Raw genomic sequence first — 114,011 nt, forward strand, 5'->3', positions numbered from 1 at the left:
CGTTTGGCAGAGCTTCAGGAAACCAGAAGATCGGCGTCAGGAAGAATGTGACGCGCATGGTTGTCTGCATGAACTGGCCAAAGTCACGGAAACGCAGAGAGATGACGCCAATGAGTAGCGTCACCGCGTAGGACGTCCAGATCGTCAGGAAGAGCGCGGGGATCAATGTGAGCGCAGCCAGCCCAACCGGATAGCGATAGAAGGCCAGTACAGCGACCGCCGCGATTGCTGTCAGGAACAGGTTGAACAGGCAGCGTATGACAATGATCACGGGGTAACCGGAGATCGGGATCGGATCGTTACGTATCCACCCTTCAAACCCCTGAAAGATCGTAGTGGCCGAGTTCACAATGTTATTCATGAACTGCCAGATCAGAACGCCGAATGTCAGATACAGAATGAAATAATTAGGGCCGCGCGGGCTCTCCATGATCGGCATGAAGATCAGCGCTTTTACACCGACGAAAGCCAGGAAGGTGATCGTGATCCAGAGCACGCCGAAAAAGGTCCGGCGATAGCTTGTTTTGATATCTTCCCAGGCAAAGGCCAGCCAGAAACGGCGCAAGGACAACGTCTGTCTGAATTCGCCCAGCAGCGTCTTTGAAGAAGACGTGTTTGAAGAGGCAGCGCTTTCAGGCTGGATGCGGGTGAGTTCATTCATACGCGAAGAGGCGTCCTGTTGTTCGGAAGCTCGGTTTATTCCGGAGCAACTGTTCCGGATACGATATCGATTTCACGGATATAAGCGACATGGTTGCGAATGTCGTCCCCTTCGCCGAAATCAGCCGGGCTGCCAAGCTGTTCACCGCTAATACGCAGCAGACCTGTCGTTTCGCTGGTGTCGACGCTGAATGGGATTTCAACTTGCTTCGTCTGGTAGCGTGATTCCATGTCGGCAAAGGCGATTTCCGCAATGACCGGCTCGTCATCGTTGAACTGGAAACTGACCGAGCGGGTTTCGATTTCACCATTTGTCGGGAAGTATGGTGTGTAGCTCACCACGATAGTGCCCTGACTACGTGTCAGGTTGAGTTCGATCAGCATGCTTTCAGACGACATCCAGCCGCCGTCATGCTTGGGCGCATATTCGCCCTCAAGAACACCATCGCCGGAAACGATACCGTTCGCAAAAAGTGACGGGATCGCTGTTTCTTCAACGGGTGGCGCAGAGGCCGCAACATCTTCGCTTGCAGGCGTTTCGCTGCCATTGCCGCAGGCACCGAGGCCGATGCTGAACAAAAGAGCGGTCAGGACAAGAGCGTGTCTGCTCATATCTAAATTCCTCGGTTTCTAGCGCAGAGAACGGTTCGTAATCCGGCGTTTAATGCCTTCGACAACCCGCTGACGTAAGCGCGCGGCAGAAATGCCGGTCGCGGTGCCGCGATCGGTTGCTTCAGGCGTTGGTGTAACAAGATGATCGTAAATTGCGACACCATTCAGGCAAAGGCTCAATTGACGGCCATCCTGAGCAAGGCCGCCTTCACCGCCTATGATGAATTCGATCAGATAGGTTTCTGCAGGTTCAGCTTCACGCAGATCGATGATGAGGTGCTGCTCGCCAGCTTTGGCGCTGTCTTCATGTTGAACCTCGCCATTTACCAGAATTTTGTAAGGCGTCGCATTGATCACCAGATCGCGGAAGAAAGAGATATCCAGCTTCAGGCTCTCGATCTTGCTAGAGCTGTCCTCGGGCCTGACGACAAGCGCTGCTTCGCGGCCCTCCATCCACTGGTGGCCGGATTCAGGGAAGCTCCAGTCACCCATTTGCCCGACGCTGAGTCCGCCTGACAGAGATGACTTCACGACTGTGTTCACAGGAATATCTGCGACCCGCCCCATCATAATGAATTCAGATTCAAAGTCCCGACCGGACGCGAGTACATCGTCAGGCGTCGCTGGCGTATCGGCAACAGCAGGCGCTGGCGCTTCAGGTTCGGCAGGCGCTGGTGCATCTGTTTTATCCGGATGCGAGGCCAGATAAAGGGAAGACGCCAGCGAGAAGCCTGACAGCATCACAGACAGCGTGCGCAAATCACCTTCCGGAGTAAAGTTGCGATCCGGTGCCAGTTCGATGCGATAGATATCATCATCAGACACGGCGTCAGACGGAATATCGAACAGGATAGAGCGTTGGTCAGTATCGATCAGTTCTTCGTGCGCTTTGACGCCATTGACTGAGAAGACGAGATTCAATGCGCCCTCATCAAGGGCCAGCGTTTTTGTAGACAGGAACATTTCCACCCGCTTCGGGGTATCGAAACTGTTCCAGCCGACATGGATGGTGCCGCTCGAACCGACGAGCCAGACACCATCTGCTTCCATATGGCTCCAACCCTCATCAAGAGAGGTGCCGTCAAATCCCGATGCAGCGGACACAAATTGCCATTCGCCATCTTTGACAGGCGTTGGAATGACGTCTGACTTCGGTTCAACTGGTTCCGGTTTTGGTTCTGGTGCGGCAGCCGGAGCGACAGGCTCTGCGGCAGGCGCGATAGCCGCGCCCTCTTCACACTTGATGGTAAGTTCTTTCACGCTGATGGACAGATCACGGACGTCGCCCGGAACATCTGCTGTAAGTTTGGCGACGAATTCCATCACAAACGTGCCGCCTGGCAGGATTGTGCCAGGTGGGATGCCAATGTCGAACAGCATGAAGTTCTTGTTGAACTTATAGGTGCCGATTTCTTCCCCGTTGATGAGGACTGTCATGGTCTGTCCGGAAGCGACCAGATCGCCCACAGTGCTTGCGGCCAGATAGATGCGGTGCGGAACACCTGCATTTTTCGGCGCTCGTAGCAGGAAGCCGGCGCGTCGACCGTCCATCCAGGTGTGCGCAGCTTCAGGGAAGCTCCAGTCACCCAGCATGAAGTCATGCTTCAGAATCTGCCCATTGATCGTGTAGGTGGTTTTGCTCTCGAATTCGAAGAATTCGTCTTCCTCGATACGGACAGGGAAGGGGACAGCCTCGCGATGTTCGTCGACGGTTTCTTCATATGGTTCAGCTGGTGGCTCGAGTTCGAAATACTCGGCGAGTTTCTGATAGTAGCGGTCGTGCGAGAAATATTTGCTCGCGAAACGGAAGCCGTCCTGGGCCCTTTTGCGACGGACATCGGTATCTTCAAACAGCTCCAGAATATCGTCAGCCATATCCTCAGGCGAGGTGGCGACGTGGAAATAGTCTTTGGCTTCGTCCGCCAGATCGTAAAGCGCACGGTCGTTGATCGCGAAAGCCTGTCCGTCGCTAAGTGTCTCGATCACTTTGGTCGGGAAGCCCGTACCTTCGGTAATCGAGAGCACGGTGACTTTGGCCATCTGGTAGATCACGCCCAGATCATCAACGCGCCCTAATGGAACGATCGAGGTTGGATACTTGGCCAGCTGCTCTTCGTCGACTTCGTTCACGACGCGTGAAATGCTGCCAGCGATGAAAAGGCGATACCCTTTCGGCGCGAGATACGGCAGGAAGGTTTTCTCAATGAAAGAGAGCAACGACACATTGTTAGCCGGGTGGCTGGTGCCGACATACAGAAGATCGACTTCCACGGTGTCCACATCGTGAAGCAGCATAGCTGTCTTCATGTAAACGTTCTTCGGGATGTTATCCTTCAGATAGCTTTCGCAAGCGATCGGATCTGAAATGTCGACGCGATTATCCCAGAGGCCGGCAACCGGTATTGGACGAAGTACTTCGACATTGTTGTTTTCAGTCTCATAGCTCTCTTTGAGCGGACCTGCGATCGCGATCGCATAGTCTGCGAGTTCAGAGGTTTTTTGCTCGTCGAGACGCTCGCGCTTGTCGAGTTCGTTGTTCCAGCGTGTGTCGAAATCGTCTTTGTCGCGGAGCTTGCGACGAATGCGGTTCTGGTGTTCCAGCCAGTCATGGAGTTCCACCACCACAGGGGCTTCAACGCCTGAAAAGACGTTCCGGACCATTGGTAGCGAGTAGGCATAGTTTGTGAAAATACCTTTGAGATTGAACCGGTCCAGCGCCATCTTCGTGGTGCTGTTCAGACCGAAAAACCGTTCCATATAGGAGCGCTGCGCAGAGTGGGCGAGGTTTTCGCGCTTATCCATATATTGCGGATTTGAGAAACCCGATTCTGCGATGCGTCCGGAGAGCATTGAACCGAATAGCGGCAGGAACTCGAAATCATCCCAGCTTTTGAAGAAGCGGCTGACGCGTTCTTTCTTCCAGGCGTTATAGCTGTTCGCGTCCTGGAACGGCCATGGGATGTCGATCATGATCGTCAGAACATCGAGATCTTTAAGCGCTTTCAAATGTCCGCGTTGAACGAATTCCGAGCCACCCGAATCGCCGCCCATAGCGAGGTAGACGACAGCGCCCTGATAATTTTTCAGCGGCGGTTGATCAAAGCCTTCAGCGTTCTTCTCATGCAGATCGAACAGGCGACCAAGGAAGCCGCTTTCCGCAAAGTATTCGAGGCCGCTCTTGGTTGCGCGCAGTGATTCGCGGTCGAACTTGACCTTCTTGAGTTGCTTGAGAAGAGCCTCGGCAAAAGAGCCGGCAGAAAACTCTGAAGGCACAAGCAGATTGTAGCCGTCAAAGGTCTCGGCAACGTCGATGTCCGGGGAGGTGAGCAGCATTTTGCCGCCAGCCAGCATTTCAACGGCAACGCCGGACCCGCGAATGCGGTAGGATTCCGGTTCATAGCCGAGGAAGCAGATGTCTGTTTCGTCGATGGCCGTCTGATACTCTTCGGTTGAGAGCTTACCGAGGATCTGGATATTGTCGTAGGTCTTGGCGAGGTTTTCCAGCGTCCGACGGGCTGTCTTGATCTCAACGGTGTCGTTCAACGGAGAGGAGAAGGTCTGCAGCTGGAAACGGATTTTCTGGAAATCGTCGCCCAGTTCCTGAATCATCCGATCAATCACGCCTGGCAGCAGCTGGAAGCCTTTCTCATGGCGCGCTTCGCCGAGGAAGGCGATGACAGGCCGCGGATCGTCACCCATGCGCTGCTCGAAACAGTGGTCGGGCAGAGGGCCAACCATCATAGGGAAGTGCAGGCCGACCTGCTCTTCATACGTCTTCTGTAGCCGGATCGTCTCCGTGTGGAAGAAGGCGTAGCGGCCGATAAAGCCCTGCTGATTGTACTTATTCAGGATGTCGCAGAAGGTATAATTGCCAACGCGCTCGCCCTGAATGAGCTCCGGAAGAATATAGATTTGCGCATACAGTTTCGGACGCAGATGGTCCGGACGCAGCATGAGGAAAACAAACCAAGCATGTGCCAGCGGAGTGGAGACTGTGTGGCAGTAGAATGTGTCGTCCGCAGTGAAGCGGAGTTCCTCGTCGATGGCGAGCAATTGCTGAAGATGGATTTCCCAGTCATGCAGCTCGTATTCGTCGTTAAAATCGACAGGTATGCGGCGACGGCCCTCCGAGATTCCCGGGAAATCAAAGGCTAGCGCTTTGAAATGCGCACGGATTGAGAAGCCGAGCTTCTTGTTGAGCGCTTTTGATTCGGGAAAATGGCGGTTGGCCAGAATAGTGACAGCGTAGCCCGAATCGACTGCGCTGGCAGCCACACGGACAGATGTCTGATAGTTGTGGCCGGTACCGATCTGCAGGTCTGGATCGAGAATAAAAAGCCGTTGCTTTGCGCTTTTTTTGCTTCTCGCACGTGAGGTGCTTTTTATTTCTCTGAACATATCAAATCGTACACTTAATGCGGGCCTGAAATTATTCCCGACCTGAACGCAACTGACGTGTTCATAAAGCTATACGCCGTAGGCGGCGTCAACGTCCGAAACCCCGAAACGCGTCGTCCTGGCCAGATATGCTTAGCGACGCCCCACCGATACAGATGTAACGGAGTTGAGAGCGTCGCCAGCGGGTATGACTATGCCATCGCCGGAGCGAATTTGAGCGGTGTGAGCGGTTGCAGATCCATGATGCTGCATTTCTTTGACCGGCAGAATTCTGCGAAGAATTTCGCGCTCATACGCATCGCTGTTTCACGCGACACGTCGATAGAATTGCCTGCTACCTTGCCACGTACGACTTGAGAAGTGCGGTATTCGAAGCCCAGTGCTTCGGCGAGGTAGTCCGGAACCGGGAAGTAAGAGCGCGTGACAAGATCGTTCGCAGCCGGCGGAATCAGGCGCGGCGTTGCTTTCTCACCGAGATGTTTGACCAGTCGGTCACCCAGCTCGCCGAGCACACTGCCGGCCGGAAGATTGAAGTTGTAGAATGTCTGCGATTTTCTGCTCTCGGCTTCGATGAAATCGGCGAGCTTTACGTCAAAATCTTTCTCGGCGTCCTGATAGCTGCTGACTGCAGAGTCCCAGGTCGCTTGAACATCAATTGTTTCCCCCGGTGCGGTGCGCACGAGCAGGTGAATAACGTCTTCGACGTCAAGGCCGCGCTTCATCAGCTCGAGAATGACGGAGTAGTGATAATCGCCAGCCAGTGCCGGGTTGTAGAGAAACTCGCCCTTGGAAATGACATAGCCGACATCAGGCTGGAGGCCATAAAAGACCAGCGGAGCGAACGGGATAACCGCGCTGCCATGCTTGCCCTTCAGTGCCTCAATGCTGAGATCGTCGCCTTTGTCGTGTGATGTGAAAATAACATCATAGTTTCCAAGGCCATCTTTCACACTCGCGGTTGTTGCCGGGTCTAAAAACTCAGGCTGGTAGGAGTCTACCTTCTCGAACAGATCCAGAGATCTGAAGTATTCGCCCAATGCGTGATGGCAGTGGTCTGACAAGACCACCAGCGACAGGTTACTCATAAAATTGTCCCTCGTTCAGTACGCCTGAAACGCAATGCACGACAACAATAGTCCCCACTGCCGTCATGAGTGAAAACATGCACTCATAAACATCACGTCCCGTGGTGGGCAATCTATAGATATCGAGTCAGGTGTCCAGCCGGATAAGTGTGAATTTCAATAGTAAAGCCGCACGTATTCGCGGGTTACAATGACGCCTGATTTGAAGATTTTAACAGAGCGAGGCATCGGGGAGGCACCTTCTGGTAGTGATTCTTCGCGGGCGAAGGGGCGGTGGGCCTGTGAATTCAGCGAATTCATTGTGAATTCTTGCTACTTAAAGCGGTGCGGATTGAATGAGGCAGCAATTTTCGGCACTGGCGGTACGGAGATGCCGAATAGAATGAAAGTTTAAATATATGCAGTGCTGAACTGAATTTGACCGGAGATGAGCAGTAATTCGGCAGAGAAATCAGATTCAATTTTGACGTGAAGGGATGTGAGCTTCTCGAATTAAAAAAGCGGGACCGTTTGCAGGTCCCGCCTTGTTGAAGCCAGTCGAATTTATACGCCGCTTTTCAACTCGGAAAGAATGCCTTCTTCCATTTCGTTCGGGCCCATCGGAGACCGGCACCAAGAGACGTTATCTTTGATCTTCTTGGCTGGAATGCCGCCGAAAATCGTTTTGGCTGGCATGTCAGTGGTCAGGATTGAGCCTGCGCCAAGAATACCGCCCGGTCCAATACGAACATCAGGCATGATGGTCGTACGACGTCCGATCCAGACGTGCTTGCCGATCTCGATTTTACGGCGATGCGCGTTCACGACATCCATGGTCTCAAGGTCGATAATACCGTGCTGGTCATTCGACTGAAGCAGGATTTCGTCCGACCAGAGACCGTTCTCGCCGATTTTTACATCAGCAAGGTCCATTACCATGCGTGCAGAGTTGATCGTTACACCTTCCCCAATACGCAGCGTGCTCGGACGCCACGTGCGAATGTTCGCAAAGATGTGTCCAGCAGTGTGAATCTCGATTTTTGCGCTGCCGGGGCCGATCACGAATGTCAGATTGCCGTTCAGATTCGGCTTGGAGATCAGAATGTCGACATTGTTGCGGTTACCGCCAATTGGAGGCGATTTAAACTGGAGAGCTCCCATTGAAGATTGTGGGGCGCGGACGCGGCAGTTTCGAAACAGGTTGCGCTGCCCCTCGGGCATAAATTCTGCGAGGTCGAATTCCTTCAGCTCCTCACTCATACGTATTCCTCTCCCCAGAAGTCAGCTGGTTTGTTGCAATAATAAAATAGGTTCTGGACGTCTTTTGAGAGCGTCTTCTGAATTTCGGCGATCCGCTCTTCGGAGATGTCCTTGACGGACCAGCGCTTCACATCAGTGGCATAGGCAGCGCCGACATTGTGGCGCTCTGGCGGGATCTGGTCGCCGATTTCGTCAACGCCGAGGAATTGGAAGATGTCGTTCATTGTTTCGGCGTGTTTGCCGATAAGGTCTTCCATGAAGACGACTTTGATCTGACGTGTCGGGAATAGCGCAAGATAAGCCTGCAGCTGGTAGTAATACCGAGTGCGGTCGACGAAGAATTTCCGGTGCTGTTCATGCGCCAGAGATTTTTCAATATCCTTGAAGGTGTGAGCCTGCGTGCGGGACCAGTGATTGAAGTGTGAGACAATCCGTTTGATCGGTTCGCGGACGATGTAGATGATCTTCATGTCCGGATTGAGGTCGTAAATGTTCTGAGGAACGTGCGGGAACTCATCGCGGAAAGAATATTGCGGCGTGGATTCAAAATAGATTTTTACGCCGTCACGAACTTTGAAGTTCGATTTGTACCAGTCTACGCCCTTATCCATGAAGCGCGAGAAGTACATCAGCTCTTTATCACCCGCGCCGAAAACCTGCGGATGGGCGTCCAGATAATTGTGAAGAGATGTCGTGCCTGCCTTGCCGGCGCCAACAACGATCAGGTTGGGAATGGTCGTGTTCTGCATCGGGTCCCCTCACTCTACAGAAATCATACCTTACTCAGCTACTCTGCGTGATTTCAATAATCAACACCGAGTTTCCAGAAGTCGGATTTGACGAAAATTCTTTTGGGGAGGTGCCGTTGATTGCAGGACGCGTGCAATGATGCTGACTGAATTGCCAATCTAAAACACATATTTTCCAATATCATGAGCGCTATTGCTTAGTGCCTGCGCAGTTGCCAGCTTGCCAGAAGAGCGCTTGTCGGTTTGCATAAAATCGGGTTGCGTCTGCGTGAAATATCAGCATGACATGCCTGCGTTGATTATAGGGGACTTTGAGTGGCTAAACAGAAGACCGTGTTTCTGCATATCGGTACGAACAAGACCGGTACGTCCAGTATTCAGCACCATTTCTTTCAAAACCGCGACCTGCTGGCCAGCCACGGCATCTGTTATCCTGGCCTCGGACAAGACGCTGCCGCGCACCATGAGCTGTTGAGCTGGGTAACCCATCCGAAGAAGCATGAGAAACACCTCAAAGCGCTGCGTAAGGAAATTGCGCCATTCGACACGACCATCATCTCCAGCGAGTCACTCTGCGATCTTGAGAAGCCTGAAACGCTGAAAGAGGTGTTCGCTGGCTATGACATTCGGATCATCCTCTATCTGCGTGATCCCGTCCGCTATCTTCTCAGCTGGTGGCAGCAGGACATCCAGATGGGTAAGCGCTATCCGGATATGAGCCAGTATCTGGTGACCAAGCGGCGCTCCTACATCGATCTGGTCGACCGTTGGGTGGAGGTGTTCGGCAAGGGGAATGTCACGACTCATGTCTATGATCGTCAGCAATTGCCTAAGGGCGATGTTCTGCTCGACTTCAAGAACATCACGGGCACGAGCGAAATCGAAGGCATGCAGCGCCTGCCATGGGATAATAACCCAAGCGTTTCGGGAAACCTTCTCTACTTCAAACTTGTCTACAACACGCTGCGTCTGCCGAACGCAACGAGCCAGAGCATGATTGATGGACTGACGGATGCATCCAAGCTGGATTCGACCTTCCGTATCGTGCCGAAAGTACCGGAAATCCTGGCTGCGGGCACGCGCCGGATCTACAATGAAGAACTCAAAGAACTTCGTGACCGCCATGGGGTAGAAGTGCCAACGACCAAATCTATTGACGGCGTCCGTATTCCTGAGCTGGACACAATCCGCCGAGATTTCCGCAAAGTGATGGAATTCTCTGAAGAGAAGGGCCTGCCCCTTGCTGAAATGGCGAAGTATGTGAAATTCTGATCGCGGAATCAGGCAACCAAACATGCGTCGGGGGCGCGTTTATCAGAATGTGGCCATTCAGTACCATCAAGAACAAGATTGTTTCGCTCACCCGTACGACAGTCAAAATGGAGCTGGAGGGGGAGTCGATCACTTTCCTGTCCGCCAAGGCGCTGGTGGAGATGTTCGATATGCGTCTCGCCCGTATCGAGACCGAGGCGCTGACGCGGATAGATGATCTGGAGCAGCAGGTCGAAAGCCTGAAACGCGAGCTCGAGCGCAAACATGAAGATTGATATCTGGTCGCCTCTGCCGCCGGTGCCGAGTGGCATTGCGCACTATACCCAGCAGGTGTTTTCGACCGGATTTGATAACTTCGATATCCAGTTTGTAGACAGGGCAGAGGCGCCGTTTCGTTCGGATGCTGTCCCAATCTATCAGCTCGGAAACAACCCATATCACGAGTTCATCTACCTTGCCGCGCTGGACCGGCCAGGGATCGTGGAAATCCATGATTTCTCTGTGCACCACCTCGTCACCGAGATGACGCTCGCAAAAGGCGATAAGACAGCTTACGAGTATGTGCTCGGCAAGGCTGCCGGCGAACGTGGCATCTCACTCGCGCAGAAGCGAGGGCAGAAAAAGCCGGAATACCACCCGCAACTTCAGTTCGAGATGCCTTTGCTGGAGCCATTTATTCGCGACGCCTACCATGTGATTGTGCATTCGCGCTGGGCGCGTCAGCGTACAAAAATGATCCGCCGTGATGCGCCGGTCTCTATGATTCCGCATTTTTGCCAGACGCCCGAAGAGAGCGGTGTGTCAGCCGATGCGCTTGGAGTCGTGCGCAAGCGTTTGAACATTGCTGACGATGAGGCAATGATCTTATGCGCCGGATTTGTGACGCCGCCCAAGCGGATCGATCTTGTCCTGAAAGCACTGGAACGTTGCCGGGAAGCGGGCGATACGACGTTCAGACTGGTTATTGCAGGTGAGGTGATGGACCCGGGCGTTCTGCGCCTGATTCAAAAGTTCCCGGACCAGTCCCGCATTTCTATGCTTGGCTACACAGATGAAAAACAGTTCGACGAGCTGTTTATGGCGGCCGATATTGTTCCGGCGCTGCGCTGGCCGTCGGTTGGAGAATCGTCGGGTGTCGCCTCGCGAGCGGTGGGCTTTGGAAAGCGCACACTTGCGTTCAATCTGAAAGCATTTGCCGATCTGCCGAAAGCGTGTGCCGACCTGATTTCCCTCGGTTCGGATGAGGATATGGCGGCGCAGATCGCCGCCGCATTCTCTGAACAAATCCGCGGGCAGGGGCGGGCTGTGGATCAGAGTGCGCTGGAATTATATTTGTCGGAAGAGGCAGGACTTGGTGCGGTCCGTCAGAAATATCGCCAGCTGTTCGAGCATATCGCGGATGTCGGTCAGCAGGCTGTAACGGATATGCGTCAGACGCAGCTGAGCGTCGGAAAAGAGTAGGCCCCAGGCCTACTCTTCAACCATCCATTCAAATTCGGAACCCGCCAGAGCAGCTTTGACTTCATCAAAGTTTTCAATGTCGTTGCGGATACCTGCGCTTGTTTTGCGCAGGGTGATTTCCTGCTGCTCAATGCCAAGCATCATATAGGAGCAGATGATGTTGTACGCGTCGAGCGGGTTCTGCTCGATGTGTTCTTCATAGGTGAGGTGCAACATATCGATGCCCTTCTCCTCGAAGAAGTTCATCAGGCGTTGTTCTTCCGTTTTCGCCTTTCTGAGCAGCTCGACAAGATTGTCCGCCTTGGACGCGGAATCATAGTCGTGCAGATCCTTCAGATCGAGCGTGATCGCCTTCTTTTCCGGCTTCGGACCATCATCCGCTTTCACATGGTAGAGTGACAGCTTAGAGGCTTTCACCGCGCTTATATAGCGGCGCAGCGTGTTGTGACGCTGAAGGAAAATGAAGGTCGTGTCGCCAGCCGCATGATAGTGCTCGATGACGTCTTCAATCTTCACATTCGAGTTCTTGTAGAAGTTAATCGGTTTAACTTCGTACCCGGCATGACGCTTAGGCTGAGGGAGATTGTCAATCAGTGAAACATAGTCGCCAACCTGCCATTCAGTGGTCTTGGCGCCTTTCTGTTCCTGAAGCGTTACAATCTCTTCAAACCAGGCAATTTTGGTGTGTTTGGCAAGCATTTTGGCGATCACGGTCGAGCCGCTTCGGCCAAAATGTACCAACATAATCTTATTCGTCACACCAACCTCCTAATTACTTTTTTCTTTGATTTCATTGAAAGAGTTTTGTCAACTCACCTTCTGCTTGCATTCAAGCATCCGGTTTTTTATGTCCGGAGACAGGCGTAAACGCTCGAACTCAGGTGTTGACTCATTCAGTGCCCTTTCAAATGACGCGTAGAAGTTGCGTGCGATATCTACATTGTTTCTGGCGAGCGCCCGCTCGCATTCGGTTAGATGTGTTTCCGCTTTCTGACGAAGCAATACCATCCGGCTTCTTTCAAGCACATGTTCGATTAAACGACCTGTCTCTTTAGACGGGGTTATTTGATCGAAATTGCTGGCTTCCATGTGCGGCGCCCAGTCCGGCGTCAGATCGCTCGCCTTAATCCCCTGATAGCGGGTCGCCAGTTGAGCATTATCTTCGAAGAATGCCGCTTGTAGCTTGGTCGCGCGGTCAATGCCCAGTCGCAACGGCGTCTGTACCGGATAGGACTGGAAGTACTGAATGTGACGCGTGCGTAGATCCGGCACGGACATGACAGCTTCGATCATGGAAAGGTCGAGCCCCATGGTCAGGGAGTCTTCGGCATTATCTAGAATGTCAGACTCTATACTGGCCGGCCCGGCATCCATGCCTTTGAGCGGGAATACATCATTCTTGAAGGCCGAGAGGCGAATGCTGGAATCCCCGAAAACGCTCGCCCACTTCTTCACCATGCCCAGATAGTCGTAATACGCGGTGGACGGCTTCACGACATTGAAGCTCGCGCGGGAAAGCGGCTGTCCGAAAAGAACCGAATTCGTAATTGCGCTGATCGCCATATCGATTTGCGGACGCAGGTGAAACAGCACCGTCACGCTTTCGAACAAACCGTCGAACAGCGTTTTAAGCTCGGCGATCCATTCCGGTTTCGTCAGACGTGAATGCGCGTGTTCGCAGCTCAGAAAGAAAACGTCCGAGCCATTCTCGCGCGCTTTTCCAACTTCGTTCTCAAGCTTCTCGCGGGTTTTTTCGCGAAATTTGACCTGTGCATCGGCGCTCTGAATGCCGAACATCTCCAGACTATCATCCTTCTCAGAGAAAGGACGCGCATATGCGATCAGCTTTCGATGATTCGCCGGGAAAAACGGAGCGCCCATACTGGCTGAATACCAGAGTTTGCTCTCGGCCAGCTGGCTACGATAATGGAACAGAACCTTCTGCCAGTTAGCGGCCCCCGTCTGTTCCGTCCCGACGTGCAATAGAAGATGCATAACTTCAGTACCCCTGCACAATACAAAATAAGCGTTTCAGCTGAAACGCTTCCCCCAATTTCATCAGACACTATCGGCAGTGGTGCGAGTTATCCATCGTAAATCGCGAGATTTTTTGGGGAATTGATCGAACAGACGACATGATTGGGAAGATTTTTAGCGGGGCTGTTCGCTAGCACCTTTTCGAGCCAGTTCATCGGCTCTTTCATTGCCCTCATCGCCTGCGTGTCCCTTCACCCATTTCCATTTAAGGTGAGGGTGGCGGGACGCGGCAGCATCAAGTCTCTGCCACAGATCGGCGTTCTTGACGGGCTTTTTCGCAGCCGTTTTCCAGCCATTGCGTTTCCAGTTGTGGATCCACTTGTTCAGACCGTCTTTCACATAAGTGGAGTCGGTGTGCAGCGTGATGTGATAGCCATCCTTTACCGTCTCCAGCGCGACAATGGCGGCCATGAGTTCCATACGGTTATTCGTGCTTTCAGGCTCGCCGCCATAAAGCTCTTTCTCATGCGTGCCACTTTTAAGGAGTGCGCCCCAGCCGCCAGGCCCGGGGTTTCCCGAGCAGGCTCCGTCCGTCCAGATTTCAATTGATTTCGTCATCACACAGGTTGAACCGAGCTTTGAGCGTAGCGTCAATTTCAGAAGTGCAGTTTCACCCAGATTTCTCAGGCGTCTTCGGTTTCTGCCTCGATTGTCGGTGTTGAAGAGAATATTGTGATGAGGCTTTGCACTTCGACAGGCTTGGTCAACACATGATCGAAGCCGGCAGCTTTATAGTGTTCGACCTGATGGGTCATCGCATTTGCAGTGAAGGCAACATATTGAGGCGGTATACGGCCCTCTGCCTGATCGATCTGCTTCATTCGTATGAGCGCGTCGATGCCGTCCATAACGGGCATCTGGATATCGAGGAAGACGAAGCCGAAAGGCGCTTTCTGATAGGCGCTGACAGCATCAAGGCCGGTTTCAACAATCAGGGGCGAAATGCCAAGGCCGTCCATCAGTACATCGATGACCTTGCGGTTCATCGGATGGTCTTCGGCGACGAGGACTTGGGTGGTCTGGTCGAAACTGACCGGCGTTTCTGTTTCGCTTACAATCGCAACGTCTTCTGAGATTAGCTCCACCGGAACGCAGAAATCGATCTGTGTGCCCGACCCGATGGTAGAACTCGCATTGATGTTTCCATCCATGAGCTCGACGAGTTGTCTGGAAATGGCGAGGCCAAGCCCCAGCCCGCCAAAGCGGCGTGTCGAGGAACTATCCGCCTGCATGAAGGGTTCGAAAATCGTGTTCAGCTTATCGGACGGAATGCCCTGGCCTGTATCTTCGACCGAGAACCAGAGACAAATTTTGCCATCTGTTCTGCCGGTTTTGTTCACCCAGCATCTCACTTCGATGCTGCCGCTTTCCGTAAATTTCAGGGCGTTGGTGATGAGATTGTACAGGATTTGACGAATACGCGAGGCATCACCATTCACCAGAAGGTGTTCGCCGATATTCGGCACGAATGTGAGCGACAAACCATCTCTGTCGGTGCTGGCTTCGAAGAAGACCCTCGTTTCCTCGAATAATTCACGTGGCACGAATTCCTTGTTCTCAATGATGATCTTTTCGGACTCGATACGGGAAAGATCGAGAATATCGTCAAGCACATTTGTCATGAGCTTGCTTGAGCGCTGAATGAGCGTCACAAGCTCGGACTGGCGCGCATCCAGTTCGGTCTTTTCAAGCGCTCCAGCAAGGCCGATGACCCCGTTCATTGGCGTGCGAACCTCATGGCTCATATTTGCAAGGAAGCGGGACTTAACTTCGCTCATACGGCGGGCATCGTCGCGGGCATGTACGACTTCGCGGTTTTTGCGAAGCATAAGAAACGCAAATGCGATCGACAGAGCCAGCAGCAGGCCGAAGAGCGCCGATAGCCACTGGAACAATCGGATGGTGCGTTGTTGCAGCGTGTTCTGGAGGTTGAGCAGGTTGGCGCGCTCGGAAATCCTGTCGGCCTCTTCCTGCAAATATTGCATCTGGTTCGCCGCGAGTTCCTGAATTTCATCGTCGAGAGCGACTGCTTTTGTCTGGTGAAAGGTCAGCATGGCGGCGTAGGCGGCGTCTATATCGCCCGAAAGCGCGAGAAGCCGCGCTTCCAATTCTGCAACAGTGAACTGGTTACGATTGTTCAGCTGCGCTTCCGGCAGCGCGCCGAGTTTTTCGAAATAGGTCTGAGCGAGGTCTGAATCCCCGGCACGGATAGCGGCCTCGACCGTTGTAACGGCCCACAGATACTGGATGCTGTCTTGGTTCGTAACGTAGGGTTCCGCTGCTACAGCACATTCAATGGCGCGCTCGTTCAGTCCCTGAGCGAGATTTAGCATCGCACAGCTATGAAGTGCGTCTCCCCGTAAATAGGCGTATTCGTCGCCCTCTGTTGCGTTCAGAAAGGCGTTTGTGACCTGTTCGAGTTCCGCTATTCTTCCATGCGTATACAGCATGTTCGCGACATCGTGCGGAGTGGTGCTTACCGTATATGGCAGCATCAGATCCTGAATGGTCCAGTATTCACGTGAAAGCAGATCAATCATGCCTGCGGGCGATGTGTGTGCTTCAAATACACGAATTTCCAGTTGGGCAACGTCGAATGCGACAAGTTCCGAAACGCTGTGCCTGTTCGTGAAGGCGGTAATGTCGCGTACGACATTGGCCGCATCGATATCCTGATCGAGATACAGAAGAAAAACGGCTTGCAGCACAAGGGCGCGCACATACTCGTCTGCGGTGAAACCACGTGCGCGAAGGAATGCGTCAATCCGATCCAGCCCTGCGCGGTAATCGTTAGAGACCATAGTCTCATAGCCGATCGAGCTCAGTGTTCTGAAAGCGGGGGTCACCTCAAGTCCGGTCTCTTCCAGAAAGGCGTCCATCTCTTCGACGACGCGCGGATAGTCGGCGATTCCCATAATGGAATCGTGGAAGACATATTCCATGTGTCGTTCGAGTAATTCTTCTTCAGACAGCGTCTCTTTCAGAGCTTCGAACGCGTAATAGTCACCCGGCATGAAAGGACGCGAGAGAATGTCTTCGACAAGCTCCACTGCTGCTGCGGGCCAGTTCTCTGCCGTAACAGCTTCGTTTGTGAGCTGAGGTGGGACATCAGCAGATTGCGAAAAGGCGGGTGGTGAGGCGAAAAAGAGGATGCAGGCAAGCGCGGCTACGCTGCATCTCCTGATGGAGCTGCGCTGCTGGTTCGCGGCTTTATGCGTGTCGCCCACTCCAGATCCCCGCCCGGTTTTTCAGATATTCCTGAAATTTGCTCAGGATTCCTCGGAAATAGAAAGCAGAAGCTAGTGAACGGCGGGTTAGCGCGGCTCTTTTTTAAGGTGTTTTTTCTGACTGCTCGTTTTGAGAGCAGGCTCATCCTGCCATGTAACCATAGTCTTCCACGGTCCGTGCCAGTCTGTGGAAGCCAAGCTTTTCTGCATATTCGACCGGATTTTTAGGGCGTACGAGCGCATCGGCTGGCGTATCTGTCCAGTCGACAAGGCGTGTCAGGAAGAAGCGCATGGCCGCGCCATGGATGAGTGCGGGCAGAGCTTTGCGCTCAGCTTCAGTGAAACTGCGAACGCTGTCATAACCAGCCATGAGGGCCCGGCCTTTGGTCATGTTGAATTCGCCGCGCGCTTCAAAGCACCAGGCGTTTAGCGCGATAGCGACGTCATAAGACAGCATGTCGGTGCAGGCAAAATAGAAGTCGATCACGCCAGAGAATTTCTCACCCAGGAAGAATGCGTTATCCGGAAAAAGGTCTGCGTGGATAATACCCCTGGGCAGGGCTTCAGGATCAGGCCACTGGTCATGCAAACGCTCCAGATCGCCGGAGATCAGTGTGGCGAGGTTCGGCGCCAGCGTTGCGGCAACACTTTCGCGGCCGTCATAAAGCTCATCCCACGCATCTATGGACAGATTGTTCGGGCGCCCGAGGGAGCTTGTCTGTAGCGCAAGGTGCATGCGCGCCATGGCTTCGCCAATCTGGCGGCACTGGTTTGCGTCCGGCCGTCGCGGAGACATGCCCTTCAGAAAGGTGACGATGGCAGCAGGCTTGTCGAGAAGTGTCTGAAGCGCTGTGCCGTTCTTGCCTTTGACGGGCTGAGGACACGGGAAGTTCGCCGCCGACAGAGCCTCCATGACGCCCATGAAAAAGGGCAGGTCATCCGGATTTACACGCTTCTCATACAGGGTGAGAATGAAGCGCGCCTGCGTTGTTTCGAGGAGGTAGTTGGAGTTCTCAACGCCCTCCGCAATGCCTTTGAAAGCAACCGCTTCACCGATGTCATATCGGGTCAGAAAGTCGTTCAGTGCGTCGTCGTCAACTTCAGTATAAACAGCCATGCGCTTCCTTCACATGAGAGCCCCATCTGGTCAATTGAGCAGTTGTCGCGGTTTGGTTGAATTACGTGAAACCACGCCGTGGGGCGAAAAGGCAGCCTGCCTGCTTTTTGAGCATGAAGAACGTAAGTTTCCTGTTTTCAGGGGCTTCAGACGTGTTCTTGGAACGAAATGCCAAATTGATGACTTATTTCGTTCTTAAGCGTGGCCCTGTATTGCGAACGTCCCGGTTTTCGGAGACGACGGGATCACATCAGCCTGGGGACAGGCATTTGAAGAATGAGGTTGATTATGCATTTCAGGACACTTGGTGTTTCCATTATGGCGCTTGGGCTTGCCGCATGTGGGGGACAGGACGAGCCAGCGCCGGCAGCGCCGACTCCTGCCCCCGAAGAAGTCGTTGAGACGCCTTCAAACCCGCAGAATATGAGCTGGGAAGGCGCAGCACTCGTTGGCGCACTCAGCGCAACAGATCAGGTTACTGTTACGCCTGGGTCTTCAGTCGTAACGCTGGTGAACACCAATATCGGTGGCATGAACTCTGGCGGTGAAACAACGGGTGCGTCCATCGAGTACACCGGACCAACAATTGGCAGCCTTGATGGCCAGACTGTTACTGTGAGCTTCTCGGCACGCGCTGCGGGTGGTCAGGCAAACCGTGTGGCGGTTGCGTACTCTACAAATGCTGCAGGCAATAGCGGGTGGGAACGCTTTGATCTGACATCGGATTTTGCTGAATATTCTTTCGACTACGCAATTCCGGATATTGTTGACCCGGCATCAGACTTTATAGGCTTTTGGCCAGCTGGTGACACAGTGGTTGAGCTGGAATCGGTCTCTGTGACGGTCCCTGAATAAATCAGGCGAACGCGAAAAGAATGAAGGCGGTGCTGAAGAGCGCCGCCTTTTTTGTATCAGACTGCAAGCACGCGCGGCAGTTTGAAGATCACGTTCTCATCGGTGACGCGGATTTCTTCCATCGAGACGTCAAACCGTTCGCGGCAGGCATTGATGAGATCATCGACAAGGATTTCAGGCGCACTTGCACCCGCCGTGATGCCAAGCGTTGAGATGCCTTCGAACCAGCTCCAGTCTACAAAATCGACAGAGGCAATCAGGCGCGCAGCCTTGGCGCCGGAACGTAACGCCACATCAACGAGACGCTTGGAGTTCGAAGAGTTTTCCGCGCCGATGACCAGCACCAGATCAGCGCCTTCTGCCATCGCTTTGACCGCTTCCTGACGGTTGGTGGTCGCGTAGCAAATATCTTCTTTATGCGGTGCTGAAATAGACGGGAAACGACGCTGCAACACGCCGATCACTTCGGCTGTGTCATCTACTGAAAGCGTCGTCTGGGTCACGAAGGCCAAATTGTCCGGATTGTCGACGCTGATGGTTTCTGCGTCCTCGGGCGTTTCGATTAGGCGAATCGTTCCGTCCGGCAACTGGCCCATTGTGCCGACCACCTCAGGGTGGCCCGCATGGCCGATCAGAAGAATATCGCGCCCTGCATCAGCGTGTTTCTGAGCTTCGACATGAACCTTGGAAACGAGCGGGCAGGTCGCGTCGACGTAAATCATTTCACGCGAAGCGGCTTCTGCGGGTACGGATTTTGGCACGCCATGGGCAGAAAAGATGACCGGGCGGTCGTCAGGGCATTCATACAGTTCTTCTACAAACACAGCGCCTTTGGCCTTCAAGCCTTCGACGACATGGGCGTTGTGAACGATTTCGTGACGCACATAAACGGGCGGCCCCCATTTGGTCAGCGCCTCTTCGACGATCTGAATGGCACGGTCTACGCCAGCGCAGAATCCACGCGGGGCAGAGAGGCGGATCGTCAGTGACTGCATGTTTTCTTATTACCTCTTGTTCACACGGCACAATGCGCCGTTGCCAGTTCGGGTTTGCACCGTTATCACGCTCTAACAGATGGTGTCCTTACAGAAAACGGCCAAGGAGTTGTTTCACGTGCGTCTTTTAGTGTCTTCTGCCCTTGCCGGGTCTGCTCTGCTTCTTTCAGCCTGCTCTACATTCGAAAATCTGGACACACGTCCAAACCAGGGCCCGTGCCCTGCGGCAGGTTCTGTTTATGAAGCACAGCGCATTGTAGAGTTCACCGAAGGGGGCGACCAGTACAACAACATCGAGTTTACCGGTGAGATCAATGGCGTACGCCTGTTCTGCCGTTACCTCGAGGATGATCCGATCGAAGCACAAATCGAGATCGATTTTGCATTCGGCCGCGGCGATGCTGCGACGACGAACCAGCACACCTTCAACTATTTCGTAGCCGTGACGCGTACAAACCGCGCGGTGATCGAAAAGCAGGTCTTCCCTGTGAATGTTGAATTCCGCAACGGTCGTCAGATCGTGACGATGGAAGAGACTGTCGGTCGCATCGTGATCCCACGCGCTGATTCTTCAATCTCTGGCGCGAACTTTGAAATTCTTGTGGGCTTTGAGCTGACCGACGAACAACGCACGTTCAACGAAACCGGTCGTCGCTTCCTGCTCCAGACACAATAACCAGTACAGTTTAGTAAATAAGGAAATCCGGTCATGGCGGACATAGCGTCCGAACTGTCCACGGCATGTGGACAGGCGTTTGAAGCAATTGGTCTTGAAGCAAAACTCGGCATGGTTCGCCGATCCGACCGCCCGGACCTCGCAGATTTCCAGTGCAATGGCGCTATGGCAGCGGCGAAAGCTGCGCGCCGCAACCCGCGCGAGATCGCTGGCGAGCTTGTTGAGAAACTGTCTGGCCATCCCGCCATTGCTGACATCACAGTCGCGGGCCCCGGTTTTCTGAACATCAAAGTGACCGAAAAGCTTCTCGCAGGCCGTGTACAAGGCGTGCGAGAAAGCGAGCTTGCGGGCGCAGACCAGAGCGCAGACACAAAAACCATTGTGATCGATTTTGGCGGCCCGAACGTTGCCAAGCCAATGCACGTTGGGCATCTGCGGTCAGCCGTCATCGGTGACACGCTGAAGCGTCTTTGCCGTTTCCTCGGCCACACCGTCATCGGTGATGCACATCTTGGTGACTGGGGCCTGCAAATGGGTCAGCTGATTGTCGGTCTATCTGAAGAACAGCCTGATCTGCCTTACTTTGATGCTGGCAATGAAGGCCCATTCCCTGCGGAAAGCCCGGTCACAATCGAGGACCTTGCACGGCTTTACCCGCTCGCGTCTGGCAAATCCAAAACGGATGAGGCGTATCGCGAGCTTTGCCAGAAAGCGACGGCAGAACTACAGGCTGGCCGTGCAGGCTATCGCGCGCTTCTAAAGCATTTCATTGATGTGTCGGTTGAAGCGCTGAAAGTCGATTATGATCGCCTCAACGTGTCATTCGACCTCTGGAAAGGCGAAAGCGACGCGGATCCGTTCGTCGCGCCCATGGTCGCTGACCTGAAAGATCGTGGCATTGCCGAAAAAAGCGACGGCGCGTGGATTATTCGCGTGGCGCGCGACACCGACAAAGGCAAAACCGAGATGCCGCCATTTATCCTCGTGAACTCAAGGGGCGGCGTCGGCTATCACACAACAGACCTCGCGACGATTTTCGACCGCGCACAGAACATCAAGCCGGACACCATGCTGTATGTTGTGGACCAGCGTCAGGCGCTGCACTTCCAGCAGGTTTTCCGTGCGTCCGAAAAAGCGGGCTATTTCCCGGAAGCAGGTCTGGAACATATCGGCTTCGGCACGGTGAATGGTGACGATGGTAAGCCGTTCAAAACGCGTGACGGCGGTACAGTGCGCCTGTCCGACCTGAACCGCATGGCGCTGGAAGAGGCTGAAAAGCGTATCTCCGAAGCCAACCTTTCTGATGATCTCTCAGAAGAAGAGGTGCGCGATATCGGCCTGAAGATTGCGCTTGCAGCGACGCGTTTCTCTGACCTTCAGAATACGCGCACCACGGACTATAAGTTCGACCTGGAGCGCTTCACCAGCTTCGAAGGCAAAACTGGTCCGTATCTCCTTTATGCAGCTGTTCGCATCAAAGCGCTTCTGCGCCGCGCAAAAGGCGAGGGGAATGCCGCGGGCGCCATCAGGATCGTCAGCGACACAGAGCGTAAGCTCGCCATGCAGATGGATGGCTTTAATACGGCGCTTGAGCAGGCGTTTGAGAAGCGTATGCCACACTTCCTATGCGAGCATATCTACAACCTCGCTCAGGCGTTCTCAGCATTCTACGCGGCCCATCCAATCGCGGCCGAGAAGGATGCAGAGCTGCGCGCATCGCGACTCGGTCTGTGCGAAGCGGTGCTGAACCAGCTTGAAACCGGCCTCGACATTCTGGGTATCAAAACACCAGAGCGCATGTAGTGCCTCAATAAAGAGCAGGAAATCGCTGATTTTCTGCCGAATTTGCAAGAACTGGGGATAGGCCGCGGAATCTGCGGCCTGTCATTTGACTCTGACCTTGTGAGTCATACTCTTTGACTCGCGTAATGTTTACGCTTAGAGACCACGCTCTCGACGGGAGACACCGGGATTAACCCCGGGGCCGAAGGCGCAACCGCCCCGGAAACGCTCAGGCAAAAGGACCGTTGAGAACGAAAACGCTGGAAAGAGGCAAAAAGCCTCGCCGACGGAGCAAGTGAGCGCGTTTTGGCTCACGGAATCTCTCAGGCACCGAGACAGCGGGGGCTGGCTGCGACACGCGGCTGCTAACCCGTTGGAGTGCATTTTGAGTGACCATCCGCCGCTAGCGCAAACCCCTTTGCATGATGTTCATGTCCGCCTCGGCGCGAAGATGGTCGGCTTTGCCGGTTATGACATGCCAATCCAGTTTGAAGGCGTCATGGCCGAGCATAAGTGGACCCGCGAACACTGCGGTCTGTTTGATGTCTCCCATATGGGCCCATGTCTTCTAACCCTTCCGGGTGGTCCGCGCGCAGACGCAGACGCGCATATCGAGATTGCCAAGCTAATCGAAACGCTCGTTCCGGGCGATATTCAGGGCCTTGAGCCAGGTCAGGCCCGTCTCACCGTGCTGCTCAATGAAGAGGGCGGTATTCTCGACGACCTGATCATTACCCGTCCATATGAAGGCGACCAGCAGGGACGTCTTTACATTGTGGTCAACGGCGCGACTAAGGAAGACGACTGGGCGCTGATGAAAGAAAAGCTCGGTGACCTTGCCGACCTTGAACGCCTCGATAACCGAATTCTTGTAGCCCTGCAGGGGCCTGACGCTGAAGCCGTTGTGACCGAATGCTTCCCGGAAGCCGCTTATCTCGGTTTCATGGAAAGCCGCCGAATGGTCTGCAAAGGCCTGACCTGCATCGTGTCACGTTGTGGCTATACGGGTGAAGACGGATTTGAAATTCTCGTTCCGGCGTCCGGTGCCGGCTATGTTGTCGAACTGCTGGACGATGAGCGGGTAAAGCCGATCGGTCTTGGCGCGCGTGACAGTCTCCGCCTTGAGGCAGGTCTCTGTCTTTACGGGCATGATCTTGATCCGCAAAAGACGCCTGTCGAAGCGTCGCTGACATGGCTGATCTCCAAGAGCCGCCGCCAAGCTGCAGACTTTCCGGGCGCAGAGAAAATCCTCGACCAGATCGCCAACGGTGCACCTGTCCGTCGCGTCGGCATACAGCCAACGGACCGTGCGCCAGCGCGTGAAGGCACCGAGATTTATGCAGGCGACCAGAAGATTGGCGAGATCACTTCAGGTGGTTTTGGACCGACCGTCGAAGGGCCTGTGGCTATGGGCTATGTCGACCGTGAATTTTCAAAGATCGGAACGGAACTGACCCTTATGGTGCGCGGGAAGCCGCGCTCTGCGAAGGTCGCGAAACTTCCGTTCGTTCCACACAATTACAAACGCTGAACTGGGGTTAGGCTATGACTGTGAAATATACTGAAGACCATGAATGGGTGAGCATGGAGGGCGACACGGCAACAGTAGGCATTACCGCTTATGCTGCTGAACAACTCGGCGATGTTGTGTTCGTGGAACTTCCAGAAGAAGGCCGCAACTCTAACAAAGGCGACGAACTCGCTGTTGTTGAGAGCGTGAAGGCTGCATCTGACGTTTACGCGCCGGTTTCCGGCATTGTGAAAGAAGCCAACTCCGAACTGGAAGGCGCACCAGAGACAGTCAATCAGGACCCTGAAGGCAAAGGCTGGTTCGTCAAAATGCTGATCACAGACCCGACCCAGCTCGACGCCATGATGGACGCTGAGGCGTACAAAGCGTTCTGCGCAGACCTCTAAGCGGTCTGACTTTTAAACCAGAAATTCTGAGAGAGGCATAATGAGATACCTCCCGCTTACACAGGAAGACCGCGCAGACATGCTGTCGGTGATCGGCGCAAACAGCGTCGATGATTTCTACACAGACGTCCCTGAAAGTGCGCGCCTGCCGGGCACTGTGCCGGGCCTGCCGGACCATCAGGGCGAATTCGCTGTTGAACGTTATCTGACCAAACTGGCCAGCAAGAACGTCACGGCATCTGACTCGGCCTTTTTTGTGGGCTGCGGCGCGTATAAGCATCATGTTCCGGCGAGCGTCGACATGGTGATCCAGCGCTCCGAATTTCTGACGACTTACACCCCTTACCAGCCGGAAATCGCGCAGGGCACGCTTCAGACCCTGTTCGAATTCCAGACACAGGTTGCTGAAATCACCGCAATGGATGTCGCCAACGCGTCTATGTATGACGGGGCTACATCCTGTGCGGAAGCTGCTGTCATGGCATGCCGTGCGACGCGCCGAAAGAAAGTCGTTCTGTCTGGCGGTCTGCACCCGCATTATGCAGCGTCCACCAAGCTGCTCTGCGAAGCGCAGGGCATTGAGGTCGTACAGCTGCCAGCCGCGATTGATGGCGAACTGGAATTGGCTGGCGCAGTTGATGACGCAACAGCCTGTGTGATCGGCCAAAGCCCGAACGTGTTCGGCACGATTACAGACATGACGCCGGTTGCGGATGCCGCCCATGAGAAGAAAGCGCTGTTTGTGTCTGTCTTCACAGAAGCGGTCAGCCTTGGCCTGGTGAAGCCGCCAGGCGAAATGGGCGCTGACATTGCTGTGGGTGAGGGGCAGTCCATTGGTAACTCCCTCAATTTCGGTGGCCCTTATGTTGGACTGTTCGCAGCGACGCAAAAGCTGGTTCGCCAGATGCCGGGACGCCTGTGCGGTGAAACGACTGACGCAGAAGGCAAGCGCGGCTTTGTTCTGACGCTCTCCACGCGCGAGCAGCACATCCGCCGTGACAAGGCGACGTCTAACATCTGTACAAACTCCGGTCTTTGTGCGCTGGCGTTTACAGCGCACATGACGCTTCTCGGAGGCAAAGGCCTGCATGACCTCGCGGTCCTGAACCATGAGGCAGCGTGTGATCTGGCAGATGCCCTGGAAGCGGTAGATGGTGTTGAAATCATCACGCCGCGCTTCTTCAACGAGTTTGCTTTCCGTGTGCCGATGAATGCAGCTGACGCGCTTCAGGGCCTTCTGGACCGTGATGTTGTTGGTGGTGTGCGTGCATCACGCCTCTACCCGCATGAGGACGAGCTCTCCAACGTCATCGTCTGCGCGGCAACAGAATGCACAACACCTGAAGACATCGCCGCCTACGCGTCAGCCCTGAAGGAGATTCTCTCATGAGCATGAACTCTCAAGGCCGCCCATCAACTCCGGTTGCTACGGGCTCTCAGCATGACACTGAAACAGTATCCGGCTCCAAAGGCCTCTACCAATTTGAACCGCTGATCTTTGAAACAGATCGCTGGGGCAAAACCGGTGTGGACCTTCCCAAAGCCAAAGGCACGAAGTCGCGTCTTGGCGGCGTGGAACGTGCTGGCAAGGCTGAGCTGCCGGGCCTGTCTGAACCTGAAACGGTTCGCCACTATGTGCGCCTGTCACAGCGTAACTACGCGATTGACCTTGGTCTCTTCCCGCTGGGTTCGTGCACTATGAAGCATAACCCGCGTCTGAACGAGAAAATGGCGCGTCTGCCGGGCTTTGCTGACATTCACCCGATGCAGCCTCAGGCGAGCGTACAGGGCGCGTTGGAGATGATCGACGAGCTGGCGACATGGCTGAAAACGCTGACAGGCATGCCGGCTGTGGCGATGAGCCCGAAAGCCGGTGCGCATGGTGAGCTGTGCGGCATGCTGGCGATCCGTCAGGCGCTTATCTCTCGCGGTGAAGCCGATACACGTAAGCGCGTTCTCGTTCCTGCGTCTGCGCACGGCACAAACCCCGCGACAGCTGCCCAGTGCGGATTCATCGTGGACGAGATCAGCGCTGACAAGCGCGGCCGTGTCGACATGGAAGATCTGCGTGCCAAGCTGGAAAAGACCGATGATGTCGCCGGCATCATGCTGACCAACCCAAATACGTGCGGACTGTTCGAAACCGACATTAAGGACATCGCTGACCTCATTCATGAGGCTGGCGGTTATTTCTATTGTGACGGTGCGAACTTCAACGCGATTGTTGGCCGTGTACGCCCGGGTGACCTCGGCATCGACGCCATGCACATCAACCTGCACAAAACCTTCTCCACGCCGCATGGCGGCGGCGGCCCGGGTTCCGGCCCGACCGTGCTTTCAGAAGCGCTCGCACCATTCGCGCCGGTGCCATTTATTCTGAAGGATGAAGACGGCTTCCGTCTGGTGGAAGAAGCCAAAGAGAGCTTCGGTCGTATGGCGAGCTTCCACGGTCAGATGGGCATGTTCGTACGTGCGCTGTCTTACATGCTGAGCCATGGCGCAGACGGCCTGAAACAGGTGGCTGAAGATGCTGTTCTCAATGCCAACTACATTCAGGCGAAACTAAAGACAGTTATGACGCCGGCTTTTGACGGCTTCTGCATGCACGAGGCGCTGTTCTCGGACAAGTTCACGGCTGAGGGCATTGAGACAATCGATATCGCCAAAGCGCTGATCGATGAGGGCTATCACCCGATGACCATGTACTTCCCGCTGGTGGTGCATGGCGCGATGCTGATCGAGCCGACAGAGACAGAGAGCAAAGCAGAGCTCGACCGTTTCTGCGGCGCTCTGGAAAGCGTGGCACGCCGTGCGGCGCAGGGCGATGATACGCTGAAAGGCGCGCCATATCTTGCGCCTATGAAGCGTCTCGACGAGACACAGGCGGCACGAAAGCCGGCGCTGAAATGGGTGCCGCCAGCGCCTGAACAGCTAGCCGCTGAATAATCAAATGCTAAGGCGCGACGGTTTCATTCAGTCGCGCCTTTTCTTTATCCGCCTGAGGCTTCCGGAATGTGCTATTCAGGAAGCGAAGAACAGGCCGCTCGAAGATGTAGAAGGTCACGCCGGCGCATAGCGTTGATCCAAGCACAGCCAGCAGATTGAACACGAGATTGTCGATCAGCCCTTCGCTGCCAACCAGCAAGAAGGAGACGCTGCTCGCCGGTAGCCCAACGCTCATCAGGATCTGAGCTGTAAGCTGCATGACTTTCGGTAGAACCAGCAAAACAATCGGATGGCAGAGATAGAGCGAATAGCTCCAGTCACCCAAGCGAGCTACACTTTTGAAGGCCGGGTTTTCCTTCAGCGCCGCATCAAGACCTGTCGCGCCATAGACCATCAGCGTGAAGGGGAGGGCGAAGTATGCGACGACGATAAGCCTGTCGCCTTCAGCCATGCTAGCGGAGACAAGCGGGTAGGCGATGACCGCGCCGATAAGACCAACGATGAATGCTGGCAGCTGGAATTTCCGGAAGCCTGAGGCAAAGGCAAAGCCCGCAAATGCGCCTAGGATGAACTCAAGCGACATAGGCGAAACGATGATTTCAAGCGTCGCATCTGAGAGCGAGAGTTGTGACGCGAGGACAAAACCCGCCATCACCACTACACCCCATACCGCAAGGCCCGCAGGCATGAGCTTTCGCGGCAGGAAGAGAAGCCCAGCAAAGACCAAATAGAAGCCCATCTCATGGATCAGCGTCCAGCCGACATTCAGAGATGGCAGATTGTCCTGCGGAATGAGCAGGAAAGACTTCAGCATGAAGACATAACCATTGCCCTCGGCTGCGTTAAAGGCATCGGGGTGCCAGAGCGTGCCCGCCATAGCGAGTGAGAGAATGGCGAGAATACCCGCAAACAGCCACCAGACTGGGTAGATGCGGAAGAGGCGTGCCAGCATGAATTGCTTCACGCCACCAAAGCCGCGCGTCAGATCATGCGTGACATAGGCCATGATGAAGCCGGAGATCACGAAGAACAGATCAACACCAACAAAGCCCTGATTGAAGAGTGTTCCAAACAGAGGGCTTTCCGATGCCTCTGCGAGGCTGATCTGCAGGCGTTCATTACCTGTGACATGGAAGAACAGGACCAGATAAGCTGCGAGTGCTCGTAACCCCTGAATGCCTTCAATCTTCATCTGATCCCCCGATTATGGCGCGACGGTTTCATTCAGCCGCGCTTTTTCTTTGTCGGCTTGTGGCTTGCGGAAGCGCTTTGTGAGGAAGCGCAGCGCAGGCTGTTCAAAGAAGTGATAGATGATCGCCGCAAATAGGGTTGAACCGATCACCATACCGGTCATGTAGAGTGCGTTATCGAGTATCCCTTCGGAGCCGAGGCGGAACACATTCAGCTTGCCCGGTGCCATACCAAGCATGGGCTCGCCTTTTGCCGCGATGATTGCGCCGACGATTGGCAGGCCTGCGATCACGAAATGATGGCCGAGATACAGCGAAAAAGACCAGTCGCCTAATCGACTAAGCGGCTTGAGCCACCCGCCCGTCGCGCGCGTGTGAAGGCCTGCAGCGCCGTATAGAAGCATGGCGCAGGGCAGGGTGAAGACCAGCATGCGGCCCCATTCCAGCGTAAAGCGGTTCGGATATGGGTGGAGATATGTTGCTGCGATGAAGGCGACCACACCTAAGCCGAATATAGCGGCCGGGAAGAATGGCTTATCCTGCTTCAGGAACAGATAGGCGGTGAACGCGCCGACGATGAACTCAACAGTGTGCACAGAGAAGGCAAGCTTGAGGTAATCCGCAGCAAACGCGCCCGTCCAGCCCATCGCCGCGCCACCCAGAACGATGACCGCCCACAGGCCCAAAAGAGCAGGCATGTATTTGCGCGGCGCGAGCAGGATGAATGCGAAGACGATGTAGAACCAGACCTCATGCACCAGCGTCCAGCCGAGGCCAAGGATGGGGAAGTTTGGCTGCGGCAGCAGGAAGATGGATCTGAGAATATGGTTCAGCGGATCATTATCGTACTGTGCCAGAGCCGCCGCATCATATGGTGTGCCGTAAGACAGGAAGAAGAATAGCGCCATCATGCCGGAGAAGAGCCACCAGGGTGGATAAATCCGGAAGGCGCGCGCCAGCAGAAAGTCTTTCACCGTTGCGACGCCGGAAGGTCTTGAAAAGGTCACATAGACCATGATGAATCCGGAGATTACAAAGAACAGGTCCACACCTGCCCAGCCATTGGAGAAGAGCCCGCCTACCAACGCATATTCATCGGTTCCCATCTCGCGCGCATATTCGAATTCGATGGCGCGGATATGGTAAAACACTACGAGATAGGCAGCGAAAGCGCGTAAGGCCTGTATCAGGTTCAATCGCATGGTGTGCTTCGTCCCACTTAAAATCATATACACGCGTTGGTGAGCGCTCTTCCGCCAAATAATGGCCGGTTCGTGCGCTTTGTCCAATTGCTTTATATCGCTGCTTACCCCATATCGACTTTCATGATCGCTCCGAACGAAAATCCTTCAACTCCGACAGAGGAAGCCGCCGCATCCGCGACGCAGGCGCCGCCGTCTATGGTGAAGCAAGGTGTGGCCGCAATTATCCGGTCTGCATTGGCGATTCTTGGCACGATCCTGATCCCGCTTGGTGTGATCATTGCCTTCCTGACACCGATCATTCCGATTGGTCTGCCGATCGTTATTCTGGGTGTGGTGCTTCTGGCGCGCAATGCCGTATGGGGGCGTCGCTGGCTGCAGGGAATGCTTGCCCGTCACCCGAGCCTTGAGCGGTTTGCCCCGGACTGGCTACTTCGCCTTATCTTCGGCGAACACAAAGACAGCTAAAGCGGGCTGTTACTTTTCCAGTTGAAGCAAATCTTCTGACAGGCGCTCGATCTGTTGGGTGAGCGCGGCCTGTGTGTCGTAGATCGCCTGATTATAGACAGCAGGTCCGATCTCTTTGATGAGATAGTCCAGAAAGAAACCCGCTTCGAAGCTTCCAACGTCTGCATCCAGTTCTTCGGACATATAAGATTTGATCCCGTCAATCAGGTGATCTCGCTGTGCATCGGAAAGTTTGATCTCAGCCATATCGCAGTTTCCATAGTTTTCAGTCTGTGCCCAGCATTCATGACGGGGCGTGGTGGGGCAATAAAAAACGCCGCTTCGATCGAAGCGGCGTTCTTAAAGTTCTTATCAGTTGAGCAGAGCTTACAGCGCTGACTTAACCTGACCCAGTGCTTCAGTGAAGGTGTCAGCGCCGGATGACTTGTCCGCATTGGAGCGAACCAGATCAGCTGCAGCACGTGTCGCAGCATCAGCCGCTACGCGCTTAACAGCACGGGTAGCTTCTTCTTCTGCACGCGCAATGCGTGCTTCAACCTGAGCTTCACGGCGTGCGACCATTTCAGTCAGATCTTTATCAGCCTGCACGAGCATAGCTTTTGCATCGGCTTCAGCCTGACGAACGATAGCATCGGCCTGATCAGCAGCTTCCTGCTGACGACGCTCAGCCTCTTTCAGCATAGCGGACGCTTCTTCACGAAGCTTCTGCGCTGAGTCGAGTTCGCGTTGAATTTCATCAGCTCGCGAATCCAGCGCGCTTCCAATCGCTTTGAACGCGCCTAAGCGCCAAACGAGAAGCAGGAAGATGATCAGCGTCAGGAAAGCCCAGTGAGTGGTATTCAGATACCACGGATCTGAGCCGGCCGCGAACGCAGACGGTGCAGCAAGAGCAGCTATAAGACCGGCGGACAGGATGCGTGTCATTTTCATGCTGCAACCTCATCCAGGGACTTCGCTACAGAAGCAGCGATGTCTGCCTCGGAAGCTGTTGTGCCAAGCTGTGAAAGGATAGCGCCCGTGGTGCTTGCTGCGATAGATGCAACATTGTCCATGGCTTTAGCCTTCATGTCATCAATCCGGGTTTCAGCCTCGGAAAGCTTTGCATCAAGCTCAGCTGTTTTAGCTGCACTTGCTTCTGCGATTTTAGCGTCGATCTCAGATCGGGCCTTCTCCGCATTCATGCGAGCTTCCGCACGAGCTGTTGCCAGCTGCTTGTCGGCTTCCATCAGAGCTTCGTCTGCTTCAGACTTCATCCGGGCTGCTTCATCAAGGTCGGACGCAATCTTACCTTTACGTTGCTCAATCACGCCACCGAGTTTCGGCAGAATAAGGCGAGACAGGAACAGGTAAAGGAGGACAAATGCAATTGCCAACCAGAAGAGCTGTGATGCGAATGTGCTCGTGTCAAACGGCGGAAACGCAGGACCTGCATGTTCAGCGCCATGCTCGGCAAGGGTTTCAACCGCGTGATCAGCACCGTGGGTATCATTTGCCATGGGTGTTGACCTTAATCAGTGTTACGCGGGCCCGGAAACTGGGCCCGCCCAATGTAGCTTAAAGTTAAACTACGAACAGAATAAGGATCGCGATCACGAAGCCAAGGATACCAAGTGCTTCCACAAGCGCGAAGCCGAGGAACAGGTTGGTTTGTTGCTGCGGAGCAGCAGATGGGTTGCGCATAGCAGCGTCGAGGAAGCTAGCAAAGACGTTACCAACGCCCAGAGCTGCACCAAACATAGCGAGGGTTGCGAGACCCGCACCAACGTACTTCAGACCTTCTTCCATGGTAATTACTCCCCTAAATGGAAACTGTGCTCGTAAAAATCTACTCTGCCGATTTGGTCAAGACCAAGTTTCGGACTTTGTGAGTTTGAACGCTCTCTTAGTGAGATGGGTGGAATGCATCATTCAGGTAGATGCATGTGAGAATGGCGAAAATGTAAGCCTGCAGGAAGGCCACCAGAAACTCCAGCGCGGTGAATGCAAGCGCGAGTGCAAATGGGCCGATAGCCAGGACTGACAGGATGCTGGCGGTGCCGAGAAGGGCTGTTGTGAAGCCTACGAAGAGCTTCAGAACGATGTGACCAGCGAGAATGTTACCGAACAAACGCAGAGACAGCGTAAGTGGGCGAACGAAGAAGGAGATGATTTCAAGCGGAACAAGAACCACAAGAAGAACTGGAGGAATTCCTGATGGCGCGAAGAGTTTCAGGAATTTCAGGCCGTGTTTCATGATGCCGAAAATGATGACGGTGAAGAATACCAGCAAGGCAAGAGCCGCTGTTACCACAATCTGAGCCGTCGGCGTGATGAAATACGGGATCATTCCCAGCATGTTCGCGCCGAAAATGAGTAGGAAGAGCGTGAAAACGAATGGGAAGAAGCGGAAACCTTCTTCGCCAATTGTGTCACGGATCATGTTTGCGATGAATTCGTAGCCAATTTCACCAATCGACTGGATGCGGGATGGCACCACCTGCGGGCGTGCAATTGCCAGCACGAGGAAAAACACAACCAGGCCAACAGCGAGCAGCATAGCAAGGCTTGCTGTGGTGAAAGAAATGTCGTGACCAGCCAGTGACGGAAGTGAAATCAGTTTCTGAATCTGAAACTGATGCATTGGGTCGAGTTCCATACGAAACATCATGCCTGTTCGTGCCCCTTATTTGCTTCGTCAGTCTTTGCTGGCGACGCATCAATCTTCGTTTCCGCGTTGCGCTTAGCCTGCTGTTCGGCAGTACGCAACATCATTCTGAAGCCAGCGGCAATTCCAAGCGACATAAGAACGATCAACCCCCAGGGTTTTGTTCCTGCGACCTGGTCAAGCGCGAGACCAAAAAGTAATCCGACCAAAACTCCCCCGAAAAGATCGAGGACCATTTTCATACCGAGACCGTAGCCTGCGCCGGAAGATGAACCGGGTTTGCGTTCCGTCTTCGCCCTGTGTCTGTCCTGCGCTGCAGCGATGCGCGCAGCCAGATCGTCTTGTTCTGGCGAATTAGGAGGCATGAGCCCACCGTGAATGAAAAATTAAGCTGTGACCGAAGTCGCGCGGAAACTAGCCATGTGCAGTTGCGAAGTCAAGCAGGCTGAGAAAGACTAGTGCTCTGAAAATATTGATAAAAAATATTATCTCTGACTATTCAGCTGCGACTAATTGTTCCGCAGTGCCCAAATCCACTGAAACGATGCGCGAAACACCTTGTTCCTGCATGGTAACGCCGAACAGGCGGTCCATACGGGACATAGTGACCGGATTGTGCGTGATTGTAACGAATCGCGTTTGTGTCCGGCTCTTCATTTCTTCAAGCAGGCGGCAGAAACGGTCGACGTTTACATCATCTAGTGGAGCATCGACCTCGTCGAGGACACATATCGGGGCAGGGTTAGAGAGGAACACCGCGAAAATAAGCGCGGTTGCCGTCAACGCCTGCTCGCCGCCGGACATCAGATTGAGTGATGTGACCTTTTTACCTGGCGGCTGGGCGTAAATTTCAAGGCCGGACTGGAGCGGGTCATCCGCTTCAACAAGCTTGAGTTCGGCCTGACCGCCATTGAAGAGTGCGGTGAACAGGCTCTGGAAATGCTCGTTGACCGTTTCGAACGCTGCGAGCAGGCGACCGCGTCCTTCTTCGTTCAGCGCGTGAACGCCTTCGCGGAGTTTCGCAATGGCTGCGGTGAGGTCGGCTTTTTCTTCATGTTGCGCGCCAAGACGCTCAGCCAGTTCTTCGGCGTCTTTCTCAGCGTCTTGATTCACGCTGCCAAGCGCAGCGAGTTCATGCTTCAGGCGCACGAGTTCGTTGTCGAGTTCTTTGGATTCGCGTTCCATCCACTCTTCTTCGAGTGCCGATTCGGCAAGCTGGATCAGGCCGTGCGGCTGACGGTTAAACTGAGAGCTGGCGAGTTCGACCGCATCGTTCAGGCGTTCTTTGGCTGTTTCCAGATGAGCCTGCGCCATGACTGTAGCCTCACGTGCCTGCGTCGCGGCTTCTTTGGCGCGGCGTGCCTCGGCCTCTGTTTCACGCGAGCCTTTTTCGGCTTCGGCGTGCAGGTCTGCGGCTTCCTGACGTTTTACTTCCAGGGCCTGAAGCTCTGCAGCCAGCGTTTCAATGGCTTCGTCAACGCGTTCCGGACCGGCTTCTACCGTTTCCAGCGCCGTACGGCTTTGCGTGCGCGCCGCTGTCAGTTCCGAGATTCGGGTCTTTGAGCTGTTCAGGCGTTTGGTCCATTCCTGAACTTCACGTTCCAGGCCGCGCTTGCGTCCTTCCAGACGCTCGCGGTTGCGCTGTAAATCGGAAAGGGCGTTGCGAGCCGCCTGTTCGTCCTGACGGAGTTCATGAATGCGGCGGCGGACATCACCAAGCTCCGCTTCAGCTTTGGCATCGTCGCCTGAGGCGGACACATCTTGTAGAGCGTCGACTGCTGCTTGCGCATCATCACGTTGCTGGCGCGCTTCGGAGACGGTGGATTGCAGATTATCGCGCTTCAGGCTGGCGCGTTCCAATTCCTGCTCGGCGCGGAAAACAGATGCGCTCGCTTCATTTCGTGCTTTCTGCAGGGAAGGGGCGTGGGCGCGCAGGTCGCGAAGTTCTGACTCGGCTTCGCGGCGCCGCGTTTCGATATCGGCTTGTGCCGCCTGTGCCGAAGCCAGATTTGATTCCAGCTGCGGAAGCTCGGCCTGACAGGCTTCGAGACGGTTTTTCTGTTCAAGCTGTTCAGCCTGAGACAGTGGTGCATCACTACGGCGGATATAGCCATCCCAGCGCCAGAGGCCGCCTGTCCTGGAGACAATTCGCTGGCCGACCTGCAGCTGACTGCGCAGCGCGTTTGCTTCGGCGTCAGTTTCGACAACACCGCATTGCGCCAGACGGCGGTCAAGTTCGGACGGCGCTGAGCAGACTGAGTTGAGCGGCGTCACACCAGCCGGAAGTGACGGGTCGGATCCTCTGTCTGCACCCGCCCAGTAAGATGGGGCATTCGGATCAGTCGGCGCGTTGAGATCATCGCCAAGCGCAGCGGCAAGCGCGCGCTCATAGCCAGCCTGCGGGCTGAGGGAATCCATAATCGGCGGCGCAGACGAGCTTTCAGCCTTTCGCAGCAGGCGTTCCAGGCCCGCAATTTCGGCTTTCACACTGCGCAGTGCGGTATCAGCGTCTTTGACCGGTTCGCCCACAGTCTCTTCCTCGCGGCGAAGGGCGAGCGAGCGTTGTTCGGCTTCAGATATAGATGCGGCCATATCTTCGAGTGCAGATTCGGCGTCTGCCAGTTCGGTGCGCGCTGTTTCGAGAGCTGTTTCCAGCGCAGACACATCCGGCAGGCGGGAGAGCTCTGCTTCCAGCTGGTTCAGGCGAGCATTTGTCTGATTGAGGCGATTGCTCAGATCCCGGCGATTGCGTTCAGCTGCTTCGCGTTCGGCGCGGAGGCGGGCGAGGGTCTCAGTCGCGGTCTGTCCGGCGAGTTCAGCTTCATTGAGGTCTTTCTGCACCATTTGCAGACGGCCCTGAGCTTCCATCTGATCGCGTTCGAATACAGCTGGGTCCATGCTCGGAAGAGAAGCAAGCTGTCGTTTGGCATCTTCAATGCGAGATTCAGCGTCTTCAGCTTGCCCCTGTTCACGCTCGATATCGGACACGATGCGTTTCAGATCAGAGGCGTGGCGTTCCAGCGCCGTCTCGATGGCGCGTTTTTCGGCCTGAAGCTCGGTCATGCGAACTTTTGCCTGACCAACGCGGCCGGACGCTTCGGTTTCTGCCAGGCGAAGCGGTTCAATTTTCTCGCGGGCCTGAAGCGCGGTGCGCTCTGCCATGGCGTCTTCAAGTGTCAGCTTCTCAACGCTTTCGCGTGCATCACGCAGCGCCTGTTGATGCGTATTCACCGCCTCCTGCGCCAGCGACCAGCGGCGATGGCACAGCAGGGCTTCAAGACCGGTGATAACGGCGGACAGGTCTTTATGCTTACGCGCTTTACGAGCCTGACGTTTCAGGCTTTCAAGCTGGCGTTCCACTTCCGATGAGAGATCATCAAGGCGTTCAAGATTGCTCTCTGCACCGCGCAGCTTAAGTTCGGCTTCGTGGCGGCGCGTGTTTAGACCTGCAATACCAGCAGCTTCTTCGAGGAGACGGCGGCGGTTTTGTGGCTTGGATCCGATCAGCTCGCTGATTTGTCCCTGACGAACCAGCGCGGGAGAGTTTGCACCTGTCGAGGCATCCGCGAAGATGAGCTGGATGTCCTTACCGCGAACAGTCCGCCCATTCACTTTATAGGTGGAGCCAATGCCACGACGAAGACGACGCAGAATTTCCAGCTTGTCATTATCGTTGAATTCCGGCGGCGCACGGCGATCCGTATTGTCGATCACCAGCGTCACTTCAGCCATTTCGCGGGCAGGGCGCTTGGCCGTTCCGGAGAAGATGAGGTCGTCCATCTCGCCGCCACGCATAGCGCGCGCAGAGCTGGCACCCATCACCCATCTCAGAGATTCCAGAAGGTTCGACTTACCGCAGCCATTCGGCCCGACAATACCCGTCAGCCCCGGCTCAACATAGAAGTTGACCGGATCAACAAAGGATTTGAACCCTGCAATTCTGATCTCGGTGATCTGCAATCAGGACCTCAATTCCGGAGAACGCACGTCTCCATAGCTTACGACTCTGCAGCATCGCTAGATTCGCAAGACGTTACGATACCAGAACGAATTCGTGTCAGAAAGTCTGTGCAAAACTCGAAAAGAGGCCGGAAAGCTAGTCGAGCGCCGCCAGAGCAGCATCGATAACGGCGTTCATGCCGTCTGGTGTGCGTGCTTCATTGCCAAGTTGTGCGCCATTGAGGAAAAGCGTGGGCGTGTGAGTGACACCCAGCTCTTCGCCGCCACGCACAGTTTCCATCATGGAAGAAAAGAGTTCGCGGTCGCGCGTACACTCGCGAAAGCCGGCATTGTTGATGCCGTATTCAGACGCAATATCACGCAACATGTCGCCAGCAGAGCCGGACCGGATCGCGTTGAAGAAATCCTGCTGGTTGTCGTAAAACTCGTCCAGCACATCATAATAATCATCCGCACCGGCGCAGCGCGCGACAGCAAAGCCAGCGGTTGCGATCTCTGCAGGCGCGGTCGGGAACTCGCGGAAGATGAAGTTGATATCGCCTGCGTCTACGCGTTCCTTGATGACGGGCATGACGGTGGCGTGGAACTGGCCACATGCGCCACATGTGATGGATGCGTACTCGACCAGCGTAAGAGGCGCATCCGGATCACCCATGATCACATCGCCAATGGCGATCTCGTCGAGGGTTGCCGGGCCGCCGTCATCCTGCGCGCTGGTTCCACCGCTGCCATCTCCGCAAGACGCGAGTGTCAGGGCGGCGACAGAGGTGATGAAAGCACGCAGCATGGTCATATCAGTGTGTCCGTTCGAAAAGATTATTCAGCGGCGAGGGCTGCGTCGATCAGCGCGGCCATGCCTGCGCCAGTCTGGGCATCATTGCCGAGCAGTTCGCCATTCATGAAGATGGTAGGTGTGCCGACAACGCCAGCGTCCTGACCAGCCTCAATCGTTGCAACCATAGAGTTGAACAACTCTTCATCTGCAAGACACGCGCGGAATTCAGGCTCTGAAAGACCAGCTTCAGCAGCAACGTTCGTAAGCCATTCGCCCACAGTGCCACCACGTGCAGCAACCATCATCTCGTCCTGTCCGGTGAAGATTGTATCCAGAGTCGGATAGTATCCGTCTTCACCTGCGCAGCGAGCGATTGCAAAACCAGCCATGGCGATCTGAACCGGCGCTGTCGGGAACTCGCGGAAAATGAACTTCACTTCGCCCAGCTCGATACGCTCTTCGATGACCGGCATGACCGATTCATGGAAGTGCGCGCAATGAGGGCAGGTGAGGGACGCATATTCAATGATTGTGATCGGCGCATCTGCATCGCCGAGCACAACGTCTCCCAGAACAATGTTGTCGAGCACGACTGCAGGCGCTGGTGCTTCACCTTCCTGCGCGAGAGCAGCAGTCGGTGTTGCGGTCAGTGCTATTGCAGTGAGTGCTGCGGTCAGCCAGTTCGGGGATTTCATATATGTCTCCAGTCGGTTGCGGATAGTCTGGTGAGGGTTAGTCAGCCAGTGCCGCGTCAATCAATTCGTTCATGCCCTCTGGTGTCTGCGCTTCGGGACCGGCAAGTTCGCCATTGATGAAAATGGTCGGTGTGCCTGAGACGCCCTGAGCCTGCGCATCACGGATGACGTTGGACATTTGTTCGTACAGGTCCTGGTTTCGTGTGCAAGCACGAAACTCAGTTGCATCGAGGCCGTGGCGTGCAGCGGTCGCCTGGAGCGCGTCGCCAACCGTGCCGGTGCGTGCAGCCTGGAAAATATTTGTCTGGTTTTCAAACAGGTCGTGCAGAACATCATAGAAGCGATCTTCGCCTGCGCAGTGCGCAATTGCGTGGCCCGCCATAGCGATCTCGACCGGTTGTGTCGGGAAACCGCGGAAGATGAACTTCACGTCGCCAGCTTCAACGCGTTCTTCAATGGTCGGCATGACTTCCTGTGAGAAGGTCGCGCAGTGTGAGCAGGTAATGGACGCGTATTCAATGATCGTTACAGGCGCACTTGCGTCGCCCAGTACAACGTCGCCTTCAACGACGCTGGCGGTGCCGCCAGAACCGGAATTGCTGCCGCCACATGCCGCGAGCGCAAGTGCAGCTGTCGCAGAAATAAGCCATTTAGATACGTTCATGCCCGTCATCCGTTTGTTTGTCCTACAGATTCGCCCTTAGGCGTGTTCAGCGGTCCTCTCTATAGACTGCCTCACCGAACGCCAACAGTGCCTGAGACAAACGTGGATTTTTTACGCTTGCAACACCTTCATTCAGTTGATCACGTTCTTGTGCACTCAATGGGCGAAGCTTGCGCGCCTTGTCGCCATTCTGACCCGGCGTCGCTTTGTGCACAAATTTCAAATCTTTAAGAAAACCGCCGCTTGACGCCGCCAGCCTTTGTTTCAGCATCTCGCTCTGATGCTGGAAGATAGGTGAGGCGGACGGCAAAATCTCCAGCGTAAGAACACGGTTCTCCGCTTTGCCGGTCAGCTTGACCGGATACGACAGCTTGGCGAGACGTTCGCCGACAAGATCTTTCCATCGGCGTTGAAGCATGGAAATGCCCGGACCTTCATTCTTGGTGTAGGGCTTCATGATCTTGGTAATGCGCAGGCTCAGGCGTTCGCCCTGACCGTTTGCAGGCCGCGCACGGTGTTTGGACAGCCGTTTCAGCGCCGCACGTTCGGCGTCGAAGTCCAGTGACTGTGAGATTTCGGAGCGGTTCGTGTCGCCGGGCATGCAAATCATCTCATATCAGGGATGGCCCCGCGAAAGAGAGGCGCTATGTATCCATTGATGTCTGATACCCATACACCCGGCGCCGAGATCAGCGCAAATATTCTTCGCTGGTATGACGCCTCAGCGCGCAGTCTACCGTGGCGTGTCTCGCCTCAGGACCGGGCTAAGGGTGTAAAGCCGAACCCGTATCACGTCTGGCTGTCGGAAATCATGCTCCAGCAGACGACTATTCCGCATGCGACGCGCTATTTTCTGGACTTTGTGAAACGCTGGCCGACGGTTGAAGACCTCGCGTCTGCGCTGCGAGATGACATTATGAACGCATGGGCGGGGCTTGGGTATTACTCGCGGGCGCGCAACCTTTATGCCTGTGCGCAGGAGATCGCTGCGCAGGGCGGTTTTCCCGAAACCAGCGCGGGGCTGATCAAGCTGCCGGGTATCGGGCCTTACACCTCCGGCGCGATTGGCGCGATTGCCTTTGACGAGCAGGTCGCGGCGGTGGATGGCAATGTCGAGCGGGTGACGACGCGTCTTCTCGCCATGGATGCGCCACTGCCGGACATCAAAAAAGATATCAAAGCCATTGTCGAAAGCTGGGTGCCAGAAGATCGGCCGGGCGACTTTGCGCAGGCCATGATGGATTTAGGGGCAACGGTCTGCACGCCGCGCTCGCCTGACTGCCTGATCTGTCCGCTCAGTGAGCCTTGCAGTGCACGAGCGCTGGGTCGGCAGACAGACTTTCCGGTTAAGCCTCCGAAGAAGACCAAGCCGATGCGCCAAGGCGCAGTGTTGCTCGCAATTTCTGGTGAAGGGCTGGTCGCTGAACGCCGCGCGGATAAAGGGCTGCTAGCCGGAACTTTGGGCCTGCCGACGACGGCATGGAATGACGTACCATCAGAGCCAGCAATTGTTTCAGAGGACCGGTACCTCGGCCGTATCGAACACGTGTTTACGCATTTCCGCTTATACCTCGACGTCTACACGTCAGAAGCGGCTGAAGCCTTAGATTTGATTGTAGAGGGAGAAGAGGAGCTGATCCGACTGTCAGAGCTATCGTCTGCGGGGCTGCCATCAGTATTCCGGAAGGCTCTGAACCTTTATCAGAGCCCCCGAGGAACGTAGTTCAGAGCGGCTAGCCGTTCTGAAGTTCTGCTTTTACCTGTTCGTTATGCGTCTCGGCCAGGTCCCAGATTTCTTCAAATGTGAGCGTGCCGTCGGCGGCGATGACATAGTCACCTTTTTCGTCACCAATCAGTGTGTAAGCACTGTCTGGATCATCCGCGTCTGACTCATACCAGTAATCAAGCGCATACAGGTTTATAAGCCGTGTCATGGGGCCTCCGTGTTAAACCCGAATCGGTGTTGCCCTTCCAGCTATATATAAAGGTAAGCATCAATAATGCGTTGATCAACCGAGTCCCATCTGAGTACGGAACTTTCTGCGTAGAAGATCGATCGGTTCCAGACCGTTCCGGCTCTCATAATGCCAGAATGTCCAACCATTGCACGCTGCTGCACGCTGAACATGCGCGCCAAGACGGTGAATAGAGCCGACATCACGGCCATTCGTCAGGCTGCCATCAATGCGAACGCGCGCTTCATGGCGACGTGATGCAGAGAAAAGACGGTCGCCCGGACGCAGATATCCGCTCTCGATCAGAGCGCCGAATGGCACACGTGGCTCTGCCTTTTTGCTTGTGACAGTTTTAAGCTGTTCGCTCTCGTAAGGCTGAACACGGGCAAGGCGCTCACGGGCATGACGCGCATAGCCACCATCCTGTTCGATACCGACGAAGCGGCGGCCAAGTGCCTTGGCGACAGCGGCCGTCGTGCCTGTGCCGGAGAACGGGTCGAGAATAAGATCATTCTCTTTACTGGTTGCCAGCAGGACGCGGTGAAGCAGGCCTTCAGGCTTTTGTGTCGGGTGAACCTTCTTGCCGTCATCGCCTTTCAGGCGCTCCTGACCTGTACAGATCGGGATCGTCCAGTCCGAGCGCATTTGCAGGTCATCATTGAAGGTTTTCAGAGCGTCATAGTTGAACGTGTACGGTTTCTGGTTCGGGTGCTTTGTCGCCCAGATCAGCGTCTCGTGCGCGTTCTGAAAGCGTGTGCCCTTGAAGTTCGGCATCGGGTTGGTCTTGCGCCAGATCACGTCATTCATGATCCAGAAGCCGGCATCCTGAAGGATGGCGCCAACGCGGAAAATATTGTGATAGCTGCCGATAACCCAGATCGCGCCTGTGTCTTTCAGAACGCGGCGGCAGGCAGCCAACCATTCATGGGTGAAGAGGTCATAGGAATCGAAGCTGTCGAACTGGTCCCAATCGTCGGTAACGCCTTTAACTTCGGAGTTGTCCGGACGGGTGAGATCGCCGCCAAGCTGTAGATTGTATGGTGGGTCTGCAAAGATGAGATCCACCGAGTTTTCCGGCATGCGGTTCATCACGTCGACGCAATCACCTTGGATGATCACATTTTCCAGCGCGTCCATATCGAAAAAACCTCGTTCTAAAATTCTTCTGAGATGCCAATCCGAAGTGATTTCATGAAGAATGTCTTACCGAAGCGAATCAATCGGAAAATTTTGTTAAAATTTTACGTTTCAGAATCCGAAGGACATTTGCGGCGAGTCTTTAGCTGGCACTTTGAAGAGGTCACATCGCAATCGGGCAGGTTGTTCTGTCATCCCTGCGCGCCTGACTGCTTTCTTGAAGCGCGCCGCAATCAGGTCAGCAACAGGGCCGTCACCACGCTGACGTTTATGCCATTCAGCATCATAATCTTTGCCGCCGCGCATGTCTCTCAAGGTGTTGATGACGCGCGCTGCTCGATCGGGAAAATGCGCTTTCAGCCATTCCTGAAAAATATCCTTCAGCTCATAGGGTAAGCGCAACAGCACATAGCGCGCATTAATCGCGCCTGCGTCAGCGCCGGCCGAAATCATGGCCTCGAGCTCACTGTCATTCAGGCAAGGGATAATGGGGGCGGTCATCTGAACGACAGGTATGCTCGCTTTCGCCAGCGCCTCTATCGTTTGCAGGCGAAGTGACGGCGCAGCCGCGCGCGGTTCCAGTTTGATTGAAACATCATGCTTGAGCGTTGTCATGGAGACGCCGGTAGACACCAGGCCGCGCTCTGCCATGCCTGACAGGATATCAATATCCCGCCGGATCAGCGCGGACTTGGTGAGGATCATCACCGGATGGTTGAACTCGTCCAGCACACGTAAGATCTCGCGTGTCAGGCGCAGGCGCTTTTCTTCCGGCTGATAGGCATCGGTATCGATGCCAAGCGCTATAGGGCGTGGTTCATATTTGCGCCCTGAAAGTTCGCGCCGGAGCAGCTCGACAGCATTGTTCTTGAAATAAAGCTGTCGTTCGAAATCGATGCCAGGCGAATGGCCGAGATAGGCGTGCGAGGGACGGGCAAAGCAATAGGCACAGCCATGCTCGCAGCCACGATAAGGGTTAATCGAACGGTCAAAAGAAATGTCTGGTGACTGGTTTCGCGTGATGATGGTGCGCGCTGTTTCAGAGTGCCATGAAATGCGGCTGGCCTCATCTATAAAGTCTGTCGCATTTTCCCAGCCATCATCAAACTTATCTGTCTGAATAGTTTCGAAACGTCCTGCAGGGTTGGATACGGCGCCGCGTCCCCGCCTTGCGTCTGAAGGCGAAAGATCATTGAGTTCATTGGACTTTATGCGTCCGCGTTCCGGTAGTTTCTGGCTGACTTTCATGCCCTATGAATAGCAGTAGAAAAAGAACAAAACAAGAACAAAAGTGGCAAGGATAGACCGTCTTCAACAGGTAATAATCACCTCAGGACTGTGATCGCGATCATGGTGAAGAAAATTCACTATAGCGTCAGAATGCTCCGAATTGATTCACGAATGTTCAATCTGCGCATGGGATAGTCGTTGGCGAATGGGGATCGAAACTAAGTTTCAAAAAACTCAATAGAGGGATGGGTTCGTGCCAGCTTACAATCCGGGTCTGTTAGTGTTGGAGGATAGCACTACGCAGGCGAAGATGATTTCAAGAATGTTCGAGGACCAGGGCGCAGCGGTGACGACGGTCACGACGCCGCGCGAGTTTTCTTCTGCGCCGCATTTGTTCGACCTGAAAGTGAATGCTGCATTGATTGACGTGCACTTTGGCGAAGTGAGCGGGCTCAAGCTGATTGAGCCATTGTCCCGCCGCTGGCCGTCTGCGGTACTGATCATGATGACAGCGAACGACACGGATGATTTCGCAGTGCTTGCCAAAGCACGCGAGAAGGGGGCTCACCTCGTACTGAAAAAGCCTTTCAAACGTGAAGACGTTATGGAAACGCTTGCCGATATAAAATCTATTCAGGAAACGGGCGCACGCCGTAAACACATCGTTCTGATCGATGATAGCAAGACGACCTGCCGTATCGCATCGGATCTGTTGCGTGCTCATGGCTTCCGCGTATCCAGCTTCCAGAGCGGTCTCAGTGCCATCCAGCAGCTGAACTATGATCATGTGGATGCGGTTCTGACAGACATGCACATGCCTGAAATGTCCGGCAGCGAGTTGATCTGTCTTGTACGCGACGTATGGGCGAATGTTCCGATTGTTGCGATGTCAGCAGATGAGAAACTGGCGTCGCAAAAATTCGATGTAGATGCGTTTATTCAGAAGCCGTTCGGCCCGGAAGAGATCACCTCTGTTCTCAAGAACGTCATGCGCCGCGAAGAGATGGAGCTGGACTGCTAGTCAGTCCGCCTTTTGGCTCGCCACTTGGTCAGCGCGTCAAGATCATCAATATCAATCCGTTCGTCCAGATAGGCGATCCGGTCGCTATGCAGATTGTCCCGAACATCGGCCAGCGCCCATTGGCTTGACCATCTGACGCCATCAAACGGGGCTTTGGTGCGGCAGGTCTTCGTCATTCCAAACAGCCAGAAGCCGCCGTCATCGGCCGGGCCAAAGACGGCGCTGCGCGTTAAAAGTTTCTGGCTTGCCGCGTGAATATCTGCAGGGCGAAGGTCCGGCATATCGCTTCCAACGAAAATCACACGCCCGAGCGGCGCAAGATCGAAGGCGCGGGTGAGTCTGTCTCCAAGGTCGCCGCCACCTTGCGGAATGCGGATGAGCTGGTCCGGCCATAGGGGCTGACGGCTTCTGACGGCTGTATCAGGCGCAACGCTCAGAACGCCGGTCCATCGTTGGTCGTCCAGTGCGCGTAGGGCTCGCGCAGTACTCATGGCATTGATGCGCCGTGCTTCGGTCTTGCCGATATCGCGGGCGAGGCGCGTTTTGGCCATGCCCATCCGGTTCGGTTTGACGAAAGCAAAGACGGTGATCGGTGTCATGCGTTTGGCGCGATACGTGTCTGACTATTTGTAGAGTTTAGAGAGCTTTTCAGGGCTGGCGCCCAGATAATAGCGCGTCAGCAGCAATGCATTCGCATAGGCGCGTTTGCGCCAGCCATCGCGCTCGTATTTCTCTGCTGATGTAAATGCGCGCACGGGCAGGATTTTCAGGCGGCGCTTGCGAATGCGGCGAACCATGTCGACATCTTCCATGAGCGGCATGTCTTTGAAGCCACCAAGGTCTTCATACATGGCGCGTGGCATTAGAAGCCCCTGATCGCCGTATGGAAGGCCCAGCAGTTTTGCGCGCTGGTTTGCGCGCTTTTCCAGCCAGCGGGCTTCTTTAGAGTTGCTCTGATAGCGCAGCTCAAACGCGGCGGCGTGGGTTTCATGCTCAAACATGTGACGGTCGACCATGCGGGGCCAGTTCTTGTCGAGCTTGGTGTCGGCGTGCAGGAAAAGGAACCATTCGCCAGTGGCATTCTTCGCACCGGTACGAAGCTGGCGGCCACGGCCCTTCGCGGCAGAGCATATGACGCGTGCGCCCCAGTTGAAGGCAGTCACGATGGAATTGTCGGTCGAACCGCCATCCACAACAATCACTTCGCGGATAATTTCATCCTGCATGCCCTTCATCAGGGATTTCAGGCAGGTCGTGAGCTGTTTCTCACCATTATAGACGGGGATGATAACAGAGACAGGAGCGCGCAATTTACTGAGCCTTTTTTACTATACACGGGTGGGTTCAGTGGTGGTCATTTCAGGTGATCCCGCTCTCTTCCATGAACTTCCTGATGTTGAGCAGGTCTTCCCAGGCTTTGGATTTTTCCGCCGGTCTCTTCAGAAGGAAGGATGGATGGAAAATCGGGAAAACGGGAACGGGCTGTTTCAGCCCGGGTACGTCCAGATTGAAGCGCTTTCCGCGCATCTGGCCGATTGTTTCTTCGCTATGGAGCAGGGCGCTGGCTGGCACCAGACCAGTCGCAATAATCAGCTTCGGTGCCACGAGCTCGATATGCTTGTCGACGAATGGACGACAAATGGCCAGCTCTTCCGGCGTTGGGTTGCGGTTGCCGGGCGGGCGCCAGAAATTGACGTTGGTGAGATAGGCATTCTCTTCTCGAGACAGGCCGATCGCTTTGAGCATTTTGTCGAGAAGTTGTCCGGCAGGCCCGATGAAAGGTTTGCCGCTTTTGTCTTCTTCCCGGCCAGGACCTTCGCCGATGACCATTACACCGGCATTGGCAGGGCCGTCCGCGATCACGGTGGACTGCGCCTTGAGTTTCAGTTCGCAGCCATCGAACGCCTCAAGTGCGGTGCGCAATTCATCCAGTGTGCGGATGCTCGCAACGGCGCTGCGTGCCGCTTCATCAGGGGTAATACGTTTCGCAGCTTTCCTCGTCTGAGGGGCTGCCTGTTGCGGCGCACTTGTTTCGGCTTTTGGTGCTGACGCATTTGCTGCGCGGATCAACTTTTCCAGTTCACGTGTGTCTACCGGAACGCCCGCGTCTTCCCACCAGTCGGTGAGTGGCTTTAGCTGTTTTAACAAGTTGTCGGTCAAAGCCATGGTTAGTGATCGGTAACACGTGAAGTTTGAAACTGTTCTAAACACGTTTCACCGATAGTGCCACCGCCTGTATTTGCCATTTTCACATAAATGATTGGCAGCCAGACCGTTGAGCACAATCTGGTTTTTTGCGGCAAAAGAATAAGCAGTATTCTGACAAAGAATATTTTCACATTCGCAAATACAGTTCAGATTTCAGCTCTTTCTGTCGATTTTTTGCCATTCAAGCTAAAAACTTTGCTCACTTGGCCTTGGGCAGGCCATGTAACACTTGAACCTGTCCGTGTTTATCATGCATTAGCTTTGCAAGATTTGCGTTTGGACTTTTGGCCCGAAGGTCATTAGATCAAACGTCTGAACCAGAATGTACACCGGCTTGGGGAGATAAAGCATGGCGTCTGACGCTGTAGAACGTGAGTCCATGGAAGTTGATGTACTGATCATTGGTGGCGGACCTGCTGGTCTGTCTGCTGCGATCAGACTCATGCAGCTGTCACAGGAAAAAGGCGAAGAGCTTTCTGTGATCGTGCTGGAGAAGGGTGGCGAGATTGGCGCTCACATCCTGTCAGGTGTCGTGGTTGACCCTGTTGGTCTTGATACGCTGATCCCGGACTGGCGCGAACGCGATAACCGTCCGCTGCGCACTGAAGTCACTGGCGACAAATTCAAATATCTCGGCCCTAAAGGCTCTCTCGATATTTCCCTGCTGCCAATGCCGGGCTTCATGAAGAACCATGGCAACTTCACAGGCTCTCTGGGCAACGTCACTCGCTTCCTCGCTGAAGAAGCCGAAGGTATGGGCGTTGAGATTTTCCCGGGCTTTGCTGCATCTGAGCTCGTCTATGGCGAGAATGGCGAAGTCCGCGGCGTTATCGCTGGCGTGAATGGCCTCGACGCTGAAGGTAACCCAAAGCCAGACTATGAGCCGGGTATGGAGCTGCTCGGTAAGTACGTTCTGTTCGCGGAAGGTACACGCGGCTCTCTCACGAAGAAGCTGATCTCCAAGTTCGACCTCGACAAAGACAGCGAGCCGCAAAAATACGGCATCGGCCTGAAAGAGCTCTGGTCTGTTCCGGAAGAAAACTTCCAGGAAGGCTATGTTCAGCACACGCTTGGCTGGCCGCTGCCAGACAATGTTGGCGGTGGTTCATTCCTCTATCACTTCCGTGACAATGGCGAGCCGTTCATCTCTCTCGGTTTCGTGGTTCACCTGAACTATGAGAACCCTTACATCGCGCCTTATCAGGAATTCCAGCGTTGGAAGCACCACCCTGAGGTGATGAAGTACATCGAAGGCGGTAAGCGCGTGTCTTACGGTGCCCGTGCGATCACTGAGGGCGGCTGGCAGTCTGTGCCTAAGCTCGCCTTCCCGGGCGGCGCTCTGATCGGGTGTTCAGCCGGTTTCGTGAACGTGCCGCGTATTAAAGGCTCTCACAATGCCATTCTGACAGGTATGATGGGTGCTGAAGCAGCATTCAACGCACTGCAGGCTGGCCGTTCCGGTGACGAGCTCGTCGAGTACGAAGAGGCGTATGAGAAATCCAGCGTTTACAAAGAGCTGAAGACGGTTCGTAACGTGAAGCCTATCCTGTCACGCTTCGGTACTGTGCTGGGTACAGGTCTTGGCGGCGTTGAGATGTGGCTCACATCGATCTTTGGCGGCTGGTCACCATTCGGCACACTCGGCCACAAGAAAACTGACGCGGCATCTCTCAAGCCTGCTGCGAAGTTCAAGCCGATCGATTATCCGAAGCCGGATGGCAAATACAGCTTCGACAAGCTGACAAACGTTGCCTTCACCAACACCTATCACGGTGAAGATCAGCCATGTCACCTCAAACTGCTTGATCCAGATCTGCAGAAGTCTTCTGAACTCGGCGTCTTTGACGGTCCATCCGCGCGCTACTGCCCGGCAGGCGTGTATGAGTGGGTTCAAGAGGCGAACGGCGAGCAGCGCTTCCAGATCAACTCGCAGAACTGCATTCACTGCAAAACCTGTGACATCAAGGACCCGAACCAGAACATCAACTGGGAAACACCAGAAGGTGGTGGCGGTCCGGCTTACCCGAACATGTAATACTCAGAAGGGCGGCTCATCGGGTCGCCCTTTTCCGTTCACTGATATTTTTACCCGTATTACCAGAATTACGATTGTATTCTCGGCCCGCTTCTTTCAGTTTGGCGACATGAAAACTTTGTATCGCGCTTTATTCGCGGCCTGCGGTGTATCCGCGCTGGCTGCCTGCACTACACCTTCTGCGACGACCCCGTCGGCGAACGGCTTCACGCTGGTGCCTGCGCCGGTGCCGCCGACGGCTGAGCAGTTCTCCGATTTCCTGATCGGGCGATATGCGTCCCTGACGAATGACCCTGTGCTTGCGGCAGAGACATTTGTTCGTGCTGCAGAACGCGCGCCAGAAGATGAGGTCCTGCAGGAACGCGCTATTTATTCGCTTCTGCTAGCGGGCGACAATGACCGTGCTGTCGAGCTTGCGCGCAATGCGCAGAACCATTCTGAAGATTACGGATCGCTCACCCGTCTGACCCTTGGCGTGGCCGCGCTGGAAGATGGTCAGGCAGACTATGCGCGCACGCTCCTTACAACAGGTGAGGTGAGCCCGTTCAATCGCATTGTTTCACGCCTTGTTGCCGCCTGGGCGGCCTATGGCGCGGATGATTATGATGCTGCACGCACGCATGTCGTAGAAGGTCTGGTCGGTGACGACATTCTGGACGGCGTCTCTCTCTACATGCTGGCTATGATCCAGATGTCCGAAGGCGACGATGATGCCGCTATCGGCACATTCTCTGCCGTCTGGGAAGAACGCATGCGTCTGGCGGTGGCAGCCGAGCATTATATGCGTCTCCTCGCTGCACGTGGAGATACCGAACGTGCGCTTCTGATCGCAGACGAGTTCTATCAGGATGTCGGTAATAACCCGTCCGTAGACCGCGTTGCGCGCCAGTTGCGCAATGGCGAGACGGTAGAGGTCAAACGCCTGGACGCCGCTGAGGGGGCTGCGATTGCGGTTTACTCTCTGGCGTCTGCGCTCGCTGCCGAAACGCGTGATGATGTCGCTGGAATTTACTTCAATCTGGCTCTGATCCTGAACCCTGATCTCGATATGGCGCGTACTATGCTGGGCAATACGCTCGATGCAGGTGGTCGCGGTGACGAAGCGCTGGAAGTGCTCCAGCGTGTTGGAACGGATTCGCCATTCTTCGCGACGGCTCAGGCACAAATGGCCTGGATCCTTCGCCGTCAGGATCGTGACGAAGAAGCGCTCCGGATCGCTTCGGAAGCGCTGGCGTTCACCGATGAGCGTGAGATGCGCATCCAGCTGGGTGAGCTTTATCGCTCGCTCGAAAAGTATGAAGACGCGCTCGAGCTCTTCGACGAAGTGGTCACTGAAGATGAAGCGGCAGGTCGTGAAGACTGGCTGATTTACTATGCGCGCGGCGTTGTCCATCACGAGCTGGATAACTGGGAAGCAGCAGAGGATGATTTCCTGCGCTCGCTCGAGATTGATGGCTCCCGCGCTCAGGTGCTCAACTATCTCGGCTATTCATGGGTTGATCGCGGCGAGCATCTGGAACAGGCCTTTGAGATGATCCAGCAGGCCGTCGCGCTGCAGCCATACTCCGGCTATATCGTGGATAGTCTTGGTTGGGCGTATTACCGCCTTGGCCAGTATGAGCAGGCCGTAACCTATCTCGAACACGCTGTTGAGCTCTCCTCCAATGACCCGACGCTGAACGATCACCTTGGTGATGCTTACTGGCGTGTAGGGCGCCGTATTGAGGCGCGCTTCCAATGGCGGCATGCGCTCGCGCTCGAACCGGAAGAAGACCAGATCCCTCTCATTCAGGAGAAGCTGGAGAACGGTCTGCCGGAGTTGCCTGTGACCGTGGTTGCAGAAGACGATGAGACGCGTCACGGACAATGAGCGGGCTTAAACCGGCGAGCATTTCGGCGCCTGCCAAGGTCAATCTCTATCTCCATGTCGGCCCGGTGCGTAGCGACGGGCGGCATCCGCTTGATAGTCTTGTCGTGTTTGCAGACGCGCGTGCCGCAGATCGCCTGCATTTTACTCCATCAGATGAAGCGCTTTTCCTGAACGTGTCAGGTCCCGGAATGGACGATTCGATGCTTGGCGCTGACGAAGAAAACCTCGTGCTTAGAGCTGCACTTCTATTGTCTGAAAAGACGGGCGTCACTTTCAAAGGCGCTCTGACGCTCGAAAAGCATCTGCCGATTGCCGCGGGTATTGGTGGTGGATCATCTGATGCGGCCGCAACCCTTCGGATTCTCAATCATGCCTTTGAGCTTGGTTTGAGTGTCGAAGAGCTCATGTCGATGTCTGTTCCGCTTGGCGGTGATGTGCCCGCCTGCGTCGCGGGAGAACCTGTGCTCATGCGCGGTGACGGCGATCGTATCGAGGCGCTTCGGACGCGGCCCCCTGAATTTCCTGCAGTGTTGGTGACGCCGCCCATTGCCTGCCCGACGGGACCGGTCTTCAGGGCTTTCGATGAATGGGACGGTGCTCCGAAGTTTTCAGAATGCGCGCCACCAGTCGGATTAAACGGTCAGGCGTACCTTGCGGCGCTACGTTCCGACTATCGGAATGATCTCCAGATGCCTGCGATGGCTCGTCATCCGGAAATTGGCGACTTGCTCAACCGTCTTCAGACTTTTGCGGGCGCCGAGTTCACGGCGATGTCCGGTTCTGGCGCCACTTGCTTTGCCCTGTTCGTAGATGAGCAGGCGGCTCGCTATGCGGCGGGCGTTATTCGTGATCAATCCCCGACATTCTGGCTGGCAGAGACGAAACTCGGCGCTGCCGGGTTTGACCTCTCAGTCTAAGCTGCGTACAGCAAAAAGGGTTCTATGGGGTTGTTATGCCTGAGTTTCTGACATTGCCTCTGATTAGTGCGCTTGCTGTGATACCGCTGGCTGCGCTTCTTGGCGCGCTGCTGATCCGCGTTGGTCCGCGTGATGCGCCAGATGGCGACAGAAAAGATCAGGCGAAGGCGATGCCGACCTCTGGCGGCATTGCGGTGTTCTTCACTGTCGTGCCTCTTACCGTGCTTGTGCTTCTGCTCAATCCGGAATGGCGGGACATTCCCGTCTTCGTTCTGCTTGCAGGTGCGCTCTACATGTTCGTCATGGGCGTCTGGGACGATCTGGTGGCGCTACCCGCTCTGCCCAAGCTTGTCGCTCAGCTCATTCTGGCGCTGGCGGTGGCCTGGCTGGGTGTACGTGTTGGGTATTTCGACCTCGGACGCCACAGCTGGGAAACAGGGCTGGTGCTCGGCGTGATCGGATCTGCTGCGTGGCTGATCGTGACGACGAATGCCGTGAACTTTATGGACGGCTCTGACGGCCTCGCTATGGGCTCCTCAGCCGTAATCGCGACGGCACTTGCTTTCCTGTCCGCCGTCACCGGTGAGTACGATATTCTTGCCTGCTCACTTATCCTGCTTGGCGGACTGTTTGGCCTGTTGTTCTGGAATGGACGCGGCAAGCTGTTCGCAGGTGATGCGGGCGCTTTGTTCGTCGGCTTCTATCTGGCGGGGCTGGTGCTCATTTGGGTGGATCGCACACATAGCTCTGTCTGGATTGCACCGTCGCTCTTCATCGCGTTTCTGGCTGACGTGCTGCTGACCCTCATCTGGCGGTTCCAGCGTAAGCGAAACCTGATGCAGCCGCATCGTGAGCACGTTTATCAGATTATGCTGAAGGCACGAGTCTCGCAGCCTTTGACTGCGTGGATTTACGTGTGGGTGAGCGTGCATGGCGCGCTGATCGCAGGCTTTTCGCTCGTGTTTCCGGTGGGCGGCGCGCTTGTGGGCTTCGCGGTCCTTCTTGCGATCCTTTATGTGGTCAATCGCAAGATCAGAGCGTCAGCCCTCGAAAACGGTTATCTCGAACAGGATAATCAGTAAGCGCGGTCGACGCAGAAATCAGCCAGCGACGACAGAGCATCGCGGTATGGCGAGGCTGGCAGGGACTGCAGCGATTTCTTCGCGATCTCAACGTATGAACGGGCCTCTGCCAGCGTATCCTTCGCCGCGCCAGTGGAACGGATCAGATGGATAGCATGTGCAAGATCGCTGTCTTCCTGAGTTTCAGGATTAAGCGCACGATCCCAGAATACTTTGTCGTCTGCGCTGCCACGGCGGCGCGCGATGACGATTGGGAGCGTGATTTTGCATTCGCGAAAATCGTCGCCGACTGATTTGCCGATAACAGAGGTCGTGCCGCCATAATCGAGCGCGTCATCTACGAGTTGGAAAGCGAGGCCGAGGTTTTTGCCGTAAGCCTGCATCGCGCGGACCTGCTCTTCAGGCGCATCAGCGCACACCGCGCCTGATTCTGAGGCTGCCTCGAACAGTGCGGCTGTCTTAGCCTCAATAATGCGAAGATATTCTTCTGTTGGCAGGTCCAGCTGGCCCATCACAGCGAGCTGGTGAACTTCACCTTCAGCGATGACGCTGGACGCGTTGGAGAGAATATCCAGAACCGAGAGGCGGCCCGTCTCAACCATCAGCGTGAAAGCGCGTGCGAACAGGAAGTCGCCAACCAGAATGCTGGCAGAATTACCCCAGACATTCTTCGCCGCCGGCTTGCCGCGGCGGAGGTCTGACTCGTCAACGACATCGTCGTGAAGCAGGGTCGCTGTGTGAATAAATTCAACCGCAGCAGCCAGGCAGTGGACCGGCGTCATATCAGTCGCGCCGCAAGCTTTCGCTGCAGCAAGCGTGATCAGAGGACGCAGGCGCTTACCGCCAGCAGAAACAATATAGCCGGACAGATTAGGGATGACAGAAACAGGGCTCGCTGCGCGCTCGGTCAGAAGCGTTTCTACAGCGGCGACGTCATCGTCCAGAAGTCCGGAGAGTGTCTGGAAAGCGTTGGCGGAATCAATTTTCAATGGCGTGGCGTCCAAGGATCAAAACCTTTTTACTACTCACCCCAGATATAGGGCGTTCTTCCCAACGAAACAAAGAGCTGTCATCCTCTCCGCGTCACTCCGCCGCCATCTTCTACGAAGATTTGCGATCGGAAAACCTCTTGGCCCAGATCAAAAGGAAAAGCAAACGCTTGGAAGAACTAATCCGAACGAATAACGCCGTAGAGTTGTCAGTCATTGATGCGCGCCTCACAGAAGCGGGTATTGAGCATGTTGTGCTGGACGGCTTCACGAGCGGCATGGAAGGGTCTATCGGGGCAATACCACGGCGCGTGCTGGTGTTCTCAGAAGACAAAGCAGCTGCGCTGGCGCTGATCGACGATGTATTGAAGGGCGAATAATGTCGCTTGTGACGGAGGACTGGTTGCTCAACGAGCAGGTCCGTATTTTTCAGCCGGAAAAGGGCTACAGGGCGGGGCTGGATGCCATTCTGCTCGCCGCAAGCCTGTCCGGGCGCAAAGGACAGCGCATTCTGGATATGGGATGCGGTGCGGGCGGTGCGCTCTTTCCGGCGGCCTGGCGCCTCGCGGAAGCCGGGTTTGTCGGGCTGGAACGTGACGCTGTGATGGTGCCGCTGGCGAAGCAAGGCATTGAGGCTAACGGCTTTTCTGATCGTGTGAGCATCGCTGAGCAGGACGTCTCTACCATTCCGGCGGACTGGGAGAACCGGTTCGATCAGGTCATGTCCAACCCGCCATATTTTGAACCGGGCCGTATAACGACCACGCATGAAGGGCGCACGCACGCCTACATGGCTGAGGTGCCCCTGAATGACTGGTTGAAGAAGATGTTGTTCGTCACGAAGCCAAAGGGGCGGATTACGCTGATCCACCGCGCTGGTGTGCTGGGTGATATTCTGGCTTATCTGATGAGCCGGTCCGGGCAGATCGAAATCCTGCCGGTAAGATCCGCACCGGGCGAACCGGCCAAACGTGTGATTGTGACAGCCCGTAAAGGCCTGAAGCGCGGGGAGACTGTGCTTCACGAAGGATTGATCATGCATAAGGCCAAAGGCGAGCAGGATTATACCGAACGGGCGGCTGCGGTTCTCGGCGGTGCGCCGCTCGATTGGGTTTAGACCTGCCTTATTCTGACCCCACGCGTCTGCTTAGCTTTCCCACAGAAGGAGACATGCCATGCAGACGATGTTCGCATTCCTGCTGATTTCAGGCCTGACACTGGGCCTTGTCATCGCTATGCTCGGGCATCCGAAAATCTATCGTGCAATCTTTGGCGGTTCGGCGCGTTCGCTTGACCATTAGCCGATAAAAAAAGGACGGGCCCGTGAGCCCGTCCAGATACATGGGGAATACTGGAAAATCAGATCGCGGTAAGGATATCGGCCGCCGCGGCGTGGCACTTGTCGATCTCATGATCGAGGCCGACGCAGATGCGTGTCCATTGCGGCAGGTCTGTCCAGCGATTGCCAACAACGCGTACGCCGCGCTCGAGCATCTGGCTGGCAAACGCAGCATTGCTCATGCCGGTATCCATATAGATGAAGCTGCCTTGCGGGCTTGGTGCAATCGGGCGACCAAGGTCTGCAGCCATAGCGATAAGGCGGTCGCGACCGGCTTTGGTTTTGGCGCGCATATCTTCGAAATAGGCTGTGTCCAGAAGTGACGCTTTAGCCGCGACAAGGCCGAGATGGTTCACGCTGGACAGATGACCATAGCCACGCCATTCCATCGCCATGTCCGCAGGCATGAGCGCGTAGCCGATACGCTGACCAGCCATGGCATAGATTTTTGAGAAGGTGCGGGCGACGATGACCGGACGGCCCATCTGAACATATTTCGTCATCACGCCAGCTGGATAGTCTTCAGACATGTCCAGATAGGCTTCGTCGATGAAGACGGGGATGCCTTGCGCGGACACTGAGTCAACGAATGCGTCCAGCACGACCGGATCAATCGTGCGGCCCGTCGGGTTGTTCGGGTTGCATAGATAGACTGCCATACCCGGCGCAACCTGTGCTTCGATCGCAGCCATGTCATAGCCGAGGTCTGCGTCGAGCGGCGTATAAATGACATTCGTACCATAGGCTTCTGCCACGCGTGGCACGCCTTCATAGGTGACAGCGGAGGTCAGGACCGTCTTGTCATTCATGGTTGCCCATTGTGAATAGGCGGCGAGCAGCGGCGTTGATCCGTTGGTGATGAGAACCTGATCAGGTGACACGCCTTCGCGCTCTGCGATCATCTCGCCGAATTCCTGAAGAAGCGGGCCGGAGTAGCGGTAGATATTGCCGACTTCCGCGCGCATGGCTTCGATGGCCATCGGTGACGGGCCGAACGGATTTTCGTTCGAAGACATGATGGCCAATGCGTCCGGATCGGGCGCGACAACGGCTGCGGTTTCAGTATCGGCAGTGGCCTGTGAGCAGCCCGAGAGCAGACCAATGCCCGCTGCGCCCGCGCCAATGCCGGCCATTTTGAGCCATGAGCGGCGTGATATGCCGTTCAGAATTTCTGTGTTGATATCTGACATGATGCTTCCCTGCGAGTAGTTGCGCGGGCGACGATCAAGCTGAAAAAAGAAATGTCCCGCGGCTTGAACTGAAGTCGGCGACGAAACCTGCTGCAGCGCAACACGTTTGGCGTGTTTAAGGGAAAGTGTGCCGCTATTTCTTTCATCACAAAAAGATTGTGCCTAATGTTCAGGCTATACGGGCAGCGTGCTTCGCCAGACCGCGCCATGGCGGGCATTGCATGCGTTGCTGCGCCGCTAAGATCAGGCCTTGTAACCGCACGCGCTTGCGGCTAGCTTCCGCGCGAATTTCTCAGAGGCTCAGATGGCAATCGTAACTGCAGACAAACCGAAATCCTTTCAGGACATCATTCTCACGCTTCAGGCATACTGGGCGGAGAAAGGTTGCGCCATTCTGCAGCCTTACGACATGGAAGTTGGTGCGGGCACGCTGCACCCTGGTACGGTTCTGCGGGCGCTTGGCCCGAAGAACTGGAATGCGGCTTATGTGCAGCCATCGCGCCGTCCGGCAGATGCGCGCTATGGTGAGAACCCGAACCGTCTCGGCCATTACTACCAGTTTCAGGTCATTCTGAAGCCGAACCCGATCAATATTCAGGATCTCTATCTTGAGAGCCTCTATGCCATTGGTATCGACCCGGAAATCCACGATATTCGCTTTGTTGAGGATGACTGGGAGAACCCGACAGTTGGTGCATGGGGTCTTGGCTGGGAAGTCTGGTGTGATGGTATGGAAGTCAGCCAGTTCACATACTTCCAGCAGGTTGGCGGCCTTGATGTGCGCCCGGTCTCCGGCGAGCTGACTTACGGTCTTGAGCGCCTTGCAATGTATGTGTTCGGCGTCGACAATGTGTACGAGCTGCCATTCAACGATCCGGACAGCCCGAACCCGCTTTCTTATGGCGACGTGTTCCTCGAGAATGAGAAGCAGCAATCTGCGTTCAACTTCGAACATTCCAATGTCGACATGCTGAAGCGCTGGTTTGCTGATTGCGAGATGCAGTCCAACGCTTTGCGTGAAGCGGGCAAGCCTCTGCCAGCCTATGACTATGCGCTGAAAGCGTCTCACACGTTCAATCTGATTGATGCGCGCGGCGCGATCTCTCCGACCGAGCGTCAGGCTTTCATTGCGCGTGTGCGTGACCTTGCACGCGGCGCAGCTGAACTCTGGGCGAAGCAGGAAGAAGAGCGCGCGGCTTAAACGCACGCACGTCTTTCAGCGCTCACATCGCGAACTCCGGCAGAAGGATGCGTCCCGTGTCTGATACAAAAGACGTGCTTTTCATTCTACAGACCGACTATGCTGATCCCGCGCATGGCGGCAATATTTTTTACTGCGAGCATTGCGTCTTGTTGGAAGGCGTTATGTCTGCCTTTCCAGAGCTGGCAGAGAAGATCGAAGTGCGCCGCTTGAAGTGGCCCCGGCCGCGCAAGGGCGTTGTAGATTTGCTAGGCGAGGATAATCAGAACCTTCCTGCGTTGGTGCTCTATGGCGATATCGAAGACGGTCTGCCGGTGAAAGAAGCCAATGGCCTTCACTTTGTGAATGATAAGGATGATCTGCTTGAGGTGATGGCGCAGCGCTACGGTATTTCGCGGCCACATCCTTAAGCTTATAAGGTTCGGGGGAGCTCATGTCAGACAATGCACCGATCGCGCTTGCGGCCTATGATGCTCTGGCCGAGCGCTATGCTGCGATCGCCGAAACCAAAGCGGAGAACGGCTATAACGAGCATCCTGCAATTAGGAATGTCATTGGTGATGTCGAAGGGCTTCACATTCTCGATGCCGGTTGCGGACCGGGCTTTCTGAGCCGCGACCTGCTCGATAAAGGCGCGGCCAGCGCCGCGACGTTTGATGTCAGTCCGAATATGGTGGAAATCGCAAAGCGCGCGACAGCGGGTAGGGCGAACTGCTTCGTCGCTGATCTCGCACAGCCGCTCCCCAATCTTGAAGATCAAAGCTTTGATCTCGTCGTCTCATCGCTGGCGATTGATTATGTGCGTAACTGGTCGGTCCCGCTCTCCGAGTTTGCACGGCTATTAAAGCCGCAAGGACGTCTGGTGATGACGGTGCAGCACCCGATGGCCGCTTATGAATGGTATCAGCCGCCGAGTGCGTTCGGGGTGCACCTGTGTAGCGCTATCTGGAAAGGGTTTGGCGGCGAACCTGTCGAAGTGCATGATTATTATCGCTCATTCGACGAGATCGTGAACCCGATCCTGTCTGCCGGTTTTCAACTGCGCGGAATTCATGAGACAAAGCCTTCAGAGGAACTGAAAGCGCTCAACCCGCGTAAATATGAGCAGAATAGCCGCTTCCCGACCTTTATGGTTTTGGACGCAGTTTTACCTGATTGAACCGGAAGCTGACTTAATATGCTGCGCATCAATAACGACATATCCATTCAGGACTGGGAGATGACCGAGCAATTCGTTCGCGCTTCCGGCGCCGGTGGGCAGCATGTGAACAAGGTGTCGTCTGCGGTGGAGCTGCGTTTTGAAGCTGCCTCCAGCCCGTCAATGCCAGAGCCGGTGAAGCGTCGTCTGAAGCGCGTGGCCGGTCGTAAATGGACCCTAGATGGCGCAATCATCATTCAGGTTCAGGATACGCGCAGCCAGGCGCGCAATCGCGAGATTGCCCGCGAGCGTCTGAAAGAAATGATCGAGCAGGCGCTTGTCGTTCCGAAAAAGCGGATAGCGACACGGCCGTCCAAAGGCGCTATCCGTCGCCGCATTCAGGCGAAGAAACAGCGCGGTGAAGTGAAGTCACTTCGTGGTAAAGTCACGCCCGGCGAGGAGTGATCTGAAGCTGAACGCCAGCCCGTTCAAATCGTTGCGGTGCGTTCAGACGGGTTCAGGCATGTTCGCCTCATCACTGAACACAGTATGGAGCCCTAAATGCTCAAAAAGTTTCTGACCTCTACCTTTCTGATTGGCGCACTTGCCGTGTCCTCCGTCAGCATGGCATCTACGGCCCACGCACAGGATGCGTCCGCAAATGCCCGCTACCTCGCTGGTGAGTTTGAGCGCCGTCATGACGCTAATGTTGAACTTGCGGCTGATATCGCGCGTATCGCGATGGTCGCTGAATACCCCGGCATCGTCGTTAGCGACATCATGATGAGCGAGCAGATGACAATGGAAGATCGCGAGCAGTTTCTCGAGCTGGTCGATCCGTTCTTTGCTTTTGCTGCAGCGCAGGCTGCAACTGAACTGAAGGCGCACGTTGACCGCGTCGGATGGGACGGGATCGCCGAAGTCGGCCCTGTGACTATGTCCATTGCATTCGACATTGTATCGAACCTGCGCGATCTGGATTTCCAGCGAAGCACTCTGTCCGTCTTTGAGCCATACGCGGAGCGCGAGGATATCAACGCGTATGTGTTCGCCATGTTTTATGACGATGTCATGGCTGCAAATGGTGAGGCTCAGAAGTGGGGCACGGCAGGCCAGTGTGAAAACGGCCAGTGGGTGCCCGCCACCATTCAGGACCGTGCGAATGTCGATGCGCGCCGGGAAGCCGTCGGCATGATGACACTCGCAGAGTCAATTGAAGTCGAAAATCAGTATTGCGGCACAGAGTAAACGATACGGCAGAAAGCGCGACCGGAGCGCTTTCTGCCGAAATCCTGCTATTCGCCATCATTCGGCGTTAGCGCAATTAGTGCATTGCCGGTATTTTGTCCGAAGCGTGCATAGCCAGAGCCTGTTACGATCATGCCGTGCGCTGCAGAAATGGCATGGCTATCAATCGAACCGCCCTGAACCGGAAGCCCGTTGATTGAGGTGAGAGGGACAGTTGTGTCGATCTCATTCAGGACGTCACCCGTCTCGATATCGAAGGCAAAAAGCTTCCCATCCAGCGTACCGGCAATCACCGAGCTTCCTACGATGAGGGGCGTCGCCGAAAAGCCGAACAGGCTCTCGCAACGGACCAGCCGTTCGCCGCGTCCGTCATCGCAGTCGGCCTCAGCGCTATATTCCCAGAGCGGTGTGCCATCGCTGACATTGAAAGCGAATACACCCGGACGAGGCGTTGGAGCGCCGGGGCGCACAGGGTCATTGATCGTCAGGATGACCGTCTCGCCATCCGTTGCAATGCCCCAGTGATTACCGCCAAGCGCCGTGCCCTGACCAACGCGTTGCGCCCATTCGAGTGTGCCATCGTCAGCGCGCAGCGCCCACAAATGGCCTGACTTCTGGCCCGCCAGCACCAGATCAACGCTTTCGCCGTCGATCTCGGAGGTAACGATGACTGCGGCGCCGCCAAAGTCGAAATCGCGGCCGATATTATACTCTTCCCAATGCCAGGGGCAGTTCGGGCCGGATGTTTCATCGGTGCCACGGCAGTGGGCGTTCCACGCGTCGCCAACCATGGCCTGAAACAGCCAGGCTGGTTCGCCTGTGTCGAGGTCCAGCGCGATGATCGCATCAGATGTATTGGTCGCTGGCAGAGAGGTATTCTCACCGGTCGTGACGAGTACGCGGTTGCGCGCAACATCGACTGTCGGCTGGGACCAGATCGGCGCGCCGGACGGGCCTTGCTGCGGCTGGCCGAGATCATTGAAGAGACCGTTCGGCGAGGATTCTTCCATGGTGTGGTATTCCCAGAGATGGGAGCCGTCTTCCGCGTTTAGAACAACCAGTGCGCCATGGCCCGTGCAGCAGCTTTCGACGTTCGGAAATACGCCGGACGCCGAGATTGGCACGAGCACTTTATCTTCGTGCAGAACGACGCCGGGGCGAATATCGCCGCCATCACCGCGCAGGGGCTGGCCGTCTGCCTGCCAGATCAGCTCTCCGGTTTCGGCATTCACAACGTGGATCATGCGTTCATTCTCGACGAACAGGATCGCCTTTTGATCGCCGATTTCGCCATAGGTGAGGGGAGAGCGAGTCTGTTCGCCGAAACGATAGGTCCATCTTACGCAGCCGGTGTCCTGATCCAGCGAAGATAGGTTTCCGCCGCCAGCATAAAATAGCGTGTCACCGACATTGGCCGTGGCCACGCTCATCTGAAAGCCGTCCGGCTCGCCGATCACCCAGTCGATTTCAAGATTGCGAATATCGTCTTGTGAGAGACCCGACGCCTCTTCGGAGATGTAGCGCCAGCCCTCAGTGTTCACGCCGAAAGTTGTCCAGGTTTCGGGGCCGGTCAGGTCAACCGTGCGATTGCCTGCGGCGCACATGAAAGCGTCTGTCCATGCAGACTGATCCTGTTCGGCGGCTTGTCCCGAGACAAGGTAATCAATCAAGTCGCTAGTCTCGTCTGCGGTGATAGATGCGGCCATCGGGGCCATGAGGCCATTCTCGCCCAGTGCTGCTTCAATTTGTTGGCGGGGCAGATTGACCAGCTGATCGAATGGAATGGCGCGTTCGTCGGCCGCGTTTTCATGGCAGGCCTGACAAAAGTTTTCATAGACGGCGCGGCCCGGGAGCGTGTCATCGGGTGCGTCACCGTCTGATTGCGCTGCAACCGGAAGCCCCGCCAGCACAAAAACCGCAGATGCCAGCAGGCTCTGCTTCACAAATGATTGCCTCATAATGTCCTCCCGATGGACGCGCTTATTCTTTCGCGTTTTGTAGCAGACTACATTGAACTGCGGTGAGGGAAAGGCCTGTTTCGATGGTTTGCTGAAATCAGCGGTATGGGCGTCCTTTTGGTCGCACTTCCGCTGGTGCGCATAATGACCATATATTTTATATGGATAAGCTGACCGGAGGAAATCAGATGCAGCTCAAACAGATTGTTCTAAGACTGGCGCGCAATCCGGGTTTTCCGGAAGGAGACCGCGATCAGGGTTATGTCATCGTGGCACCGCTCAACAATGACGCGAAGCTGGATGTCGACGCCTGGCGCGATGTGAAAAAGCATTGCACGGTGAAACGGTTCCACCCTGATGATGCGCTGGCAGCCGATGGGCTTCTCACCCATCGTGGCAGTCATTGGCATTTTCACTATGACGAAGAGGACGAAGGGCCTGACGAGCCGCTTTATAAGCTGGCCGACCATCAGATACTTCACGGGTCTTACGTCACCATCGCGCACGGCGATGACGCGGAGCCGCTGACCTATCAGGTCGATGACATTCGCAATATCGAGGTCTAGGCCTCATACGAATTCAGCCGGGACGTATCCCGGCTGAGTTTCAATTTAGTAATTCGCTGGCGGGTCGCTCGCCGGGAAGGATTCATCTCCTTCCTCGTCTACGATATCCCACGTTTTCTTCGGATCTTTGAGCTTGTCATCTTCAGACGGCTCGATCTCGTGTTTGTCGTCCTTCTCGGACGTGTTGAGGCTCTGCTGTTCCATCATGTCCTCCTGAACAAATTGGAATGTTTGGTCTCTAAACAACGCAACACCCCCGTACTCAGTTTCAAGAAATCCAAAAAAATTGTCCGTTTCCGGCAAAAAATACCGTACGTATTTGTCACAGTGTGCGCTTTCATGGCACATGCTCCATTCTATGCATTGCATTTCTCTCTTGAGGCGCTAATCCGAGTGCAAATCCATCCAGCTGAAACGTGTTTCTATGCCCCAGCTTTTGCTCGAACTCTTTTGTGAAGAAATCCCGGCCCGTATGCAGGCGAAAGCCGAGTCCGATCTGGGGGAGGCGATCAAAAAAGAGCTGTCTGGCGCAGGGTTGGAATTTGGCGCTGTTGAGACGCTTGGCGGTCCGCGCCGCCTGACGGTTATCGTCAGTGATGTGGCTGAGAAATCCGCTGATGTGCGCGAAGAGCGTAAAGGCCCGAAAGTGGGCGCGCCGGAAAAAGCCGTAGAGGGCTTTATGCGTGGCGCAGGCCTCACATCCATTGATCAGGCTGAGATCAAGTCCGACCCGAAAAAGGGCGATTTCTACGTCGCTGTGATCGAGACACCGGGCCGTGCAGCAACTGACATCATCGCCGAGATCGTTCCGTCCGTTATTCGTGGCTTCCACTGGCCGAAATCCATGCGCTGGGGCACTGGCGATCTTCGCTGGGTGCGTCCGCTACAACGCGTTGTCTGCGTATTCGGTGGCGAGGTCGTCTCATTCGATGTGGATGGGCTCGCATCAGGCAATGAAACCGAAGGGCACCGTGTGCACGGCCGCGGCCCGTTCGCGGTAACCGATGCTGACAGCTATAAGGCTGCGCTGGAAGGCGAGGGGCATGTGATGCTGTCCCGCGAAGCGCGCCGGTCTAAAATTCACGCCGATGCGCAAAAAGTCTGCGCCGATGCTGGCCTGGAGCTGGTGGAAGACATTGGTCTTCTGGAAGAAGTCACAGGCCTTGCTGAATGGCCGGTCGTTCTTCTGGGCGAAATGGACCCGGCCTTCCTCGATCTGCCTGAGGAAGTCATCCAGCTTTCCATGCGCGTGCACCAGAAATATTTCGCTGTGCGTGACCCGAAGACAGGTGGCCTCGCGCCGAACTTTGTCGTGGTGGCGAACATCTCTGCGAAGGATGGCGGCAAGAAGATCGCTGAGGGTAATTCCCGCGTTCTCTCTGCGCGTCTGAATGATGGTCGCTTCTTCTGGGATAATGACCTGGCGACGCCGCTTGAAGACATGGGCGAGAAGCTCAAAACCATCGACTTCAAGAAAGAGCTCGGCACGATTGCTGACAAGGTGGAGCGCGTCGCTGCGCTTGCCAAGGAGCTCGCGCCAAAGGTTGGCGCTGATCCTGCGCTGGCTGAACGCGCTGCGCGTCTCTCTAAATCTGATCTCGTGTCAGAGATGGTCTATGAATTCCCTGAGCTTCAGGGCGTGATGGGCCGTTATTATGCGCAGAAGCAGGGCGAGCCGCAGGCCGTCGCTGATGCGATCCGTGATCACTATAAGCCGCAAGGCCCTTCCGACGCTGTACCGTCCGAGCCTGTGTCCATCGCGGTGGCGTTGGCAGATAAGCTCGACACGTTGGTTGGCTTCTGGGCGATTGATGAAAAGCCGACCGGTTCGAAAGACCCATTTGCGCTTCGCCGTGCTGCACTGGGCGTAGTCCGTATCGTTCTGGAAAATAATGTCCGCCTCGCGCTGACAAAGGACACTCAGGTCAATGCTGACCTTCTTTCCTTCTTCGCAGACCGCCTTAAGCAATACCTGCGCGATCAGGGTAAGCGCCATGATCTGATCGACGCTGTGTTCGCGCTTGGCGAAGATGACCTTGTAGCGATCACCAACCGTGTTGATGCGCTTCAGTCTTTCCTCAGCAGCGATGATGGCGCGAATTTGCTTGCCGGATTCAAGCGAGCCGCGAACATTCTGAAAGCAGAAGAGAAAAAAGACGGCACGACCTACCAAGGATCGGTCAATCAGCAATTACTGAGCGAAAAACAGGAAAAAGACTTGTTTGACGCGCTTCAGGATGGCGAAATTAGAGCCGGGGCTGCCCTTACGGCAGAAGACTTTGAAGCGGCAATGGGTGTTTTGAGTAGTTTACGTGGAGCAATCGATGCATTCTTCGACCATGTCACAGTGAATGCAGATGATGTTGCAGTGCGGCAAAACAGGCTGTATCTGCTTTCACAAATCAGATCCGTGCTTGGCCAAGTAGCGGACTTCACAAAAATAGAAGGTTAGGGGACGAGTTTTATGAGTAAGCTTGCAGAACAGGTTACAGACGTTCGTTGGGTCTACGCCTTCGGTGGCGGTGATTCAGACGGCGAAGCGAGCATGAAAAACCTGCTTGGTGGTAAAGGCGCCAACCTCGCTGAAATGGCGAAGCTCGGCCTGCCAGTGCCTCCTGGTTTCACAATCACCACAGAAGTCTGCACAGAGTACTACAAACTCGGCGAGAAATATCCGGACACACTGGCAGGGCAGGTCGAAGCTGCGCTGATCGATCTGGAAGAGAAAACCGGCAAGAAATTCGGTGAAGCGTCTAACCCGCTTCTCGTGTCTGTCCGCTCCGGTGCACGTGCCTCTATGCCTGGCATGATGGACACAGTTCTGAACCTTGGCCTCAACGACAAGACTGCTGAAGGTCTGGCTGAACTGTCTGGCGACCGCCGTTTCGCATTCGACAGCTATCGCCGCTTCATCCAGATGTACTCTAACGTTGTTCTGGATCTGCCTCACCACGAGTTCGAGCACATCCTCGACACGTATAAAGAGCAGAACGAATTCGATGTCGACACGCAGCTCTCTGCGGACGACTGGATGGACGTTATCAAGCAGTACAAAGCTGCTGTTGCGAAACTCTCTGACAAGCCGTTTCCGGAAGATCCGATGGAACAGCTCTGGGGCGCTGTCTCTGCTGTATTCGGTTCATGGATGAACGACCGCGCAATCCTGTATCGCAAGCTGAACGATATTCCGCAGGAATGGGGTACAGCGGTAAACGTGCAGTCCATGGTGTTCGGTAATATGGGCGATACGTCCGCGACTGGCGTTGCGTTCACACGTGACCCGTCTACCGGCGAAAACATGTTCTACGGTGAGTTCCTCGTGAACGCGCAGGGCGAAGACGTTGTTGCGGGCATCCGTACACCAGCGCCGATCTCCAAAGCGCGCGCCGCGAAGATCAACTCCGATCTCGTCTCGCTCGAAGAAGAGATGCCAGCGGTTTACAATCAGCTGATCGAAGTCGCACAGACGCTCGAAAGCCATTACCGCGACATGCAAGACATCGAGTTCACAGTTGAGAACAACATTCTCTACATGCTGCAAACCCGTAATGGTAAGCGTACGGCTGGTGCGGCGCTGAAGATCGCTGTCGATATGGCTGCTGAAGGCCTCATCACCGAGAAGGAAGCCGTTCTGCGCCTTGAGCCAGCTCAGCTTGACCAGCTTCTTCACCCTACAATTTCTCCGAACGCGACACGCGATATGCTCGTTCAGGGTCTGCCAGCGTCTCCGGGCGCGGCTGTTGGTAAAGTTGTGTTCTCGTCTGATAAAGCTGCTGAAATGGCAGCTGACGGTCATAAGGTTATCCTCGTCCGCCAGGAAACAAGCCCGGAAGACATTCACGGCATGCACGCGGCACAGGCGATTGTGACATCTCGCGGCGGTATGACATCTCACGCAGCCGTTGTTGCGCGTGGCATGGGCCGTCCATGCGTGTGCGGCGCTGGTGAAATGCAGATCAAAGAAGCTGAAGGCGTGTTCCGCGTATTCGGCCGTGAAGTTCGCGAAGGCGATGTCATCACGGTTGATGGTGCAGCCGGTCAGGTTCTGATGGGCGAAGTCGACATGATCGAGCCTGACCTCTCAGGTGACTTCGGTCAGCTGATGGAATGGGCAGATGGTGTACGCACGTTGAAAGTCCGCACAAACGCTGAGACACCGGAAGACGTTCGCACAGCGAAATCCTTCGGCGCAGAAGGCATCGGCCTCTGCCGTACAGAGCACATGTTCTTCGACGCTGAGCGTATTCCTGTCGTTCGCGCGATGATCCTCGCGTCTGATACGGCTGGTCGTAAAGAAGCGCTTGCGAAGCTTCTGCCTTTCCAGCGAGAAGACTTCGTAGAAATCTTCTCCATCATGGAAGACCGTCCTTGCACGATCCGTCTGCTTGACCCGCCTCTGCATGAATTCCTCCCACATACGGATGACGACATTGCAGAAGTTGCCAAGGGTACGGGCCTCGACGCTGAAGACCTGAAAGCACGTGCAGAAGAGCTGGCTGAATCCAACCCGATGCTTGGTCACCGTGGTTGCCGTCTCGGTATCACTTACCCTGAAATCTATGAGATGCAGGCACGTGCGATCTTTGAGGCTGCGCTTCAGGTCGCCAAAGACACCAGCTTCAAGCCGGTTCCTGAGATCATGATCCCGCTGGTTGGTACGAAGAAAGAGCTATCAATCCTGAAAGAACGCGTTGATGCGATGGCAAAAGAAGTCTTCGCTGCAGCCGGTACGTCTGTTGATTATCTCGTCGGTACAATGATCGAGCTGCCCCGCGCGGCCCTCAAAGCCGGTGAGATCGCGGAAGATGCAGAGTTCTTCTCATTCGGTACGAACGACCTGACGCAGACTGCGCTCGGCATCAGCCGTGACGATGCTGGTCGCTTCCTCACAGCTTACGAAGACAAGGGCATCTATGAGAAAGACCCGTTCGTGACGCTGGATCAGGAAGGCGTTGGCGAGCTGGTCAAGATCGGTGTGGAACGCGGCAAGGCGACACGCCCTGATATCAAGCTTGGTATTTGCGGCGAGCATGGCGGCGACCCTGCATCTGTCATCTTCTGTCACAATGCTGGGCTGAATTATGTGTCCTGCTCACCTTATCGTGTGCCAATTGCGCGACTCGCAGCGGCTCACGCGGTACTGAAATCGTAGATTTCAGGTCGTTTCAGACTTCACAAACAGCGGCGCACGGTAATTTTTTACAGTGCGCCGTTTTTGCATCAGGTCGCGGGTGGGGGTGCTGAGCTTGCACATGGCTTCGCTCGAAGGGCGAAAATCATGCCGCCTTAGCCGACTGAATTTATGGAATTTTATGGGATTTTTTCGTCAAGTTATGACGAATGTATTGGCTTAGTATTCGCCAGCTGGTCTTGGCCGATACAGGCCATAAACACGTGAAGATTTCGTGATGTTAATGAGGTGCGACTCCTAATATCTTGCAAAAGTGAGGAAAATGGATATCTACACCTGACTTTGGAGGCGACTGGCACCAGTTTTGTAATTGTCAGTCCACCCGTCTGAACAGAATAAAACACTAAGACGGGTTAAAGATTAGCTGGGGTTATAACTTAAATGTTAACTCTATTTAAGACTTCTTCCCGTAAGGGATTACGTCAGCGGTCGCCTTGGGGCCGAGTGACGTCATGGTGGTCAACTATGTCTGATCGAGAGCAACGCTCTACGCTTGCGCGCGGAATCGCGATTTCCGCATGCGCAGTGACGGCTGCGATTGTGCTCCCGACTCTGGCTGGCCGCGTTGAGACCGAAACACAACGTGCAGAATTCCGTGAGGATGCACGCTATCTTGCTTCACGTATCGAAACACGTGCGCCTGTTGAGGCCGATTCCGATTCTGCTGTCCTCGACACCGAATGGATTCGCACCGTTGAGTATGCGCTCAATCGTGCACCGGGTGCCGCAACAGACCGCTACAGCCAGCGCTATCGCGATATGGCTGCGCTCGAGACGTATGCGTCTTTCGACCCGTCTCACCTCGAGATGGCCGAACAGACACAACAAGAGCATGAGTGCCTGTCCACTGCGATCTACTACGAAGCACGCTCTGAACCGATCCTTGGTCAGATCGCCGTAGCAGAAGTTATCGTGAACCGTGTTCGTGACCACCGCTATCCTAACTCCGTATGTGAGGTTGTGTTCCAGGGTTCTGAGCGCAGCACGGGCTGTCAGTTCAGCTTCACATGTGATGGAGCGATGGATCGTCACCCTGCACGTGGTCGTCTGTGGCGCCGTGCGCAGGATGTGGCATCTCACGTCATGATGGAGCTCAACCAGCCTCTGACAGGTTCTGCGACCCACTATCACACGGACTATGTTGATCCGGTCTGGAACCGTCATCTGGTTCACACCAAAACGATCGGCACACACATTTTCTACCGCTTCCCACGCGGTCAGGAATGGGCAGAGGTTCGTGAGCGCAATGAGCGTTCGACCTGATCACCTGATCTGAAAATCAAATTGTCCGAAAGCTGACCCGGCCTGCCGCGGTCAGCTTTCTCTTTTGGGCATAGAGCGCGCGATGCGCTTTTGCAGCATGCCGGGGAAGAAACGCTTCGCGAAGCGCGCGCGTTCTGCATCTTTGCCGACAAGATAGTGCATCTGTTTGCCATGTGCGGCTTCCCAGACTTTTTCGGCCGCCATAGACACGGGGTAAACGTTCAAACCGCTGGCAAGCAGCTCGTCTTTCATGAAGCGGTTCGCGCCTTCCTGGCCTGCGCTATCCAGAATCGGTGTGTCGACAAACCATGGCAGCAGGCAGCAGACCTTTACGTCAAAATCGGAAAATTCGTGATCCAGAGCTTCTGTGAGCCCGCGGACAGCAAATTTAGTGGCGGAATACACTGCCAGCTGCGGAGAGCCTGCAATGCCTGCTGTGGACGCTGTATTGATGATACGGGCGCCGCGGGTTTCCTTCAGATAGGGCAGAGAGGCATAGACGCCATTGACGACGCCTTTGAGGTTCACATCGATCATACGGTCGGATTCTTCCGGTGCGATCGTCTCCATCCAGCCAAAGCTACCGATACCGGCATTGTTGAATAGCACATTCATCTGACGCTCTGTGGCTTCGCCGAAATTTCGCATAGCGGCATTCCACGCGTCGCGGTCGCGTACGTCCAGAACGCCGCTGAGCGAGTTTTGCTTGCCAATTTCGTCTGAAATGTCTTCGAGGCCGCGCTCGTCAATGTCGTAAAGACCGACGAACCAGCCCTTCTTGGCAAAGAAGCGTGCTGTCTCGGCGCCAATTCCTGATGCAGCGCCGGTGATGAAGATGCTTTTGCGTCCCCGAGCTTCACTCATAATGTTCGTTCCATCCCCTGTTTGAGTGAACAGGTTAAGGTGCTCTGCGGGCTTTGCAATCAGCTTTTTTGAAAAGCCTCATCAGGCGGCATCCATTCCGAGGTCCAGGTTCAACGCAGAGTGCGTGAGCGCGCCAACCGAAATGAAATCAACGCCTGTGGAAGCGATTTCAGCGACAGTGTCCAGATTTACTCCGCCGGACGCTTCTGTCGTGAAGGCGCCGCCGACCATGCGGACCGCCTCGCGAAGATTGTCGCAGGACATATTATCGAGCAGCACCGCGTGGGGCTTCAGAGGAATGATCTCCTCAAGCTGGTCGAGCGTGTCGACCTCAATTTCGACCATGCGCAGATGGCCAGCATAATCGAGTGCACGCTTCAGAGCTTCGGTAATGCTGCCGCAAGCGGCGATATGGTTGTCCTTGATCATGATGGCATCGTCGAGACCATAGCGGTGGCTCGTGCCGCCGCCGCAACGTACGGCGCGCTTTTCAACGGCGCGGTGGCCAGGTGTGGTTTTGCGCGTGCAAACGATTTTGGCGTCCGAGCCTTCAATGCGGAAGACGAACTCGCGTGTGAGTGTGGCAATGCCGGAAAGACGCCCCATAAAGTTCAGCATGGTGCGTTCTGCAGTCAGAATGGATCGGGCGGAGCCATTCAGCCGTGCCACGACCTGACCCGGCGCTACTGCCGCGCCATCGGGTGTCTCGATGTCCAGAGAGACAGACGTATCGATCATGCGCAGAGCGAGTCTGGCGGCATCGAGTCCCGCAATCACTCCATCCTTACGGCCGACAATGTTCACGGCCATGGTCGTGTCCGGTGGAATGGTCGCATCCGTCGTCAGGTCGCCCGCGCGGCCCAGATCCTCGCTCAGCGCCAGGCGGACAATTGGTTCCAGAACGATATCGGGAAGGGGTGGGATGAATGAGGTCAAACTCGGTCTCCTCTAAGCGTTACTGGTGGGCGGATCGATGAAAACAGGCCCGGCCTGTCCTTTATAGAGAAAGGTCCGCTTCGGCGTATCTGATGTGTCCGGGAAATCGGACCGGAAATGTCCGCCGCGGCTCTCTTCTCGTCGCAGGGCAGAGCGGGCGATTAGCTCGCTGACCACGAGTGCCCGCGGCACGAGCCCCGCCGGAAATTCTTCAGCTTGCTCGATGATCCAATCAAGCAGCGCTGTGAGGCCCTTGCCATCGCGCACGACGCCGCATTCGGCCGCCATGCGAGCCCGGAGCGTTTGCAGCGACGCATCGTCGAGATCAGGTGGTGAGATGCCTTTCGCAGTGTCGTCGAGCTCTGGCAGATCGCTTCCCTTGAGCCGGTCGGCAATCCGCGCAGCATAGACGACCGCTTCAAGAAGGGAGTTGGAGGCGAGGCGGTTTGCGCCGTGCGCGCCTGTTGAGGTGCACTCACCACACGCTGAGAGGCCTTTCAGACTGGTCCGCCCCCACAGGTCGGTTACAATGCCGCCCATATGATAATGGGCCGCAGGCGCGACCGGAATTGGATCAATCCGCGGGTCGATACCGGCTGACATGCAGGTAGAATAGACGGTCGGGAAATGCTCTTCGATCTCATCACCGATGGCATCGCGCGTATCGAGGAAGGCTTTTCCGTCCGACAGCGCTTCGATGTGGACAGCGCGCGCGACCCGGTCACGTGGCGCAAGTTCGCCCATCGGGTCGTGACGCGGCATAAAGAGCGTACCGTCTTTATTGATCAGTTTAGCGCCTTCGCCGCGCAACGCTTCGGTGGCTAGAGGCGCGGGGTCGCGGTCAATGTCGATCGCCGTCGGGTGGAATTGCACGAACTCCAGATCAGCGATGAGGGCGCCTGCTTCATAGGCCATAGCCACGGCATCACCCCGGGATTCGCGTGGATTGGTTGTGATGCGGAATAGCCCGCCCGAGCCACCCGTACAGAAGACGGTTTCTCTGGCGTATATTGGAGAGACTTCTCCTTCGCTGTCGCGTACAAGCACGCCGGCCACATTCTTCTTGCTGCCTGACAGCAGGCCAATTGCCTTCAGCCCGTCGATTATTTCGATATGTTCAGCCGCCGCGGCCGCTGCTGACAGCGCCTCCATAATGGCGCGGCCTGCCAGATCGCCTGCTACACGGGCAACGCGTGCCTTGCTGTGAGCGGCTTCAAGAGACAGGGCGAGTGCGCCTTCTGCCGTCCGGTCGAACGGTACGCCAAGTTCTATCAGGTCGCGTACGCGCAGCGGGCCAGCTTCGGCAATGAGTTGTGCGGTGACCGGATCGACAAGGCCGTCGCCCGCCAGAACAGTGTCGCGCGCATGCTCTTCCGGAGAATCGTCCGGTGCGAGCGCGGCCGCCAGACCACCTTGCGCCCATGTCGAGGACGATGCCTGACCAACAGGGGCAGGGCAGATGACCGTGCATTTGCGCGGTGCAAGACGCAGGGCCAGAAACAGGCCCGCAAGCCCGGCACCCACGATCAGGATATCAGTGCGATCACTCATTTCGTGACGCAGCCTTTGGCGAAATTGGTTGTCATGAGATCAGGAAATAGCCCCGATTGAGCGCCGGAATTCGGCGACGTGGAAGCCCCAGGACATCAGATAGCCCTGCATCAGATCAGCGCTTGTGATGGCAAGGCGAAAATTGTCCGGCAAATAGCCGCCATTGTCATAGCCCTGAATATATTCCTCAATTTCGGAGCTGATCTCCAGAATATTGTCTTCGCGAATAGCGGTGCATGACTGGCGAACCTGCCATTGCTCCGAACCGCAAATCTGTAGCGCTGTCAGCTCACACTCATAGACGCCTGGCTCGGACGTACCCAGAAGCAGGGCTGACCCGGTGAATGAACATCCGGCACCTGTATCGGCTTCAAACGACCATTCGCCGCTAATGTTTGGAACGTCGTCGGATGCCTGCTCGGCGGCCGCAGCGCCCGACAGCATTGGTGCGAGACAAACAGAAAGGGCCAGTACAAGCTGTTTCATGAGATATTCCCCTCATCGCGCACGAAAATCGCTGCGGCTGTAGAAGCGGACACAAGACGCCCGTGCATTTCATCGCCGGTAACGTCGCTGATGATGAAGTGATCGGGTATATAAATGCCCATCACATTGGGCATACGTTCGATGAATTCGACGATTTCACTTTCGAGCAGATACTCTGTGTTGTCCGCTGTGATCTGACAGGTCTGGGCAACAACAGACCGTCCAAAGCCGCAATCTTCAACAGCCGTTAGTTCACATTCCAGGCCGTTCGCGTTCGTCTGGCCGGGGAAGACTGTGAGAGTGCCTGTCATCTGGCAAATGCCATTGGCATACCGGTCTGTTGAGAATGACCAGCTTCCCAGCATGTCAGCATTGAATTCCGAACGCGCCGTGACCGCCGGTTCTGCCTGTGCGACAGAGAGACATGTGGCGATCACAAAGAGCGTTGCCGGAACTGATTTCATACTGACCTCCGGGGCAACCGAGCCCTTATGCCGGGCTCAGCGTTTCAATATCCTTTGGTGCAAGGCCCGTTTCGAACGGACGTGCAGTCTTTGGATTTGGCAGAGCGAGCATAGCATCAATCGCTTTTTTCGCCTGCACACGAACATCTTCGTCGACCAGAACTTCGTGCTTCATCTCGGTCAGAGCGTCGAAAATGTTCTCCAGCGTAATCCGTTTCATATGTGGGCACAGATTACATGGTTTCACAAACTCTACGTCCGGATTGGCACTCGCGACATTGTCGCTCATGGAGCACTCGGTCAGCAGAACAACTTTGTTCGGGCTGCGCTCGGACACATAGTTGGACAGAGCTGATGTAGACCCTGCAAAGTCTGATGCTTCCAGAACATCTGGTGGGCATTCAGGGTGTGCAAGGATCAGTACGCCAGGGTGGGCATCACGCAGCGCGTGAATATCGTCAGCAGTGAACTGCTCGTGCACTTCGCAGCGGCCATCCCATGTAATGATCTCGATATCCGTCACGGCAGCTACGTTGCGCGCCAGATACTTGTCCGGAATCAGGATGACTTTATCGACACCCCATTCCGCCGCGACGTGCTCAACAACCTGAACCGCATTGGAAGATGTACAGCAAACGTCTGTTTCCGCTTTTACATCTGCAGTCGTATTCACATAAGTGACGACAGGAATGCCCGGATACTTTTGCTTGATGAGGCGGATATCTGCACCCGTAATGGATTCGGCCAGTGAACAGCCTGCTTCCATATCAGGGATAAGAACCGTCTTCTCCGGCGCGAGAATTTTAGATGTCTCGGCCATGAAGTGAACACCAGCCTGTACGATGACTTCGGCATCTACATTGGCCGCTTCGCGCGCCAGCTGCAAAGAGTCACCACGAAAATCGCCAACAAGGTTGAAGATATCCGGCGTCATATAATTGTGCGCCAGAACAACCGCATTTCGCTGTGTTTTCAGCTTGTTGATGCCGTGTACGAGCGGCGCAATGCCCGGCCATTCCATCGGAGTGATGAAATCCTTCACCTCTTCATAGAGATGGTCCGTAGCGGCTTTAACCTCGTCATTATAGGAGAGGCCGCGAGCTTCCAGTGCCGTCGGCGTGCGCGTCAGCGCAGGCATGTCGCAACCAGGTGCAGTATCAATAATTCGGGCCATTAGTCCCCTCCTTCGATTGTAAGGGGCAAGCCCCTTTTGCTCAATATGAGCATAATATGGGTAGACAAATACGCCTTTTCAAGATCACAGGCCTTGAGAAAGGAGGAATTGATACCCTTTTGCACAAATTGAGCAAAACTCAGTGCGTCACAAATACGTCAAAGAGCAGAAGCTGGCAAGTCAAATCTGGGAGAGGGGCGAAAGGTAGGACAATCTAAAACGCGATCCAAACAACGCAGTGAGGGCATATTCCTTGCTGCAACTGCGAGATAGCGGAGAAATTTTGCTTCGGCCTTTGCCTAATCGGTTACTCCTCGCGCAGGAGCGATGTCGCTGCGGCGCGAAGGTTTTCCGGGATAGGCACGGGGCGGCGCGTATCTTTGTTGACATAGACATGCGTGAAGCTTGCTTCGGCGGCCGCGTCATTCTCGCCAACAGAAAACAGGCCGATCAGATAGGTGATGGAGCTGTTGCCGACGCGTGCGACTGCCATACCGGCCTCAATCGGTTCGGGCCAGCCGAGGCTGGCGTGGTAGGTGCAGCCCGATTGCACGACGAGGCCGACGATATCACCATCTGGGACGGGCATGCCTGCTTCATTGCGCAGCCAGCTGTTCACAACGCTGTCGACCAGTTCGTAGTACACAACATTGTTCATATGACCGTAGACATCATTATCCTGCCAGCGGGTGGTCAGGTGACGGTATTGTACAAAGTCGGAACGTGTCGCGCGGGTTTTAGTCACTTGTTGGCCTGCCAGTCGTGTTGGTTGTCTATATTGAGTTTTAGGGTGCTTGCTACAGCGTGCATAGGGACGGATTGGAAAAAGTCCGGCTTATCGCTGTTTGGGCGTTTGAACGCCAAGGGCTGCCTGTTCTGAGAGTATTTCTCTGCGGAAACGAAAGCGCTCAGCCGGGCGGCCGCCCGTCGCGGTTTCAAACTCGCCAGTGCCTTCCACGAAACCTGTCTTATCCAGCGCACGGCGGAAGTTTTGCTTGTGCAGCTTAGTGCCAAGTATGCCCTCAACAGTCTCTTGCAAAGCAGAGAGGGTGAACATTTCCTGCATTAATTCAAAGACAACCGGACGATATTTGATTTTGCCTCTTAAGCGGCTCATGCCGGTTGCGAGAATACGGCGATGGTCCGACCGCATCGGTGTGCCGGTGACACGCTCGGGCAGGCTGCAGGGCGAGGTTTCGGCACGGTCCCGCCAGGCTTCCGGAACGATGTCGGCTTCGTAAAGGAGCTCATAGCGCTCCAGAACACGCTCTTCGATCCACGGTTTGTCATCGAGGCCAAAAGCAATGCTGGCGCGGGTCCACCGATCATGGCTGGCTGCCGGACTGCCCGCGCTGTCCGCCCATTTCTTCAACTGGTCAGACAGTGGGCTGATGATGGCTTGTGCGCTGTCTGCGTGATGGTCTTCCCAGGGGAAATAGCGATACCAATTGCGCCACACCGCATCGAATGCGCCGCCAATTTCCGTGGCTTCAGGTGTCAGCGCGATATAGCCTACAGATATCACCCTGTCGGCAGGGCTTCCGCTATCGAGGCGCGCAGTTGGAAGTTCGCGGCCCAGATCACCGAACGTATAGAGTTGCTCGACATAGCCGAGCTCAAAGCCGGTTTGCGCGCTCACCCAGTCTCTTAGGCCAATTTCGAACGTGCGGTGGCCTTCAGGGTCGAACGCACCAAAGGGGAGACCTTCTAGCCCGTCTTCGTCGCCGCCACGAGTCGCGAGCACGTGTGGCAGGCCATCAATGGCCGCAACGATAACTGCAGAAAGGCCGACCCGCAGAGACATTAAACCCAGTGACCTCGCATTTCGTCGAATTGCGTCGGCAGGGCAAATGGTTCGGCGTCTTCGGCGTAAGTATGCGGCTTCATCGTCATGACGGCCTTGAGCATACGACCGTTACGGCCAAGAAGAGAATCCGCAAACGTCACAAGCTGCCGGTTCGGCTTGGCCGTAGGGGACGCCTCGCGCAGAAGATCTGCGATCTCGGACTCGTCGCGATCCGGATTTAAAAGACACGCAGTAATGAATGCCGATGCGGTTGAGCGGGAGACGCCAGCCCAGCAATGAATGAGGATTGGGTCGTTGCGATCCCAATCGCTTACAAACTCGATCAACTGTTCGACATGTTCCGGCATTGGCGGATCGGGCGTTTCGTCATCTGCTTCAACGTCTTCAAACGCCAGCCTTAAATGCTGGCCGTCATCCAAATGAGGAAAGACGGGGAATTCATCCCATGGGGCGAGAAGGCTCACCACCTTTACAGGACGTATCTCGTCTGAAAGCGGCGGCGCACGGAAGCGCGAACTGACCCAGATTGTCATGTCTTCCCCTGTTCGAAGGATACCCGCCCCAGCGCGTCCGAGGCAAAGTTCAGATGCCCGGATACGTTGCCGTAATTTCTGACGCAACGGAAGGCTAAAATAAACATGTAAAACAGAGCAATAGGTTCTTCTGATGAGAAAGCCCGTAGAAACTGCCATCCTGTTCGTGATTATCTGTGCAGGTCTCTACACGATGAAAATCGCTGGTGACGAGCCGCAGGCCGTGGCTGAACTGACCGGATATGGCAAAACGAGACTCACAGTGAATTGCCCTGATGAGTCTGCGTCAGCCGTTCAGGATAGCATGACATCATTCAGCTGGCCTGAAGCGCTTTGAAGCGTTCTACGAACTTCGCTTGCGCTTCCATGGCAGGCATAGGCGTGAGGCGCATCTCTGAGTGGACTTCAGGTGCGCCGAAAATCTCGTCAGCCTCAGCTTCTGAAAATCCGGCAAGCTGAACAGCTTCCAGCCATGCGCTGATATGATCGGCTCTCTTAATCAGCTTTTTCAATTTTTTGTCGGTAACAGGTGGTAAACCGAAACGAATATGAATCGCCCGTTCAAGCCTGTCTTCGAACGTGCGGTAACCTTCGCCCAGTACCGCTTTGAATGGCGAGATCATATCACCGATGACATATTCAGGGCTGTCATGGAGCAGGGCGACCATGCACTCTTCCCGCGTCATTTCGGGTGACAGCTCACGGCAGACCTCTTCCACGACAAGGCTGTGTTGGGCGACAGAAAATGCATGTTCGCCAATCGTTTGGCCATTCCAGCGCGCTACCCGCGCGAGGCCGTGTGCGATATCGCTGATCTCAATATCCAACGGAGACGGGTCCAGAAGATCCAGTCTGCGACCCGAGAGCATACGCTGCCAGGCGCGTGATGCGGGAGCTTTTTGACGTGCGATTTTAGCCTCCGAATGGTCAGTTCTGCCCGGCAAAATCTGCCGGTTTTGGTTATCAAAAAGTGAATAAAATCAGATACTTTTGTAGTAATTTTATTCGCCTGAATCTTCGCTTTGAATACCCTTCATTAAGAGCCTTCACCTTACTCTGTCTACACTCCGAGGGAGAGAGTGAAAAATGATTGATGTGATGGTGAATGCGGTGCAGCAGCCTGCTGCACCTCTGATGGTTCTTTGCCTCGCGGGGCTCGCAGTCGTGATTGAAGCGATGCGCGTAAGCCGTGAAGCTATGTGGAGCGATCTTTTCGAGGACTAACCTCCGCTGAGGCGTTCTGGGTGATAATAAGAAAAATTATTGGGCGGCCTCAAGGGTCGCCCATTTTCATTTCTGCCCATTTCCATTTTTGAAAGAGCGCGTAAACAGGCTGAATGTCTGAACGTGTGCGCCTTGATAAGTTTCTTGTTGATAGCGGGTCTTTAGCGACCCGGTCAGACGCGCAAGCCGCGATCAGCGCAGGCAAGGTAACGGTGAATGGTGCCGTCGTGACGAAGGCCAGCCTGAACGTCGGCGGGGATGACATCATTTATGCAGAGCGGGCGCATCCTTATGTCTCTCGCGCGGCGCTGAAGCTTAAAGGCGCGTTGGAGGTGTTTGGCGTTGATGCAAGCGGGCTAAACTGTCTGGATGTCGGCTGCTCTACTGGCGGCTTCACTGAAGTTCTGCTGGAAGCCGGTGCGGCGCATGTTGTCTCGGTAGATGTGGGGACAGACCAGTTCCACCCGAGTCTGCGAAACCATCCTAATGTCTCACTGTTCGAGCAACTGGATGCGCGCAAACTCACGTCCGAACAGATTGATCATGAGATTGACTTTCTGGTCTGTGACGCGAGCTTTATCGGTCTGGAAAAGGTTCTCGATCCGGCAGTATCATTTGTTAGGTCGGGCGGTCTGGCGCTTTTGCTGTTTAAGCCGCAATTTCAAGTCGGTCGTAAGGCTGTCGGCAAGGGCGGTATCGTAACTGACTTAGAGGCGGTCGAGGCAGCGAAACAGGCGTTTTCAGACTGGCTGGAGGCCAATGGCTTCACGCTAAAAGGCTGGGAGCCATCGTCCGTCACGGGCAGTGATGGCAATCAGGAATGGCTGGTTTACGCCATTAAACGCTGAGGCTTCCCAAAGCGGTTAAAAACGCCATATCTTCTTTCAGGAGAGAAAAGCCATGGCTGAGAGTCCTCGCAATCCGCTTCGCGCGCTGAGTACAGCAAAATATGCTGCAGGGCAGGGTGTTCGCACGCTCTGGTATTCTGGTCATTACGCGCTTCTGCGCCGGAATATGGGCGGTTTCTCACGACCTGACGAACCTGCATTCAAGCCTGCCAGCGGTCAGCCTAGCTTTAAGTCGATGCGTCGCGAATTCTTCAAAGCCTATCAGCGCGATCTGGAAAATATTGAAGCGGGGCTTTATCCGCGTCCGCGTGATGCGCAGCCTTCGCAGCTCCCCGCAGCGCTGCGTCGCTCACGCTCTTTCCTGAAGGATGCCGATGCGGTGAATAAGCGCCGGCTTGAGCGTAATGGCACTGAGGTGCGCGATGAACTGCGAACTGGCAATTATCCTGCCTATTACCGCCAGAACTTTCACTATCAATCTGGCGGCTGGTTCTCTGATGAGAGTGCCGATATCTATGATACGCAGGTCGAGGTGCTGTTTACTGGCTCTGCCGATGTGATGCGCCGCTGCGTGCTTGGCGAAATATCAAAACTGATGAAGGGCCGTAACCAGCGCCAGACGCAGCTATTAGATCTTGCATGCGGTACAGGCCGCTTTCTTGCCAGCGTGATGGATGCCTTTCCGCGCCTCAACGCAACGGGGCTCGATCTGTCGCCCAATTACACGGAGAAAGCCAAGAACGAAGTCAGTCACTGGAAGTCTGCGGAGATCATTCAAGGACAGGCCGAAGCTATGCCGCTGCCGGATGCGTCTCAGGATATCATCGTCAGCATTTACCTCTTCCACGAGCTGCCGCCGAAAGTGCGCCCAGTGGTGGCCAAAGAGATTGCCCGCGTACTGAAACCAGGTGGAAGCTTTGTGTTTGCGGACTCATTACAGCTTGGCGACACACCGGAGATGGATGGTCTGCTTGAATATTTTCCGGAAGGCTTCCACGAACCCTATTACAAACACTATCTCACTGAGGAATTCGGCAAGTTGTTTTCCGAAGCCGGTCTTGTGCCTTCAGAGCCTGATCCGGTGTTCCTCACTAAAATTCAGACATGGACAAAGCCCGACGCATGACCGCAGCTGATAATAAAGACGCAATCGACTTTCTTGATTTCTGGCTGAGCGCCGGACCGTCCAAATGGTTCAGCGGCGGTGAGGCATTCGATGAGAAATGCCGCGCCTATGAAGCGCTATGGGAGAAGGGCGCTGCAGGTGAGCTGGACAGCTGGGCGGACACCGCCTCGGGAATGCTCTCCCTCATTATTCTGCTGGATCAAATCCCCCGTAATATCTTCCGCGGCGATGCCAAGCAGTTTTCTACCGACGCAAAAGCGCTGGACCTCGCACGCGTTGCTATCGAACGCGGCTATGACAAAACGCAGATGATGCCGACGCGGAACTTCTTCTATCTGCCTTTCATGCATTCAGAAGATCTGGCCGACCAGCAGCTATGCTGCGATTTGCTGCGTCCGCTGAACTCACGTGAGCATTACTATTTCGCGCTGGTCCATATGGACGCCATCGCGCGCTTCGGACGTTTCCCGCATCGTAATAAAATGCTGGGCCGTGAAACAACGGATGCCGAGAAAGCTTATATGAAATCAGGTGGTTTTGGCGCGTAGCGTTCAGGTATTGCCGGACATGAAATAGCGAAAGGCGCTGCGAACATCGTCCGGCGTATCTTCAAGCTTTGAGAGATCAAGACGAATTTTACCGTCGCGGCGTAGCTTGAAAATGCGGATTTCCCACGGGCGCAGGCGCGTTGCCGCCGTGGCTGAAAACACATCCGGAATAGGACGTGTGAAGCTGAGATCGATCGCAGGAAGCTTCAGCGCCTTTACCTGAACCATACCGTCGCGCACATCAGAAATGTCCCGCCAGCGCACAGCGCCAAGGCCGTCAATCTCGACACCATCTTCGGAGAGTTTGAGTGCAGGCCGGTCAAACCGCGTAAGCGGCCAGAAGCGCAGAGCGACGAAGGTCAGTATCGCTGCAATGATGGAGAGGCCCGGAACGCCAGCCAGAAGACCGGTCATGCCAGTCACAGCGGCGAGGCCTAAAGGTATCCAGACGCGCGTCGCAATATTGGTCTTGTCATAGTCCGCCGTGAAGGTGCGTCCAGACATCAGCCCATTTGTCCTCTGTGACGGAGTTTGTGGTCTGCCAGAACACAGGCCATCATCGCCTCTGCAACAGGTGCAGCGCGAATGCCAACGCATGGATCATGGCGGCCCCTCGTCATTACATCGACATCCTGTCCGTCGCGTGTGACGGATTTGCGGGTCGTCAGAATGGAGGAGGTCGGCTTCACAGAGAAGCGGGCCACAATCGGTTGACCGGACGAGATACCGCCCAGAATGCCGCCATTATTGTTGGAAAGGAAACGCGGGCCTTCATTGCCTGCGCGCATTTCATCAGCGTTTGCTTCGCCCGTGAGTTCGGCCGCATCCATGCCGGCACCGATCTCGACGCCTTTGACCGCATTGATGGACATCATCGCCATAGCGAGGTCTGAATCGAGCTTGCCATAGATCGGCGCGCCCCAGCCCGGAGGAACACCTTCAGCAACAATTTCAATCACCGCACCGACAGACGAGCCGGACTTACGAATTTCGTCGAGATAAGTTTCCCAGGTCTTTGCTGTGTCCGCGTCAGGGCACCAGAACGCATTCTTCTCTGTTTCCGCCCAGTCCCATTTCTCGCGATCAATCTTATGCTCGCCAATCTGCACAAGTGCCGCGCGGATTTTGATGTCAGGGCCCAGTACGGCGCGGGCAATTGCGCCTGCTGCTACGCGCGAAGCCGTTTCGCGGGCAGATGAGCGTCCGCCGCCGCGATAGTCGCGCACGCCATATTTTTCGTCATAGGTGAAGTCGGCATGGCCCGGGCGATAACGGTCACGGATATCACCGTAGTCTTTGGAGCGCTGGTCGACATTCTCGATCATCAGGCAGATCGGCGTGCCGGTCGTGACTTGTCCGCCGAATTTTTCTTCGGTCTGGTCATCATTGAAAACGCCAGAGAGGATTTTGACCTGATCGGGTTCGCGGCGCTGTGTCACAAAACGCGATGTGCCCGGCTTGCGCAGGTCCAGATATTTCTGAATGTCTTCCACATCGACGCGCACACCGCCCGGACACCCGTCAACTACGCAGCCAATAGCTGGACCATGGCTTTCGCCCCAGGTTGTGACCCGAAAAAGATGACCGAACGTGTTATGCGACATGTGACCTGGCTACCGTGCTGATTTCCGGTCAATCCATAATGGCATGAGCGCGCACTGGAAAGGTGCCGACCTCTTTAATTTTCGGCGGTACCGCGGAAAACAGGAAGCCGTCATGCGGCAGCTCGGCCAGATTGGTGAGATGTTCGACAATCGGAATCTCGGCGCCAAGGAGAATTGAGTGCACAGGGCGTTCGCCGCCATCCACATTGTCGATATTGAAACTGTCGATCCCGACGAGCACGGCGCCTTCATCCCGCAGCCACGCTGCGGCTTCGCGGCTGAGGAATGGGTGCTCTTCGAAATAGGCGTCCGTTCCGAAATTGTGAGACCAGTCTGTACGGATCAGTAAGGCTTTGCCTTCAACTTTCAAATGCTCGAACCAGGACAGCCCGATATCGCGGTTCGGCGCAGCTGAAACGTTGACGCATAGCGCCTCAACCGATGACACACGCGCAAGGCTCAGCCCGCACATGTCGTGACCGTCGCGATAACGGTGGCGTGGCACATCCAGATACGTGCCCGTGTTGCCGTGCATAGATATCCACTGCATGGAAAACTCGGTGCCTTCGGCATATTTGCCGTGCGATTTTTCAAAGCTCATCCAGTCGCAGATGATCGGCGCTGGCAGGCCTTTATAGGTCACTATGCCTTCTTCGATAGAGTGCGAGAGGTCGATATATCGCGGCATAATCCGTTCCTTCAGGCTTGTCCTTGTGTGGAACCGCGCACACATTCAGTCAAGGCGGCAGCATCGCAGGAAACTTCACATGTCCGATAAGAAAATTGATGACCTCATTCCGGCTTCTCCGGACTATCAGGATCAAAAAAACGCGCCTGAGGACGATCACGTGTTCTTCGCAAAGGAGAACCCGTTCGACCTGTTCGCAGACTGGCTGAAAACGGCTGTAAAATCCGAAGTGAATGATGCGAATGCCATGTCTCTTGCTACAGTCGATGCTGACGGTTTGCCGAATGTTCGCATGGTGCTTTTGAAGAGCGCGGATCAGGACGGCTTTGTCTGGTACACTAATCTTGAGAGCGCCAAAGGCGGCGAGTTGACTGGCCAGAAAAAAGCCGCGCTATGCTTTCATTGGAAATCGCTGCGTCGCTCTGTTCGCGTTCGCGGGGACGTCGAGCTTGTCAGCGATGAAGAAGCTGATGCTTATTTCCAGTCTCGCGCGCGCGACAGCCGCATCGGTGCCTGGGCAAGTGAACAATCCCGCCCGATGGAGGGGCGCTTTGCGCTCGAAAAACGTGTGGCGCAATATGCGACTAAGTTCGGACTCGGTAAAGTGCCGCGTCCGCCGCACTGGTCAGGGTTCAGACTGAAGCCGGTCGAGATCGAGTTCTGGCGTGACCGCCCATTTCGCCTGCATGACCGTCTGGTGTTCCGTAGAGAGAATGAGGGCGCGCCGTGGACCACGACAAGACTGTTCCCATAGCGTTCATTGTCGAACTGGTGGTCTCGATCATCGTCGCAATAATTGCATTTGCCGAGATGATTATGTCCTGGGCCGCGCTTCACAGCGGCGCAAGGTATGCCGGTAGCGGCGATGATCTCGTGGTCAATTTTTCGCTGTTTGTCGTGTGGCTGATGCCATTTGGTATTCTTGCGGCCTGGGCCATTTATGAAACGGTCCGAAAGAATGTGCGCACAGAGATGATTGTTCTGAACCCATCGATACCGTTGGTGCTATCTCTGCTGCCCGTTGCTTTTGTCTATGTGAATTTCTTCGTGTTTTGATCCGGTAAGGTAGCAACTGAAGTTATTCCTGCTCAATCGCCCATTCCAGCGGTTCCGGTAGATCGAAGGCTGAGTAGTCGATCCGTATAGTCCTGCGTCGTGAATTGGTTTTTGATTTTCCCGACCGGTGCAGGATTAGGCTGTTGCACGCGAGCAGATCACCAGCTTTGCATTCGCCCGTTTCGATCTCGCAATTCTCGGCAAGTCCTCTGGCATTCCCCGCAGGAACAAAGCCATTCAGATGGCTGGCTGAGGCAATCTGCATCGCTCCGTTTTCGGTGGTTAGCTCATCGAGGTGGATCCGGATAAAGAGGCTTTTCTTGAAGGCTTCAATCGGTGGCTCGCAATGCCAGTAATCGCCTTGTTTTGTCCAAGCTGAATAGCCCGCGAGATCGTGTTTGTCGCGAACAGCAATGACCCGGTCCTGATGCCATGGCACCAGCCAGTTCTGGTCATTTGATTTATTGAAGACCGTCACACGAACCGGGTGGGCTTTAGGCAGCAATTCATCCGCTAAAGCCCCGACGGTGCCAGTGGGCGCGAGTAGATTCTTGATTCCATCGATTCTGACGTGCCGTGTGCCCGCACCACCATGGTTTTCGTCCACCCAATTAGTCAGACGCAAAAGCTCGGCGGGCGATAACGCCTGCCGAGCCCAATGATAGCCTTTGGTGACAAAATCGGTGCTCAAGATGAGCAGACTTAATCAGCGACCGACCGGATTTTCAATCACTACGGACGCACCTGCTGGAATGCCGAGCTCGGAGAAGCTGTAAACCAGCTCAACGCCTTCCGGCATGAGAGCGCGGCAATGGTCTTCACGTTCGCGCTCGAACTCGACATAGAATATGTTGTGATCTTCACGGTCCACGTCGACCTCAAAATACGATTTGTCTGTGCAACCGTTCGATGGAACGCGGACAGTGACGGTGTCTCCAGAGACATCTGCGCTATAGACGCGGTCATCATGGGATGAGTAGTGAGAGCTATAGCCGTCTGAGTCGGCATCGATAATGACACAGCCAGCGGCGAGGAGTGCAGCGCCTGAAATGGCTGCGAGGGTGATGAGTTTCATGACGGAGGTCCGTATTGTTTTGCGATAATAGTCATATCGCAAAACAATAATAGTTCGTCAAGCAACAATATCAGAAAAAGTGTCAGAACTGAAAGCGGTTGCCGAAGCGGACGACAAACTGGCTCTGGACTGACTCAAATTCTCTCGGAAACTCGTCATAGTCGACCACAGCGCCATGGCCGACAGACACGAAGACCTCTGTTTCAGGGCGAACTTCCCAGCGCAGTCGGCTGAAGATCGACATGCCTTCAGAGATATTGTCGTACTGGATCTGTGTATTCACAGAAATATCTGGCGAGAGATTGATGACATTCTCGACCGAGTAGACCTGCACGGTGACATCACCATTCGGCACTGAAATCTGGTCGCGGTCATATTCCAGCTTCAGGCTCCAGTAAGGAGAGGGCTGGAAGTTTGTCGCGAGCTTGACCTTCACACGTTCGCCGCCGAAATAATCCTGCACTCGAATCTCTGAGTTCGTGCCGTAGGGCCGTGTGAAGGACGACCGGATCGACGCTGATGCACCGTCATTATGGTACTCGCCTGCGGGAATGATAATGCCGCGTGGCAGCGAGAATGGCGTATTCACGACTTCCAAATTTTCGAACACCGAAAACTTGAACTCGTCGGTAGCGCTATTCACGAACTCGAAATTGAACTGGTTGCGTCGCGTTTCCAGATTGCCGTCGAGGTCGGTGATATAGTTGTGCTCTGTGCCTACCTGCCAGTATTGCAGCCAGCTATCTGTCTGGCGGAAACGGCGATGCCAGCCTGCGCGGCTGTCCTGCGTGCCCGGGCGGTTCACAAAGCCGAGGGCAGGGCGGTACTCCTCGCCAATTTCGCGGAAGGAAACATTCCAGCCCCATTTATCGTTCGGGTACTGAACGAGCACGCCATAGGAATCGTCTTCAATGTCATCAGACTGGCTGCGTAGATAAAAAGCTGTCGCCTGCAACAGTCCGCCGCCCATGAAGTTACGGTCGCGGTAGATAAAGTCTGTGCCGAGCACGGTGTTATCTGTAAGGCCGCGTGGATCGCCATTCGTCGCGATGAAGCCGAGGCGGGAATTGTCGAGCACATCAATGCTGACACGGCCAACCGAGAGGGTTTGCTCTTCAATATTTGCGGCGCTGCCCATGCGGGTGGTCAGAAGGCCAACCTCGACACCGTTCAGCTCGCCACTGAGCTTGATGCCGCCCTTCATATCCACCTGCGTACCATCGACGATACCAATGCGGCGCGAGAAAAATGGCTGGCCGTTGGACTGGCCGCGGCCGAAGGTCTGTCCGGCAAATTCGAAAACAGCAGCATCCTGAAGGAAGAAGTCACGCGTCTCTGGCAGGAAGATGGAGAAGCGGCCGGTATTGATCTGACGGGCGTCCAGCGGTGTGTCAGAGAAGTCGGCATTCAGTGTGAGGAGACCGGTGAGGGACGGTGTGAACTTGTAATAGATATTGGCGCTCGGCGCGAAGATCAGATCGTCGTCGCGAGGGCGTTCCCAGTCGCGGCTCGCTTCAATCTTGCCAAGGACTTCAATGTCCAGCCCCATGCCTTCTTCGATGTCACTAATACCGACGAGGCGGCCCGGCTGACGGAAGTCAAATGGTTGTACGCCAGGATCAATAGAGGCCCAGCGAATCTGTTCGTTTTTGTGAGCCAGCTCGCGCGTGATGAGCAGGCCCCAGCCTTCATCTGACTCCGGATCGAAGCTGATAGAGCGGAACGGAATTTCGATTTCCGCCGTCCAGCCGTCATCAGTGACCTGTCCGTCTGCCGCCCAGATCGTGTCCCAGGCGACGATTGGCGGGCCACCGCGCTGAAGGATACGGTCGAGACGTGCACCTGCTGCGTTTACATCAAAGCCAAAGCCGCCAAGGCCCGTATTGAATGGGTCGATATAGAAGCGCAGCATGTCATCGCGCCAGACTTCGCCGTCGCGTTCCATAATGCGGGTGATGATTTCGTCAGGATTGCTGTCAAAGGCGTGGACGGCGACATAAAGCGCGTTCTCGTCATATGCCATATAGACGATGGTGTCTTCCGTCGGGGTGCCGACAATTGGCTCTACGGAATAGAAGTCGGTTATCTGCGTCGCCTGTGCCCAGATGGGATCTGAGAGGTCGCCATCAATGGTAGGAGCAAGATCAGGAGAGACGCGCGCAGGGGCTACGCTTGGCACATAATTTGGAAAATCGGGGAATACGGTTTCCTGTGCGCTGGCTGCACCGACAATGCCGACTGCCACACAGCTGACTAGCAAACTCTTACAAAACGACGCCAATATCCTCGCCCCTCATATATCTTATGCCTGTCGTTTTAGACAACCGCACCAACAGCGCAACAAGATAATGAGAGTTAACTACACAATTCTGCCTCTGAAGAAGGCCTCAGAGACGAACCGCCCTGATTTTCATCAATAGTTGCGCATTAAATGTCGTAGTCCGCTGCGTTCCACCCCGGATCTGGATACTGTGGGTCCATGTCTTCGAGCGCGCCGCGAACGATTCGGGCAATCATCGCATTGCGACGGGATTTGGAGTCGGACGGCACAACATACCATGGCGCGTGCTCGGTTGAACAGCGCTCTACCATGTCGTCATACGCATCCATGAATTCGGGCCAGAGCTTGCGATCCTCAAGGTCGCCAGGATTGAACTTCCAGCGCTTATGTGGCTCGTCGAGGCGGGATTTGAGGCGCTCTGCCTGCGTCTCCGGAGAGATGTGCAGCATGAATTTCAGAATCCGCGTGCCGTTCTCAGTGAGGTGTTTTTCGAACTGGTTGATCTGTTCGTAGCGCTTCTCAATGTCGTCCTTTGGCGCGAACCCGCGCACTTTGACGACCAGAACATCCTCATAATGGGAGCGATCGAATATCCCGATATAGCCTTTGCGCGGCACTTGCTGGTGCACACGCCAGAGATAGTCATGAGAGAGTTCAAGGTCGGTCGGCTTTTTGAAGGCGGCAACCTGAAGACCCAACGGGCTGGTATAGGCAAAGACAGAGCGCATCGTGCCGCTCTTGCCTGATGTATCAATGCCTTGCAGCACGACGAGCAGGGCGCGCTTTTGTTCGGCGTAGAGAATATCCTGAAGCCGGTCGATTTCGCGCGCGTCTTCTTCGCAGCTGGCGCGGGCGGTGTGTTTGTCGTCGAACAGTTTTTCGTCACGTGTGGCGCAGTCCTTCAGTTTGAAGGTTTTGCCGGGCTCTGCAATCAGACGCCTTGCAACGTCCTCACTGGATGGAATCTCGATACTCATGACGTCAGTAAGACGTGAATTCGCCCTGACAGCAAATGGTTTTGCCGTCAGAGCGGGAATTGCAGGCTAGCAAACGTTACGGTTCTGGTTGCTGCCCTGACACCAGGCCGCGCGGTAACGGTCACGGGTCTGTTGAGAGGCTTGCGCTGACGACAAGACTGGCGAAGAGCTTGGCGTCGGGCCAGAGTTGGTCGTGTAGCTTGGCGCACGTGATCCGTATTGCTGCTGGTAGCGTGCGGCTGCCGCGCCAGGTGCGTTTGTATCGCCGCCAAATGTGCCCTCAAGGCCAGTACCGCGTGCAGACAATTGTGAATTCACGAAGGACGCGACCTGACCAGACGGGAACCAGTACGCCAGAACATAGAGGTCCTGAGTGTTCAGGGTCGACATCGCGCCCGCATTGTTTGCAGCAAGAACGGCGCGGGATGCGAGGTCTGTAGAGCGGTACTCATGCACGGCGCGGTTCACTGCATCTGCGTAGCGACCAGCGCGAATGAGGCCATCAATATCGCTGTTACGCTGCTGTTGCTGAGCCTGATATGCAGCGAGTTCTGCTGCCTGAGTGCGGATCCAGTTCGTCAGATACTGGCCGTATTCACAATGGTTTTGCTGACCACCGCGGCAGGCACGCGTATACGCCTGCGCTGCGAGGTCATACTCTTCGAGCATCATATAGATATAGCCGACATTGCCGCAGGATGGCGCGACGCCCTGATTGCAGTTCAGCTGGTTATAAAAAATCCCGCGCTGGGCATCGAAGGTCGGGGATTCCGGGTTTCCGTAAATCGCTTCGGCCATCTGACAATAGAGACGATCATATGCATCGGCGCAGACAAGCTCAGCCATCGGGCCAGCGCGAGAAAAGTCGACATGTCCCGGGTGTTCGCCGGCGCGGCCGTCATAGGCGATCGCGGCGCCGTCTTTACAGGCAGGGATATTTCCTGCCTCGCAGCCTTCTTCCATCATATCGAGACCGCGTCCGATATCCCGAAAGCCGAATTGCGGGAGGATCGCAACATCATAGGCAAACTGACAGCCATCGTAATGGCCGACCGAGCAGGCGCGTTCGAAATTGTCGAGAGCCGCGCTACGGTCCTGACGGATATTGCCTTCGCCATAGAGCTGCCAGCGTCCGACATAGAAGCAGCCATCTGGCACACCCAGCTCACAGGCGCGTATGAAATAGGGAAGGGCGTTCTGTTTGTTGTTCGGCGCAATCTCTGCACCTGCATAGAAACAGCCTTCGGCGTTTCCGGACTGGCAAGCGCGAACATTGTTGGCCGATTGGGCTTCAGTCGGCGAAAACGCAGGCGCGAGCATCACCATGGCTGCGCAGAAGGCTGCGCCAGCTAAATACTTGAATACAGACATAATATCCCCAGAACACATTATCGATAATGTACACTGCCGGATGATTATCCATTTTGCGTCCCCTGAACAGGGGAGGGTTGCATTTTCACTGCATTCGCGACCACGTTGGGCGCGATGGCCAAGAAAAAAGCCGCCCGGAAATCCGGACGGCTTCTTCGAAATCGATGTTCTGTCTTCTTACGAAGAGTAGAATTCGACGACCAGGTTTGGTTCCATTTTCACTGGGTATGGAACGTCAGAAAGCTCAGGAATACGAACGAATGTCGATTTCATAGCTTTCGGGTCGAGGTCGATGTACTCAGGAACGTCACGCTCAGCAGAACCGAGAGCTTCCAGAACCAGCGCCATGTTTTTCGCACGGTCACGGAGTTCAACAACGTCGCCTGGCTTCAGACGGTAGGAAGGAATGTTCGTGCGAACGCCGTTTACTTTGACGTGAGCGTGGTTCACGAACTGACGCGCTGCGAAGATTGTAGGAACAAACTTAGAGCGGTAGATGAACGCGTCGAGGCGGCACTCGAGGAGACCAATCAGGTTCTCTGCAGTGTTGCCCTTACGACGAGCTGCTTCGTCATAAGTTTTGCGGAACTGCTTCTCGGTGATGTCGCCGTAGTAACCTTTAAGCTTCTGCTTCGCCATCAGCTGTGTACCGAAGTCCGACATTTTCGAACGACGAGCTGCACCGTGCTGACCCGGGCGAGACTGACGCTTGTTTACTGGAGACTTTGCGCGGCCCCAGATGTTTTCGCCGACGCGACGGTCAATTTTGTACTTTGCACTATGTCTGCGGGACATGGTGTCATCCTTATTACTGACTGGGTCCGGCTTGCCACCCTATGTGGCGAGCGATCTCAACGGCGGACACCAACCACCCGTCATAGCTCCGCACCCGAGTAAACGGGGCGAAGCGCGCTAAAAGCCTGAACCGCGCGTGTTTGTCAACCGCCTATTGATCGGGCGTTTCGATTGTCTGCGATCCATAGCGGATAATGAAATACAGAACACCGAAAAGCAGGCCGCCAAGCCCCCATTCCACGCCTTGATGAAGCACCAGCGCAACGAGGGTGAAAATCAGCCCTGCGACGGCTGGAATAGCCCAGATGATAAGCTGTGTCGTGGTAGGGGCAGGTTTCTTCTCTGACATGGCACTGAATTAGCGTGTTCGGTGCGCCGTTTCAATCAGTCATCGCGCTGAATGCGGGCTTTGCCGCGGCCAAGCGCGAGGGCTTTGATGGCGCCGCGGAAGGTACGGGTTTCCTGCGCCGTCCAACCTGAACGGGTGAACGCATTTCGAAGGTTCTGGACCATCACGTCTTTCTTCTGTGCAGGAAAGAAGAAGCCTGCGCGGTCGAGTTCATCTTCGAAATGCTCCATCATACCGATGAGCTCGTTGCGATCAGCCGGCATGTCGACTCCGGTAACTTCCTCGCTGGCTTCTGCATCTGCAAAGGCATGGGCAAAGACGCCAACCGCCTGAGCCAGATTGAGGGACGCAAACTCACGGTTCACCGGATAGGTGAGGATAGCATCGCACATAACAACGGCGTCGTTAGGGAGACCTGATTTTTCAGCGCCAAACAAAACGCCTGTCTTGCCCGCAGCTTTCATGAGCGCATCAACGCCGGTGCGGGTGGAGTGAACTGGCTTTTCCATGCCGCGCTGGCGGGCGGTGGTTGCGAGCAGAAAGTGGAGATCTGAAACGGCCTCATCCAGCGCCTCGTAAACCGTTGGTGTGACAACGCCGCTCTCGAAAGCGCCAGCAGACATGGTCTCTGCTGCAGGGTTGGGCCAACCGTCCCGCGGGGCGACGATCCGCAAATCAGACAGTCCGAAATTCCCCATAACGCGTGCCGCAGCGCCGATATTCTCGCCCATTTGAGGGCCAACGAGGATGATTGCGGGCGTGTTCTTTGTCATGTCAGCCTTTTTCTGCATTCAGCGCGGCTTGTCCAGTTGTTGCCGCCGGTTTGCCTGTGGTCAGTAGACCAATCCCGACCGATGTGAGGATCAGCGCGCCAAGGTGCGGTAGGCCGAAGCTTTCTCCAAGAACGAAGACGGCCAGCATGGATGTCGCGACAGGTCCGACATTGCCAATGGCGCTTGTCGGGCCTGAGCCAAGGCGGGCAATGGCTTCTGAAAGCATGAAGCTTGGCAGCACTGTGCAGAAGGTTGCGAGGAGCACGCCGTAGGCAATAATCAGCCATGTGAAGTCCGGCATATCGCCACTTATCACTACGACACTGGAATGTGCCATGATGGTTGCACCGGCGGCTGTCATGGCAATGCTGGTGAACAATGCTGACCCGAGTGCGTTGATCACCGGTTTAGCCGCTGTCACGTAGATCGCGAACAGAATGGCCGCGCTGAACACGAGAAGGCTGCCGAAAATGATGTGATCGCCCTGCTGTGAGAACTCGCGCCCGAACAGAAGAAAAACGCCAGCATAGGAGAGCGCGAGTGCCATCATATGCCGGATTGTCAGTGTTTCTTTCAGGAAGATCGCAGCCAGAACCGCGACAATCGTAGGATAGGTAAAGAGGATCAGGCGTTCCAGCTGTGCAGAGGTGTAGCGAAGCCCCTGAAAATCGAGCCAGGTGCATAAATGGTAGCTCATAATGCCAAGGCCCGCGGCGAGCAGTACCGTTCGCAGCTTTGTGCTGGCCAGACGCTTTCGAAAGGAGAAGAAGCCGACAGCCAGAAATGCAGGCAGCGAGAAGCCCATACGAAGAAGCATCATCTGCTCCACCGTGCTGCTTTCATCAAGCGCGAGCTTCAGCACAATCCCTTTTGCGCCGAAAAGAATGGTGCCGATAATGGCAAAGCCGAGGCCGGTCAGACGGTGATGATCGTGTCGCATAGAGGCGAGGCATTAGGCCTCGGGCTGTCAGTTGGCAATGCCGGATGACGGTGAAGTGAACTTATCTGAATCAAGGAGCTGAAACAGGTCATCATTGCCCAGAATGTCATTCCAGCGTGCCACAACCTGACCGGACTTGCCAAACAATATGATCTCGTTCGTTTCCAGATTGCACCCCTGTTCGCGGGCCTCGCGTTTACGCCCTGTCAGATTGAGTGACATGACCTGACTCATTGGGCCGAACGCTGTTGCGACATGCGTGGCTGCGCGTGCCTCGGAGAATTCAGCCACGGTGACTTGTCGCTCTGCGTAGCCAGCCCAGTTGATCTGGTTCAGCTGGGAGTGTGCGAAATCCTCATCACCGAAATTACAGATGACCAGGCGGACTGGATCATTGGAGAAGTCTCGTAAAACGGGACCGGCCTTCGGCATGTCCGAAACGGCGGCGATAGCAATCGTGCCCACCAGTATGAATGTTTGAAAAGCCACCTGAAAACGTCTCCCTGACCGGACGCTAACCCAGCATGCCGGAGCATAACAGGTGGCTGATCATTAAATTTCGCGTCTGTTACGCGTTACGTGCCAGCTGGCCACCATCTACGCGGATCGCAACTCCATTCATGAAGGAAGACGCTGGCAGCACACAGTTAAGCGTGATGTTCGCCACTTCTTCAGGATAGCCATAGCGACGCAGCGGAACACGGCGCTTGGCGAAGATTGTTTTGTGATCATCCTGAATACCTTCGGTGATACCAGTGTGGATCGGCCCCGGGCAGACGGCATTTACCGTGATGCCTTTCGCACTGAGTTCGACAGCCATAGCCTTGGTGAGGCCGATAACACCGTGCTTCGCGGCGACGTAAGGTGAGTTCAGCGCGGTCGCGCCGAGGCCTTCGGTAGAGGCGATGTTCACAACACGGCCTTCGCCGGATTTGACGAGGTATGGCAGCGCCGCGCGAACCATGCGCTGGTGCGCTGTCAGCATGACATTGATGGAGCGGTTCCAGACTTCATCATACTCGTCTGCTTCGAACGGTACGAGATGGGCAAAGCCTGCATTGTTCACGACGATGTCCAGACCGCCAAAGCGTTCCACAGTCGCGGCGACCGTAGACTTGATTGCGCCATGGTCGCCTACGTCGAGGGCAAGGCCAAACACCTGATCAATGCCAGCGGCTTTGATCTCTTCAACGACGATGTCGACTTTTTCCTGAGACAGGTCGGTGACGACGACGTTTGCGCCTTCGCGTGCGAAGAGATGCGCCGTTGCGCGCCCCATGCCGGATGCGGCACCAGTTACGATTGCTGTTTTGCCTTTGATGGACCGGCTGAGTTCGCGATATGGTTCCATGACTGTCTCCCCTGAGCTTGCTGTTTAGTTGCGCACCTTATCCGTGAGTTCCTGCGCAATTGGCAAGAGAGGAGTGAATGGTTCTGTCGCGAAAGCGCCATGCAATGCATGAGTGAAGCGCGTACAATTTGCTTTACCGTCAGTGTTGCGCGCTATAGTTTTAGTTTATGAAAAGAGTGAACCGGTATTCACGGTTGTTGAGTAAATCACGCAAGAAACCGCTTATCAGCGCAACACTGTGTCTGTTTCTTGTCGCTGTAAGTTTCGCCGTTATCGGCCGGATTATCAGCATTCATATTATTGTGCACGAGATGTGCGATCCGCTCTTATTCACGGGACGGCTACCGGATCAGGATATTTCCGGCATTGAGTGGTTCATGATTGTCGGTGGGCTTCTTTTCGTCGCTCAGCTTATGGTCATGCTGGGCGGTATTCTGGATAAACGTTTCGGTTGGATGGATTTCAGCCTCGGAACGGTGAACGTGTTGTTGGCTCTGTTCTTTATCGCGCACTGGCTGACCCTCTGGTCGTATTATAGTCCGCAGCATCCGGCATCCCGATTTGTCGACTCAGTGCTGCTGAGCAGTCCATTCGTAAGCATAAAGCCAATTTATTTGGGATCTTCGGAATTTCGATCTCCGGCTGACGACCCGAATTGGGACGTGTATGAGCCTATGCGCTATTCTGCAGGCTCGGCAGACCTCGCGATTGATGCGCCTTCAGTCTACCAGCACCGCGCGTCTGGTGTGCTGGCATCGCGTGAGATCGTTTTTCAGTGTTTACCGGCGAACATTCAAATCGCGAATGCCGAGCGCCTGATTGCGACCGGGGTTATTGTGGGAGACCGAGATCTCAACCTCGCTACCGGACCGCAGTATGACTGGGTCTATCGGGACACTGAATGGCGGATCGTACATGTTTATGCGCATTCAGGCACGCCAACCGGTGCCGCACTTCTTGAAGAATACCGCCAAAACCCTTCGCCGATAGATGCAGATGAGTTCTTTGATTTGCTAGCTGCGGAGCAACAAGAACCAGATGGCGAACCAAAGCCCGAAATGACGTTCGAAGAATTTGTCGACGCTTATATGGCCGAGATGGAGCGCAAAGCCGAACGGCGCGAGCGTCAGGCGAGATAGCCAGGCGCCCACCGGTCCCCGCACGCGCAGGGACTGGTGATCAATTCGGCCAGCCTAGAGCCCACACTGTTCGCGGGCGATGTCGTCACCATCAATCGCCTCTGCGACTTCAAGCGGAACATCTGTTGCAATAAGCGTCAGGCCGGCGTCGACCAGTTCCTGAAATTCAGATCCGTCTCCATCCGCCATGTACTCATCATCCAGGCGTTCACCCGAACGCCCCAACGTACCGAATGCCGCTTCCACGCCTTCATCCAGAACGCGTTCCCATGCCGCAAAATCCGGATCACGTGTTCCGGTCCAGGCGATAAGCTGAGGCTGCTGAACGCCAAGGTCGAGGAGTGTATTGATATCACGCGCGCCAAATGCGCTGGCTGTCATCATCAGCTCTGGCGCGATGCGCGCGATTTCAGCGGCCTGACGGTCATCATAGGAGATCATGATGACGTTATTCTCTGCGCCTGCCGCGCGGACGGCTTCAATAATGTTTCGGAAGCTGGTGGTCGGCTTTTTGTCGAGTTCCAGAATAGCCCCGCTCGCGACAGCCCAGGTCAGAGCGTCTTCCAGAGTAGGGATGGCATAGCCGGTCTCATTGCCGAAATTGTCGACCAGCGTTGCCCGGCTGATTTCAGACCAGTCATACTCTGCCACGGCGCCTTGCATGGTGGTGGTGCGGGTGAGGGTGCGGTCATGCATAAGGAAGAGCACGCCATCCTGACTTTCGGCGATGTCGATCTCAAAGACGCGCACATCATTATCATAGCCATATTGAAGCGTCTCGATGGCATTCTCAGGATAGAACTCATACGGGCCGCCGCGATGTGCAGCGATGGCCGTACCATTATTCTCGCGCAGGCAGTCGAAGATTTCCGGCAGGGACGGTCGGGCGGCGACTGGTGTTGCTGTTGCCTCTTCAGAGCTCTGCTCTACCTCGACCGGATCAACAGAAGAGACATCAGGCGATTCTACTTCACCGAAGCAGCCTGTCAGCAGGAAAGTTGCGGTGAATAGCGGTAGTGCAGCGTTTTTAAACATGATCAGAGGGCCTTGGCGATGTATATTGCGGCCTCTCTCTAACGAATATTTGTGACATGGAAAATATTCAGTGCTGCCGGGTTGCACTTTTTGTTCGTTTGACGCTTCTTAATACCCAAAAAAGATGACACATGCGTCATCATACTAAGAACACGCTATTCGAACGTCAGGGAGAGGACGATGAGCCTAATCGGCAAAATGCAGGATTGGCCGCTAACCGTAAACAAGGTTATCGAGCACGCTAAAGCCAATCACGGTCACCGCCGTGTTATTTCGCGCTCGGTTGAGGGCCCGATTGTCGAGACGACATACGCAGAAATTCACGACCGTGCGAAGCAGGTTTCCAACGCGCTGAAAGGTGACGGCATCAAGCTGCACGACCGCGTTGCAACGCTCGCATGGAATACAGCACGCCACATGGAAACATGGTTTGGCGCTATGGGCATCGGTTCTGTGCTTCACACTATCAATCCGCGTCTGCACCCTGAGCAGATCGCCTGGATTGCAAATGACGCTGAAGACAAAATTCTCTTCGTAGATCTGACCTTTGTGCCTCTGCTTGAAGCGGTTCAGGACCAGATGAAAACCATCGAGCGTTTCGTCATTTTCTGTGACGCAGAGCATATGCCTGACACGAAACTTCGTAACGCTGTTCCTTATGAAGATTACATCGCAGGCCAGTCTCAGGACTGCGTCTGGGGCGATTTCCCTGAGACAACGCCGTGCGGCCTCTGCTACACTTCCGGCACGACGGGTAATCCGAAGGGCGTTCTCTACTCTCACCGCTCAAACGTGCTTCACACCTTCATCACAGGCATGGCTGACGCACTTGGCGTGACGGTCTTCGATAAGGTGCTGCCAGTCGTTCCGATGTTCCACGCGAACGCATGGGGCCTGACATTCACATGTCCTGCTGTTGGCGCTGAAATGATCATGCCGGGTGCGCAGATGGATGGCGCGTCCATCTATGAGCTTCTGACCAAGTACAAAGTGACGATGTCAGCTGCGGTTCCGACTGTCTGGCTTATGCTGCTTCAGCACCTTGAAGCAAATGATCTCGATCTGCCGGATCTGGATCGCGTCGTTATCGGTGGTTCAGCGGTTCCTGAGCGTATTCTGCGCGCGTTCAAAGAGAAGTTCGACGTCGATACAGCTCACGCATGGGGTATGACGGAAACATCTCCGCTTGGTACGATTGGCCAGCTGGTTCCGGAAATCCGCGATCAGGGCTGGGACAAGCATGTCGAGTACAAGCTCAAACAAGGCCGTATGCCGTTTGGTGTCGAGCTGAAAGTTGTTGATGATGATGGCAATGAGCTGCCGCGCGATGGCGAGAGCTCTGGTCACCTGCTCGTACGTGGCTGCGCGGTTGTCGATACCTACTTCAAAGGTGCTGGCGCCGATGGTGGTTCTGTCCTTGATGAGAACGGCTTCTTCGATACAGGCGACGTCGCGCACCTTGATCAGCATGGCTATATGCAGATCACCGACCGCGCGAAAGACGTGATTAAATCCGGTGGCGAATGGATTTCTTCCATCGACATTGAGAACATTGCTGTCGGTCACCCGAAGGTCGCTAACGCTGCCGCTATCGGCATTTATCACCCGAAATGGGATGAGCGGCCGCTTCTGATCATTCAGCTCCATGAAGGCGAAGAAGCGACGAAGGAAGAGATGCTGAAGCAGCTCGAAGGCAAAATCGCCAAATGGTGGACGCCGGATGATGTTGCGTTTGTTGAGGCTATTCCTCTCGGCGCGACCGGCAAAATCAACAAGCTTGCCCTTCGTGACATGTTCAAAGACTACAAACTGCCAACTGCGTAAGCAGGACGCCGTTTGTGTCGGAGCCTGACGTGAAATCCATTCTGATTACAGGAGCCAGTGCGGGGATTGGTAAAGCCACCGCGCAGCTCTTCCTTGAGCAGGGCTGGACTGTCGGGCTTCTGGCGCGTCGCGGGGATTCTCTGGCGGAAATGGCTGCCGGTCATCCCAATGCGCATGCACTTGAGTGCGATGTAACCGATCATGAAGCCGTCGATGCCGCGTTCGATAAATTTGTCGAATCGGCAGGGCGGCTTGATGTGCTTTTCAATAATGCTGGTCGGGGCGCGTTTCCGGCCACGATTGACGAGATTTCGCCTGAGACATGGCTCTCTGTGGTGAATGTAAACCTGAATGGCATGTTTTGGTGCGCACGGTCCGCGTTTCGGCACATGCGCCAGCAGTCGCCGCAAGGTGGACGGATCATCAATAACGGTTCGATCTCTGCCATGACGCCGCGTCCCGGTGCCACGCCTTACAACGCCACCAAACACGCTGTCACGGGCCTCACCAAATCACTCGCTCTGGACGGTCGCCCATATTCAATTGCCTGTAGCCAGATTGATATCGGCAACGCAGCGACAGAAATGACCGTTCGCATGGCAAAAGGTGTACCGCAGGCAGATGGTAGCCTGAAGCCGGAGCCGACCATGGCCGTCGAGGACGTTGCGAGTTCTGTGCTGCACATGGCGAATTTGCCTCTTGAGGCAAACATACTTTCTATGACTGTAATGGCGACGAACATGCCATTTGTCGGGCGGGGCTGATCCGCGCCCGATCTGATATTATCTCAGCAGCGGAGATCCTTGCGTGACACTTTCCAGACGCCGTTTCGGACAATTAGGACTGGCTGCAGGTTTGACGGGCCTGATCGCGCCTCAAATCGCATCCGCCCGCGACGACGAGCTGACAGCGATGGCAGCAGGCGCGCAACCCATCTCTCCGCTGGAGCATGAGGCGCGTATCGCAAGAGCGCAGGTGCTGATGCAGCAGCAGGGCATTGATGCGCTCGTGCTGGAGGCAGGCTCTGCGCTTGTCTACTTTACCGGTATTCGCTGGTGGCGATCGGAACGTTTTACGGGTGTGGTGATCCCTGCCGAGGGCACGCCAACAGTTGTCACTCCTTACTTTGAAGAGCCGTCCGTCCGCGAAAGCGTAAAAGTAGACGTCGACGTGCGCACCTGGCACGAGCATGAAAGCCCGTTCGCGCTGGTCGCTGGAATTCTGAGTGATGCCGGCCTGAAGGTCGCGATTGAAGAGACGGTGCGTCACTTCATTTCAGACGGGATCGCGCAGGCGGCGCCGTCTTTTGAAATGGTGTCGGGTATGAGCGTCACCCGAGGCGTTCGCATGTTCAAATCGCCTGCCGAACTGGCTCTGATGCAGACAGCCAACAACATCACGCTGGCGGCTTACCGGCATATCTACCCGCGTGTCGAACTGGGAATGAGCCAGTTCGATATCTCTAACCTGATGAGCGAAACCACGCGCAGGCTTGGCGGCAATGTCGAGTTCTCAATGGTCCTGCTGAACGAGGCGAGCGCGTATCCGCATGGTACGGGTTCAGCGCAGGAAGTGCGCGAGGGGGCGGTCATTCTGATGGATTGCGGCTGCGGTGTGCATGATTATGAGTCCGACATTTCGCGTACATGGGTGTTCGGTGAGCCGACAGCGAAGCAGCGTCAGGTCTGGAACACGGTGAAACGCGGGCAGGAGCTGGCGCTTGAGAGTGCTCAAATCGGGACGCCAGCAGGGCAGGTGGATGCTACCGTACGTGCTTTTTATGAGCGCGAAGGCTACGGGCCGGGCTATCAGACGCCGGGCCTTTCCCACCGTCTCGGCCATGGCATTGGCCTCGATGGGCACGAACCTGTAAACTTCGTTATGGGCGAGGACACACCGCTTGCGCCGGGCATGTGTTTTTCTAACGAGCCGGGGATTTATATCTTTGGCGAATTCGGAGTTCGCCTCGAAGACTGCCTCTATATGACGGAGGATGGTCCACGCCTGTTCAGCGAATTTGCGCCGTCGATTGATGCGCCGTTTGGCTGATTTTGTTTCCTATTGACCTTGTTCACCTACGCCCCAGTTCCTTCGGGGAAGGGGAGAAACATTGCGTGACAAGCCTGATTCCTGCGCTATGACTCTCTCAATCTCGGGAGTGGAGTTATAAAATGAGCAATTCTAAGAGTAAGGGCGGTATTCGCCTCGGGCTCGCATGGCTGGTGCTGTTTCTGGCGATCTTGCTGCCGTTCTGGTTCATGGCTGCTGGCCTCGGCTATAAATACGGCTTGTGGGATCTTGGAACCGCTTTGAGCACAATGACGGTCGAGTGGGGGCCTAAGCTTGCAATGGGCATTGGCGGTGCCGGTATCGTGCTGACAGTGCTTGGCCTGATTAAAGCGCCGCGCGTCAAAATCGTCATTCTGTCGCTAGCGGCAATTCTTATTGCAGGTCTTGTTCTCGGTCGCATGCAGGGCTTCCGAATGAATGCGCAAAGTGTGCCGCCAATCCATGATATCCAGACGGATTGGTCCGATCCGATTCAGTTCTCTGATGAAATGATGGAACTGCGTGAAGGGGCTAACCCTGTGCTCGACGCGCCTACATTTGGCAGCGGTGATAACGAACGCCTAGTGTCAGAAGCTCAAGCTGAAGCCTATCCGGAAATCCGCTCACTTATTCTGCGTGCACCGGCTGACGTGACCTATTCTGCTGCTTATTCCACGCTCGATGAGATGGGCATGGAGATCGTAACGGCAGACGAGGACGCGGGCGTTCTGGAAGCGACTTACACGTCTACCTGGTACGGCTTCAAAGATGACGTCGCGATCCGTATCCGTCCGCAGGGCGAAGGTAGTCAGGTGGACGTACGCTCTGTGTCCCGTGTTGGTCGTTCCGACCTTGGTGCAAATGCCGCTCGCATCAGCGCTATTCTGGAAAGCCTGTCCAGCAAGCTGGATGTTGCGGACATGCCGTCCTAAGCGACAGCACAGTTCAGAAAATCGAAACGCGGCCTTTCGGGGCCGCGTTTTTTATTGCGAGAGAGTATAGGTGCCGGACACGTCCATGGAGCCAGTGACTGACACATGCCCGTCTTTCACCAGATGGATCATATGGCCGAGCACTGAGTGGCAGGCCGCTGGATGCAGGCGCGAGTCCACGTCTGCATAGATTACCTTCACCATGTCGGGAATGGTTGTATCGCCTGCCTTCAGGCGTTCGAGGATTGAGGCCTCACGTGCGCGGCGATGGGTAATGTAAGCCCCAATAAATCCATCCACATCGTTCGTGATCGGTGGACCATGCGTCGGGATGAGCGTGTCGAAGCCGCGTGCACGGACTTTATCGAGACTTTCGAAATAGTCGCGCATATCGCCGTCCGGCGGAGATATCACCGTCGTTGACCAGCCCATAATATGATCGCCCGAGAACAGCGCATTTTCTTCTTTCAGGGCAAAGCAGAGATGGTTCGATGTGTGTCCCGGAGTTTCTATCGTTTCCAGCGTCCAGCCCAAACCTTCCAGAACGTCGCCATCATTCAGCTCGACATTTGGTTTGAAACCATGGTCGGAACCGGCATCCATCTGCACAGCAGATTCTTCGTGTCGAGGGGCTGGTTTGCCATAGACCTTGCAGCCTGCCCACTCGGCGAGCGGATGGGCAAGCGGAGAGTGGTCCATATGATGGTGGGTGACGATCACATGGCTTATCGTCTCGCCCTGGAGCGCCTTTTTCAGTGCTTCGAAGTGTTCTTCTGTGTATGGGCCGGGGTCGATGACCGCGACGGTGCCGCGGCCGACGATATAGACGCCGGTGCCAGTAAAGGTGAACGGGCCGGGATTATTGGCAATCACACGACGGACGAGGGGGCTGATCTCTGTGACGGCGCCATAGTCAAAGTCCATGTCTCGGACAAACGGGATCTGGCCAGCCATAAGGCCCCCTTTCAAAGTGTTTCGAGTTTATTTCGGTCCGTATGATGCACGGAATTTACGTGCCATGTAACGTGTAGAGCGCAGTTTCTGGCCGAGCGGCATGGCAACAGGCGGGCCCATATCGGTCTTGTTGGCGTCAACAATATAGATGCGGCCGTCACGCTTGTCGCGCAGTACATCCACACCGCCCCAGTCGAGGCCGAGCTCGGTTGCAAAGTTCTTGATGACCTCAATTTCTTCCGCAGAGAAGACAGCTTGCGGGGAGGTGAGAGTCACATCGGTGTTTTCATTGAGGAAGCGGCGGCTCAGCGGGCGGCGTTTGCGGAAGACGATTGTCGGCTCCCCGCCGACCAGTGTCGTACGCAGATCTTCTACCAGATCGCCTTCAATGGAGTTATCGACGAGGCGTTGATAGCTCTTGCCTTCAATCGGCTCCATCGGCCCCTGAACGATGCGGCCGTCATGGGCTGCGTTGATCTCGGACTTTTCAACCATGAGCCCGTCATAGTCGGACGGATCAACGGCCAGATCATAGCCCGCAACGCGGGTGAAAGTGGATGCGACCAGAGACTTGGAAACGTCATTGCAACCGAAATTGATGAATTTTACCGGATGGGAGACTTCAGGCTTATCGGCATCGCAAAGGGTCGAATCATCAAAGTGAAAGATCACGTCAGCTTTGTTGACGTCTTTCTCGATGATCGCACCGGCGGCATGCATGACAGGCCAGATGAAATACCACGGACGTGGCTGATCAGGCAGAAAAGCGATTCGCGGCGCACGATGGCCCTGGATGCGCTGCCATATGCGCCAGCCTTGCGCGAGCGAGTAGAAGCTCATCCATGTCAGGATGTCGTTTACCAGACCGAGATTGAAGGGAACGGTGTGCCCTGTCTTTTTCACCAGGACGCCGCCATCCTGAATTTTAAAGTCTGAAAGCCAGTTCTTACTCATACCCGTTTTCCCGTCGGCAGCTTTGCGCTGCTATGTACTCTACTTATACGCGTTGCGCTTTTTCAGCGTCTTTGGCGCAGGCTTTGCGTAGATGCAATCGCATCTTTCGTTAAAGCCAGAATGGGACATTCTCGTGACAGACAAAATCACACCTGTTTTCTTTCGCGTGATCCGTCCGTTTGCCGCGGCTCTCATTGGCCTTGCCGTGGTGCAGGCGATGGCAACACCGAGTTCAGCTCCGTCTGCCACGAGCATCCCCTCTGTCACCATTCATATCCCAGCTGGATAAAGGTGCAATCTTTACAGTGCAAAAAGCGCTTCGAGCGCTGGTCGGTGCGGTGACAAATCATAGCCGCCATTCATAGCCGCGGTCAGGATATCATCGACGGGCATCGCCTTATCCAGTGCGACGGCATACGCCCAAAGAGTTGTTGAGCGTGTGCCGGAACGACAAAAGGCGAGCACTTTCTGACCTTCATGGGCTTTGAGGACTTCCAGCGTCGCTTTTACATCGCTCATTTGTGGTGGCGCTGTGATCGGAATGTGAACGAAGGGTAGCTTGTTTGCATCTGCGCGATCTTTGATCAGTGCGGTTGCTGGCTGGTCAGGTGTCTCGCCATCGGGGCGATTCATGATGATGGCTGCGAAGCCTTCGCTGGCTGCGGCATCGATTTCGTCTGGTTCGATTTGAGGCGCGGCGTAAAAATGATCGGTAATCTTACGAAAATTGTGCACGATCTGACCTCCACATGAGTGTTATCTGCGGAAATCCTGATGCCAGTCTTGTCGATCAAGGTAAACCCATGCCAGATAGGCCGCTCACGGAATCCCGGCTGGGCGTATTAATCAGCTGTCCGAAAATCTGAGTGGAGTACCAAGTTTCATCGTGCCTCGATTTCTCTCACGTATTTCTCTGCCTTTCATTCTGAAACGGCTGCTGATCGCGATCCCGACGCTGTTTGTCGTGATCACGGTCGCCTTCTTCATGATGCGCGCCGCGCCAGGCAGCCCGTTCAGTAATGACCGCCGCCTGGAGCCAGCGGTCGAAGCGCAGATTCTCGCCGTTTATGGTCATGATCGTCCTCTGCACGAGCAATATCTCACTTATCTGGGAGATGTGGCGCGCGGTGATTTCGGCCCGTCTCTCCGTAACAAGGATAAGACCGTATCCGAGCTGATCGGCGAAGGTTTGCCTGTCAGCGCGACGATTGGCGGCCTCGCAATGTTTTTCGCCTTTGTCGTTGGCGGTGGTCTCGGGATTATTTCGGGGTTGAAACAAAACTCTGCGGTGGATTACGGACTGATGGGGGTGGCCACGCTGGGCATTTCCATTCCGTCCTATGTGGTTGGTCCTGTCGCGGCTCTGGTGTTCGGGGTGTGGATACCAATCTTTGCGCCCGGCGGGCTCGATCTGGGGCGCATGACGCCATACACGATCACTTTGCCGGTCATCACATTGTCACTCTATTATATCGCGGGCATTTCCCGGATTATGCGCGGCAGCATGATCGAGGCGATGCGGTCTAACCATATCCGCACCGCGCGTTCCAAGGGTGTACCGGAGCGCGAGATTATTTTGAAGCATGCTCTGCCAATCGCAGTTCTGCCTCTCGTCAGCTATATCGGCCCTGCCTCCGTAGGCGTTGTGACCGGTTCTCTCGTGATCGAACGTGTCTTTAGCCTTCCCGGCATTGGTAGCTTCTTCATCGATGGTGCGTTGAACCGGGACTACACGCTGGTTATGGGCGTGGTCATTCTGTTTGCGACGCTGATCCTTCTGATGAACCTGGTGGCTGACGTCCTCTATGCAATTCTGGATCCGAGGGTGAAGTACTGATGATCGGGATGCGTAACCCTCAGAACGACGCGGCGCTGGAAGCTGCCGCAGTCGCTGGTCGCTCGCTATGGGATGATGCCCGTGCGCGCTTGTTCCGTAACAGAGCTGCTGTAGCCGCTATGATCGTGCTGGGCCTGTTTACGGCTTGCGCGCTGATCTTGCCGCTATTCTGGCCACACGAATATGAAACGCTCTATCGCGATCGTGTAGGTTGGTCGCCGACATTTGAACACCTTCATATCATGGGGACAGACACGCTAGGCCGCGACCAGTTCATCCGTCTTCTAGTTGGCTATCAGGTGTCTCTGGCAGTTGGTGTTCTGGCGACATTTGTCAGCCTGGTCATTGGTGTGACATGGGGCACAGTTGCAGGCTATTTCGGTGGCCGGACTGACGGCATCATGATGCGTATCGTTGATGCGCTCTATGCGATCCCGTTCATTTTCTTCGTGATCCTGCTGACCACTGTGTTTGGGCGGAACATCTATCTGATCTTTATCGCGATTGGTGCGGTCGAATGGCTGACCATGTCGCGTATTGTGCGCGGTCAGACATTGTCTTTGAAGAACCGCGAATTTATCGAAGCGGCCCGTGCATCCGGCGTTTCCCAGAGCGCGATCATTGCCCGCCATATCGTGCCGAATATTATCGGCCCTGTGGTCGTCTATATGACGTTGATTATTCCGCAGGTCATTCTGCTGGAGAGCTTCCTCAGCTTTATCGGCCTGGGCATTAATGAGCCGCTGACATCACTTGGCGTTCTGATTTCCAACGGTAAGCAGCAAATGTCTTCCAGCCCGTGGCTCCTTCTGTTCCCGGCAGTGGTTATGGCGGTAACGCTGCTTTGCCTGAACTTCATCGGTGACGGCGTGCGTGACGCGGTCGACCCGAAAGAGCGCTAAACTGATCGGAATAAACTAACAAAAAAGCCGCTCCTTTCGGGGCGGCTTTTTCTTTTAGGGTTCCGGCTTTCCGCTAATCGACGCGGCGAACGAGCAGTGACTGCCCCTCTCCATTCAGGCGCATGACGTAAGCGCCGAGCGTTGTCCGACGGATTGTCGCGAATGTTGGCGGGCGACGGCGGTTGAGGCGCGTGCGGCGGCTCTCGATCTGACGCCAGACCTGACCATTTCTGAAGTAGACCGTGATCTGGTCGTTTGCATTCACCGTGATGCGCTCAATGCTGAGGGATACAGATTCAATCTCTCCATCATCATTGCGCTCGACTTCCAGCGGACGGCTTTCGTCCTCGGCTTCCTCTTCCGTTGCGGCCGGCGCAGGTGTCGGTGTTGGCGCTGCCTGAACTGGTGGTGCGATCGGTTGCGCAGGTGTTTCTACTGTTTCTGGTATTTCTGGAGCAGCCGCGACCGGTTCAGCTGGTTCCGGCGCTTCAGGTGCTTCAGCGACCTGCGTTGGCGCTTCCACGACTGGCTCCGGAGTTGGCTCTGGCTCAGGAACGGCATCGGCAAGCGCGTTAGGACGCGAGCCCGGCGACAGAATGTTGAAATTGGAGATGCTCGGAATACGAAGTCCGAAGGCATCTTCCTGAACGCGCTCTGAGTCCTGGCGGGTTATTGTACGGAAATCACCGGCCTGCTGAGCGGACTGAGTCGCGCTGACAGCCGTGTCAAAACAGGCAAGACGTGCTGAATCATCAGCGATATTTGCGCAGGCATAAATGTCTGCGAGCGGGTCGACTTCATCGGCGAGTGCCGGAATTCCCAGCAGGGAAAGGCTTGCAACGCCGGCGAGGCAAATTTTTTTCATCACGAGTGTCCGTATTTGTGCATGAATGCAGCGAATATACTTGAACTGTAACCGTCTGCGTTTCAATCTCAACACAGATCGACATAGAATGTCCTCTTAAAGTTCGGAGAGATTGGAATAAAAATGCGAAACAAAAATGGTTTGCTTTCGGCGTCGCTAGCGGCACTCGCGCTTTCACTGGCAGCTTGTGGTGGTGGCAGCGAAGTCTCTCCAGACACGCTTAGACGCGGCATTAGCGCGAACCCTGATTCCGTCGACCCGCACAAAGTGTCTTCCCAGTGGGAAAACATTGTAATTGGTGACATGTTCATTGGCCTGTTTACGGACGGCGCGGACGCGACACCGGTGCTTGGCATGGCTGAGAGCTATGAGATCAGCGAAGACGGCCGCACATGGACGTTCGAACTGAAGGACGCCAACTGGTCAGATGGTGAGCCGGTTACGGCCAGCGATTTCGAGTTCGCATTCCGCCGCATTCTGACACCGTCTACGGCGTCTCAATATGCGTCCATGCTGTTCCTGATTGAGAATGCTGAAGAGTTTTATGGCGGCGATGTAGAGGCTGATCAGCTTGGTGTTCACGCCGTCGACGATGACACACTTGTGATCAACCTCGAATATCCTGCGCCTTATCTGCCCGGCATTCTGAAGCACTATGTGAGCTTCCCAGTTCCGGAGCACGCAATCGAAGAGTTCGGCGACGACTGGACGGACCCTGAAAATATCGTCGTGAATGGTCCATACCGCCTGGAACAGTTCCGCACAGGTGATTTCCTGCGCTCTGTCGTGAACCCAGAATGGGAAGGTGCAGAAGACCTTTGCTTCACAGAAGTCATCTACTTCCCGTATGACGACCTTGATGCCGTCGAGCGCTACATTCAGACAGGTCGTCTTGACATCAATAATGCGTTCGATGGTCAGCGTGCTGATGAACTTCGAGAGCGGTTCCCGGGTTGGGTTCGTACTGCGCCTGCGCTTATTACGACCTACTATTCTATTAATATGGAGCTCGATCAGTTCCAGGATGCACGCGTGCGAAACGCGCTCGCTATGGCGCTCGACCGTGACTTCATGGTCAACGAAGTTCTGACGGCCGGGTATGAGCCTGCTTACTCTCTTATTCCTCCGGGCACAGCGAACTACACCGAAGACGGTGCACAGGTGTACTGGGCGGATATGAGCCAGGAAGACCGTATGGTTGAAGCGCGTCGCCTGCTCGAAGAGGCCGGCTTCGGTCCGAACAACCCACTCGCATTCGAGTACACTTATCGCTCTACAGACGATAACCCTCGCGTTGCACCTGCGGTTCAGGCCAGCTGGCTGGAAATCGCTGACTGGGTACGCCCGGAAATTCTGCAGAAAGAGACGCAGGTCCAGTACGCGCTTCTGCGTCAGGGCGATTTCCAGATCGGTGATGGCGGCTGGGTTGCTGACTTCAATGATCCGAAGAATTTCCTGTTCCTTCTGCAATCCAATACCGGCGCTATGAATTACAGCCGTTACAGCAACGCTGAATATGATGCGCTTGTAGAGGCTGCGGATAATGAGCGCGATCTTGATGTTCGTGCTCAGATGCTGGAAGAGGCAGAGCAAATGATGCTCGACGATATGCCGGTGATTCCAATGTGGTATCAGGTTACGAAAAACCTCGTTGATCCGACGCTTACGGGCTTTGTCGACAATGCGGATGACGTTCACCGGTCACGCTATATCTGCCGCGAAGGCTGATCTGATCGTCTGAGCGTCGGGCTTATTAGCGGGAGGGGCTGATGTCCGGAGAACTCGAAGCAGGAGCGCTGGGCTCCGTTGGCGGATTGTCCAAAGGGGCAGGGGACGGGGATATGTCGGGAGATCCGTGCCGCAATTGCGGCACGGTGGTCACCGGACGGTTCTGCGGAAACTGCGGGCAGCTCGCTCAGACGTTTCACCGGCCTATCTGGTCTCTCGCCAGCGAAGTGCTCGGTGACTTTCTTTCTTTGGATGGTCGCGTCATGCGCACGCTGCCATCGCTCATGTTGCGGCCGGGAAGGGTCACTAGAGAATATCTGACCGGTAAACGTCAGCGTTTTGTGCCACCTTTCCGGCTCTATCTCCTGACAAGTTTTATCTACTTCCTGATGCTGTTCGCCTATGGCGACTCGCAGGGCTGGTTTGACATCAGATACGCCAATCAGGGAAGCGTTCCTGTCACGGTCGACACCGAACCGCCAGAAGGTGTCACTCAGGAAGACATGGACGCGGCGATGGATCAGGCGCAGCAAGCGCTTGATGATGCCGGTGTGCCGGTTGATCTCGAGGTTGTTGGCAATCTCGAAGGTGTTCCGGGCGCGGGCGATGATAGCGGCGAAGGTTTTGATCCGGGTAATCTGGCGAATTCAGAGCATACGGAATTGTTCCGGGATGATGGACGGGTCAACCGTGACGGAATTTTAGGGCAGGTTCGCGACAGCGACACGCTTTCCGATGATGCGAAAGGCTTTCTGGAAATGGTGATCGGGCATGCCGCCGATGCCTATGAAAATCAGGGAATGTTTTTCGCTTCTGTCCAGAACTGGGCACCAAGAATTGCCTTGGCCCTGACCCCTGCGATGATACTGTTGCTCACGATCGTGTACCCGTTTTCTAAACGTATTTACATCTATGATCATGTGATCGTGTCGCTGCATTTTCAAAGTTGGTACTACATCCTGCTGAGTGTGGCATTTTTATTCTTCTGGGTGGGCCTCGATTGGTTCGTGTTCGTATTGTTCATCGCGCCGCCAATCTATATTTATCGAATGCTTCGAGAGGTTTACAGTTCAGGTAGAGTATTATCGCTCTTGAGAACAGGTTTTATTCTGTTTTCTCTGACACTTATGCTGCAAATATTCTTCGTTATTCTGATTATAGTTGGTGCATTTGAAGTGACGCCGGTAGTAGGCGGACTGTCATAAAAATGAGGCCTTTCTGCCACAGTTTTGGGCAAATTCTTACAAACCTGTCACTATCAATTGACGCTTGCGCCCAGGCCTGAATAGCTTCCAATCAGTTCGGATTCTGGGGATCCGGCACTCCCTTTGTCGTTGGCAAATTTTGCCAGCTGCCAAAGCGTTACTTTTTGGAGGTTCAAACGTGAACGGGAAATTATTTAAATCACGCCTGCTGGCGACTTCGGTCTTCGCAGGCTTCGTGGGTGCTATGGCGCTCGCGCCTGCACATGCGCAGGAGGCTGAGACCGACGAAGAAGTCGTGATCATCGAAGAAGAAGAAACAGATGGTGAAGTTGCCGTACAGCAACGCGTCACAGTAACGGGTTCCCGTCTTGCTCGTGACGAATTCTCCAGCGCTTCTCCGCTTCAGGTAATCGACGGCGTCACATCTCGTGACCTCGGCCTCGTAGACGCTTCTGACCTTCTCGGTCAGACAACAGTTGTTCAGGGTCAGCAGATCACAACTGGCGTTTCTACATCTGCGGGCATCAACACAGAAAGCGGTCCAGGTTCTGCGACAGCTTCTCTTCGTGGTCTTGATCCAGGTCGTACACTCGTACTCGTAAACGGTCGTCGCCTCGCACCAGCTGGTGTTCGTGGTGTTCCGTCTGCGCCGGACCTCAACATGATCCCGGGTACAATGATTGAGCGCGTTGACGTCCTCCTCGACGGCGCGTCTTCTGTATACGGTTCTGACGCTGTCGCGGGTGTTGTAAACTACATCCTGCGTACAGACTTCGACGGTCTGCAGCTTGAAGCTTACTACACAGACCCAGAGCTTTCTGGAAACGGTGGCCAGCAGCAAGTTTACGCAGCGACATACGGTGTATCTAGCGATCGTGGCTTCATGACATTCGCTGGTGAGTACACGCAGTCTAGCGGCTTCACGCAAGACCAGTGGGGTTCTTTCTACGACCTCTACGACGCTGCATGTACAATCGGTCCTTACCAGGGTGCTTCCGGTCAGGTTTACCTCGGTAACTGTGCAAGCTCCGCTTTCGGTGCTGGTGCTATCTCCGGTACGCCATTCGGCTTCCTGTACTACGATCCAGGCTTCGACGCTGGTATCGCAGGTCTCCCGCAGAACTTCCGTCCAATCGGTATCGCTGCTGACCTGATTACACCAGATTCAGCTAACGGTCAGCGCCTTCTGCTTCACCCGGAAGCTCAAAACGCTGTCCTGACACCTAACTTCCGTCGCTTCAACCTGTACTCCACAGGTGAGTATGAGACTGATTTCTACGGTGACATGGTTGCATACTATGAGGCTTCGCACTCTACACGTATCACAACAACCAACACATCTGGTCAGGGCTTCGTCTACATTCCAGACACATACGCTCTGAACGAACTCGGTTATAACTCGTCTCTGTACTACTCAGAGCGTTACTACAACCAGACAGACGTGAGCCAGACCCGCATGATTGGCGGCGTTCGTGGTGACCTGCCATTCCTTGGCGAAACAGGTCTCGGCGACAACTGGAGCTATGACATCTACGCTCAGTACAGCCGTTCAGCTGGTACTGACATCGTAGAAGGCATCGCTTACTACCCACGCCTCGTTCAAACGTTCAACAACACAACTGTTGATCCAGTGACTGGCGAAGCGTCATGTGCGCCACTGTCTATCCCTAACTTCGGTCAGACAGTTGAATGTCGTCCGCTCGACTTCTTCGACGCGACATTCATCAACACAGGTCGCTTCTCTGACCCAGCTGACAACGAGTATCTCTTCCCTAACCGTATCACAAACACGGTTGTTGAGCAGATGGTTGTTTCCGGCTTCGTCACTGGCGACGTAATGGAACTTCCTGCTGGTCCTCTGGGCATTGTGCTCGGTGCTGAGTACCGTGAAGACAAGATCCGCACAGACACAGACGCTGGCGCGACATCTGGTGACTTCTACGGCTTCTCTGGTGACCCGGGTTCTAACGGTGAGCGTGCGCTGACTGAAGGCTTCTTCGAGATGGAGATTCCTGTCCTTGCTGACATGGCGCTCGCAGAAGAACTGACATTCAACCTCGCTGGTCGTTATACAAGCGAAACTAACTTCGGTTCAGAGTTCACATACCGCGTACAGGGCCAATACGCTCCTGTAGAGTGGCTGCGTGCTCGTGCGACTGTTGGTACATCCTTCCGTGCGCCTGACCTCGGTCAGCAGTTCGGTGGCCGTGCAACTGGCTTCTCTAACCCTTCTGACCCATGTCGTGTTCCAGGTATCGCAGTTCCATTCGATGACTACGATAACGACCCGACAACACCAGATACTCGTGAGTATCAAGCTAACCTCGACCCACGTGACCCTCAGCTGATCGCACGTTGTGCTGCAGGTGGTGGCCCGTTCGGTCTGCCAGCGGTTGATCCAACAGAGCTCGGCGTTCTTGGTCTCGGCACCACGAACCCAGTATTTGCTGGTTCACCAACACAGGTTGCTTCTGGTTCTAACCCGAACCTTGCTCCAGAGACGTCTCAGGCGATTTCTGCGGGTATCGTGTTCGAGCAGCCATGGTTTGACTCTTTCGACCTTCGTACTTCTGTAACGTACTACGAAATCACGGTTGAAGACGAGATTGACCAGCTTTCAGCTGCTACAATCGCGGCACGCTGCTACAACTCTGTCGGTCTGTCTGACCCGCAGTGTGGTAACATCACACGTGAAACTGTAGACCCAGTATCCGGCGCTCAGGGTGAGATTGTCTTCATTGAAGCGCTCAACCAGAACCTCGGTGACCAGGTTGTTGAAGGTATCGACTATAACCTCGAGTTCATGACTGATCTGCCTGCAGACATCGGTTATAACCTCACAGTTCGTGCAACTCAGTCTCTCACTCAGACTGAAGAGTTCGTCACTGCAACAGGTATCGAAATCAACGACACACTCGGTGAGTACGGTAACCCAGAATGGCGCCTCAACATCACGAACCAGTTCGAGCGTGGCGACTGGCGTTTCACAGCTCAATCTCGCTTCCTCGGTAGCATGATTGAAGACAACACAGACCCGACTGACGAAACAACTTCGTTCTTCAACCTCTGTGTTCAGGCTGGCGACACTCCATGTATCCAGGTTGACTGGCTCGACGATTACTGGGTCCACGATGCGTCTGTAACATGGTCTGGTGAAACAACTGTCGTACGTGCTGGTGTCAGCAACGTATTCGACGAGCAGCCACCAATCACGTTCAACAACGGCATCGGTTCCCTCGGTGGTATCGGTTACGACATCTACGGTCGTACATTCTTCGTGAACGTTTCTAAGCGCTTCTAATCGATCGCTGAAACGTTCGAAGATCGAACGTAAAAGAATTGGGGCCAGCAGTTTCGACTGCTGGCCCTTTTTCGTGTTCAACTCTTGAGGCGAGCGATGTGGTGAGTAGGGCCACGGCGCGAAGGAAATCTTCGCTACTGTCCGCATGGTATAGTTAGCTTGGCGCCGTGCTAAAGCGCTGGGCAAGGAACGAGTAGGGGCCGATCCAGCATCTGAACAGTGGGGGTGTTCTCTGTCTGTTGTTACCTGATAGGGCCCGGGTTCGGACTGCCGGAACTTTATATAAAACGATGCTCTTGGCGCATTGGCTAACGCAGCGCTGTCACTTCGTTCAAGCGTCATGGGTGTTTGCGCTGTACTGGCTTCAAGCAAAGAAAAAGGCCCACTTCATGTGAAGGGGGCCTTTTGCGTTTTCGCTATGAGGCGTCTCAGGTTAGCGGATTGAACCGTACTCAGAGCGCATTTGTGTCTGGCCGGAGTTCAATGCCTGCGACTGCTGGATGAGCATTTGGACCTGCTCGTTCTGGAGGAGGACTGAAAGGTCTTCCATGTTCGCTGCAGCGCTAGCTGAAGAGCCTGTCAGGCTACCAATGAACTCTTCCAGGGTTGGCGCTTCCGGATAATAGATCGTCTCTGTGTTGGCATCTTCCGGGATGTTTGCCAGCTCGCGAGCATGATCGATTGCATCCATCAGACCGCCGACATTCGTGACAAGGCCAAGTTCAGCAGCATCAGTGCCGCTCCAGACGCGACCGCGTGCGATTTCGCGTACGCGTGTTTCGTCCAGTTCACGGCCGGTCGCTACGATGTGCATGAAGCGATCATAGGTCCGCTCAAGCCCTGCATAGAGCAGTTCACGCTGTTCGTCTGTGAAGCTGTCCAGCGTGTAGACGGACGCCATAGGGCCGCCAACAGCAATCGTGCTTGGATTGACGCCGAACCGGCGCATCGCATCGGCCAGTGCAAACTTGCCGCCGTAAACGCCGATTGAGCCGGTGATGGTGGTCTCAGACGCGAAGATGGCATCTGCGCCAGCGGACACATAATAACCGCCAGATGCTGCGACAGAGCCCATGCTAACAACGACTGGCTTGTTCATATCCGTCTGGACACGTTCTACCGCGCGCCAGATTTGCTCGGATGCGATGGCTGAGCCGCCGCCTGAGTCGACCCGGAACACGATCGCTCCGACATTGTCGTTTCGACCGGCTGCAAGGATCGCTTCAGCAATAGAATCAGATGCGAAATTGCCTTCGCCGCCGAATGGGGAGCCGCTGTATCCGCCTGTCACGATACCGCCTTCGCCGCCAACAATCGCGATTGCAGGGCTGTCATAGCGCACGTATGGCGGTTGGTAATCAAAGACAGACACGAGCTCTGCGCTTTCGCCTGCTTGCTGCAGGGCAGCACGCTGTGCATCTTCTGGCCAATTGATTTGAGTGATCAGATTTGTTTCCAGGGCGCGATCCGCGGTGATCGGGCCGCTCTCCAGAAGCGAACGCAGGCTATCAACATCTGTATATGCGCGGTCTTCAGCGATATCACGGACAGTGATGTCCCAGATATCTGAGATGAGCTCTAACATCGCTTCGCGGTGCGGCTCTGTATAATCGGTCTGCTGATAGACGTTCGGCGCGTTCTTATATTCGTAGAAAGCCAGAATTTCTGCCGAAGCCTGAAACTCTTCAAACAGGTCGCCCATGAAAAGAGTCTCTGTTGAAAGGCCTGAAACGACGATTTCAGATCCTGGCTGCAGAATTATCTCGTCAGCAGAGGATATGCTCCGATAAGCGGACGGGCTGGTGCCTAGGACGCCCTGCGTGTGTACATGCACGAACTTGCCATTGTCGCGCAGGGTTTGAATCGTATCGCGCAGCTCTTCAGCCCGAGAGTGACCGATTCCCATCTCGCTGGCGCGGATGAAGACGCCGTGTACAGCAGGGTCTTCTGCAGCAAGCTCGAGATTCTGCAGCATTCCGATAAAGGAGGAAGATGATCCAAACGGAGGAGGGGCATTCACGGGTTGGTCTGGCAGCCCACGGCGCAGATCAATTTCCAGTACGATTGATTCGGGTGGCGGTTCGGCTTTTGGAATCATCGCAATCACAACAAAGACGCCAACGGCCAGAAACAGCAGCAGGGCGATAAAGCCGCCCAGCACTGAGGCAAAAAAGGTTTTCAATTCCTGCTCCTTGGTCGGAATGTACTTTTTACATTTATCGAAAAAGAATAAGGAAAGAGCTAATTTTTGTAAAGATTTTATCGCATCACAAAAAAAAAATCCCCGTGCTGGCGGCATTG

The 114,011-nt window shown here is 55.2% G+C and carries 112 protein-coding genes and 2 riboswitches (1 of these 114 only partly in view); of the genes, 47 read left to right on the plus strand and 65 right to left on the minus strand.

Annotated elements, in window-relative coordinates:
• The 6 genes from P1U45_RS10350 to P1U45_RS10375 all read right to left on the minus strand — a co-directional run.
• Positions 1-661 carry the 5' portion of an ABC transporter permease gene (locus P1U45_RS10350; RefSeq protein WP_301058988.1) on the minus strand. It extends 182 nt beyond the left edge of the window, so 661 of the gene's 843 nt are visible here — the first part of the coding sequence; its start codon is at positions 659-661; its stop codon lies off the left edge, out of view.
• Between the two features lie 35 nt (positions 662-696).
• The gene (locus P1U45_RS10355; RefSeq protein ID WP_301058989.1) at positions 697-1,272 is read right to left on the minus strand and encodes a hypothetical protein; all 576 of its coding nucleotides are present in this window, start codon (positions 1,270-1,272) and stop codon (positions 697-699) included.
• Between the two features lie 18 nt (positions 1,273-1,290).
• Positions 1,291-5,670: a glycosyltransferase gene (locus P1U45_RS10360; RefSeq protein ID WP_301058990.1), complete on the minus strand. Its 4,380-nt coding sequence runs from the start codon at positions 5,668-5,670 to the stop codon at positions 1,291-1,293.
• A gap of 191 nt (positions 5,671-5,861) precedes the next feature.
• Positions 5,862-6,755 (minus strand): WcbI family polysaccharide biosynthesis putative acetyltransferase, encoded by an 894-nt coding sequence (locus P1U45_RS10365; RefSeq protein ID WP_301058991.1) that lies wholly within the window; start codon positions 6,753-6,755, stop codon positions 5,862-5,864.
• A 543-nt stretch (positions 6,756-7,298) separates the two neighbouring features.
• Positions 7,299-7,994, minus strand: coding sequence for an acyltransferase (locus tag P1U45_RS10370; protein WP_301058992.1), 696 nt, complete (start codon positions 7,992-7,994; stop codon positions 7,299-7,301).
• Positions 7,991-8,743, minus strand: a complete 753-nt coding sequence (locus P1U45_RS10375; RefSeq protein ID WP_301058993.1) for a sulfotransferase — start codon at positions 8,741-8,743, stop codon at positions 7,991-7,993. Before P1U45_RS10375 ends, P1U45_RS10370 begins: the two co-directional genes overlap by 4 nt.
• Positions 8,744-9,058: 315 nt before the next feature.
• Between P1U45_RS10375 and P1U45_RS10380 the strand changes: the two genes are divergently transcribed.
• From P1U45_RS10380 to P1U45_RS10390, 3 genes are read left to right on the plus strand one after another with little or no spacing between them, the layout of a single operon-like run.
• On the plus strand, positions 9,059-10,015 hold the full coding sequence (locus P1U45_RS10380) for a sulfotransferase domain-containing protein (RefSeq protein WP_301058995.1): 957 nt from the start codon (positions 9,059-9,061) through the stop codon (positions 10,013-10,015).
• 47 nt (positions 10,016-10,062) lie between these two features.
• Positions 10,063-10,290 (plus strand): hypothetical protein, encoded by a 228-nt coding sequence (locus tag P1U45_RS10385; RefSeq protein ID WP_022694928.1) that lies wholly within the window; start codon positions 10,063-10,065, stop codon positions 10,288-10,290.
• Complete coding sequence (locus P1U45_RS10390; RefSeq protein WP_301058996.1) at positions 10,280-11,476, plus strand: glycosyltransferase; 1,197 nt, start codon at positions 10,280-10,282, stop codon at positions 11,474-11,476. The genes P1U45_RS10385 and P1U45_RS10390 overlap by 11 nt, the downstream gene beginning before the upstream one ends.
• A gap of 9 nt (positions 11,477-11,485) precedes the next feature.
• Here P1U45_RS10390 and P1U45_RS10395 read toward each other — a convergent pair whose 3' ends face one another.
• From P1U45_RS10395 to thrB, 5 genes are all read right to left on the minus strand, one after another.
• On the minus strand, positions 11,486-12,235 hold the full coding sequence (locus P1U45_RS10395) for a Stf0 family sulfotransferase (RefSeq protein WP_301058998.1): 750 nt from the start codon (positions 12,233-12,235) through the stop codon (positions 11,486-11,488).
• Between the two features lie 48 nt (positions 12,236-12,283).
• On the minus strand, positions 12,284-13,471 hold the full coding sequence (locus tag P1U45_RS10400; protein ID WP_301058999.1) for a hypothetical protein: 1,188 nt from the start codon (positions 13,469-13,471) through the stop codon (positions 12,284-12,286).
• 156 nt (positions 13,472-13,627) lie between these two features.
• Positions 13,628-14,071 carry a ribonuclease HI gene (rnhA, locus tag P1U45_RS10405; RefSeq protein WP_301059001.1) on the minus strand — a complete coding sequence of 148 codons (444 nt, stop codon included), beginning with the start codon at positions 14,069-14,071 and terminating at the stop codon, positions 13,628-13,630.
• Between the two features lie 65 nt (positions 14,072-14,136).
• A complete protein-coding gene (locus P1U45_RS10410) occupies positions 14,137-16,740 on the minus strand; it encodes an ATP-binding protein (RefSeq protein ID WP_301059002.1) in 2,604 nt (867 codons plus the stop codon).
• A 142-nt stretch (positions 16,741-16,882) separates the two neighbouring features.
• Positions 16,883-17,857: a homoserine kinase gene (gene thrB, locus P1U45_RS10415; protein ID WP_301059004.1), complete on the minus strand. Its 975-nt coding sequence runs from the start codon at positions 17,855-17,857 to the stop codon at positions 16,883-16,885.
• Positions 17,858-18,145: 288 nt separating this feature from the next.
• On the opposite strand from thrB, the gene P1U45_RS10420 reads away from it, so the two are divergent.
• Positions 18,146-18,712, plus strand: a complete 567-nt coding sequence (locus P1U45_RS10420) for a hypothetical protein (protein ID WP_301059005.1) — start codon at positions 18,146-18,148, stop codon at positions 18,710-18,712.
• A 56-nt stretch (positions 18,713-18,768) separates the two neighbouring features.
• Here the strand turns inward: P1U45_RS10420 and ispH are convergent, their stop codons facing one another.
• Positions 18,769-19,707: a 4-hydroxy-3-methylbut-2-enyl diphosphate reductase gene (ispH, locus tag P1U45_RS10425; RefSeq protein ID WP_301059007.1), complete on the minus strand. Its 939-nt coding sequence runs from the start codon at positions 19,705-19,707 to the stop codon at positions 18,769-18,771.
• A 118-nt stretch (positions 19,708-19,825) separates the two neighbouring features.
• Here ispH and P1U45_RS10430 point away from each other — a divergent pair, with 118 nt between their 5' ends.
• The 6 genes from P1U45_RS10430 (at position 19,826) to gcvPB (ending at position 27,028) form a co-directional block, all read left to right on the plus strand.
• Positions 19,826-20,383 carry a hypothetical protein gene (locus P1U45_RS10430; RefSeq protein WP_301059009.1) on the plus strand — a complete coding sequence of 186 codons (558 nt, stop codon included), beginning with the start codon at positions 19,826-19,828 and terminating at the stop codon, positions 20,381-20,383.
• A gap of 33 nt (positions 20,384-20,416) precedes the next feature.
• A complete protein-coding gene (gene argS, locus P1U45_RS10435) occupies positions 20,417-22,186 on the plus strand; it encodes an arginine--tRNA ligase (protein WP_301059010.1) in 1,770 nt (589 codons plus the stop codon).
• Positions 22,187-22,330: 144 nt separating this feature from the next.
• Positions 22,331-22,420, plus strand: a riboswitch (glycine riboswitch).
• Between the two features lie 3 nt (positions 22,421-22,423).
• Positions 22,424-22,506: riboswitch (glycine riboswitch) on the plus strand.
• Positions 22,507-22,550: 44 nt separating this feature from the next.
• Positions 22,551-23,696, plus strand: coding sequence for a glycine cleavage system aminomethyltransferase GcvT (gene gcvT / locus P1U45_RS10440; RefSeq protein ID WP_301059012.1), 1,146 nt, complete (start codon positions 22,551-22,553; stop codon positions 23,694-23,696).
• A 20-nt stretch (positions 23,697-23,716) separates the two neighbouring features.
• Positions 23,717-24,082: a glycine cleavage system protein GcvH gene (gene gcvH, locus P1U45_RS10445; RefSeq protein WP_366144995.1), complete on the plus strand. Its 366-nt coding sequence runs from the start codon at positions 23,717-23,719 to the stop codon at positions 24,080-24,082.
• A gap of 40 nt (positions 24,083-24,122) precedes the next feature.
• Positions 24,123-25,472, plus strand: a complete 1,350-nt coding sequence (gene gcvPA / locus P1U45_RS10450; protein ID WP_301059015.1) for an aminomethyl-transferring glycine dehydrogenase subunit GcvPA — start codon at positions 24,123-24,125, stop codon at positions 25,470-25,472.
• Positions 25,469-27,028 carry an aminomethyl-transferring glycine dehydrogenase subunit GcvPB gene (gene gcvPB / locus P1U45_RS10455; RefSeq protein ID WP_301059017.1) on the plus strand — a complete coding sequence of 520 codons (1,560 nt, stop codon included), beginning with the start codon at positions 25,469-25,471 and terminating at the stop codon, positions 27,026-27,028. Before gcvPA ends, gcvPB begins: the two co-directional genes overlap by 4 nt.
• Before the next feature lie 7 nt (positions 27,029-27,035).
• On the opposite strand, the gene P1U45_RS10460 is transcribed toward gcvPB, so the two are convergent.
• Both P1U45_RS10460 and P1U45_RS10465 read right to left on the minus strand, forming a co-directional pair.
• On the minus strand, positions 27,036-28,220 hold the full coding sequence (locus P1U45_RS10460) for an acyltransferase (protein WP_301059019.1): 1,185 nt from the start codon (positions 28,218-28,220) through the stop codon (positions 27,036-27,038).
• A 12-nt stretch (positions 28,221-28,232) separates the two neighbouring features.
• A complete protein-coding gene (locus P1U45_RS10465) occupies positions 28,233-29,420 on the minus strand; it encodes an acyltransferase (RefSeq protein WP_301059021.1) in 1,188 nt (395 codons plus the stop codon).
• A 123-nt stretch (positions 29,421-29,543) separates the two neighbouring features.
• On the opposite strand from P1U45_RS10465, the gene P1U45_RS10470 reads away from it, so the two are divergent.
• The gene (locus tag P1U45_RS10470; RefSeq protein WP_301059023.1) at positions 29,544-29,888 is read left to right on the plus strand and encodes a hypothetical protein; all 345 of its coding nucleotides are present in this window, start codon (positions 29,544-29,546) and stop codon (positions 29,886-29,888) included.
• Between the two features lie 9 nt (positions 29,889-29,897).
• On the opposite strand, the gene P1U45_RS10475 is transcribed toward P1U45_RS10470, so the two are convergent.
• The 11 genes from P1U45_RS10475 to P1U45_RS10525 all read right to left on the minus strand — a co-directional run bounded on the left by P1U45_RS10475 (position 29,898) and on the right by P1U45_RS10525 (position 39,227).
• On the minus strand, positions 29,898-30,134 hold the full coding sequence (locus P1U45_RS10475) for a DUF2164 domain-containing protein (RefSeq protein WP_293608500.1): 237 nt from the start codon (positions 30,132-30,134) through the stop codon (positions 29,898-29,900).
• Positions 30,135-30,254: 120 nt separating this feature from the next.
• Complete coding sequence (locus tag P1U45_RS10480) at positions 30,255-30,818, minus strand: ATPase (RefSeq protein WP_301059024.1); 564 nt, start codon at positions 30,816-30,818, stop codon at positions 30,255-30,257.
• Positions 30,815-31,384, minus strand: a complete 570-nt coding sequence (locus P1U45_RS10485) for a F0F1 ATP synthase subunit B (protein WP_301059026.1) — start codon at positions 31,382-31,384, stop codon at positions 30,815-30,817. The genes P1U45_RS10480 and P1U45_RS10485 overlap by 4 nt, the downstream gene beginning before the upstream one ends.
• A gap of 64 nt (positions 31,385-31,448) precedes the next feature.
• On the minus strand, positions 31,449-31,673 hold the full coding sequence (locus P1U45_RS10490) for a F0F1 ATP synthase subunit C (RefSeq protein WP_293608503.1): 225 nt from the start codon (positions 31,671-31,673) through the stop codon (positions 31,449-31,451).
• Positions 31,674-31,770: 97 nt separating this feature from the next.
• A complete protein-coding gene (locus P1U45_RS10495) occupies positions 31,771-32,532 on the minus strand; it encodes a F0F1 ATP synthase subunit A (protein WP_363258726.1) in 762 nt (253 codons plus the stop codon).
• Positions 32,532-32,897 (minus strand): AtpZ/AtpI family protein, encoded by a 366-nt coding sequence (locus P1U45_RS10500; RefSeq protein ID WP_366144970.1) that lies wholly within the window; start codon positions 32,895-32,897, stop codon positions 32,532-32,534. The genes P1U45_RS10495 and P1U45_RS10500 overlap by 1 nt, the downstream gene beginning before the upstream one ends.
• A gap of 130 nt (positions 32,898-33,027) precedes the next feature.
• A complete protein-coding gene (smc, locus tag P1U45_RS10505; protein WP_301059029.1) occupies positions 33,028-36,492 on the minus strand; it encodes a chromosome segregation protein SMC in 3,465 nt (1,154 codons plus the stop codon).
• A 136-nt stretch (positions 36,493-36,628) separates the two neighbouring features.
• On the minus strand, positions 36,629-37,285 hold the full coding sequence (locus P1U45_RS10510) for a thioredoxin domain-containing protein (protein ID WP_301059031.1): 657 nt from the start codon (positions 37,283-37,285) through the stop codon (positions 36,629-36,631).
• Positions 37,286-37,308: 23 nt separating this feature from the next.
• Positions 37,309-37,962, minus strand: coding sequence for a thioredoxin domain-containing protein (locus tag P1U45_RS10515; protein ID WP_301059033.1), 654 nt, complete (start codon positions 37,960-37,962; stop codon positions 37,309-37,311).
• Positions 37,963-37,999: 37 nt separating this feature from the next.
• Positions 38,000-38,626: a DsbA family protein gene (locus P1U45_RS10520; protein WP_301059035.1), complete on the minus strand. Its 627-nt coding sequence runs from the start codon at positions 38,624-38,626 to the stop codon at positions 38,000-38,002.
• A gap of 46 nt (positions 38,627-38,672) precedes the next feature.
• Positions 38,673-39,227, minus strand: coding sequence for a DciA family protein (locus P1U45_RS10525; RefSeq protein WP_301059037.1), 555 nt, complete (start codon positions 39,225-39,227; stop codon positions 38,673-38,675).
• A gap of 45 nt (positions 39,228-39,272) precedes the next feature.
• Between P1U45_RS10525 and P1U45_RS10530 the strand changes: the two genes are divergently transcribed.
• Entirely contained in the window at positions 39,273-40,349 is a 1,077-nt protein-coding gene (locus tag P1U45_RS10530) for an A/G-specific adenine glycosylase (RefSeq protein ID WP_301059039.1), read from the plus strand.
• 10 nt (positions 40,350-40,359) lie between these two features.
• Here P1U45_RS10530 and P1U45_RS10535 read toward each other — a convergent pair whose 3' ends face one another.
• From P1U45_RS10535 to P1U45_RS10545, 3 genes are all read right to left on the minus strand, one after another.
• Complete coding sequence (locus P1U45_RS10535) at positions 40,360-40,560, minus strand: hypothetical protein (protein ID WP_022694957.1); 201 nt, start codon at positions 40,558-40,560, stop codon at positions 40,360-40,362.
• Between the two features lie 75 nt (positions 40,561-40,635).
• Positions 40,636-41,718: a site-specific DNA-methyltransferase gene (locus P1U45_RS10540; RefSeq protein WP_022694958.1), complete on the minus strand. Its 1,083-nt coding sequence runs from the start codon at positions 41,716-41,718 to the stop codon at positions 40,636-40,638.
• Between the two features lie 111 nt (positions 41,719-41,829).
• Positions 41,830-42,966, minus strand: a complete 1,137-nt coding sequence (locus P1U45_RS10545) for a PA0069 family radical SAM protein (protein WP_301059041.1) — start codon at positions 42,964-42,966, stop codon at positions 41,830-41,832.
• A gap of 235 nt (positions 42,967-43,201) precedes the next feature.
• On the opposite strand from P1U45_RS10545, the gene P1U45_RS10550 reads away from it, so the two are divergent.
• The gene (locus tag P1U45_RS10550) at positions 43,202-43,969 is read left to right on the plus strand and encodes a response regulator (protein ID WP_301059042.1); all 768 of its coding nucleotides are present in this window, start codon (positions 43,202-43,204) and stop codon (positions 43,967-43,969) included.
• Here P1U45_RS10550 and P1U45_RS10555 read toward each other — a convergent pair.
• From P1U45_RS10555 to P1U45_RS10565, 3 genes are read right to left on the minus strand one after another with little or no spacing between them, the layout of a single operon-like run.
• Positions 43,966-44,568: a DUF2064 domain-containing protein gene (locus P1U45_RS10555; protein ID WP_301059043.1), complete on the minus strand. Its 603-nt coding sequence runs from the start codon at positions 44,566-44,568 to the stop codon at positions 43,966-43,968. The two genes, P1U45_RS10550 and P1U45_RS10555, sit on opposite strands and share 4 nt — an antisense overlap.
• A 24-nt stretch (positions 44,569-44,592) precedes the next feature.
• Positions 44,593-45,279, minus strand: coding sequence for a TIGR04283 family arsenosugar biosynthesis glycosyltransferase (locus P1U45_RS10560; RefSeq protein WP_301059044.1), 687 nt, complete (start codon positions 45,277-45,279; stop codon positions 44,593-44,595).
• A 49-nt stretch (positions 45,280-45,328) separates the two neighbouring features.
• Entirely contained in the window at positions 45,329-46,135 is an 807-nt protein-coding gene (locus P1U45_RS10565; protein ID WP_301059045.1) for a uracil-DNA glycosylase, read from the minus strand.
• A 391-nt stretch (positions 46,136-46,526) separates the two neighbouring features.
• Here P1U45_RS10565 and P1U45_RS10570 point away from each other — a divergent pair, with 391 nt between their 5' ends.
• From P1U45_RS10570 to P1U45_RS10585, 4 genes are all read left to right on the plus strand, one after another.
• Positions 46,527-48,212 (plus strand): electron transfer flavoprotein-ubiquinone oxidoreductase, encoded by a 1,686-nt coding sequence (locus P1U45_RS10570; RefSeq protein ID WP_301059046.1) that lies wholly within the window; start codon positions 46,527-46,529, stop codon positions 48,210-48,212.
• 109 nt (positions 48,213-48,321) lie between these two features.
• Entirely contained in the window at positions 48,322-50,082 is a 1,761-nt protein-coding gene (locus P1U45_RS10575) for a tetratricopeptide repeat protein (protein ID WP_301059047.1), read from the plus strand.
• Positions 50,079-50,999 carry a 4-(cytidine 5'-diphospho)-2-C-methyl-D-erythritol kinase gene (locus tag P1U45_RS10580; RefSeq protein WP_301059048.1) on the plus strand — a complete coding sequence of 307 codons (921 nt, stop codon included), beginning with the start codon at positions 50,079-50,081 and terminating at the stop codon, positions 50,997-50,999. The genes P1U45_RS10575 and P1U45_RS10580 overlap by 4 nt, the downstream gene beginning before the upstream one ends.
• Positions 51,000-51,034: 35 nt before the next feature.
• Entirely contained in the window at positions 51,035-52,081 is a 1,047-nt protein-coding gene (locus P1U45_RS10585) for an MraY family glycosyltransferase (protein ID WP_301059049.1), read from the plus strand.
• On the opposite strand, the gene P1U45_RS10590 is transcribed toward P1U45_RS10585, so the two are convergent.
• Complete coding sequence (locus tag P1U45_RS10590; protein WP_293608521.1) at positions 52,075-53,070, minus strand: polyprenyl synthetase family protein; 996 nt, start codon at positions 53,068-53,070, stop codon at positions 52,075-52,077. The two genes, P1U45_RS10585 and P1U45_RS10590, sit on opposite strands and share 7 nt — an antisense overlap.
• A 170-nt stretch (positions 53,071-53,240) precedes the next feature.
• On the opposite strand from P1U45_RS10590, the gene P1U45_RS10595 reads away from it, so the two are divergent.
• Genes P1U45_RS10595 through P1U45_RS10605 form a run of 3 tightly spaced genes read left to right on the plus strand, consistent with a single transcriptional unit; the run spans position 53,241 to position 54,371 of the window.
• Positions 53,241-53,450, plus strand: coding sequence for a DUF2007 domain-containing protein (locus tag P1U45_RS10595; RefSeq protein WP_301059050.1), 210 nt, complete (start codon positions 53,241-53,243; stop codon positions 53,448-53,450).
• Complete coding sequence (locus tag P1U45_RS10600; protein ID WP_301059051.1) at positions 53,450-54,187, plus strand: methyltransferase domain-containing protein; 738 nt, start codon at positions 53,450-53,452, stop codon at positions 54,185-54,187. The genes P1U45_RS10595 and P1U45_RS10600 overlap by 1 nt, the downstream gene beginning before the upstream one ends.
• A 58-nt stretch (positions 54,188-54,245) precedes the next feature.
• Positions 54,246-54,371, plus strand: coding sequence for a hypothetical protein (locus P1U45_RS10605; protein WP_301059052.1), 126 nt, complete (start codon positions 54,246-54,248; stop codon positions 54,369-54,371).
• Between the two features lie 58 nt (positions 54,372-54,429).
• On the opposite strand, the gene P1U45_RS10610 is transcribed toward P1U45_RS10605, so the two are convergent.
• Positions 54,430-55,599, minus strand: a complete 1,170-nt coding sequence (locus P1U45_RS10610) for a histidinol-phosphate transaminase (protein WP_301059053.1) — start codon at positions 55,597-55,599, stop codon at positions 54,430-54,432.
• Between the two features lie 304 nt (positions 55,600-55,903).
• Between P1U45_RS10610 and P1U45_RS10615 the strand changes: the two genes are divergently transcribed.
• From P1U45_RS10615 to P1U45_RS10635, 5 genes are all read left to right on the plus strand, one after another.
• Positions 55,904-56,800 (plus strand): glycine--tRNA ligase subunit alpha, encoded by an 897-nt coding sequence (locus tag P1U45_RS10615; protein WP_293608526.1) that lies wholly within the window; start codon positions 55,904-55,906, stop codon positions 56,798-56,800.
• Between the two features lie 56 nt (positions 56,801-56,856).
• Complete coding sequence (locus P1U45_RS10620; protein WP_301059054.1) at positions 56,857-57,210, plus strand: DUF3088 domain-containing protein; 354 nt, start codon at positions 56,857-56,859, stop codon at positions 57,208-57,210.
• A 23-nt stretch (positions 57,211-57,233) separates the two neighbouring features.
• A complete protein-coding gene (locus tag P1U45_RS10625) occupies positions 57,234-57,959 on the plus strand; it encodes a class I SAM-dependent methyltransferase (protein WP_301059055.1) in 726 nt (241 codons plus the stop codon).
• A gap of 18 nt (positions 57,960-57,977) precedes the next feature.
• On the plus strand, positions 57,978-58,403 hold the full coding sequence (arfB, locus tag P1U45_RS10630) for an alternative ribosome rescue aminoacyl-tRNA hydrolase ArfB (RefSeq protein WP_293608529.1): 426 nt from the start codon (positions 57,978-57,980) through the stop codon (positions 58,401-58,403).
• Between the two features lie 96 nt (positions 58,404-58,499).
• Positions 58,500-59,186 carry a DUF6624 domain-containing protein gene (locus P1U45_RS10635; protein ID WP_301059057.1) on the plus strand — a complete coding sequence of 229 codons (687 nt, stop codon included), beginning with the start codon at positions 58,500-58,502 and terminating at the stop codon, positions 59,184-59,186.
• A gap of 47 nt (positions 59,187-59,233) precedes the next feature.
• On the opposite strand, the gene P1U45_RS10640 is transcribed toward P1U45_RS10635, so the two are convergent.
• Positions 59,234-61,144: a PQQ-binding-like beta-propeller repeat protein gene (locus P1U45_RS10640; protein ID WP_301059058.1), complete on the minus strand. Its 1,911-nt coding sequence runs from the start codon at positions 61,142-61,144 to the stop codon at positions 59,234-59,236.
• 188 nt (positions 61,145-61,332) lie between these two features.
• On the opposite strand from P1U45_RS10640, the gene P1U45_RS10645 reads away from it, so the two are divergent.
• The gene (locus tag P1U45_RS10645; RefSeq protein ID WP_293608532.1) at positions 61,333-61,710 is read left to right on the plus strand and encodes a hypothetical protein; all 378 of its coding nucleotides are present in this window, start codon (positions 61,333-61,335) and stop codon (positions 61,708-61,710) included.
• Between the two features lie 45 nt (positions 61,711-61,755).
• On the opposite strand, the gene P1U45_RS10650 is transcribed toward P1U45_RS10645, so the two are convergent.
• A complete protein-coding gene (locus tag P1U45_RS10650) occupies positions 61,756-61,914 on the minus strand; it encodes a hypothetical protein (RefSeq protein WP_301059059.1) in 159 nt (52 codons plus the stop codon).
• 220 nt (positions 61,915-62,134) lie between these two features.
• On the opposite strand from P1U45_RS10650, the gene glyS reads away from it, so the two are divergent.
• From glyS to P1U45_RS10665, 3 genes are all read left to right on the plus strand, one after another.
• Entirely contained in the window at positions 62,135-64,162 is a 2,028-nt protein-coding gene (gene glyS, locus P1U45_RS10655; RefSeq protein WP_301059060.1) for a glycine--tRNA ligase subunit beta, read from the plus strand.
• Between the two features lie 12 nt (positions 64,163-64,174).
• A complete protein-coding gene (ppdK, locus tag P1U45_RS10660; RefSeq protein WP_301059061.1) occupies positions 64,175-66,862 on the plus strand; it encodes a pyruvate, phosphate dikinase in 2,688 nt (895 codons plus the stop codon).
• A 504-nt stretch (positions 66,863-67,366) separates the two neighbouring features.
• Positions 67,367-68,164, plus strand: a complete 798-nt coding sequence (locus tag P1U45_RS10665; protein ID WP_293608535.1) for a cell wall hydrolase — start codon at positions 67,367-67,369, stop codon at positions 68,162-68,164.
• A gap of 51 nt (positions 68,165-68,215) precedes the next feature.
• On the opposite strand, the gene P1U45_RS10670 is transcribed toward P1U45_RS10665, so the two are convergent.
• The 9 genes from P1U45_RS10670 to P1U45_RS10710 form a co-directional block, all read right to left on the minus strand.
• A complete protein-coding gene (locus P1U45_RS10670; RefSeq protein WP_301059062.1) occupies positions 68,216-69,028 on the minus strand; it encodes an SDR family oxidoreductase in 813 nt (270 codons plus the stop codon).
• A gap of 81 nt (positions 69,029-69,109) precedes the next feature.
• On the minus strand, positions 69,110-69,964 hold the full coding sequence (nadC, locus tag P1U45_RS10675; protein WP_301059063.1) for a carboxylating nicotinate-nucleotide diphosphorylase: 855 nt from the start codon (positions 69,962-69,964) through the stop codon (positions 69,110-69,112).
• Positions 69,965-69,976: 12 nt separating this feature from the next.
• Positions 69,977-71,515, minus strand: coding sequence for an L-aspartate oxidase (locus P1U45_RS10680; RefSeq protein WP_301059064.1), 1,539 nt, complete (start codon positions 71,513-71,515; stop codon positions 69,977-69,979).
• Between the two features lie 39 nt (positions 71,516-71,554).
• A complete protein-coding gene (locus tag P1U45_RS10685; protein WP_301059065.1) occupies positions 71,555-72,001 on the minus strand; it encodes a hypothetical protein in 447 nt (148 codons plus the stop codon).
• The gene (locus P1U45_RS10690; protein ID WP_301059066.1) at positions 71,998-72,465 is read right to left on the minus strand and encodes a hypothetical protein; all 468 of its coding nucleotides are present in this window, start codon (positions 72,463-72,465) and stop codon (positions 71,998-72,000) included. Before P1U45_RS10690 ends, P1U45_RS10685 begins: the two co-directional genes overlap by 4 nt.
• Before the next feature lie 25 nt (positions 72,466-72,490).
• Positions 72,491-73,603 (minus strand): quinolinate synthase NadA, encoded by a 1,113-nt coding sequence (nadA, locus tag P1U45_RS10695; RefSeq protein WP_363258729.1) that lies wholly within the window; start codon positions 73,601-73,603, stop codon positions 72,491-72,493.
• A gap of 343 nt (positions 73,604-73,946) precedes the next feature.
• On the minus strand, positions 73,947-74,384 hold the full coding sequence (locus P1U45_RS10700) for a thioesterase family protein (protein WP_301059067.1): 438 nt from the start codon (positions 74,382-74,384) through the stop codon (positions 73,947-73,949).
• A gap of 90 nt (positions 74,385-74,474) precedes the next feature.
• A complete protein-coding gene (locus tag P1U45_RS10705) occupies positions 74,475-75,443 on the minus strand; it encodes an NAD regulator (RefSeq protein WP_301059068.1) in 969 nt (322 codons plus the stop codon).
• Complete coding sequence (locus P1U45_RS10710; RefSeq protein ID WP_301059069.1) at positions 75,443-75,979, minus strand: protein-tyrosine phosphatase family protein; 537 nt, start codon at positions 75,977-75,979, stop codon at positions 75,443-75,445. Before P1U45_RS10710 ends, P1U45_RS10705 begins: the two co-directional genes overlap by 1 nt.
• Before the next feature lie 133 nt (positions 75,980-76,112).
• Here P1U45_RS10710 and P1U45_RS10715 point away from each other — a divergent pair, with 133 nt between their 5' ends.
• Positions 76,113-76,316 (plus strand): hypothetical protein, encoded by a 204-nt coding sequence (locus P1U45_RS10715; RefSeq protein ID WP_301059070.1) that lies wholly within the window; start codon positions 76,113-76,115, stop codon positions 76,314-76,316.
• Here P1U45_RS10715 and P1U45_RS10720 read toward each other — a convergent pair.
• The gene (locus P1U45_RS10720; protein ID WP_301059071.1) at positions 76,294-76,848 is read right to left on the minus strand and encodes an HD family hydrolase; all 555 of its coding nucleotides are present in this window, start codon (positions 76,846-76,848) and stop codon (positions 76,294-76,296) included. The two genes, P1U45_RS10715 and P1U45_RS10720, sit on opposite strands and share 23 nt — an antisense overlap.
• A gap of 217 nt (positions 76,849-77,065) precedes the next feature.
• Between P1U45_RS10720 and P1U45_RS10725 the strand changes: the two genes are divergently transcribed.
• The 4 genes from P1U45_RS10725 to P1U45_RS10740 all read left to right on the plus strand — a co-directional run bounded on the left by P1U45_RS10725 (position 77,066) and on the right by P1U45_RS10740 (position 79,725).
• A complete protein-coding gene (locus tag P1U45_RS10725) occupies positions 77,066-77,203 on the plus strand; it encodes a hypothetical protein (protein WP_022694995.1) in 138 nt (45 codons plus the stop codon).
• A gap of 113 nt (positions 77,204-77,316) precedes the next feature.
• Positions 77,317-78,051, plus strand: a complete 735-nt coding sequence (locus P1U45_RS10730; RefSeq protein ID WP_301059072.1) for a TlyA family RNA methyltransferase — start codon at positions 77,317-77,319, stop codon at positions 78,049-78,051.
• Positions 78,052-78,103: 52 nt separating this feature from the next.
• Entirely contained in the window at positions 78,104-79,177 is a 1,074-nt protein-coding gene (locus P1U45_RS10735) for a class I SAM-dependent methyltransferase (RefSeq protein ID WP_301059073.1), read from the plus strand.
• The gene (locus tag P1U45_RS10740) at positions 79,174-79,725 is read left to right on the plus strand and encodes a DUF924 family protein (protein ID WP_301059074.1); all 552 of its coding nucleotides are present in this window, start codon (positions 79,174-79,176) and stop codon (positions 79,723-79,725) included. Before P1U45_RS10735 ends, P1U45_RS10740 begins: the two co-directional genes overlap by 4 nt.
• Positions 79,726-79,728: 3 nt before the next feature.
• Here P1U45_RS10740 and P1U45_RS10745 read toward each other — a convergent pair whose 3' ends face one another.
• The 3 genes from P1U45_RS10745 to P1U45_RS10755 are packed head-to-tail and all read right to left on the minus strand — an operon-like array spanning position 79,729 to position 82,017.
• Entirely contained in the window at positions 79,729-80,229 is a 501-nt protein-coding gene (locus tag P1U45_RS10745; protein ID WP_301059075.1) for a hypothetical protein, read from the minus strand.
• The gene (aroC, locus tag P1U45_RS10750; protein WP_301059076.1) at positions 80,229-81,329 is read right to left on the minus strand and encodes a chorismate synthase; all 1,101 of its coding nucleotides are present in this window, start codon (positions 81,327-81,329) and stop codon (positions 80,229-80,231) included. The genes P1U45_RS10745 and aroC overlap by 1 nt, the downstream gene beginning before the upstream one ends.
• 28 nt (positions 81,330-81,357) lie before the next feature.
• Positions 81,358-82,017 carry a cyclase family protein gene (locus P1U45_RS10755; protein WP_301059077.1) on the minus strand — a complete coding sequence of 220 codons (660 nt, stop codon included), beginning with the start codon at positions 82,015-82,017 and terminating at the stop codon, positions 81,358-81,360.
• A 79-nt stretch (positions 82,018-82,096) separates the two neighbouring features.
• On the opposite strand from P1U45_RS10755, the gene pdxH reads away from it, so the two are divergent.
• Both pdxH and P1U45_RS10765 read left to right on the plus strand, forming a co-directional pair.
• Positions 82,097-82,771 carry a pyridoxamine 5'-phosphate oxidase gene (gene pdxH / locus P1U45_RS10760; protein ID WP_301059078.1) on the plus strand — a complete coding sequence of 225 codons (675 nt, stop codon included), beginning with the start codon at positions 82,097-82,099 and terminating at the stop codon, positions 82,769-82,771.
• Complete coding sequence (locus P1U45_RS10765) at positions 82,744-83,073, plus strand: hypothetical protein (RefSeq protein WP_301059079.1); 330 nt, start codon at positions 82,744-82,746, stop codon at positions 83,071-83,073. The genes pdxH and P1U45_RS10765 overlap by 28 nt, the downstream gene beginning before the upstream one ends.
• Before the next feature lie 22 nt (positions 83,074-83,095).
• On the opposite strand, the gene P1U45_RS10770 is transcribed toward P1U45_RS10765, so the two are convergent.
• The 11 genes from P1U45_RS10770 to P1U45_RS10820 form a co-directional block, all read right to left on the minus strand.
• Complete coding sequence (locus P1U45_RS10770; RefSeq protein ID WP_301059080.1) at positions 83,096-83,764, minus strand: phytanoyl-CoA dioxygenase family protein; 669 nt, start codon at positions 83,762-83,764, stop codon at positions 83,096-83,098.
• Between the two features lie 15 nt (positions 83,765-83,779).
• Positions 83,780-84,148, minus strand: a complete 369-nt coding sequence (locus P1U45_RS10775) for a hypothetical protein (RefSeq protein ID WP_301059081.1) — start codon at positions 84,146-84,148, stop codon at positions 83,780-83,782.
• A gap of 82 nt (positions 84,149-84,230) precedes the next feature.
• Entirely contained in the window at positions 84,231-86,393 is a 2,163-nt protein-coding gene (locus P1U45_RS10780; RefSeq protein WP_301059082.1) for a carbohydrate binding family 9 domain-containing protein, read from the minus strand.
• 182 nt (positions 86,394-86,575) lie between these two features.
• Positions 86,576-87,406: a polyphosphate kinase 2 family protein gene (locus P1U45_RS10785; protein WP_301059083.1), complete on the minus strand. Its 831-nt coding sequence runs from the start codon at positions 87,404-87,406 to the stop codon at positions 86,576-86,578.
• A gap of 66 nt (positions 87,407-87,472) precedes the next feature.
• The gene (locus P1U45_RS10790) at positions 87,473-88,777 is read right to left on the minus strand and encodes a hypothetical protein (RefSeq protein ID WP_301059084.1); all 1,305 of its coding nucleotides are present in this window, start codon (positions 88,775-88,777) and stop codon (positions 87,473-87,475) included.
• A gap of 177 nt (positions 88,778-88,954) precedes the next feature.
• Positions 88,955-89,572: a 30S ribosomal protein S4 gene (rpsD, locus tag P1U45_RS10795; protein WP_022695007.1), complete on the minus strand. Its 618-nt coding sequence runs from the start codon at positions 89,570-89,572 to the stop codon at positions 88,955-88,957.
• Between the two features lie 151 nt (positions 89,573-89,723).
• Positions 89,724-89,921 carry a hypothetical protein gene (locus tag P1U45_RS10800; RefSeq protein WP_301059085.1) on the minus strand — a complete coding sequence of 66 codons (198 nt, stop codon included), beginning with the start codon at positions 89,919-89,921 and terminating at the stop codon, positions 89,724-89,726.
• Between the two features lie 35 nt (positions 89,922-89,956).
• The gene (locus P1U45_RS10805) at positions 89,957-90,694 is read right to left on the minus strand and encodes an RNA methyltransferase (protein ID WP_301059086.1); all 738 of its coding nucleotides are present in this window, start codon (positions 90,692-90,694) and stop codon (positions 89,957-89,959) included.
• A gap of 1 nt (position 90,695) precedes the next feature.
• Positions 90,696-91,634 (minus strand): DMT family transporter, encoded by a 939-nt coding sequence (locus tag P1U45_RS10810; protein WP_301059087.1) that lies wholly within the window; start codon positions 91,632-91,634, stop codon positions 90,696-90,698.
• 27 nt (positions 91,635-91,661) lie between these two features.
• On the minus strand, positions 91,662-92,123 hold the full coding sequence (locus P1U45_RS10815; protein WP_301059088.1) for a hypothetical protein: 462 nt from the start codon (positions 92,121-92,123) through the stop codon (positions 91,662-91,664).
• Between the two features lie 79 nt (positions 92,124-92,202).
• Entirely contained in the window at positions 92,203-92,985 is a 783-nt protein-coding gene (locus tag P1U45_RS10820) for an SDR family NAD(P)-dependent oxidoreductase (RefSeq protein WP_301059089.1), read from the minus strand.
• A gap of 197 nt (positions 92,986-93,182) precedes the next feature.
• Here P1U45_RS10820 and P1U45_RS10825 point away from each other — a divergent pair, with 197 nt between their 5' ends.
• Complete coding sequence (locus P1U45_RS10825) at positions 93,183-94,124, plus strand: hypothetical protein (RefSeq protein ID WP_301059090.1); 942 nt, start codon at positions 93,183-93,185, stop codon at positions 94,122-94,124.
• 54 nt (positions 94,125-94,178) lie between these two features.
• Here P1U45_RS10825 and P1U45_RS10830 read toward each other — a convergent pair whose 3' ends face one another.
• The gene (locus tag P1U45_RS10830) at positions 94,179-95,159 is read right to left on the minus strand and encodes a glycerophosphodiester phosphodiesterase family protein (protein WP_301059091.1); all 981 of its coding nucleotides are present in this window, start codon (positions 95,157-95,159) and stop codon (positions 94,179-94,181) included.
• Between the two features lie 180 nt (positions 95,160-95,339).
• Between P1U45_RS10830 and P1U45_RS10835 the strand changes: the two genes are divergently transcribed.
• The 4 genes from P1U45_RS10835 to P1U45_RS10850 all read left to right on the plus strand — a co-directional run bounded on the left by P1U45_RS10835 (position 95,340) and on the right by P1U45_RS10850 (position 99,964).
• The gene (locus tag P1U45_RS10835; protein WP_293608566.1) at positions 95,340-96,983 is read left to right on the plus strand and encodes a long-chain-fatty-acid--CoA ligase; all 1,644 of its coding nucleotides are present in this window, start codon (positions 95,340-95,342) and stop codon (positions 96,981-96,983) included.
• A 29-nt stretch (positions 96,984-97,012) separates the two neighbouring features.
• Entirely contained in the window at positions 97,013-97,747 is a 735-nt protein-coding gene (locus P1U45_RS10840) for an SDR family oxidoreductase (protein WP_366144996.1), read from the plus strand.
• 43 nt (positions 97,748-97,790) lie between these two features.
• Positions 97,791-99,032, plus strand: a complete 1,242-nt coding sequence (locus P1U45_RS10845) for a Xaa-Pro peptidase family protein (RefSeq protein ID WP_301059093.1) — start codon at positions 97,791-97,793, stop codon at positions 99,030-99,032.
• Between the two features lie 122 nt (positions 99,033-99,154).
• Positions 99,155-99,964, plus strand: a complete 810-nt coding sequence (locus tag P1U45_RS10850) for a DUF1499 domain-containing protein (RefSeq protein WP_301059094.1) — start codon at positions 99,155-99,157, stop codon at positions 99,962-99,964.
• Between the two features lie 51 nt (positions 99,965-100,015).
• Here the strand turns inward: P1U45_RS10850 and P1U45_RS10855 are convergent, their stop codons facing one another.
• Together P1U45_RS10855 and P1U45_RS10860 are read right to left on the minus strand one after the other, a co-directional pair.
• Complete coding sequence (locus P1U45_RS10855; protein WP_301059095.1) at positions 100,016-100,918, minus strand: MBL fold metallo-hydrolase; 903 nt, start codon at positions 100,916-100,918, stop codon at positions 100,016-100,018.
• 27 nt (positions 100,919-100,945) lie between these two features.
• Positions 100,946-101,872, minus strand: coding sequence for a hypothetical protein (locus P1U45_RS10860; protein WP_301059096.1), 927 nt, complete (start codon positions 101,870-101,872; stop codon positions 100,946-100,948).
• 133 nt (positions 101,873-102,005) lie between these two features.
• Here P1U45_RS10860 and P1U45_RS10865 point away from each other — a divergent pair, with 133 nt between their 5' ends.
• Entirely contained in the window at positions 102,006-102,161 is a 156-nt protein-coding gene (locus P1U45_RS10865) for a hypothetical protein (protein ID WP_301059097.1), read from the plus strand.
• A gap of 11 nt (positions 102,162-102,172) precedes the next feature.
• Here the strand turns inward: P1U45_RS10865 and P1U45_RS10870 are convergent, their stop codons facing one another.
• Positions 102,173-102,607, minus strand: a complete 435-nt coding sequence (locus tag P1U45_RS10870; protein ID WP_301059098.1) for a TIGR01244 family sulfur transferase — start codon at positions 102,605-102,607, stop codon at positions 102,173-102,175.
• Between the two features lie 151 nt (positions 102,608-102,758).
• Here P1U45_RS10870 and P1U45_RS10875 point away from each other — a divergent pair, with 151 nt between their 5' ends.
• Both P1U45_RS10875 and P1U45_RS10880 read left to right on the plus strand, forming a co-directional pair.
• Positions 102,759-103,709, plus strand: coding sequence for an ABC transporter permease subunit (locus P1U45_RS10875; protein WP_293608574.1), 951 nt, complete (start codon positions 102,759-102,761; stop codon positions 103,707-103,709).
• Entirely contained in the window at positions 103,709-104,611 is a 903-nt protein-coding gene (locus P1U45_RS10880; protein ID WP_301059099.1) for an ABC transporter permease subunit, read from the plus strand. The genes P1U45_RS10875 and P1U45_RS10880 overlap by 1 nt, the downstream gene beginning before the upstream one ends.
• Positions 104,612-104,684: 73 nt before the next feature.
• Here the strand turns inward: P1U45_RS10880 and P1U45_RS10885 are convergent, their stop codons facing one another.
• Positions 104,685-105,476 carry a hypothetical protein gene (locus tag P1U45_RS10885; protein WP_301059100.1) on the minus strand — a complete coding sequence of 264 codons (792 nt, stop codon included), beginning with the start codon at positions 105,474-105,476 and terminating at the stop codon, positions 104,685-104,687.
• 123 nt (positions 105,477-105,599) lie between these two features.
• Between P1U45_RS10885 and P1U45_RS10890 the strand changes: the two genes are divergently transcribed.
• The 3 genes from P1U45_RS10890 to P1U45_RS10900 all read left to right on the plus strand — a co-directional run bounded on the left by P1U45_RS10890 (position 105,600) and on the right by P1U45_RS10900 (position 111,710).
• Positions 105,600-107,204, plus strand: a complete 1,605-nt coding sequence (locus P1U45_RS10890; protein ID WP_301059101.1) for a peptide ABC transporter substrate-binding protein — start codon at positions 105,600-105,602, stop codon at positions 107,202-107,204.
• Between the two features lie 41 nt (positions 107,205-107,245).
• On the plus strand, positions 107,246-108,409 hold the full coding sequence (locus tag P1U45_RS10895) for a DUF3667 domain-containing protein (RefSeq protein WP_301059102.1): 1,164 nt from the start codon (positions 107,246-107,248) through the stop codon (positions 108,407-108,409).
• Between the two features lie 178 nt (positions 108,410-108,587).
• Entirely contained in the window at positions 108,588-111,710 is a 3,123-nt protein-coding gene (locus tag P1U45_RS10900; RefSeq protein ID WP_301059103.1) for a TonB-dependent receptor, read from the plus strand.
• A 433-nt stretch (positions 111,711-112,143) separates the two neighbouring features.
• On the opposite strand, the gene sppA is transcribed toward P1U45_RS10900, so the two are convergent.
• Positions 112,144-113,892 carry a signal peptide peptidase SppA gene (gene sppA / locus P1U45_RS10905; RefSeq protein ID WP_301059104.1) on the minus strand — a complete coding sequence of 583 codons (1,749 nt, stop codon included), beginning with the start codon at positions 113,890-113,892 and terminating at the stop codon, positions 112,144-112,146.
• Positions 113,893-114,011 lie beyond the last annotated feature (119 nt).

Source organism: Ponticaulis sp. (genome assembly GCF_029210165.1).
Lineage (GTDB): Bacteria > Pseudomonadota > Alphaproteobacteria > Caulobacterales > Hyphomonadaceae > Ponticaulis.

Excerpts from the sequence above, each read along its gene's own strand:
- P1U45_RS10580 (WP_301059048.1), top strand. The coding sequence starts at position 50,079 with ATGAGCGGGCTTAAACCGGCGAGCATTTCGGCGCCTGCCAAGGTCAAT.
- P1U45_RS10555 (WP_301059043.1), bottom strand. The coding sequence starts at position 44,568 with ATGACACCGATCACCGTCTTTGCTTTCGTCAAACCGAACCGGATGGGC.
- P1U45_RS10810 (WP_301059087.1), bottom strand. The coding sequence starts at position 91,634 with ATGCGACACGATCATCACCGTCTGACCGGCCTCGGCTTTGCCATTATC.
- argS (WP_301059010.1), top strand. The coding sequence starts at position 20,417 with ATGGCGGACATAGCGTCCGAACTGTCCACGGCATGTGGACAGGCGTTT.
- P1U45_RS10855 (WP_301059095.1), bottom strand. The coding sequence starts at position 100,918 with ATGGCTGGCCAGATCCCGTTTGTCCGAGACATGGACTTTGACTATGGC.
- P1U45_RS10565 (WP_301059045.1), bottom strand. The coding sequence starts at position 46,135 with ATGGCTTTGACCGACAACTTGTTAAAACAGCTAAAGCCACTCACCGAC.
- P1U45_RS10735 (WP_301059073.1), top strand. The coding sequence starts at position 78,104 with ATGGCTGAGAGTCCTCGCAATCCGCTTCGCGCGCTGAGTACAGCAAAA.
- P1U45_RS10385 (WP_022694928.1), top strand. The coding sequence starts at position 10,063 with ATGTGGCCATTCAGTACCATCAAGAACAAGATTGTTTCGCTCACCCGT.
- P1U45_RS10540 (WP_022694958.1), bottom strand. The coding sequence starts at position 41,718 with ATGGACGCGCTGGAAAATGTGATCATCCAAGGTGATTGCGTCGACGTG.
- P1U45_RS10485 (WP_301059026.1), bottom strand. The coding sequence starts at position 31,384 with ATGGCAAATGATACCCACGGTGCTGATCACGCGGTTGAAACCCTTGCC.
- P1U45_RS10575 (WP_301059047.1), top strand. The coding sequence starts at position 48,322 with ATGAAAACTTTGTATCGCGCTTTATTCGCGGCCTGCGGTGTATCCGCG.
- gcvPA (WP_301059015.1), top strand. The coding sequence starts at position 24,123 with ATGAGATACCTCCCGCTTACACAGGAAGACCGCGCAGACATGCTGTCG.
- P1U45_RS10645 (WP_293608532.1), top strand. The coding sequence starts at position 61,333 with ATGCAGCTCAAACAGATTGTTCTAAGACTGGCGCGCAATCCGGGTTTT.
- P1U45_RS10685 (WP_301059065.1), bottom strand. The coding sequence starts at position 72,001 with ATGAAACAGCTTGTACTGGCCCTTTCTGTTTGTCTCGCACCAATGCTG.
- thrB (WP_301059004.1), bottom strand. The coding sequence starts at position 17,857 with ATGGCTGTTTATACTGAAGTTGACGACGACGCACTGAACGACTTTCTG.
- P1U45_RS10800 (WP_301059085.1), bottom strand. The coding sequence starts at position 89,921 with ATGTCAGAGAAGAAACCTGCCCCTACCACGACACAGCTTATCATCTGG.
- P1U45_RS10650 (WP_301059059.1), bottom strand. The coding sequence starts at position 61,914 with ATGGAACAGCAGAGCCTCAACACGTCCGAGAAGGACGACAAACACGAG.
- P1U45_RS10600 (WP_301059051.1), top strand. The coding sequence starts at position 53,450 with ATGTCGCTTGTGACGGAGGACTGGTTGCTCAACGAGCAGGTCCGTATT.
- P1U45_RS10885 (WP_301059100.1), bottom strand. The coding sequence starts at position 105,476 with ATGAAAAAAATTTGCCTCGCCGGCGTTGCAAGCCTTTCCCTGCTGGGA.
- nadA (WP_363258729.1), bottom strand. The coding sequence starts at position 73,603 with ATGCCTGCGCTGACGCGCACGCCGACGGCACTGGAAGCTCGCGGCCTC.
- P1U45_RS10355 (WP_301058989.1), bottom strand. The coding sequence starts at position 1,272 with ATGAGCAGACACGCTCTTGTCCTGACCGCTCTTTTGTTCAGCATCGGC.
- P1U45_RS10775 (WP_301059081.1), bottom strand. The coding sequence starts at position 84,148 with ATGAAACTCATCACCCTCGCAGCCATTTCAGGCGCTGCACTCCTCGCC.
- P1U45_RS10370 (WP_301058992.1), bottom strand. The coding sequence starts at position 7,994 with ATGAGTGAGGAGCTGAAGGAATTCGACCTCGCAGAATTTATGCCCGAG.
- P1U45_RS10785 (WP_301059083.1), bottom strand. The coding sequence starts at position 87,406 with ATGAGTATCGAGATTCCATCCAGTGAGGACGTTGCAAGGCGTCTGATT.
- P1U45_RS10820 (WP_301059089.1), bottom strand. The coding sequence starts at position 92,985 with ATGGAACCATATCGCGAACTCAGCCGGTCCATCAAAGGCAAAACAGCA.
- P1U45_RS10520 (WP_301059035.1), bottom strand. The coding sequence starts at position 38,626 with ATGAACGTATCTAAATGGCTTATTTCTGCGACAGCTGCACTTGCGCTC.
- glyS (WP_301059060.1), top strand. The coding sequence starts at position 62,135 with ATGCCCCAGCTTTTGCTCGAACTCTTTTGTGAAGAAATCCCGGCCCGT.
- P1U45_RS10635 (WP_301059057.1), top strand. The coding sequence starts at position 58,500 with ATGCTCAAAAAGTTTCTGACCTCTACCTTTCTGATTGGCGCACTTGCC.
- P1U45_RS10615 (WP_293608526.1), top strand. The coding sequence starts at position 55,904 with ATGGCAATCGTAACTGCAGACAAACCGAAATCCTTTCAGGACATCATT.
- P1U45_RS10420 (WP_301059005.1), top strand. The coding sequence starts at position 18,146 with ATGCATTTCAGGACACTTGGTGTTTCCATTATGGCGCTTGGGCTTGCC.
- P1U45_RS10835 (WP_293608566.1), top strand. The coding sequence starts at position 95,340 with ATGAGCCTAATCGGCAAAATGCAGGATTGGCCGCTAACCGTAAACAAG.
- P1U45_RS10895 (WP_301059102.1), top strand. The coding sequence starts at position 107,246 with ATGTCCGGAGAACTCGAAGCAGGAGCGCTGGGCTCCGTTGGCGGATTG.
- arfB (WP_293608529.1), top strand. The coding sequence starts at position 57,978 with ATGCTGCGCATCAATAACGACATATCCATTCAGGACTGGGAGATGACC.
- P1U45_RS10830 (WP_301059091.1), bottom strand. The coding sequence starts at position 95,159 with ATGTTTAAAAACGCTGCACTACCGCTATTCACCGCAACTTTCCTGCTG.
- P1U45_RS10515 (WP_301059033.1), bottom strand. The coding sequence starts at position 37,962 with ATGAAATCCCCGAACTGGCTGACCGCAGCACTCACTGCAATAGCACTG.
- P1U45_RS10605 (WP_301059052.1), top strand. The coding sequence starts at position 54,246 with ATGCAGACGATGTTCGCATTCCTGCTGATTTCAGGCCTGACACTGGGC.
- P1U45_RS10500 (WP_366144970.1), bottom strand. The coding sequence starts at position 32,897 with ATGCCTCCTAATTCGCCAGAACAAGACGATCTGGCTGCGCGCATCGCT.
- P1U45_RS10495 (WP_363258726.1), bottom strand. The coding sequence starts at position 32,532 with ATGTTTCGTATGGAACTCGACCCAATGCATCAGTTTCAGATTCAGAAA.
- P1U45_RS10890 (WP_301059101.1), top strand. The coding sequence starts at position 105,600 with ATGCGAAACAAAAATGGTTTGCTTTCGGCGTCGCTAGCGGCACTCGCG.
- P1U45_RS10690 (WP_301059066.1), bottom strand. The coding sequence starts at position 72,465 with ATGAAATCAGTTCCGGCAACGCTCTTTGTGATCGCCACATGTCTCTCT.
- P1U45_RS10375 (WP_301058993.1), bottom strand. The coding sequence starts at position 8,743 with ATGCAGAACACGACCATTCCCAACCTGATCGTTGTTGGCGCCGGCAAG.
- P1U45_RS10730 (WP_301059072.1), top strand. The coding sequence starts at position 77,317 with ATGTCTGAACGTGTGCGCCTTGATAAGTTTCTTGTTGATAGCGGGTCT.
- P1U45_RS10480 (WP_301059024.1), bottom strand. The coding sequence starts at position 30,818 with ATGAAAATGACACGCATCCTGTCCGCCGGTCTTATAGCTGCTCTTGCT.
- P1U45_RS10570 (WP_301059046.1), top strand. The coding sequence starts at position 46,527 with ATGGCGTCTGACGCTGTAGAACGTGAGTCCATGGAAGTTGATGTACTG.
- P1U45_RS10460 (WP_301059019.1), bottom strand. The coding sequence starts at position 28,220 with ATGAAGATTGAAGGCATTCAGGGGTTACGAGCACTCGCAGCTTATCTG.
- P1U45_RS10665 (WP_293608535.1), top strand. The coding sequence starts at position 67,367 with ATGTCTGATCGAGAGCAACGCTCTACGCTTGCGCGCGGAATCGCGATT.
- P1U45_RS10680 (WP_301059064.1), bottom strand. The coding sequence starts at position 71,515 with ATGAGTGATCGCACTGATATCCTGATCGTGGGTGCCGGGCTTGCGGGC.
- P1U45_RS10535 (WP_022694957.1), bottom strand. The coding sequence starts at position 40,560 with ATGACACGGCTTATAAACCTGTATGCGCTTGATTACTGGTATGAGTCA.
- P1U45_RS10705 (WP_301059068.1), bottom strand. The coding sequence starts at position 75,443 with ATGTCTCTGCGGGTCGGCCTTTCTGCAGTTATCGTTGCGGCCATTGAT.
- P1U45_RS10725 (WP_022694995.1), top strand. The coding sequence starts at position 77,066 with ATGATTGATGTGATGGTGAATGCGGTGCAGCAGCCTGCTGCACCTCTG.
- P1U45_RS10715 (WP_301059070.1), top strand. The coding sequence starts at position 76,113 with ATGAGAAAGCCCGTAGAAACTGCCATCCTGTTCGTGATTATCTGTGCA.
- P1U45_RS10755 (WP_301059077.1), bottom strand. The coding sequence starts at position 82,017 with ATGCCGCGATATATCGACCTCTCGCACTCTATCGAAGAAGGCATAGTG.
- ppdK (WP_301059061.1), top strand. The coding sequence starts at position 64,175 with ATGAGTAAGCTTGCAGAACAGGTTACAGACGTTCGTTGGGTCTACGCC.
- P1U45_RS10360 (WP_301058990.1), bottom strand. The coding sequence starts at position 5,670 with ATGTTCAGAGAAATAAAAAGCACCTCACGTGCGAGAAGCAAAAAAAGC.
- P1U45_RS10610 (WP_301059053.1), bottom strand. The coding sequence starts at position 55,599 with ATGTCAGATATCAACACAGAAATTCTGAACGGCATATCACGCCGCTCA.
- P1U45_RS10530 (WP_301059039.1), top strand. The coding sequence starts at position 39,273 with ATGTATCCATTGATGTCTGATACCCATACACCCGGCGCCGAGATCAGC.
- P1U45_RS10475 (WP_293608500.1), bottom strand. The coding sequence starts at position 30,134 with ATGGCTGAGATCAAACTTTCCGATGCACAGCGAGATCACCTGATTGAC.
- P1U45_RS10545 (WP_301059041.1), bottom strand. The coding sequence starts at position 42,966 with ATGAAAGTCAGCCAGAAACTACCGGAACGCGGACGCATAAAGTCCAAT.
- gcvPB (WP_301059017.1), top strand. The coding sequence starts at position 25,469 with ATGAGCATGAACTCTCAAGGCCGCCCATCAACTCCGGTTGCTACGGGC.
- P1U45_RS10465 (WP_301059021.1), bottom strand. The coding sequence starts at position 29,420 with ATGCGATTGAACCTGATACAGGCCTTACGCGCTTTCGCTGCCTATCTC.
- P1U45_RS10585 (WP_301059049.1), top strand. The coding sequence starts at position 51,035 with ATGCCTGAGTTTCTGACATTGCCTCTGATTAGTGCGCTTGCTGTGATA.
- P1U45_RS10510 (WP_301059031.1), bottom strand. The coding sequence starts at position 37,285 with ATGACCATGCTGCGTGCTTTCATCACCTCTGTCGCCGCCCTGACACTC.
- P1U45_RS10710 (WP_301059069.1), bottom strand. The coding sequence starts at position 75,979 with ATGACAATCTGGGTCAGTTCGCGCTTCCGTGCGCCGCCGCTTTCAGAC.
- P1U45_RS10525 (WP_301059037.1), bottom strand. The coding sequence starts at position 39,227 with ATGCCCGGCGACACGAACCGCTCCGAAATCTCACAGTCACTGGACTTC.
- P1U45_RS10640 (WP_301059058.1), bottom strand. The coding sequence starts at position 61,144 with ATGAGGCAATCATTTGTGAAGCAGAGCCTGCTGGCATCTGCGGTTTTT.
- P1U45_RS10720 (WP_301059071.1), bottom strand. The coding sequence starts at position 76,848 with ATGCTCTCGGGTCGCAGACTGGATCTTCTGGACCCGTCTCCGTTGGAT.
- P1U45_RS10880 (WP_301059099.1), top strand. The coding sequence starts at position 103,709 with ATGATCGGGATGCGTAACCCTCAGAACGACGCGGCGCTGGAAGCTGCC.
- P1U45_RS10790 (WP_301059084.1), bottom strand. The coding sequence starts at position 88,777 with ATGTCTGTATTCAAGTATTTAGCTGGCGCAGCCTTCTGCGCAGCCATG.
- P1U45_RS10860 (WP_301059096.1), bottom strand. The coding sequence starts at position 101,872 with ATGAGTAAGAACTGGCTTTCAGACTTTAAAATTCAGGATGGCGGCGTC.
- P1U45_RS10850 (WP_301059094.1), top strand. The coding sequence starts at position 99,155 with ATGAGCAATTCTAAGAGTAAGGGCGGTATTCGCCTCGGGCTCGCATGG.
- rnhA (WP_301059001.1), bottom strand. The coding sequence starts at position 14,071 with ATGACGAAATCAATTGAAATCTGGACGGACGGAGCCTGCTCGGGAAAC.
- P1U45_RS10805 (WP_301059086.1), bottom strand. The coding sequence starts at position 90,694 with ATGACAAAGAACACGCCCGCAATCATCCTCGTTGGCCCTCAAATGGGC.
- P1U45_RS10745 (WP_301059075.1), bottom strand. The coding sequence starts at position 80,229 with ATGTCTGGACGCACCTTCACGGCGGACTATGACAAGACCAATATTGCG.
- P1U45_RS10625 (WP_301059055.1), top strand. The coding sequence starts at position 57,234 with ATGTCAGACAATGCACCGATCGCGCTTGCGGCCTATGATGCTCTGGCC.
- P1U45_RS10740 (WP_301059074.1), top strand. The coding sequence starts at position 79,174 with ATGACCGCAGCTGATAATAAAGACGCAATCGACTTTCTTGATTTCTGG.
- P1U45_RS10365 (WP_301058991.1), bottom strand. The coding sequence starts at position 6,755 with ATGAGTAACCTGTCGCTGGTGGTCTTGTCAGACCACTGCCATCACGCA.
- P1U45_RS10390 (WP_301058996.1), top strand. The coding sequence starts at position 10,280 with ATGAAGATTGATATCTGGTCGCCTCTGCCGCCGGTGCCGAGTGGCATT.
- aroC (WP_301059076.1), bottom strand. The coding sequence starts at position 81,329 with ATGTCGCATAACACGTTCGGTCATCTTTTTCGGGTCACAACCTGGGGC.
- ispH (WP_301059007.1), bottom strand. The coding sequence starts at position 19,707 with ATGCAGTCACTGACGATCCGCCTCTCTGCCCCGCGTGGATTCTGCGCT.
- P1U45_RS10400 (WP_301058999.1), bottom strand. The coding sequence starts at position 13,471 with ATGCATCTTCTATTGCACGTCGGGACGGAACAGACGGGGGCCGCTAAC.
- rpsD (WP_022695007.1), bottom strand. The coding sequence starts at position 89,572 with ATGTCCCGCAGACATAGTGCAAAGTACAAAATTGACCGTCGCGTCGGC.
- P1U45_RS10670 (WP_301059062.1), bottom strand. The coding sequence starts at position 69,028 with ATGAGTGAAGCTCGGGGACGCAAAAGCATCTTCATCACCGGCGCTGCA.
- P1U45_RS10470 (WP_301059023.1), top strand. The coding sequence starts at position 29,544 with ATGATCGCTCCGAACGAAAATCCTTCAACTCCGACAGAGGAAGCCGCC.
- pdxH (WP_301059078.1), top strand. The coding sequence starts at position 82,097 with ATGTCCGATAAGAAAATTGATGACCTCATTCCGGCTTCTCCGGACTAT.
- P1U45_RS10490 (WP_293608503.1), bottom strand. The coding sequence starts at position 31,673 with ATGGAAGAAGGTCTGAAGTACGTTGGTGCGGGTCTCGCAACCCTCGCT.